We start from the raw sequence: 115,343 nt of genomic DNA, 5'->3' as shown, positions 1-115,343 counted from the left end.
GATTGGCTACTTCCTCATAAAGAGATGCATCACTTTTCCCGCTCTGCAGTATATCGCTGAGAATAACCGTACGGGTAGGATGTTGCTGCTGCTGTTGCAGGAATTCCAGTGCAATGGTCAGTGAGCCCAGGTCAGAGTTGTAGCTGTCGTTGATGACGGAGCAGTTGTTAATACCCTGTTTGAGCTCCAGGCGCATAGCTATATTGCCCAGTTGGTCCATCCGCTGTTGAATAACGTCCTGTTGCATCCCAAGGTGTATCATCAGTGCCCAGCAATGAATGGCGTTTTCTACAGAACCTTCATCCACAAATGGGATACTGATGTGCAGCGGTTCATTGTGATGTAGCGCTTCTATGTGAGAACGATTCTCGCTTTTATTTACGCTTATTATACGCAGGTCCGCTTCTGTTTTGCGCGACCAGGAAAATAGCTGTAAGCCACCCTCATGGCTATCTTTCTTACCCACCAGGTTATGGAAGTTAAGCACACATTCGTTGAGGGCCAGATAGTCTTTACAGTAGATCAGGAGTTCGCTTTTGGAGAATAATACCAGCTTCTCATTGATCTTCTGCCTGATATTCAGGAAGCCTTCATTGTGGGCTTCACCGATATTGGTGAAGATGCCAATGGTAGGACGGATAATCTTTTCCAGGTGTTCCATTTCTCCCGGCTGGGAGATGCCGGCCTCGAAAATTGCCAGTTGATGCTCCGGTTTCATCTGCCATACAGATAGAGGAACACCGATCTGTGAGTTATAACTTTTCGGGCTGCGAACGATATTGTAATCTTTTTCCAGCAGTTGATACAGCCATTCCTTTACAATGGTTTTACCATTACTACCGGTAATACCAATAACCGGAATATGGAACTGTTGCCGGTGATAGGCCACCAGTGTATGCAAAGCATGCATGGTGTCTTTTACAAGAATGATGTTGGCCTTAGGATATTTGCCTGCAGGCAAAGGTTCACTTACAATGAAATTGGAAACTCCTTTGTCGTATAACTCCTGAATATATTGATGTGCATTACGTCTGCTGCTGACCAATGGTATAAAAAGAGATGTTTCAGGAAAGCTGAGTTTCCGGCTGTCCAGCAAAATGTGTTCAATTTCCGGGTTACCCGTCTGCTGCAATAGTTCACCTTTCAGCACTTTGCTGATACTTTCTGCGTTGTACACGTGTGGTTAATTTTTGATGTGAAAAGCATCCTGCGTTTCACGACTTCCCTTAATAGTTCCCGGTAGACCGGGTATTAAATTTTAAAAGTTGACTCTTTTGTTTCAGGGGTTCAAGTAGCCGCTTTTAAATTTATCGCTGGGCAAATATATGGGGAATAGTCCATAGTCATAGACCTGAATCCATAGTTGTGTCCGTTAAAAGAACATCTGCTGACTATCGCTGATAGTCTAAAGCTGTGATCGTTATGAGATATTGTCATCCTTCTTCAACGCCGGAAATTATTAGTCTATTGTTTGTAAATCAATTATTTACAAACAATTAAAGAAAGGCCGGCATTTTAGTTTGATGCTTACCTCAGATAACAAACTATCAGCGGTTACTGTCAGTTATACTTCAAATTTTCTTTGTCTGATAAATTGGAAAATCGCGGCGAACAACAGAACCAGCCCGATGGGGACGATGAAACAAATAGCCTGCCATTTGCTTTTCTCCTGTTTGACTTTTTCAGGGTTCAGCAGCCGTAATGTTAATTCCTTATTACGGGCATCCATGATGCCGGTATTGTGGGTCAGGTATCCCAGGGAATTAAGCAGGAATTCGCGGTTGGCATATACCATGGATTGATCGTAGAGGTTCACGCCCATCTGCAGCGGACCGCTTTTCTGAGAGAAGGCGTTGGTGATAAGATCAGCATCGCTTGCCACGATCATTTTATTAATAGAATCACTGTTGTTTTTGAAAGGCTGCCCCGAGGCCCGTTGTATAGCCTGATGAGTATTTTCGTCCAGGCGGTTGCGGAACAGGGAGGTAAATTGCCCTTCCAGCAATACGGCCACGGGTAAATGTTGTTTGGTAAATTCGCGGCGGTTCGGCTTTACACGCAAGCTGTTCCAGCTGATCTCTACCGGCGCGCTTACACTACGGCTGTTGGTGGAAGTGGTCAGCAGCACTGTCTTCTTAATGTTACCACCTTTAACCGTATCAATTGAACTGGCGAAACGGCTCAGTACGAGGTCGAGATTTTTTACAATAGGATGAGCGCCGGTAGGCGTCAGTAAAGGGAAATAAGGAAATCCCAGTGGCTGCATCTGGCCGGTGCGGTCTACTACCTGTGGAACAAAATCACACTGCATGTCCTGCACCAGGTCCTGGTTAATGCGTACTCCATAGCGGAACAATATATCTTCCAGGTTGAGTCCTTTATCAAAGGCGATAAAGCTTTCCTGCTGTTGCAGACTATCAATAGAGGCATTCAGTTCGTCAATGAACCAGATGACTTTACCTCCATTCATTACGTACTGGTCTATCTTCAGTTTATCCTCATCCGTAAACCTGGTCTGCGGTTTTGCAAACACAATTGCGTTGAACTCCCGTGGAATGTGGGAGATATATTGCAGTGTCAGTGTATCCAGCAGATAACTGCTTTGCATAGTTGTAAGCGCATCGTACACATCTGCGCCGAGTAGTTCTCCATTACCCAGCATATAGCCTACCAATGGCGGCTGTTTTTGCTGCAGCTGATAAATAGCATTGGCGAACTGGTATTCCAGCAGCGACTCAGAGCTATTCATCGTAGCTTCCGGATTGAGTCCACCCTGGTTCTTCAGCAGGTTGATACCGACAGTTTTGGATCCATAGTGCAGCAGCGCACCGGGGAAGATCAACTTCTCAGAATAGCCCTGGTTAGCGTCTTCCTGCACCTGCATATTGAAGGGAACGATGCCCTTCTCAACGAGCGACTGCTGGAAAGCCAGGCGGGCAGAATCGGGTAGACCCTGGCCAGGACTTTGAAACGAGAATTGTACATGCTGACCGGCATATTCCCGGAATTCTTCCAGTAACTCCTGGCTGGACTGTGCCAGCTGGCGGAAACTGGCGGGATAATCGCCTTTCAGAAAGATCTCAATAGTAACGGTACTGTCCAGCCCACGGAGCAGGGCTTTAGTACCCGGAGTAAGTGTATATCTTTTTTCCGCGGTAAGGTCCCAGCGGGTATGAAAATAAGCTGCCAGTACATTAATCCCCACAAGCACACCCACTACGACAATAGCCCTCTGCAAGTATTTTTTCCTTCTGTTGATAGCCACGAAACGAGTGTTTTAAATTAATCCCAGATCCTGCGTTGTAATGATAATCTTGTTAAGTAAAGCATCAGACCGATGACGCTCAGGAAGTATACAATGTCCCTGCTGTCTATCACACCGCGGCTGATAGAGGTATAGTGGAACTTGATACCAGCCATCTGCAGATAGTAATCGGCGCCGCCGGTAAAGGCAGGCACTTTGCTTAACGCGTCAAAGCCATTGTAAAATATATAGCAGGTAAAAATAGCGATAAGGAACGCCACCACGGAATTGGCGGTCAGAGAAGAAGACCAGACGCCGATAGCGGTAAATACAGCCCCCAGCAGGAATAAACCGGTATATGAACCGGCCATGCCACCATTGTCAAGATTGGCCGGATCGGCGCTCAGTTGCCTGACAGCAATATAGTAAACCAGGGTTGGAATGAGAGAGATCAATACTACCAGCAAACCTGCGAGGAACTTTCCGGTAACTATCTGCCACCAGCCTAAAGGTTTGGTGCTCAGCAGTTCCATAGTGCCGGATTTAAACTCATCTGCGAAGCTGCGCATGGTAATCGCCGGAATAAGCAGCAGATAGATCAGGGGAGCCAATTCAAAGAGCGGATCAAGATTGGCATATCCGTAGTCCAGCAGGCTGGTATCGGGAAAAACGAACAGCAACAGGCCGTTGGCCAGTAAAAACAGGATAATGGCGACATATCCGGTAATGCTGCTGAAAAACTGGTGTATTTCCTTTTTAAAGATTGCTAGCATAGTGATACTGAAAGCACAAATATATATAATTAAAAATGATCAATTAGGTATCTGGAATTGAATACTATGCAGTCAGTCAATTCTTAACGCTTAATTGATCATTTAATTATATTTAATTATGTTCTTCTTCCAGCTCATAATCGCGCTCAGCCTCTTCTTCCTCTTCTTCTTCCTCTTTTAGCTGCTCCATGCCATTTTTATGGCGGTAATCGTTAATAGCGGCTTTTACGGCATCTTCGATGAGGATGGTGCAATGGATCTTGGCAGGGGGAAGGTTAAGTACTTCCACGATGTCCATATGATCGAGCCGGGCGGCTTCTTCGATACTTTTACCCTTTAGCCATTCGGTAGTGATAGAAGTAGCTGCAATGGCAGCACCACATCCAAAGGTTTTAAAGCGGGCATCCATAATAATCTGTCTGGCCGGACTCACTTCAATTTGTATTCTTACCACTTCGATATACTCCGGCACGTGTATCAACCCTGTTCCTACTCTCGCACTGGTTTTATCCAATGTTCCCACATTTCTCGGGTTGTCGTAATAATCAAGAACTCTTTCAGCGTAAGCCATAAGCATAAGTATAAAGCTGTCAGTAATTGTCCCCCATGTTCACTGTCCTCAAAGACGGGACCACTCTATAGTGTTCATGTCCGCACCTTCTTTAAACATTTCCCACAGCGGACTTATTTCTCTCAATTTATTCACCGTTTCCGTAACGGTTTGAATGGCATAATCAATTTCTTCTTCTGTAGTGAATCGTCCCAGTCCAAATCGGATGGAGGAATGGGCCAGGTCATCCCCAAGGCCAAGGCCCTTCAGTACGTAACTGGGTTCCGGTGAGGCTGAGGTACAGGCAGAACCGGACGATAGCGCAAGATTTTTGTTAAAGCCCATCATCAGGGCCTCTCCTTCCACATAGCGGAAGGAAATGTTGGTGGCATGCGGTAAACGGTTGGTTTTTGATCCGTTAACGAAGGTCTGCTCCAGTTGCAGCAGTGCGTTTTCCAGTTTATCACGCAGTGCTGCCAGTCTTTTACCTTCTGCTTCCATTTCCTGCTGGCATAATTCACAGGCCTTTCCAAAGGCTACGATACCTGGAACGTTCAGTGTACCTGAACGCATTCCTCTTTCATGGCCGCCGCCATCCATCTGGGCAGTTACTTTTACCCGGGGCGACTTGCGGCGTACATACAGGGCTCCCACTCCTTTGGGGCCGTACATTTTATGAGCGCTGAACGCAGCCAGGTCAATGCCGTCGCGGTTCACATCCACAGGCACCTTGCCGGCTGCCTGCGAAATATCACTCATCATCAGCACACCATGCTTTTTGGCAATGGCGCTGATCTCTTTGATAGGGTTGATCACTCCTATCTCATTATTGGCATACATAACAGACACCAGGATAGTTTTGGATGTGATAGCCGCTTCCAATTCTTTCAGATCGGGAAGGCCTTCATTGTTCACCTTGAGGTAGGTGATCTCCGCACCCAGCTTTTCCAGGTGTTTACAGGCATCCAGTACTGCTTTATGTTCTATTTCAGTAGTAATGATGTGGTTCCCTTTGTCGGCATACATCTCAAATACCCCTTTCAGGGCCAGGTTGTCTGCTTCGGTAGCGCCGGAAGTAAAGATGATCTCTTTTGGATCTGCACCTATCAGGGCTGCTACCTGTTCGCGGGCCAGGTCGACCGCTGCTTCTGCTGCCCACCCGAAAGAGTGATTACGACTGGATGCATTCCCGAACGTTTCTGAAAAATAGGGAAGCATTGCTTCAACTACCCGTGGGTCGCAGGGAGTGGTAGCATTGTTATCCAGGTAAATTGGCAACTTAAGCATATCTATCGGTCTTTAATTGTAAGTGTCGATTCTTCTAATACAAATTTAATGCTTAATTATGTCTCTTGCCTCCCACGATCATTGTAAGAACTGATGCGCATATAGAGAATGCTTATTTCTGCTTTAAAATGTTAAATTGCTGCATGCTGAAAGTAGAACACATAGGAATAGCCGTCAGGTCATTAGAGACTTCAATACCCCTGTTTCAGAGGCTTCTGAACAGTGATTGCTATAAAAAAGAAACAGTAGAAAGCGAGTTTGTACAAACGGCTTTTTTCCGTCAGGGAGAAACCAAAATAGAACTCCTGGAAGCGACCAACCCCGGCAGTACCATTGCAAAATTTGTGGACAAAAAGGGGGAGGGCATACATCATATCGCTTTTGAGGTAGCAGACATTTATGCGGAGATGGAACGGCTGAAAGGAGAAGGTTTTACGTTATTGCAGACTGAGCCAAAACACGGAGCCGATAACAAGTTGGTATGTTTTCTGCACCCAAAAGATACAAATGGAGTACTGATCGAACTTTGCCAGGAAATCTGAGATTTTTTTTAAATAATGAAATCCGGAGAATTAAAATGTTCGTAGATATATCCAGACACATGTAGCAGACACGTTAAAAGAAAAACATTCAATCAGAAAAATTTAAGGATTTTAAACAATCAGACGCACAAATTGTTGTTTTGGGGAGCGTGGAAGTGTTCATAGGTATAATTAGCAGCGAATATGATTAATCTACCAATTATCTATTAACTCAGTATATTGACCCTGAACAATACCCGTAACCTCATAGTAGTTATGCCTCATAAGAAACAATTGTAGCTAATGGTCTCATATGCCTTATAAAAACTAATTCATCACTTTAATTAATTCCAGCATTACATATTTACATATATAACGTAATTATTAAACTCTTTATAATAATACTCTAAAGTTGGCATAGGTTATGAACACCTGCGGGCTTTCCAGCTTGCAGGTCTCTTTTTTTATAGAATTACCTTTTCCATACCCATACTCCTCGAGCCTTTGATCAGCAGGTATGTGTCTGTAAACTGTTGTTGTTGCAGCCAGGAAGCCGCCGCACCAGCACTATCAAGGAATATATACGGATGATTGGTTTTAATGAAATCACCTCCCACCAGCACAACAGCATGCCAGTGTGTACGTTGCAGCAGATCAACCAATGCTTGATGTTCTTTTATACTATCGGGCCCCAATTCCATCATCGCGCCCAGCAACAATACTTTCTTCGCAGCAGTAATGCCTGCAAAATTTTCAATAGCTGCTTTCATGCTGGAAGGGTTTGCATTATAAGCATCCATGATGACAGTGTTGCTGCCCTGTTTGATGACCTGTGAACGGTTGTTGGAAGGGGCATATGCAGCAATAGAGGTCCTGATCTTTTCGGCAGGTACCCCGAAGTGCAGTCCAACTGCCACAGCGGCCATCACATTCGGGAAATTGTACGCACCTACCAGCTGACTATCGATCTGCCCGATGTCTTCATGGCTTGTTACTTTTACGCTCAATAACGCACTGTCTGCCAGTGGCTGGCCGGTATAGTCAGCGGACTGTTGGCCATATGTGATGACGGTAGAAATACCTTTGCTCATATCCAGAAGGTAAGGATACTCATTGCACACAAACACGGTCCCGTTATTCTGGCGCAGGAAATCATACAACTCACCTTTCGCTCTGCGCACGCCCTCTTCACTGCCAAATCCTTCCAGGTGTGCCTTTCCGATGTTGGTAATAATACCATGTGTTGGCCTGGCTATCTTACAATAACTTTCAATTTCATGTTCATGATTGGCCCCCATTTCAATAACCGCCATGGCTGCATCGGACGGGATGCGGAGTATAGTCAGCGGCACGCCGATGTGATTGTTCAGGTTACCAACAGTTGCGGTGGTCTTGAACGCAGATGATAAAACTGTACTGATCAGCTCTTTCGTAGTTGTCTTCCCGTTAGTGCCGGTAATGGCGAGGAAAGGAATGTCAAAACTCTGCCTGTGGCGTAATGCCAGTTGCTGCAACGTTTCCAGCACATCTGATGTCAACATCATTTTCTCTGGCTGCGTATAGTAAGCCTCCTCATCTATTACCGCAAATGCAGCACCTTTTTCAAGTGCGGCAGCAGCATAGGTATTCCCATTAAAGTTAGGCCCCTTCAATGCAAAGAATATATCGCCTTCCTTGAGCTGTCTGCTATCTGTCTGTATAGATGGGTACTGCTTGTAAATATCGTAAAGCTGATCAATGTTCATAAAAACAAATGTATTAAAATTCAGTTGATAGTCCATATACATCACTATAATTGGTGATGGCGATAACTAAGAAATACTCAAAAAATAAAGATGAATTATGTGACAAATATAGAGTGTCAATTATATAATATATTTTTGTCGCAGGCGTTATAACTGCCGATAACCATAAAAGACCCGGGTCAAACCCGCCAAACTCAAGTGAAATGAAAAAACCTATGAAAACAGCACTGTTTCCTTTGGTGCTTATGTTCTTTGTGTACAGTTGTACGGCCGAACAGGCTCCCGCACCAGATCCAGGAATTGAACCCACTGCCTGCGATACCGCAGTGATCACCTCCGCCTACATTATGACAACCATTTCCAGCAGATGCACGAATGGCGCCTGTCATAAAGGAACGGGAAGTTTTGTTGTGTCGGATTTCTCTACACTGGAAAAGTTGAAGACCTATCTCAACGCGAATGAAGCCATCTTCCGTGAGCGGGTTACAAGCGCCAATGCCGATATGCCTCCCCGCGGGAAGCTGAGTGAAGGAACGCGCGACTCTATTAATTGCTGGCTCTCACATGGTATGCCAGATTGATAACCCATAATGTAAAACAGTCTACAATGAAACAGATCATTACCATGCTTGCAGGATTGTTCCTTGCCCACGCCGGCTTTGCACAGGATGTTTTTACCTGCCGGAACACTGCACTATCTTTTTTTTCAGCCACACCCGTAGAAGATATTGACGCTACTTCAAATAAGGGCGTATCTGCTATCAACCTGAAAACGGGCGAAGTGTACTTTAAAGTGGCTGTCAATACCTTTAAGTTTAAGAAGCAGCTCATGGAAGAGCATTTCAATGAGAATTACCTGGAGAGTGACAAATATCCTCATGCCGTTTTTAAGGGCAAACTGGTATCACCTCCTGACCTGCACAAAGACGGCACCTACGAGGTGGTAGTAGATGGCACGCTGTCGCTTCATGGTGTAGATAAAACATACCATGAGAAAGCAACTATTACTGTCAAAGACGGGAAACCTGCTGCTAATGCCAAATTCAACGTGAGGTTGGCTGACCATCATATCAAAATACCGACACTCGTCATCAAAAACATTGCGGAAGTGGTGGAAGTAACAGTAAACGCTGCTTATACTGCCGCAACCTGATAAAATCCTTTTAATCTGTCAGAACCTATGAAACATATTTATCTGCTGTTCCTGGGCTGTTGCCTGGGACTGAACACTTTTGCCCAGGATAGTCTGGAAGCGCTGATGGCAAAAGACGAAGTCAAGACGCATGAACCGGTGATCGCCACTTACAAGTCAACCCGTATTATACAGGGACATTCTCCTGAAACCCTGAAAAAACGCGAGCTCGACTTCAGGGTAGCGCACCATTTCGGCGATCTGGGGGGTGAATTCGGTGGTCCTAAGACCTTCTTTGGAATGGACAACTCGGCCGACGTTCGTATTGCTTTCGAGTACGGCGTCACAGACCGTCTGATGGTAGGCATTGGCCGTACCAAAGGTTCCGGCAGCCTTACAGAGTTATATGAAGGGCTGGCGAAATATAAACTGCTACAACAGACCACAGACGATCGCATGCCTGTGACCATTACCCTGTTTGGTAATTCTGTGGTGAGCGCGATGACGTCGAGCGAAACGGTTTCCGATGCAAGCTACTTCGGCAAATTCACTGATCGTCTTTCGTATACAGGGCAGGTGATCATTGCCCGCAAATTCAACCGTAATCTTTCCCTGACCTTGTTGCCGACGCTGGTACACCGTAACCGGGTAGGGTACCTGGACGAAAATGACATTTTCGCACTGGGAGCAGGCGGACGGCTCAAGTTTTCCAGGCGTATCGGCTTGCTGGTAGAATACTTCTATCCTTTCCGCAGCCAGGAGAGCAAGGACTATTTTAAACAGCAGGGCCGGAAGCTGTACAATCCACTGGCAGTAGGTCTGGAAATTGAAACAGGCGGGCACGTATTCCATGTGAACTTTACCAATTCGACCGCCATCCTGGAGAACCAGTTTATTCCTGAAACCACCACATCCTGGTTACAGGGGCAGTTCAGGTGGGGATTCAATATTTCCAGGAGATTCTCTCTGTGATAGTTAGGAATTAGTATTAAGAATAAGAAATTATTACCGCGTAACTACTTAATTCTTAATACTAATTCCTAAATTGTATTTTTACATGCGTCATGGAACCTGTAACCTGTTACATAAAAGAAAGATCCTTTCTGGCCCGTCTGGCGGCACGTTATATGGGTGGAAATCAGATAGCCATGGTCATTGGAAGGACGATCCACCTGCATGGCACCAGCAGGGAGAACTTTCTGCGCCACACATGGTGGGTCCGGCATGAAATATGTCATGTAATGCAATATCGGGAGCTGGGGCTGGTACCTTTTCTCTGGAAGTACTTCTGGGAATGTGTCAGAGTAGGCTATCACGCCAACCGGTTTGAAGTAGCGGCCAGGGCTGCAGAGCGGGATGCGGAGATCATGAATCATGTGAAGATACTTTAAACGGCTTTTAATCAGTCGCTTAGGTTTGCCCGGAAGCCCATCTGTACTACTTCTAAACGAAAAGTTAAAGTCTGCCCCATCATATAATTTTTAGTACTACTGGATATATTTTGCTTATTTTTACGTTAAACGGAGGTGTTTTATGGTAAAAAAAGTAACAGACGGAATTACCATCAGTGTGGAGACATTCTATCAGCCGGACTATTCAAATCCGATTGGTAGTGAGTTTATGTTCGCCTACCGTATCACAATCGAGAACAACAATACTTTCCCTATCAAGCTCCTCCGCCGCCACTGGTACATTATAGACTCCAACGGTACACATCGTGAAGTGGAGGGAGAAGGCGTAGTGGGTGTACAACCACTGCTCGCTCCATCTGAAAGCTACCAATATGTCTCAGGTTCCAATCTGCGTACAGAGATCGGCAAAATGTACGGTACTTACCAGATGGAAAATCAGCTGAATAAGAAGCTGTTTGAGGTCAAGATCCCCGAATTTCAGATGATCGTCCCTTTTAAGCTAAATTGATTTACTTTTTGCCCTTTATTTGCTGAATGAAAGCGCCTTTCGGGGTGCTGCAATGCTGTCTTTGGAAAGTGAAATATTGTCCCGTTGAAAGACGACAGGTAAATCTGTACAGACATATCAGCAGCCTTACTATTGACTTGAAGAACGTCCAATGGAATTAACGATCACAGGTTATTCTACTGCTTTATTTTCTACCTGGTATTTCATCGAAGAGCTGGGGATTTTGCTGGATGCAGGAGACGGTATGATGTCTGCTTTACTGCAGAAAAGCAGGAAGATCAATCATGCTTTTATCTCACATGCAGACAGGGATCATCTTACAGGACTACTGCAATTCAATCAGCTGAATGCAAGGGAAGGATATCCTGTTATTCACTATCCGAAAGATTCCCGCTCTTTCCCATACATGCAGGCCTTCTTTCAGCAATTTGATCCCTATGCAGTGGGGACAGTCTGGGAGCCTGCATCACCAGGAGATGAGATTAGGGTGAAGGATGATATCTTAGTGATACCTGTACGTAACGGGCATGTGCCAGTACCTCCGGAAATTATCAGGAGTCTGGGCTTTAAAGTCATGCAGACAAAACGTAAGCTCAAACCTGAGTTAGCCGGACTGTCCGGAGAAGAGATCCGCAGGATAGGGTTGCAACATGGGAAGGAAGGTACTACTGTGGAGGTCCGGACAAATATACTCAGCTATTCAGGAGATACGCCGGTAGAAGACCTGACACAGTGGAATGATTCGCAGATCCTTATCCATGAAGCAACTTTCCTGGAGAGAGAAGAGGAGATCAAAGTATATGCACACAAGAATAAACACAGCAGGCTGGATGAAGTGATAGAGATGGTGAGTGGAAGTAATATTGAGCAACTGATATTGGGGCATTTCTCTTCACGGTATTCTGCAGAACAGATTGATAGCGCGATCCGGCAGTTGTGTGAAAGATATGCGTTGAATATTCCAGTGTTCAGGATATTGCCGGGAGAGACGGTGGTGGATGTGCTGGGTGGGAAACCGGTGAATGGATGAAATGAACAGATGAATGTTTGGGAGGGTTCGTTAAATTTGTTTTATCGAGAAGATAGGATACATAGAAATCAGAATCACAGGTGCAAAGGGTAGCAATGATCTGACTCTGGATAATTATGATATCAGAGAGGTAAGAGAGGTATTGGAACAGGCGGAAAGTCTGATTGTTCCTGGTGATAAGAAAGAGAGATTGCCAATAACTTACCAGTTGGAGGAAGGCTCTGTAAGGCACATTTTTAAAACATCCATGCAGTATGTTATCGGTTTTAATGCAATAGTGGGACAGGTGGGTAAAAGTCAATCTGTAGATTTTCTGGACCTGCCTACGGCTAAAGCGTTTGAAGCCTTACAGCACATCGCTGTGAGGAAGCATTATGCATTTGAAATTAAGACTTCAATGGAAGATTCCAATGTAGTCAGAATTGATCAGGGAACTAAATTTTTTAGAACAGAAGCCATCTGGGCTGAAGCAGAATTCTACTTCTATGGTAAGGTGACAAGTATTGGTGGAAAAGAGAGGTCCAGTATTCACCTGGTAACGGATGATTTTGGCATATTAAACATCCATACTAATAAAGACTATCTGACCACGCTGGAGAATAACATTCTTTACCGTACATACGGCATAAGGGCGATTGGCAAACAGCATGTAGAAACGGGTGAATTAGATCGGTCGTCCCTGCAGTTTGTTGAACTGATTGACTATCGGCCTAAGTATGATGACGATTATCTGAATTCACTAAGAGCAAAGGCACAAAATAACTGGCTTAAAGACATCGATGCAGATGATTGGTTGAGAGAAATAAGGGGAGGGTATGATGCATAAATCTATTTTGCTGGATACCAGCTTCTTTCTCCGCCTATTGAAGACTGACGATCCTTTGTCAGTGAATGCAGCAGGATATTTTAGATACTTTCTTGAGTAGGAAATGCCCATGCTCATCTCTACAATATCCATTGCAGAATATTGTGTCAAAGGTACTGTAGATGAGCTTCCGATGAGACATCTGCAGGTCAGCCCTTTTAATATGCAACATGCAAAAAGAGCAGGGCAACTTGCCAGAATTGTCTTTGAAAATAGGAACATGCTCAATTTGCCGGACAGGAAAATAATTCCTAACGACACCAAACTATTTGCCCCAGGCTGATATAGAGTCTGCTGTCGCCTATTATTTAACCTCGGACGTTGAGAGTATTAAGATCTATAAACTTTTAAAAGAAAAAGATATGCCGAAATTCCAGCTCATCAACCTGCATGATAAGCATACCAGTGTATTTGGATTACTAGATTTGTAGCGGTACTCACTTCGGCCTATACTTCGACTGTGAAAATATCTGCATCGCATTCTTATTCTCCATCAGCTGTTGCAGCGTTACCTCAGGATGTTGTTTCATATACTCCTTTACAATCTTCCAACCCACAAACGGTCCGATTCTGCCTGGCGCCCCTTCTGGCATCCCCTGCGTAGTAGGGCCATCATTCATGAAGTGCATATTGCTCTGCCAGTCCGACTTATACAACAGGTTTTGTTGTACAAAATATTGCCAGATCATTAATTCACTGTCATTACACCACTCCATCTGTTCCTTCGTATATCCTAGGCGGATACTATCTTCAGTTTCCGGCAACACCTGTTCCAGGAAGTATTGTTGTTTGCCGGCGCTTACCAGTTGATTGATCAGTTGTTCGCCTGCCTCTGCACCGGGGTACGCCTGCTGCGCCAGTACCTGGATACAGTTGGTCGTAATATATTCAGGAGAGAATTTGCGGATCATATACATAGGGTAGTCAGGTAGCATGGGATATATCGGGAAATCTTTTCCCAGGTACATATCCAATCCTATACCCAGCACAGAATCAACAGTCACGGCGCCGTAATTACTGATCACGGAACTGAAAGCGACTATTTTCCGTGGAAGAGGAAATGAAGGAATGTAGTATTTGATGTAGCGGAAGCTTTGCGCCAGCTCGTTTTCCAGCACATCCAGCTTAGGAAAATGTGCATTGATAGAATCCTGTAGCATCCGGTAGTCGCTGTTACCGACAAGCATACGGGTCTGCAACAGTATCATTTTGCTGGTGTCGGCATAAGGTCCGAAATTCATGATATGCTCGATGTAAGCAGGCAGGAAGTTGGGATACGTCTTTGCCAGCTGTTGGAGCCCCGGTTGAATGTTGTTGGTATCCAGTTTATACAATGCCTGGTCAAAACGGTCAATTTGCACATTCACGGCAATATGGCTCACATCTGGCACGTTTTTGTGCTTACAGGCAGAGACACAACATATAAGGATGAGTGCGGACAGTAAACCCTGAGTGTTACCGGCTAATTTATTAATGTAATTTCGCATACTTAATATCTAACTACGAATAGGTAAAAATATTATATAGCTTGTATTAAAAAAAAGGTAAAATTATATGAGGAAGGGAATATTCATCATGTTTTTGTTATTAAATGCAGCCGCATTGAAGGCTCAGCGCAACTTTATACAGGAGAACAGGGTGCGGCTGGGTTTTAAACTGGACCCCACAGTTTTCTGGCTGCAACCCCAGGAATCAGGCATTGACCGTAACGGGGCCCGTGCCGGTGTCAGCTTTGGCATTATGGCAGACTTTCTGCTGGACGAAACGGGGCGTTATGCCATCGCTTCCGGTTTACAGGTGTCAACCACAGGCAGTACATTGAAATATGAAGCCAACAAAGGTCTGGAAGGCTATAACCAGATCCCCGCGGAATATAAACTGAAACTCACGTATGTAGAAGTCCCGTTTGCGCTGAAACTCAAGACGGAGGCAGACAATGGACTGGGGCTCTGGGGACAGTTCGGTACCTATCTGAGCTTCCCCGTACGCGGTAGGGCCGATATAGTGAGTCTGCAGGCAAACGAGAATAAAGTGAATGTATTGCGTACCATCACACCCATCAATGTGGGCATGCTGATCGGCGCCGGTATTGAATATCCATTGGGCGACAGGCTAACCGGTATGGCAGGCCTCAGCTACCGGAACGGATTCATTGATGTGACCCGTAATGGAAAATGGGAGGATGGCAAGGTAAATATGAATAGCTTTGCATTAAATCTGGGATTATTCTTTTAAAAGACGTTTGTAGATGAAAATTATACTTGCTCAACAGAACTATCATATCGGCAATTTCGAGTTAAATACACAGAAGATCCTGGATGGAATTAAAGCAGCCGAAGCGCAGGGCGCTGACCTGGTAGTATTCTCTGAGCTTTGTGTGTGTGGTTATCCGCCCCGGGACTTCCTGGAGTTTGAAGATTTTATCCAGCAATCCTATGCTGCTATTGACACGATCAAAGCCCATACGGCCAATATCGGAGTACTGGTAGGTGGCCCCAGCCGGAATACACAGCCGGAAGGAAAAGACCTCTTTAATGCTGCCTGGTTCCTGCACGAGGGAGAAGTAAAACAGGTGATCCATAAAACACTACTGCCTACCTACGATGTATTTGATGAATACCGCTACTTTGAGCCCAGCTATGCCTGGAACGTAGTGCCTTTTAAAGGCAGGAAGCTGGCAGTGACCATCTGCGAAGATATCTGGAACCTGGGAGATAATCCCTTGTACAGGGTTTGCCCGATGGATCAGATGATAGAGCAGCAGCCGGACGTCATGATCAATCTGTCTGCCTCTCCGTTCGACTATGATCATGCCCAGAACCGTAAGGAAATCATCCGTGCCAATGTGCGTAAGTACGGTATTCCCATGTACTATTGCAATGCCGTTGGTTCTCAGACGGAGATCGTCTTTGACGGCGGCTCAATCATCTTCGATGCACAGGGCAATGTTGTAAAGGAACTGCCTTATTTCGAAGAAGCGATAGATGGGTATGACCTGGACGTGCTGCTGCAATCCAAACAGCCGGTAGCTGATACGGTGTACACACCGGTAATGGAATTACTGCCCGAATATAACATCGACCGCATTTACCAGGCTATCGTACTGGGTATAAAGGACTATTTCCAGAAAATGGGCTTTAAAAAGGCCATTCTGGGATCTTCTGGTGGCATTGACAGCGCAGTGACGCTGGCATTGGCAGTAGAGGCACTCGGAAAGGAAAATGTAAGAGCTATCCTGATGCCATCTCCGTACTCCACCGAACATTCTGTGGACGATGCGGTAGCGTTGTCAAAGAACCTGGATAATCCTTATGACATCATTCGCATTAATGACATTTACGAGAGCTTCCTGGAAACCCTCAATCCTTATTTTGAGGGCCGGCCTTTCAATGTGGCAGAAGAAAACACCCAGTCCCGCATCAGGGGAAACCTGCTGATGGGACTAGCCAACAAGTTTGGCTATATTCTGCTGAACACTTCCAATAAAAGTGAATTGTCTACCGGTTATGGCACACTCTACGGCGATATGGCCGGAGGACTGGCAGTGCTGGGAGACGTATATAAAATGCAGGTGTATGCGCTGGCGCGGTATATCAACCGTGAGAAAGAAATTATTCCGGCGAATATCATCGATAAGGCGCCATCTGCAGAGCTGCGCCCGAACCAGAAAGACAGCGACAGCCTGCCTGATTATGCTACCCTGGACAGAATACTCTATCAGTATATTGAACGCCGGCAGAGCCCTAAAGAGATCATAGCTCAAGGGTTTGATGCGGCTCTGGTGGCCCGTACACTCAAAATGGTGAACACCAATGAGTACAAGAGGAACCAGTTTTGCCCTATTATACGCGTCTCGTCAAAAGCCTTCGGCGTAGGAAGAAGGGTGCCGATCGTCGGAAAATATCTTTCATAATTGTAGTTACCAGTCGGGAATTGCGGATTAAGAATTGGGATGGGGAATGCTTCATTCCCTATTTCTTAATTCACAATTCCTGATTGACTGTTATATTTGCTGAAATTTAATAAATCTTAAAATGTTACAAGTTCCGTTCATTCGTCAAAACAAAGACCTGGTGCTGGAACGGCTCACTTTGAAAAACTTCAAAGAGCTGGAACTGGTTGATCAGGTGCTGGAGCTGGACGACAAGCGCAAGAAATTAACCCTTGAGTATGATGAGACAAAGGCCAAAGCAAATTCGCTGTCAAAAGAGATAGGTAAGCTGATGGCCCAAGGGCAGAAAGAAGAAGCGGAATCACGTAAATCGGAAGTAACATCGCTGAATGAAAAGCTGCATCCCATCAATGAACAGCTGGCAGCCGCTGAAAAGCTTTTACACGATACACTTGTAAAACTGCCTAACCTGCCATCTCCGTTGGTGCCCCCGGGTAAAACACCTGAGGACAATGTAGAAGTGCGCAAAGGTGGCGAGATCCCTGCATTATATGAAGGGGCAGTGCCTCACTGGGATCTGGCAAAGAAATATGACCTGATCGATTTTGAACTGGGAAATAAGATCTCCGGCGCCGGTTTCCCGGTATATAAGAACCGCGGCGCACGTTTACAACGCGCTATGATCCAATATTTCCTGAACTATAATACCAGCAAAGGATATACGGAATTTCAGGTGCCACACCTGGTGAATGAGGCATCCGGTTACGGTACCGGTCAGTTGCCGGATAAGGAAGGCCAGATGTATTTTGTAGGAGAAGATGAGTTATACCTCATCCCTACCGCCGAAGTGCCGCTGACGAACTTATTCAGGGATGAGATCCTGAAAGACAGCGAACTGCCTGTAAAACTGACCGGTTATACGCCTTGTTTCCGCCGTGAGGCAGGTTCTTATGGTAAAGACGTACGTGGTCTGAACCGTTTGCACCAGTTCGATAAGGTAGAGATAGTACAGGTAGTACATCCGGAAAAGTCTTACGAGGTGCTGGACGAAATGGTGGCACATGTGGAAGAACTGGTGAAAGCCCTGGAACTGCCATACCGCATTCTGCGCCTATGTGGTGGTGATATGGGTTTCGGTTCTGCACTGACCTACGATTTTGAAGTGTATAGCACCGCGCAGCAAAGATGGCTGGAAGTGAGCTCGGTATCCAACTTTGAAGCTTTCCAGGCAAACCGCGCCAAGATCCGTTTTAAGGACGGTGGCGGTAAACCTCAGCTGGTGCATACCCTAAACGGTAGCTCTCTGGCCCTGCCACGTATCCTGGCATGTATACTGGAGAATAATCAGACCGCAGAAGGTATCAACATACCGAAAGTGCTACAACCTTATTTTGGTGCAGACAAGATCGCACTATAAATAAAGAAATATTGAAATAATAGAAAAGCGTTGCATATGTTGCAGCGCTTTTTTTTGTACTTACATTTGTAGTATGCAGCACTTTCTACCCAATGGCCAGGTATTATTGGTACGCCCGGCCCTTCTGGAAGACGCTCCCGCACTGCTGGCTCTGTTCCGGCAGCTGACTATGGAAACAGATTTTCTGCTTATGACAAAGCAGGAAGCCGCGGAACTGACAGTCGTGGACGAGCGGGCGTTTATCAGCTCTCTCAGCAATGAGTCCAGACACCTTCACCTGCTGGCGATTGTGGAGAACCGCCTCACAGGCTCTATTACCATCAAACAATCAGAACTGAAGAAAGAAGCCCACCTGGGCCAGCTGGGAATCGCCATCCTGCATGAATACTGGAACATGGGTATCGGCCGCCGTCTGATGACCGCCGCCATGCGTTGGGCAGAGCAGCATAAAGAGCTGGAAACCATTCATCTCAATGTATTTGCAAATAATGAAAGAGCTATCCAGTTGTATCGTAACTTTGGTTTCCTGGAATATGGACGTTTGCTTCAGGGATTTAGGCAAACGGATGGTACATATGGTGATTCAATATTAATGTCTAAAAGGATAAAGAACGGATGATGCAACGATATGACAGACACCTGAAACTGGAAGGCTTCGGACCCGCAAAACAACAACTGCTGAACAATGCAGCAGTGCTCGTAATAGGTGCAGGAGGATTAGGAGTGCCCGTATTGCAATATCTCACTGCAATGGGAATTGGAAAGATCGGTATCGTGGAACACGACGATATTTCTCTCACAAACCTGCAACGACAGGTTCTTTACAACACAGATGAAGTAGGTAGCCCAAAATTGAAAGCAGCAGTGAAACGCCTGCAGGCACTCAATCCGGAGGTACAATTCGCTATGTATGACACCTGGATCATACCCGACAATGCACTTGACATTATCAGGCCTTATGATGTAGTGGTGGACTGTACAGACAATTTCGGCACCCGTTACCTGGTGAACGATGCCTGTGTAATACTCAATAAACCCTTTGTATATGGCGCTATCCATAAATACGAAGGGCAGGTCAGTGTGTTCAATTACAAGGGTAGCGCTACTTACCGCTGCCTGTTCCCGGAACAGCCGGAGCCGGGCACTATGCTCAATTGCAGTGATATTGGCGTGCTGGGTATCCTACCCGGCATCATCGGTTCTTACCAGGCTAATGAAACCGTGAAGATTATCACCGGCATCGGTGAGCCACTCAGCAATCAGTTACTGACTATCGATACGCTCTATAACATTCATCACACCTTCCAGATCAAACCTGTTCCCGGTAATCATGACATCACTGCCCTGCAGGAAAGCTACGAGCAGCCCTGCGACACAGGCGGCGTCAAAAGTTTGTCGGTACATCAGCTGGAGGATTGGCTGAACACAGAAAAGCCTTTACAACTGATAGATGTAAGGGAACCTGATGAATGGGAAATATGTCATATTCCACAAGCCATGCATGTACCGATGCGAATGGTGGCAAGTATTATTCCGAAACTGAGAAAAGACCAGCCGATAGCGTTACTATGCCATCATGGAATGCGTAGCCTCATGGTGGCGCAACAGCTGGATGCAGCAGGTTTCCCTGCGGTCTACAATATAGAAGGAGGCATCCATGCCTGGGCCGCCGAAATCGATGTGGAAATGAACACTTATTAAACTGACTTATGTCTATTGAACTTTGCATACTGTTCTTTACGGTGGCGCTGTTGTATGCTTCTGCCGGCTTTGGTGGAGGTTCCAGTTATCTGGCTTTAATGGCTTTGTGGAGTATTGATTTCCAACTGATGAAATCTACAGCATTACTCTGCAACGTGGTGGTGGTGACAGGTGGTGTTTATCACTTTTACCGCGCAGGCCAGTTGCCGATGAAGAGGGCTTTGCAGCTAAGTGTGATCAGTGTTCCATTTGCCTTCGTAGGTAGTTACCTGCCATTAAAACAACATACTTTTTTCCTGCTGTTGGGCGTTGCTTTGACCGTAGCCGCTTTGCTGATGTGTTATAAGCTGTTCCTGGAAAAGGAATATGTGCCGGATCCCAACGCACAGAAGACTTACAAATACGGTATTGTAGGCGCTGCAATCGGCTTGTTGTCGGGTATGACTGGTATTGGTGGAGGTATTTATTTGTCGCCGGTATTACGTTTGGGGCGTTACGATACAGCGAAGAAGATAGCGGGGATCTGTAGCGTGTTTATACTGATAAATTCTATCGGCGGGTTATTAGGGCAGGCCAGCAAAGGGGAAATTGTATTCGATCTTCACTTTGCCGGCCCGCTTTTATTGTCTGTTATCATCGGCGGACAGATAGGCGCCCGTTTGAGCGCGGCAGTGCTGAAACCACGGATAGTGGAAGGAGCTACTGCCTTACTGATATTGTACGCTGGTGTTCGAATGCTTATCCAGGGGTAAAGCCTGTGGTTTTACCGCTTTCGCTTTTAGTTCCGGTTTTTTCTTTTTCTTCTTTCTGCCCATCCATATCAGGAACCCGGATATCGGCAGCGTAGTAGCTACGAGGGCTGCGATCAATGCCAGTATCTGCGTTGGCCATCCATAGAGTGTACCTCTGTGTAAAGGATATACCCATCTTCTGGCGATGGTGCCATTACTTTCATTGTCATACAGTCGCTCCTTTATTAGCTCACCCGTGCCAGCCTGGAAATAAAGGAAATCGCTCACATTGCCATGCCTGGCCCTGTTTTCTTTCGAAGCTGCAATAGACGTGCTGTCATTTTCCGCAAAGCGGATAGTGATCGCACCTTCATATGGCAGTCTCGTATTGGTTGTGTTGACGATCTTTTCCAGGTAAGCAATCCCTGTATTCTTTACGGCAAGGCTTGCCGGAGGCACTATTTTCTGTTGTTTGGTGTTGCCATCGAAAGCGATATAAAGCAAATTGTTCATCCACTTATAGCTCCATACAAGTCCTGTAAGTGCGATGATCAGCAATATGATGTGTACATAGAAGCCAAATACAGCATGCAGGTCCCAGTTAAGTCTTTTGAAAGACGCATTCCATTTTACGCTTAAGCGCTGTTTACGGTTGTTCCTTTTAGGCCACCACAGTATCAGACCTGTAAGGATCAGGATGGTGAAGATGGAACAGGAAATGCCGGTAATGAACTTACCGGTCTCGCCTATGCACAGGTAGCGATGTAGCTGCAGTACAACGGAGAAGAAGCGTTTATTACCGGGAATGGATTCAATGATCTTGCCGGTATAGGGATTGACAGCTACATACAACTGATTTTTAAGCACCTTATTGCCTTTCCCCTTCCGTAAAAGATAGACAACACTACGGTCGGCCTCAGGTTCTACCAGGATGTTGCCGACCCTGTATTTAGGATTTTCCCGTTGTACATAGGCGGTCAGGTTGTCCAGCGGTTGTCTGGAAGTATTTGCCGGCACCTCTACATAAAAAAAAGAAGACTGGAACACATGTTCCAGTTCTTCTTCAAATACGAGCAGGCTGCCTGTCCCCGCTACCACGAGGACCACAATGCCGGAAGCTATTCCCAGCCAGAGATGTAACCAGCCAAATATTTTTTTCATGATCAGAATGTATATGAGATTGTTGCCTGCCAGCTCCTCGGTGCGCCGGGGAAGAGACGAATATAGTCATATCCGCCGACCCAGTAGGTTTTATTTGTAACGTTGTTGAAATTCACCTGTAAGCGCACTTTATTCACCTGGTAGTACACAGCCGCGTTAACCAGTACGTAACCAGGCAGGGTCTGTGTTGTGTTGAGCGACACATTCCTTTCTGTTACGAAGTTAGCGCCAGCTCCCACACCTAAGCCCTTTACCGGACCGGAAGGAATAGTGTATTTCGTCCAGATGTTACCCTGATGTTTTGGCGCATTTGGTTTCTGTTTGCCTACCAGTGCTGAGTCGGTTTTACCTGACTTGCTGATGGTAGCGTCGTTGAAAGCATATGCCAGCGTCAGGTCCCAGTTGTCAGTGATTCGTCCGGTTACATCCAGTTCTACACCTTTGGAGGTTTCCTCACCGATCTGGATCATCTTGTCAGGATTACCTGGTTCGTTTGCGTTATACAATGTGTTGGTCTGTACAATATGATAAACAGCTGCATTGGCAGTCACATTGCCATTGAGCCATTCTGTTTTCAGGCCGCCTTCCCACAGTTGGCTGGTGATAGGATCGAATGGTCCGCCGGAGAGTGGATTGGTTTGAACAGCAGCATCCTGAGGATTGTAGCCTTTGGTATACATACCGTATACATTGATATTGCGGTTGATGCTGTATACCACACCCAGTCTTGGCAGGAAGGTATGTTGCGTTACTTTTTTCACACTATCGGTCCTGTAGTTCTGTTTGTCGGTATAGGTTTCGTAACGGCCGCCAAGTAACAATTTCAGATTTCCGATACTGATCTGGTCCTGCAGATAAATACCGCCGATGCTGCTGAAAGACGGCAGAACGGCACTGTTCTGTACAACATAAGTGTACTTGGAAGGATCTTCCAGCTTGTTATCATTTTTAGTGATGTCGAAGGAAGAAACATTTGGCTTTGGTATACTGATCACCTTCCCGTCAGGAGTGGTGTAGTTGTAGAATACATAGTTCGCCGCTTTTGCCGGATTGTATGCTGCGGAGCCACCGGCTTTCAGCTGGTAATTGCTCGCCGTTAACTGGGAAGCGCCGGGAGGCAGTTTGGAAGTAGCATAGTCATAACCGCCCACCAGTTTATGTGATACCTTACCAGTTTCCATGCTATAAGTCAGATAAGCAGAAGCATTATCGCTGGAAGGATTCTTTTTGCGTATGAATGACTGACGGGCTACCAGGTTAGGAATAGGGGTGCCGGAAGAATCCACTGCATAAGCATTGGCACTACGGTGTTCCAGCAGGTCTTCTGTATAACCGGTACGCAGGTAAGCGAGGTTGAAGGCCAGACGGCTGGAGAACTGGTGGTTCAGAGATGCTGTTACTGTATATGTTTCCTCGTTGAGGTAGTCGTTGGTAGCGCTGAGTGAGCGGGAGATCGGCGTTGAATAGAGGTCGCCCTTATACAACACTGACTGTCCGCGGTCAAGACGGCTGTTGGATTTGTTATATACCGCATCAAAGTTGATACGTGTTTTTTCTGTTGGCAGGAAAGACACGGATGGTGCAATCACCAGGTTCTTGTCGAACTGCAGGTCACGGAAGGACTCTGTATTTTCATACCCGATGTTCAGACGGTACAGGATGGTTTTCTCATCGTTTAATGGACCAGTAAAGTCGGCCAGTACCCGGGTGTTATTGAAGCTACCCATGGTGAAGCTGAGTGATTTACGGGCTTCCTCCAATGGTTTCTTGGTTACACGATTGATGGTACCGCCGGGAGAGGCATTTCCAAACAAGGCAGAAGCAGGGCCCTTGATCACTTCTACTCTTTCCAGGTAGTTAACCATTGGCTGTTTCCAGAAACCGGTGAAGGTACGCAGGCCATTCAGCAACTGTGTGGTACTACCGCCATTGATACGGAAACCACGGATAGTGATATCATCATAAAAAGTAAACTGGTTCACACCACTAAAGTTTTTCACTACGTCTCCCATTCTTACGGATGCCTGGTCCTGCATCAGTTCTTTGGTAACGTAAGAGATAGACTGAGGCACGTCTTTCAGGGGAGTAGCTGTTTTGGTGCCGATAAAGGAAGCGGTGTTCTTATATCCTTTTTCAGTTCTTCCGGTGATTTCTACAGTTTGCAGCTGAGAAGAAGCTGGTACTAAGGTAACATCCAGTCTGTTCCCTTTTACTTTTTGCTGTAAAGGTTCAAAACCGGTATGTGTGAAGCGGATGGTATATTCTGCGCCTTCAGGCAGATCGGAAAAGACATAATGGCCGTTTTCGTCAGTAAAAGCGGTCTGGCTTTTGTTGAGCAGTACGCTCACTTTGGGTAATGGAACGTTATTGATATCTCTGACTGTACCCTCTATGTTCACTTTGGTTTGTGCGTTGGCAGATATGCACAGGAACAGATATAGGAAAATGCTGATTTGTAGCTTTTGTAGATAGCCGAACATTGACTGACTGATTTTTCCACAAAGAACGATCAGTAATGTCCGCTTGCTTAATCGAATCGGGAAAAAGATTTACTTAAAGCGGAAAAATCGGGCATTAATGCATTGCATGTCAGGGTTATGTCATATTTTATAGTCTATTAAAAAAGATAGTGTCTACCCTGAACTTTTCGAGTGTAAAAATGAGATATTCCGCTCTCCCTGTATGAAATATGTTACCGGATAAATGTATGACTAGCAGCTGCTTGCAGGATTGTCAAATGCGTTGCTGTCATCTTCATCCCGTTCCGTCAGGCACTTAAAATCTTTCTCAACGAGAATACTTAATACGGAACCGTCTGCATTGGGAATTTCGGCGGAGAAGCCCACCTGGTCGGTATCTGTCCATTGGTCTACCTGTTCTTTCGGAAATGAAAGATGTATGGCGGAAGATTCTAATTTAATAAAAGGCGCATTGCTGCCGGTTTTGGCCTTAATACAGAAATGAAGGTTGCCTGCGCCAATCGTAGTGCTTTCCTCCACTTTGCCGTCAGCTTTCAGTACTTCTATGTCTTTTTTATCCAGCCTGTAGCGGATGCTGTTACCTCTGATCCTGATTTTCATCTTACGTTTATTTGATATGTCTTCTGTTTAAAATTACTACATTATCGTAGCTTTATCCAAATTTCATGAAGGGATATGCGCATTTTACTATTCGGCATAGCGAAAGATATAGCAGGAGCACCTGTTATTACGGCGGAAGGAGTTACTTCAGTAGCAGCACTCAGGACCTGGTTGTATACAAAATATCCGCAACTGGAACAGCTACGTTCTCTGATGATAGCAGTGAATAAAGTGTATGCCAATGATGAGGATGTATTACAACCAGGAGATGAAGTGGCGGTCATCCCACCGGTGAGTGGTGGGTGAGATCAATCGCTTCGCGTTTTATTTAAATTAAGGATCATGTTTTCGACACGTTTTATTTCAGCAGCTAAATAAGCTTGTTCCAATTTCTCTATGCTCGCTTGTGAAGCAAGAGGATTTTTCTTCAATAATTTGAGCGATCTTAAAATACTCCTTTCATTTTGTGCGTCACGCAACATGTCAGAGACAATATTACATTGCCTTATTATAATGTTGGTGATTTTTGAGAGACTGACGGAAAGTGATGGTGCGGCCAGTATGAGATACGTCTTAAACCAATAGGTATCAGGCAGTCTTTCTGCGAACATTAACAAAACTGTTCCTCCACCTGCACCAATAGCGTCAGTTGAGTTAAGATGCCTTAATCTCGTAGCTGGATTGGCTAACTTCTTCAATGGTTAGAATTTTTAGTTAACAAAATATAAAGCGCACGATTGTCCTTTGGGGTAAGACTGATTACTCTTTTGGAGTATAAGTGTAATTTTCAGGATCAGCCTCAAACTTCCTGAATTCTTCATCCATCTCTTTTCGTAGTTCTCTGTACATTTTTCGTACTTCTGCATCATATCTTATAATGTCTATGATAGGAAGAAAAAACGTACCAATACAAATGGCGAGGATGATTTTCTCTACTATGGGATACATGACAAACAAAGTTTTAAGGCACCAATATTAGATCATTTACACTGATCTATAAAAATTATTTTCCTTCAAAGTAATTAAATTCGCTTATTGATATTACGATGAACAAACTAATAAAAATAGACAGCAATGTAACTGTGCAGCAAGCACTCGACTTCGTTGAAGGGCCTGACTGCGGCGGTGTTGTAGTGTTCTCCGGAAATGTAAGGAACGTTACTAAAGACAAGAAAGTAACCAAACTTTTTTTTGAATGTTATGAACCGATGGCATTATTGGAGATGGACAAAATTGCTGATCATACCATTGAAAAAATGGGTGTAAAAAGGATCGCTATTTTGCACATCGTTGGGGAGAAACAACCGGGGGAAGTAGTAGTTGTTATTGCTGTTGCAGCTCCTCATCGCGCAGCTGCATTTGATGCATGTGAATATGCTATTGATACATTAAAGGAAACAGTGCCTATCTGGAAGAAGGAATACTTTGAAGATGGTGAAGTATGGGTTGCTGCGCACCCGTAAAAAAAGCTGATCACGCATCATGAATGAAACAACGATATTCATGATGCGTGCTCTGTATTAATGTTTGATCTGCTCTTCTGCCTCTCTCATTTCTTCCGGTGTATTCGCATTAAACTGTTCTGCAGAAAAGGGGTTTTCTATCTGCAGAATATCAGACTGCAGCAATGTTTTACGCGGACAATTCTTTCCTTCATTAAAATTATACTGCAGCTTCTTTAAGCCTGAAGGTTCCCATATTGCAATCAATGGTTCTGGTAAGTGATTGACAGGGCTGATCAGTGATGTAGCATCTTTCAACACTTGCCTCTGTGATACGAGATATTGGAGGCTCTGCTCACTGATGAGGGGAAGATCTACCGCCAGCACCAGCCATGCTGCCTCCGGAAATGCGGCATGTGCACTGAGCAATCCTACAGAAGGTCCGTTTCCTTCAACACTATCAAAGATCATGGGCACGTCATCACTCAATGCAGGCTTTTGTTCTTCCCTGCAGGAAAGATATACATCAGGAGTAATCTTATGTACTAATTGATAAAGATATTGCCACTGCGGCATGCCATGATAGGCGATCAGGCTTTTATCCTGTTGCATCCGTGTACTGCGGCCGCCGCAGAGAATGAGTCCTTTTAATGGCACTGTCATCATACTGTTTTTAAAAATCCCTTTTACCACCTGTCTTACTCAGCAGACGTGTTTGCCTGATCACCATCTCATGCGTAAATGCCTTACACATATCGTAGATGGTCAACGCAGCCACACTCGCGCCTGTAAGTGCTTCCATTTCTACGCCGGTTTTACCGGTGGTTTTAATGGTGCAACGCACTACCGCTTCTTCTCCTTCCAGTTCTATTTCCACCTGGCAGCCATCCAGCAGTAAAGTGTGACACAGCGGTATCAGGTCAGGCGTTTTTTTTGCTGCCATGATACCTGCCAGTATAGCGGTCTGGAATACTGCACCTTTGGCGGTATGAAGATCTTTTCCGCTAAATTGTTGTCTTACTATTTCCGGTAGAAATACCCTGCTTTCTGCTACTGCCACGCGTGTAGTCTCCGCCTTCCCGCTTACGTCCACCATTACCGGTTGATCAGCTGGATTGAGGTGTGAAAATCCCTGTTTAGTTGAATCATTGCTCATAATGGAATAAATTTACAACTAAAGCCACCAAACAACCAAAAGAATGCTGATAGATGTAAGCACCGCGTATGCCGCTGTTATGGATACCGTTCGGGATTTTGGAACAGAGCAACTGCCCTTTACTGCCGTTACCGGCCGTATTCTTCGGGAGCCGGTATTGTCTGATAGAGATTTTCCTCCATATGACCGGGTAATGATGGATGGCATTGCGATAGATTATGAAAGCTATGCAAAGGGGCAGACTGTCTTTGGTGTGGAAGATATGCAGGCAGCGGGCATGCCCCGTAAACAGTTGTCCAATACAGCCAATTGTATAGAAGTAATGACGGGCGCTATCATGCCTGAACTGACTGATACTGTGATACAGTATGAACACCTCACCGCCACAGAGCATGAAGGTTTCAAACGTTTTACCATCAATGCAGCTGCTGCCAAAGGACAGCATATCCACCGGCAGGGCTCGGATGCAGCTGCTGGTCAGTTGGTGATCCCAGCCGGTACACGGTTAACTGCTGCTGAAGTGGGTGTACTCGCCTCTGTAGGTAAGGTATTGGTGAATGTAAGCCGTTTGCCCCGCGTTGCGATTATTGCCACCGGCGATGAGCTGGTACCAGTTACCGAAACTCCGGATGTACACCAGGTAAGGATCTCCAATTCCTACAGTCTCGCTGCCGCTTTAACGGAATTAGGAATTAACGCAGAGTGCCATCACGTACACGACAATGAAACTGCCATCCGGCAATTGTTTGAGTCACTGAAGCATGCAGATGTCTGGATCTGTACCGGGGCGGTATCAGCCGGAAAATTTGATCATCTGCCGTATGTCCTGGAACAAATGGGCATGCAGCAGATCTTCCATAAAATACAGCAGCGGCCGGGCAAGCCTTTCCTGTTTGGCCGGTTTGAGAACGGTCCGGTAGTATTTGCCCTTCCCGGCAATCCCGTGTCAGGCTTCATGTGTTGTTACCGCTACGTATTGCCCTGGCTGCGTGCCTGCCTGCAATATGCAGCTCCGCCTGCCCCTTACGCAGTATTGGGCACCGACATCAATTTTGCTGCACCGCTTACGTATTTCCTGCCTGTTCGCCTGCATCCGGTAGCTAATGGACAACTGGAAGCCTTGCCGCCTCCCTACCATGGCTCCGGCGATCTGGCTGCCTTGCTACAGGCTGACGGTTTCCTGGAACTGCCTCCGGAAAAGAGCGTGTTTGAAAAAGGCAGCAGCTATCCGGTGTGGAAGTTCAGGTAACAATTTCGTCATATTAAATCTTGCATCCGTCATTAAACTTTAGTCATCCACCGACGTCAAACCCGAAACCTCTTCCTATATGGCAGCTGTTCCCGAAAAGCTACAAATGCAACATCTGGCATGGAGGGCCGGTTTCGGCGCTTCATTTCCCGTTATTGAAGACTGGACCCACAGAAAACGTCGGCAGGTAATCAGTAAGATCCTGACCGGTCCCGATAAAGATCCTCAGACACCCCTGAAAGTAAGGGACGAAACTGACCTCCCTGAACGGACCAAAGAAATGTCGCCGGAGGAAAAGAAAGAACTGGCTAAAATGAACAGGCAGGGTATTAAAGATCTTAACCTTTCGTGGATATACGAAATGGTGCAAACCCAACACCCATTGCGCGAAAAGATGGCCCTGTTCTGGCATGGACATTTTGCCTGCCGTACACAGAATGTATTATTCAGTCAGCAACTGTTGCAGGTGATCCGTGAAAACGCATTGGGCAATTTCGGTACACTACTTACGGCAGTCTCCAGAACACCTGCCATGTTGCAGTTCCTGAACAACCAGCAGAATTATAAAGCACACCCAAATGAAAACTTCGCCCGTGAGGTGATGGAGTTGTTTACTATGGGGCGTGGACATTATACTGAAACTGATATCAAAGAGGCTGCCAGAGCATTTACCGGTTGGGGCTACGACAATGAAGGTAATTTCGTATTCCGCGAAAAACGGCATGATAAGGGAGACAAAACAGTACTCGGTAAAAGCGGTAATTTCACAGGTGATGATGTTTTGAAAATATTATTGGAGCAGAAAGAAACTGCAAGATTCATCACTGCAAAAGTGTATCGCTACTTTGTGGATGAGACCCCTGACGAAGTAAGAATAAATACACTGGCCGAAAAGTTCTATAGCTCAAATTATGATATCGGAGAATTGATGCAGCACATCTTCAATGCAGACTGGTTCTATGATCAACGGTTCATTGGTAAACGTATAAAGTCGCCGGTGGAACTGTTGGTCGGACTGCGTAGAACCGTTCCTGTTAACTTCGAAAGAGAAGAGGTGATGTTGTCATTTCAGCAGGTACTGGGACAAGTGCTTTTTTATCCGCCCAATGTTGCCGGATGGCCCGGAGGACGTAACTGGATAGATAGCTCCAGTCTCATGTACCGCATGCAGTTGCCGAAGATGATATTGTATGAAAAGGAGTTCAACATCACACCTAAAGAGATCACTCCTGAAATGGGCATGGGCAGCTATAAGACAACCATGCAGTTGAATGAATCCGTGAAAATGCAATACGCGCGGAAGATCAGGGGAGTGATCAACTGGGATGTTTTGCTGAAAGATTATGAGAAAGTGCCCAGGGAGAAACTCGCAGAAACCATTGCCGGTTCTCTTTTACTGGCCAACAAAAATGTGAATAAACAACTGCTGGAGAATTATGCAGATGTTTCTTCCCGTGAGAGTTATATCAAAACAGTAGCAATAGCAGTAATGAGCACACCCGAGTATCAGTTGTGCTAATGTATCCACTTAACAAATCAAGTTTATGCTGATCTTAAACAGAAGACGTTTCTTACAGGTAGGATCATTAGCTTCAGCTTCACTGATGATGCCGAAATTCCTGAAGGCATTGGAAAGAGATAACCTGGTGCCTGCCGGCAATAAAGTACTGGTTGTAATACAGCTATCCGGCGGTAACGACGGACTGAATACAGTGATCCCTTACCGGAATGATATTTATTACCGCATGCGCCCCGCGCTGGGTATTCAACGTGCAAACGCCTTATCCCTCACAGATGAAATGGGCTTACATCCAGCTCTGAAAGGTTTAAAGAGCCTGTACGATGAAGGCTCCCTGGCGATATTGAATAGCGTTGGTTACCCAAATCCTGACAGATCGCATTTCCGCTCTATGGATATCTGGCAGTCTGCCAGCTCCTCTTCTGAGAACTGGACAGATGGCTGGATCGGAAGATTCCTCGATGCTCAATGTAAAGGGTGTGATAAACCAGTACAGGCACTGGAAATTGATGATACCCTGAGCCTTGCTATGAAAGGTGATCTGCAGAAAGGACTGGCCGTGAAAGATCCTGATAAACTGCAGGCAGCCGCCAATGACAGAATGTTCAGGGAATTGCTGCAGCAGGAAACAAAGACAATGGAAGATGATCATCAGCCTGTGGACTACCTGTATAAAACCATGAGTGCAACTGTTTCATCCGCATCCTATATCAAAGAGCAATTCAAGGCATATAAGACAAAAGAGATCTTCCCATCAACAGAACTGGGAAAGAACATGCAGACCATTGCAAGACTCATCATGTCTGATATTACGACTAAGGTGTATTATGTGTCTCACGGTGCTTTTGATACCCATGTCAATCAGCTGGCAGCGCAGCAGACGCAGTTGCAGCGGCTGGACGAGGCAATTACTGCACTCACGAAAGAACTGAAGAATAACAACCGTTACCAGGATGTGGTAATTGTTACCTTCTCTGAATTTGGCCGGCGTGTAGAGCAGAATGCGGGCGGAGGAACTGACCATGGTACGGCCAATAACATGTTCATGATAAGTGGAGGACTGAAACAGCAGGGATTACTCAATGAAGCTCCCGACCTGGAACAGCTGAATGAAGGAGACCTGCAACATAAAGTAGATTTCAAGAGCGTATATGCCACCCTATTGAAGAAATGGCTGGAGGCTGATGATGCCGCTATTCTTAAAAAGCAGTATGATCATCTGTCGTTCGTTTAATTGGCGGTGACGATAGCCCTTATAAATCCGAAGCTGGCATTTCTGGGAGATAATATACCGCTGGTATCTACAAGCGTACCGGTAAACGAACCTTCCATCAGGCTGTCCTTTACGTGGGTAATTGAGAATGTGAAAGTGCCGAAACGTTGATTGGCTATCTGGGAAACGTTTGCCTCGGGGTAGTATACAGAGATCGAATTGCCATCCTGTGAGTAGAACGTGCCTGTTGTAACGCCCTCTGAACTGCCCAGCAAGGTGATCTTAACCTGCTCATCACTGCTTCCGGTGGCGGTAATAGTTAGCTTGTCAACATCGTTGTTAGGGTCTGTATCAGTGAGATTGGCCAGAGAAACAACCGCAGAAGGGTTCTCAGCAACCACTATCATACTGTCCAGATCAAAGGAAATGAATTTGCGGGCTACTTCATTCTGCTGATCTTTTTCACAGGATGCAAAGATCAGTACAACACAAAGAATGGTTAATATCAGGCGCATAACAACAAGGGGTTTTTTGTTATAACGCAATAATAAGCAGTTAATTGCAAACGGGGCTAAGGAAAATCAGGGATCAGGAATTAAATGCGGAGCATTTGCAGCATTGAATCCCTGATCCCTGTATTAGTATTAATTCTTATTCGCTATCCTATATAGCATCCAGCCCATCAAAGCGAAACAGGCTGTACCGAGAATGAAATATCCGCCATGACCGAATATCCCGGCCAGTGCATGTTCCATGTTTACAGCAGCTAGTGCGTTCGCAGTGCTGTCAAAACCAGCCAGTATCGCAATGATCACACCGGCTACAGCGCCACCAGCCACCAGGCCGGTAGCGAAGAGGTTACCTTTACCAAGCTCTTCTTCCTCCGCAGACAGATGTACATTCTGTTTCTTACGCTTCTGATCTACTATTCCACGAATGGCACCACCAACGAAGATTGGCAGCGTGGTGGACAGTGGCAGATAAGCACCTACTGCGAAAGACAGCGATTTGATGCCGCAGAGCTCCATGGTGATAGCCAGGAAAACGCCTGCCAGTACAAATTGCCAGTCAAGATTGTAAGACAGGATACCTTTAGCCAGGGTAGCCATCAGGGTACCTTGTGGCGCAGGATAATAGATACTGCCTATTGCGTGGTCCGTAACGCCATTGGCGATCATCGCCGCAGTAGGCTTATCCAGGAATTTTACGGTCAGACCGATCACAATAGAAGATACGATCGCACCAATGAAGAGAGATAACTGCTGATACATTGGTGTAGCACCCACGATATAACCGGATTTCAGGTCCTGCGAGGTACCGCCGGCATTTGCAGCTGCAATACAGATCATACCACCCACTACCAGGGCCATTGGCTCGTAAACCTTACCGCTCCAGCCTACCGCGATAAATACCAGGCAGGTACCCATCAGGGTGGCTATGGTCATGCCGGAAATAGGGTTGTTGGAAGATCCGATCAGCCCCACAATACGGCTGGATACCGTAACGAAGAAGGCACCGAAGATAACCACCAGCAGACCTACCAGTAGTTTCTTACCAATGGAGTCGCCGGGTAACTGTGGCAGGAAAGCCATCAGTACGACCAGTGCAAGGCTGCCAAATAATACGATCTTGATATTGAGGTCCCTTTCTGTACGTGGTACATTACCTGTAGTAGCTTCTTCACCCACATCATCTTTCTTCAGGGAACCGATACTGCCTTTAAAGGAAGATATGATAGTAGGAATAGTTTTAATGAGTGTGATGAAACCGCCCGCAGCTACTGCTCCGGCGCCTATCTGACGTACATAGGCAACGTAAACTGCTGCGGAGAAATCGCCAAAGGTATGCGTAGCAGGGTTCCAGTCTCCCTTACCTCCAGGCGTACTGATATTGGCCAGGTAACCCAGCTTTACCAGCTGTGCGGCAATCGCATCCGGAGGTACCAGGAATGACAGCAATGGTATCAATACCAGCCAGGACAAAACACCACCAGCAACCAGCACCCCTGCAATGCGGGGACCGATGATATAGCCCACACCCATGTATTCAGGCGTGATGTCTGCGCTTACACGGGCAGATGAGAAGTATTTATTATACTGCTGGGTCATGTAAGAGGGTGTCTCGGCAATGACATGCAGTACCTTTTGCAGAAAAGCATAAACAACTGCAAACCCCAGTCCGTAGAAAGCGGTCTTGGCGAAATCGCCGCCTTTCTCACCTGCTATCAGCACATCACCACAGGCAGTACCTTCAGGATAAGGCAGGGTTGCATGCTCCTTTACGATCAGCGACCGGCGCAGCGGGATCATCATCAATGTACCCAGAATACCTCCAAAGATCGCCAGGGTTAGAATGGTCAGATAATTGAAGAACTGTGCACCGCCGCCATCAGAAAGGAAAAGAAAACCCGGCAGGGTGAATACTACTCCCGCGGCAATGGATTCACCAGCCGATCCGGTGGTCTGGATAATGTTGTTTTCGAGAATAGTGGTTTTAAAGAATTTCCTGCCAAGGGTAATGGCAATTACCGCAATAGGGATAGAGGCGGAAACGGTCAAGCCTGCTCTCAGCGCCAGGTATACAGTGGCGGCTCCAAAAATAATCCCGAATATACAGCCCAGCACAATGGACTTGAGTGTAAACTCCTTCATATGCACCTCCGGTGCAACGAAAGGCTTGAATTTATCTGCCATAAATAGGTTTGATAAGTATAGATTTTTGTTGATTAAGAGGCAATATAAGAGAAAAATCCCTTTTAGAGTCAGGACTTAGCATATTTACACAAGCGGCCGCCTGTTTTATCGTACGTCCGAAACCCTCACTTGCAAACCGCAAAAACACCCCTTATTTTATTGCATACCAATTCATTATACCTTATGAGTTGAATTGAGATGGTTCAGAGTACGCTCTTTTCCCTGCTCTTCCATATCGCTTTACCATCACTTCCATATCACTTTAGGCTCATCTCTATATCGAACCGATATACATATGAGCCTAAAGTGATAGTGAAATGATGGTGTAAGGATATGGAGATATAGGGATCAAACCGAATTCATACTGGGATTGAGCTGTACCAGGGTCCTTTTTAGGGCAATAAAAAAACGGTGTAACCTTAAGGCTGCACCGTTTCGGAATGAATTAAAGGGAAAAATGCCTAGTATGACCCTGTTTTCTCCTTTACGACCCTGGCGATCCACTTGCTGAGTATCAGCATTACCACGCCGGCGATACCCGCCGAGATCACAAGAATCATGAAGTAGGTGGTTTTATTAGTGAAGCTGTCCCAGAAGGTAGCCATCAGTCCGGCTACTTTACCGGCAATGGCGTTCACCAGGTACCAGCCACCCATCATAAGGGCTGTTACACGGGGAGGAGACAGTTTGGACACCATTGACAACCCGATCGGGCTCACCAGTATTTCCCCGACGGTAAATACGGCATAGGTACCGAAGAGCCAGGCCATAGAGCTTTTATCTATATAGACATTTGTCATAGACGCAGCAATCACCATCAGCAGGGATGAACCCGCTGCCAGGAAAATACCGATAGCGACCTTCACCGGGGTGTTAGGTTCCTTACCGCGTTTAGCCAGCCAGCCGAATATACCTATTACAATAAGGCTGAAGGCCACGATAAAGAATGGGTTTATGGACTGGAAGATTTCAGTGGAGATGAGTCTCAGCTTGCCATCCTGTGGCCACCTTTCCTTCGGCAGGTTCTGGAAGTAAGGGTCTGCGCCCTGTACCTCGATGGTATTGCCATTAGCATCCTTGATAGCGCGGAAGTGCTCGTCTATCTGGGTTACTTTATGAGGTTCGGTGGTTACGGTCTGCAGCATACCGAAGGGTTGTGCTGCATTTTCCATGGCCGGGGACATCTGGCGGTCAGTATACTGGTCGGCCCAGATGGTAAGGCCGGTACTGTTCTGGTTATAGATCACCCAGAAAATGATTGCCACTGCAAAAAAGGCCAGCAGGGCTCCCAGGCCGCGTTTATCCTCTTGCCGCTTTGAAGTGCTGAACAAGCGGATGTAGAAAATTATAATGGGTACGCAGGCAAACAGGAAGGCATCGTTTGACTTGGTACCGAACAGCGTGTGCCCCAGTAAGGCAGGGCTGCTGATGAAATAGCCGATTACGGCAGCGATAATAGCGGGAAGCAAGGCGCTGCCCAGAATCTTGGCGGTGGACATTTCATCCGGAGAGGCAGCTTTTCGTACATCTCCTTCTGCGATGGTCTTCAGGTTGGAGGCGAAAATAATCAGGCCCACCAGCATGCCTATACCTGCAGCAGCGAAGGCGTGTCCCCAGCCGTAGTGGTTACGGAGATAGGCGGCCACGAAGTTGCAGATGAAGGCGCCGATGTTCACGCCCATGTAAAAGATGTTGTAGGCCACGTCTTTTTTGGCCTTGAGGTCTTCCCGGTTGTAAATATTACCGAGGATGGTACCGATGTTAGGTTTGAAAAAACCGTTACCGATGATGATAAGGCCAAGGCCTGCATACATGGCCATATCACCGGGAAACGCAAGGGAAAAATAACCGGATGCCAGGAGAATCCCTCCCAGTATCACTGCCCTGCGATAACCAAGATAGCGGTCGGCCAGCAGGCCGCCGATGAAAGGAGATAAGTAAACTAATGCGATGTAAGAACCGACGAGGTCCGCTGCTTTGGTGGTGTCAAACCCTTTACCGCCGTTGGAGGATGGATCAACAAGGTAAAGGAAGAAAATGCCGATCATCAGGTAATAGCCGAAACGTTCCCACATTTCCGTAAAAAAGAGTACGTACAATCCTTTGTGATGCCCTTTGCCCTTCGGGGCGGGCGTGATTACAGGCTGCTCAACAGCAGTTTGAGTCATAATAGATCTGTTTAGTTTGTTGTTTGTTTATGGTGTTAGTCAGTCCGTCGAATCCGGCAAGATAAATAAATTCAGCTTTTTATCGGGTAAAATGGTGTTTTTGGTCAAATTTTGGCCTTTCTTTGCAAAAAATTTGGAAGAACGGGCTGATTGGAAGGTGAATGTAAATTTTCAGGAGCGAAAAAGCAGCGCATTTATTTTTTCATATGAAGATACTATTATTAGGAAGTGGTGGCAGGGAACACGCCCTGGCATGGAAAATGGCACAAAGCACTTATTGTGAACAGTTGTTTATTGCGCCGGGAAATGCCGGTACGGCCCAATATGGCCGGAACCTGGACATCGCTGTTTCAGATTTTGAAAAAATAAAGACCTTTTGTATTGATAATGCTATCTCCCTGGTAGTACCCGGCTCAGAAGAGCCGCTGGTAAAAGGCATATACGATTATTTTCAGCAGGATGCCGCTTTACAGCATATCCCGGTGATGGGCCCATCTGCCCTGGGTGCCCAGCTGGAAGGCAGTAAAGCATTTGCAAAGCAATTTATGCTACGCCATAATATCCCCACTGCCGCTTACCGCGAGTTCAGCGAGGAGAATTATGACGAAGGCGTAGCTTATCTGCGTGCACATTCCCTGCCGATAGTACTCAAAGCCGACGGACTGGCAGCGGGTAAGGGAGTAGTGATCCTGAACGATCATGAAGAAGCAGTGGCAGAGTTTTCACAGATGATCAAAGAAGCGAAGTTTGGCGATGCAAGCAGAAAAGTGGTGGTAGAGCAATTCCTGACAGGGATCGAGTTGTCAGTATTCGTGCTGACAGACGGACATTCCTATAAGATACTGCCTACTGCAAAGGACTATAAACGGATCGGAGAAGGAGACACCGGCCTGAATACAGGCGGTATGGGCGCTGTTTCCCCGGTTCCATTCGCCGGTAAGGCATTTATGGACGTGGTGGAAGAGCGTATCATCCGCCCTACAGTAGCAGGGCTTGAAAAAGAGCAGATCGCCTACAACGGGTTTATCTTCTTCGGATTGATCAATGTAGATGGGGAACCATTTGTTATTGAGTACAACTGCCGCATGGGAGATCCGGAAACCGAGGTGGTGATGCCCAGATTACAGAACGATTTGCTGGAGCTGTTCAAAGCCGTAGAGGAGGGACAGCTTTCCGCACAGACAATTTATGAGGATGCCCGTGTGGCAACTACCGTTATGCTCGTAGCAAAAGGCTACCCTGAGGCATACGAAAAAGGAAAGGTAATCAGCAACATACCGGCGCCTACGCAGGATCAGTTGGTGTTTCAGGCAGGAACGAAAGCCGTTGGAGAGGATATCCTTACTAACGGAGGCCGTGTACTGACGATAACTTCCCTGGCAGCTGATCTGGGCATTGCGTTGACCCACAGCCGGCAGACTGCTGAAATTATTGATTTTGAAGGCAAATATTACAGGAGGGATATTGGTTTCGAGTTCGTGTAGCAGATGTTCATTTGCGCCTTTCGCGCCTTAGCGGCGCGAAAAGTGTAGTCTGGACCAGTGTCCCGTTTAAGTGTCGGGAAGGGTCGTGGGGACGACCAGAGAGAGCATAACTCATTCATACAGAGCACACAATTAACACAAGCCATTTTTCGTTTAAGCGTTTTCGAGAGTCATTACTATGCCGGCTGTGTACCTTGCCATTAAATGTTGCAACTTATTAACCGGCTCATCAGATACAACAGATACAATAAAGAAGATTTTTTAATATTTAGTTGTATTATTGAGAAAACAAACAATTTTTAGATTGTATATTCGTTGGAATTATTCATTTTTGCACACAATAATATTTTGACCATATTAAGCAATGGGGTTCTTTAATTTTTTAACACAGGAAATAGCGATTGACTTAGGTACAGCTAACACGCTGATCATACACAACGACCAGGTGGTGGTGGATGAACCTTCCATTGTAGCTATAGAGCGCGCAAGCGGTAAAATCGTGGCGGTAGGAAAGAAGGCCATGATGATGCACGAGAAGACACACGAGTACCTGCGTACGATCCGCCCCCTGAAAGATGGTGTGATCGCCGACTTTAACGCGGCAGAAGGGATGCTTCGCGAGATGATCAAACTGGTGTATCCCAAAAAGCCCTTATTCTCCCCTAGCTGGCGTATGGTTATATGCATACCCTCCAGCATTACAGAAGTAGAAAAACGCGCCGTACGCGACTCTGCCGAACAGGCAGGCGCAAAGGAAGTGTTCCTCATACATGAACCTATGGCTGCTGCTTTAGGTATCGGCATTGACGTGGAAGAACCGGTAGGTAATATGATCATCGATATCGGGGGTGGTACCACCGGTATCTCCGTGATCGCCCTGGCAGGTATCGTTTGTGACCAGAGTATCCGTATCGCCGGTGACGAATTCACTGCTGATATCATGGAAGCACTGCGTCGCTATCATAGCTTGCTGATCGGTGAAAGGACCGCTGAACAGATCAAGATCCAGATCGGTTCCGCATTGAAAGAGCTGGATAATCCACCAGATGATGTAGCTGTGAACGGGCGTGACCTGGTAACAGGTATTCCTAAACAGATCATGGTATCCTACCAGGAAGTAGCAGAGGCCCTGGATAAATCCATCTTCAAAATCGAAGAGGCTATCCTGAAGGCACTGGAAACTACGCCGCCGGAACTGGCCGCAGATATCTACCGCAGGGGATTGTACCTGACCGGTGGTGGTGCGCTGCTCCGTGGTCTGGATAAACGTCTTACTCAGAAGATCAAACTGCCTGTACACGTTGCGGACGATCCGTTACGCGCCGTGGTAAGAGGCACCGGAATAGCACTGAAACACGTAGGTAAATATCCGTTCCTAATGCAATAATATCAGGAAATGTACAAGGCAGCCCGAACTGCCTTGTACACTTCTACCAAGAAAATATATCCTGTGCGTAATCTCATCATTTTCTTTAGGCGCTATTTTAATTTTTTTCTGTTTCTGCTGCTGGAAGTGATTTGCATTGTGCTGGTATTCCGGAACAACGATCTTCAGAAATCAGCCTACCTCAACTCCGCCAATAGTCTCAGCGCCAGGTTATACGAACGTTACAACAATGTCGAGTATTACTTTCACCTGAAAGCTACCAATGATAGCCTGGTGAAAGAAAATGCCCGCCTTCATAATATGTTGCGCACCAGCTTTGACAGCGTTTCCATTAACAACATCGTTAAAGTAGATACCATCCGCCATTACAGCACCGACACCACCCGCAAAGTGATCGGCACTGAAGTACGCCGCTACCTGTATAAGGAAGCCAAAGTGGTGAACAACAGTATTAATAATCCCATTAACTATATTACCATCAGAAGGGGCCGCGCAGACGGTATTAAACCCAACATGGGTGTTGTAGGTCCCAGTGGTGTAGTCGGCGTGGTACGTAGCGTGAACGACAACTACGCGGTAGTACTTTCCCTGCTGTCAAAAGGCCGCAACTTCGGTTTCAGCGCCCGCCTGAGCTACAGCAAGGAAATGGGTACAGTACGTTGGTACGGTGGCGAGGCAGGATATGCAGTGATGGAAGATGTGCCTAAAAGCGTGCGACTGATCAAAGGAGACACTGTGGTAACAAGCGGTTACTCTGCATTATTTCCGGAAAATATCCCTATTGGCTACGTGGAATCATATTCACTGGCAGATAAATCCAGCACCGCCTATACCATCAGGATCAAACTGGCAACCAACTTTTATAATCTTCAGTACGTCTATGTCATAGACAACCTGCTGAAAGACGAACAACAATCTTTGGAAGACTCAACCTACAGGCTGATTAAATGAGTATACTGTTAAGAAATATTATCCGTTTTGTGCTTTTACTGCTTTTGCAGGTATTTGTACTGAATAATATCCTGTTACACCAGCTGGTAGGTCTTAACCTGTACATGTTGTTCGTATTGTTGCTGCCATTTAATATGCCACGTCCTGCACTGATGCTGCTGGCGCTATTGATGGGCCTTGGTATGGATATGTTCATGAACACTATGGGGATGCATGCTGCCGCCTGTGTATTCATCGCTTATCTTCGCCCGTTCATCATTAACATACTGTCTCCGCAGGGTGGTTTTGAAACGACCCAGAAAACACCTTCCATGACCAGCATGGGAGTATCCCAATTCCTGACCTATATCGCAATCCTGGTATTTCTGCACAATCTTGTGTATTTCCCGCTGGAAGTGTTCAGTTTTGCGAGTTTCTTCTATCTGCTTTTGAAAATCCTTTTGTCGACAGCGGCCAGTATCATACTGATCGTGTTGTACGAGTTACTGTTCTTTTCCAGGAAGTAGACAGGAAATTAGTTCAGAGACCATATTTTATGAGATGATTATGTTTTGTTAAAATAAAGAATAACAACAGATAGCACAGAACGTAATCTCTAACTTTAGAAAAAATTGAAAGTCATATTATAAAGCAACAGGTCGCTTGCTTCATCTTTCTGCCAGACGGTGGGGGAGGCCGTGAAGTGGCCACATTATTTCAGCGTAAATGTCTGTCTATAATCAGCCCAGGAAAAGAGTAATACAGTTTATCATCCTTGGAATGGTAATATTGATGATTACCAGGTTGTTCTTTTTGCAGGTAGTGGAAAAGAAATATTCCAAGCTGGCGGATGCCAACGCGGTGCTCCGCAAAGTGGTGTATCCCAGCCGTGGTATTATCTATGACCGCAAAGGCAGAAGTGTCCTCAGCAATGATGCTATGTATGACCTCGTGGTAACACCGATCAATGTGAAGAACATTGACACGGCTTACATGTGTGAGATCCTCCAGATCGATAAGGAAGAATTCAGAAAACGTATCACCAACGCTATCATCAAGAACGGTAGCCGCCGTGTATCTGTATTTGCTTCCCTGCTGCCGCCCGAAATGTTCGGTCGCCTGCAGGAAAGTATGTATATGTTCCAGCCGGGCTTCGAGCTGGTACAACGACAGATCCGCTCCTACCCTTTCAATGCTGCTGCCAACATACTCGGTTATATTGGAGAGGTATCTCCTCAGATGTTACAGAAACCAGCCTACAGTGCTTATAACCAGGGAGACTACCTGGGTATGACCGGTCTGGAAAGAACATATGAAAGTGTGCTGATGGGGACCCGTGGTATACAGTACCTCGTAAAAGATAACCTGAACCGTCCACAGGGACCGTATGAAAAAGGTGAGTTCGACACCGCTGCTATTGCGGGTAAGAATCTCCGCCTCGCGCTCGACATTGATCTCCAGGTACTGGGAGAACACCTGATGCGTAATAAGATCGGTAGTATTGTGGCTATTGATCCCCGCACGGGCGGTATCCTCACTATGGTGAGTGCCCCCACTTTCGACCCGAACCTGCTGACGGGCTCTTATCGCGCCCGTAACTTCAGCAGACTGTTTGTCGATACTACAAAACCACTCTTTAACCGCGCAATACAGGCAGGTTACCCGCCGGGATCTTCCATGAAACCGCTGACTGCCCTGATCGGGCTTGACGAAGGTGTGATCACGCCCAGCTTTGGTTTCCCTTGTGGCGGTGCGTATACCTACTGCGGCCGCTCTATTGCCTGCACGCACCACAACGCAGGGCATGCTGCGAATCTGCGCCTGGCCATTGCTAACTCGTGTAACGCTTACTTCGTGCACCTGTACCGCTTGGAAGTGGATGCTTCCAAATGGGGAGGTGTGAAGAAAGGTCACCAGAAATGGCATGATTATGTTTCCTCTTTCGGTCTCGGACACAGGCTTGGTGTGGACATTCCCGGTGAGTCTCCAGGTAAAGCGATTGACAGTGCAGGTATGAATAAACTGTACCGCGGTCAATGGAACTCCTGCTCAGAGCTGTACGTAGGTATGGGACAGGGTCAGGTGGTTGCCACCCCCATGCAGATGGCGAATGCGATGTGTATCATCGCCAATAAAGGTTATTACTATCTGCCGCACTTCGTGGACAAAATTGATAATGACGACACTGAACTGCTGAAAAAATTCAAAGAGAAACATACTGTGGCGCACGTATCCGACTCTTCCTATATGCCGGTAATATATGGTATGGAGGATGTGGTGGAAAGAGGTACTGGTGTGTCTGCAAAAATAGAAGGCGAGATCGTGTGCGGTAAGACAGGTACTGCAGAGAACAATGCGATCGTGAACGGCAAGCTGACAAAACTGAAAAACCACTCTGTGTTTGTGGCTTTCGCCCCGAGGGATAATCCGAAGATCGCGATCGCGGTGATCGTGGAGAACGCCGGTTTCGGTAGTACTTACGCGGCGCCTATTGCCAGCCTGATCATGGAGAAATACCTGCATGATACCATCTCTGTGAAGCGTAAGCCACAGATGAAAACATTGCTGGAATACAATACGCTGGACCCTGTGGTAAGGGAGAAATCCAAGCTTGACTCATTGAATGGAGCCAGCGCAAAAATGACATCAGATGAGATACTTAAACTTTATTTCCGGGATTAATCAGTTATGAACCGTCGGCAGCAAATAAAATTGACAGAAGGTATTGACTGGCCTATCATGGGCCTCTACCTCGGGATCGTGTTTGTGGGGTTGTTATCTATCTTCGCAGCTGAGTACAGGGAAGGAGATAACATCTGGAATGATATCCTCCACCTGAGTAAGAACTATTCCCGCCAGCTGATGTGGCTGGGCGTATCGGCTGTACTGGCTACCATCATCTGGCTCACGGACAGTAAGTTCTTTACTGCTACCGCCAACTTGCTGTATGCCGGTGGGTTGCTGTTGCTGTTGCTGGTACTGGGCATCGGTAGGGATGTGAAGGGTTCGCATTCCTGGCTGGTCATTGGCGGATTTCAGTTCCAGCCGGCAGAGCTGACGAAGCTTTGTACCAATCTGGCCCTGGCAAAGTATCTTTCCTCTATCGAAACCGATTTTACCAAACTGCGTTCCAGGCTGATAGCTATTTCTCTGGCACTCATACCTTGCGTTATCATCATCCTGCAGTCAGAGACGGGGCTGGCGCTGGTATATTTCTCTTTCTTCCTGGTAATGTACAGGGAAGGTTTGCCAGGTGTATTGCTGGTGATCGCCTTCTCGGGTATTGTGCTGGTATTGTCAGCTTTGCTTGTAGATAAAAATATCCTCTTCATCATATTCTCGGTCATTACGGTACTGGTGATCTATTTCAGTCGCCGGGAAATAAAGCGTAACCGTTCCAGACTGGCCCTGATATTGGGTATCTGGGCATTCTGTTCCGTGTTTGTGATGTTCGTGGTGCCTTTTGCTTTCACAAAAGTGCTGAAAGACTACCAGGTACGCCGTATCGAGGTAATGCTGGGTAAGGAGAATGATCCGAAAGCGACTTACAACACCCGTCAGAGTATGATTGCCATCGGTTCAGGTGGTTTTATCGGAAAAGGATACCTGAAAGGAACCCAGACGCGTTACGATTTCGTACCTGAACAGAGTACTGATTTTATCTTCTGTACGATAGGTGAGGACTTTGGTTTCCTCGGGTCTGTACTGTTTATAGGTCTTTATGTAGCCCTGCTCTTACGGATCATTTTCGTAGCCGAGCGACAGCGATCGACATTCAGCCGGGTGTATGCCTACGGGGTGGCCAGTATCATCTTTTTCCACATGGCCATCAATATTTCCATGACCATCGGTCTGGCGCCGGTGATCGGGATCCCGCTGCCATTGGTTAGTTATGGTGGTTCGTCCCTGATGACATTCACCATGTTAATTTTTATCATGCTGCGATTGGATGCCGACAGGCAGATGGTATTACGATAGTTGCATATCTTTGGGGAATGGCACGTATTATACCATTATCAGAAGGGGCTTTTACAGTAGACGCAACGAAGAAGTTTATTCCTTATAATCCTGAGACAGATTCGATGCAGCAGCGCTCCGGCGGCTCGCTGCTGGTAGAGATTCAACCATTTTTAGTGATTACAGATCAGGATTATATCCTGCTGGATGCTGGTCTGGGCTATCGTAATGCTGATGGCATTTTGCAGATACACCAGCACCTGATCGACAACGGTGTTAATCCGATGGAGATCACCAAAGTGCTGATGAGCCATTTGCATAAGGATCATTCAGGCGGGATCTCCATTGTAGACCCTGTGACGGGTGAGCGTAGTCTGAGTTTTCCACAGGCCACCTATTATGTGAACAGGCATGAGATGGACTACGCCTTAGCTAATGACGGGAAATCCTATCATGCAGAAGATGTCCGCATCCTGAAGGAAAGAGACAATGTCATTTTCACAGAGGGAAATGGCACAATTGACGACTACATTACTTATGAAGTGACCGGGGGACATTGTCCTTATCATCAGGTCTTTCTTATAGATACCGGCGACGATAAAATATTTTTCGGCGGGGACGAAGCACCCCAGGTTTCATTTATGAAGCGCCGTTTTGCGGCAAAGTATGATTACGACGGAAAGCGGGGTATGGAACTACGCGAGCAGTTTAAGTTGCGTAGCGCCCGTGATGGATGGACTTTCCTGTTTTATCATGACACGAAACTACCCTTTGGAAAACTCTGAGACGGTGTTGAATAGTGAAGGGAAAGTGCGCAAAGCAGGAGCGCATTATACATAAAAGTAAAAAGGAGCACGGTCACCGTGCTCCTTTTTACTTTTACGTATAATATTTTATTGTCTGAATCTTCTTGCACCGGGGCCTCCCAGGTTTCGCGCCTGTCTGTCTTTCATCGTCCGGATCAGCTGGTTACGGAACTCCCGCTCTGACCGGAATACCACCCCTGCTTTTGCCGGTGGCAATACTTTCTGGAATTCCTGGCTGTAATGTGTTTTAATGTCCAGCATACGGCGTTCATATCCCAGTTCTTTATCGTCAGCAGGCTGAAGGTTGGTTTGTGGCGCCTTGTTCCGCTTGCGGCGTTCTGCAATAAGGATCTCAACTTCCTTGGTATATTGATTATATAGCGGCCAGAATTTCTGTGCTTCATCGGGGGTGAGGTCCAGCTTTTGGGATAGGTACGCTATTTCCGCTGCGCGGATGCGATCCTTGATCTCAGCGTCGCTGCCTTGCTGTGCCTGACTAACAGGTGGGTGGCAAAACAATGAGAGTGTGACAAATATAACTAATGTGTAAAATTTTTTCATCTCAGTTGTCTGTTAGGCTTTCGTTTAACAAACCGGTGTTGTCTAAATAGTGTTGTATGGCTTCTGCTGGTAATTCCTCTACTTCCGAAATAGCGTTGCCTTCTTCTATTAAAGGTGTATAATTGGTTAGTTCTTCTTTGTCAAAAGCGTCTGCATGGGACTGCAGATATTCCATGATCTCCTGATCGGTGACATTGGCCAGCGTGTTTTCCAGGACGTTGTTATCGTGGTATTTATCCCTGATAAAGAACAGGGTGCTCACGCTTGCGAGTGCTACGAAGCAGGCGGCCACTGCCCATCTCATGTACCTGCGGGTATTCATCCTGCGGATAACCGGGGTATGAACAGATGTTGATATGCCAGCTATGGTAGTGCTCAGCTGGTCAAAATAACCGGGTGGCACTGATAGAGGCATTGTTTTAGGCATGCTTGCCAGCAAGGGTGATAAGGCCTCCAGTTCTTCCCGCACATCTGTTGCAGACGCGGTGGCCGTAGTACCTTCCGTTGCGGCGATGCGGGCCATTATTACAGCGTCCAGCTGGTCGAAATAGCCGGCAGGTGCAGACATCGGAAATACTTTAGGCATACCTGCCAGGATGGAAGGTGCTTCTTCTGCATCTGGCTGTGCCTGCTGTTCAGCAATATTACGGAGAACCTGTTGTGACAGCTGCTCAAAATAATCCGGAGGAACAGATAAAGGGAAAGACTTCGGCATGGCGGCCAGCAATGGAGAGAGCGTATCCAGCTCTTCCTGTACTTCGGCTGTACGTACCTTCTGGAGGATGTGACCAGGCAGCTGCTCAAAATAACCAGCCGGAACGCTTCCGTAGAAAGGCTTCAGCGTAGTCCATTGAGCATCAGGGATGATTTCCCGCAGTTCGTTCGCAATATCGTTGTCTCTGGATATCATACAGTTTTTAGACAGTGGAAGATAGCAATAGTTTAAACAGGTCGTAGTTTCGTCTCTAAAAAAATGCAATTCACCTCATAAAAGTACGAAGATGTCGCATTTTCAGGTATTACGGATGAACTCTTCAATCTTTTTTACCGCATGGTGATAGGAGGCTTTGAGTGCGCCTTCAGAGGTGTCCAGTACACGGCTCATTTCCTCATAGGGCATCTCATCATAGTATCTCAGATTAAATACAATTCTTTGTTTTTCAGGTAGTGCCAGAATAGCCTTTTGCAGTTTCCACTCAAGTTTGTTGGGATCAAATTGTGCATCTGCTTTTAGGGTATTGCTAAGACCTGTTTCTACATCTGACAGTGATACTGAGTTGTTTTTCTTTTGTTTTTCCAGGAAGGTGAGGCATTCATTGGTGGCTATCTTATACAGCCAGGTGTATAACTGGGCATCTTCACGGAATCCTTCCAGGTTTTTCCAGACTTTCACAAACACATTCTGCAGTACATCATTGGCGTCATCATGATCGAGGACCAGTCTTCTGATGTGCCAGTAAAGCCGTTCCTGATATTTCTGGATGATACAAGTAAAGCCTTTCTCCTTAGTAGCAGGATCCCTGTACGTTGCTAATAGTGTCTTATCATCCTGATGTATGCTCATTCTTAGGTTAAATGGTTTACATAAAAAAAACCACCTGTAAGATGGTTTTTTTTATGTAAAGTTTAATCCGGTACAGATTATTTCTTCTTTCTTGCTATTGCTTTTTCAGCAGCAGCAACGATATGATCTGTATCCAGGCCATATTTTTTCAACAGATCCAGTGGTTTACCACTTTCACCGAAAGTATCGTTGGTACCTACGTATTCAATAGGAATTGGATTGTGGCGGGCTGCTACCTGTGCGATGCTGTCGCCCAGACCTCCCAGTACGTTGTGCTCTTCAGCGGTTACAGCGCAACCGGTTTTCGAGATGGAACGCAGCACAGCTTCTTCATCCAGCGGTTTGATAGTGTGGATATTGATGATCTCAACACTGTAACCTTTTTCTTCCAGGATCTTACCTGCTTCGATAGATAACCATACCATGTGGCCACATGCGAACAGGGTGATATCTGTTCCTTCGTGCAGTATCTGCGCTTTACCTACTTCAAATTTCTGATCTTCAGGAGTGAAGTTAGGCCATTTCGGACGGCCGAAGCGGAGATATACCGGTCCTTCATAGTCGGCTACAGCGATAGTAGCAGCTTTAGTCTGGTTGAAATCGCATGGAACGATCACGGTCATGCCCGGAAGCATTTTCATCATACCGATATCTTCCAGGATCTGGTGGGTAGCACCATCTTCACCAAGTGTTAAACCGGCATGAGATGCACAGATCTTTACGTTCTTACCGGAGTAGGCAACGGACTGACGGATCTGGTCGTATACACGGCCTGTGGAAAAGTTAGCAAATGTAGTGGTGTAAGGGATCTTACCACCGATGGTCATACCGGCAGCGATACCGATCATATTTGCTTCAGCAATACCTACCTGTACGAAGCGGTCAGGGAACTCCTTAATAAAGGCATTCAGTTTCATTGAACCCAACAGGTCGGCAGTGAGTGCTACTACATTCGGATTTTTACGCCCAGCTTCCAATATACCTTCTCCAAAGCCTGCGCGTGTCTCTTTCTCATTTAACGGTTTAATATCTTTTACCATAGCCTTATATTAAGAATTGAGTAGTAAATGTAAGAAATAAACTTTTTAATTGCTAAGAACCCTGTCTCTTAGGGCAACTTCCCACTGCCAGGCAGTACGCATCATATCTTCTATGCCGATATTTGGTTCCCAGCCCAGTAGTTGTTTGGCCTTGTTATTATTGGCATAGATAGCGATTACATCGCCCGGGCGACGGGGGCCCAGTTCATAGTTCAGTTTTACACCGGAGATCTTTTCAAAAGCCTTGATAGCTTCCAGCACAGTTACGCCGTTGCCGGTACCCAGGTTGAAGATCTCACAATTGTCGGTATTTTTTTGGTCCAGCAGGTACTGCAGGGCCCTTGTATGTGCATTGGCGATATCCATTACGTGGATATAGTCGCGGATACAGGAGCCATCGCGGGTATCATAGTCATGACCAAATACTGTCAGCTTAGGGATCTTGCCGATAGCTGTCTGGGTAATAACCGGTACAAGATTGTCCGGGCGTCCCAGTGGCAGTTCTCCAATCAGTGCAGACGGGTGGGCGCCAACGGGGTTGAAGTAACGCAGCAGGATAGACTGTGTATCATTTACCCTGCTGTAATCCTGGATCATCTGTTCGCCCATCTGTTTGGTGCGGGCGTAAGGTGATTGGGCTTCTCCCAGCGGAGTAGCCTCTACTACCGGTAGCTCGGTGGTGTTACCATATACGGAGCAGGAAGAGGAAAATACCAGGTTAGGGATATTAAACTCTTTCACACACTTCAGTACATTCACCAGGGAAGAAAGGTTATTATGGAAGTAGAATAACGGATCAGCTACAGATTCAGGAACTGTCTTGAGCGCTGCAAAGTGGATCACGCCTACGATATCACGGTTTTCGTGGAATACTGCGTGTGTATCTTCCAGGTTGCAGAGGTCTACCTTGTAGTTACGGATCTTTTTGCCTGTGATTTTTTCGATGCCGTCCAGCAGTTGTGTGCTGCTGCGGATGTTGCTGTCTACTGAAACTACGTCAAAGCCATTGTTAATCAGATCTACGATAGTGTGCGCGCCGATATAACCACAACCACCGGTAACAAGAACCTTCATATGTCTTTATTTTTTTTGAATGTTTTAGGATTAATTACAATCAGATGTGCGATGAACCTGGAATTAAGGATCGGGGATCTATGCCCGCAATTGCTGATTTCGATAATTGAGTTACGAATGTACGGTTCCTAATCCTTAATTCTTAATTTTTAATTGTTCAGATTTTATGTTCAATGATCTTTTCCAGATATTGCCCATAGCCGCTTTTCAGCAATGGCCGGACGAGTGTCTGCAATTGTTCCAGGGAAATAAAGCCTTGCTTGTAGGCAATTTCCTCTATGCAGGCAATCTTGATGCCCTGGCGTTGTTCGATGACCTGTACAAACTGTGAGGCCTGCATCAGGGAATCAAAGGTACCGGTGTCCAGCCAGGCCGTACCACGGGGTAGGATAGACACTTTCAGTTTCCCGCGGCGCAGATATTCCCTGTTCACGTCAGTGATCTCATATTCCCCACGTGGGCTGGGCTTCAGATCTGCCGCTATTTTTATTACATCGTTATCGTAGAAGTATAATCCGGGTACTGCATAACTGCTCTTGGGCTGTTGCGGCTTTTCCTCTATGGATACCACCTGCATCTTCTCATCAAACTCCACTACACCATAGCGTTCCGGGTCAGACACCTGGTAGGCGTACACGATGCCACCATCGGGTTTCACGTTATTGGCCAGTTGTGTACCGAGGCCGGCACCATAAAAGATATTATCACCCAGTACCAATGCTACATTATCATCACCAATGAAGTCGCGGCCTATTACAAAGGCCTGTGCCAGACCATTGGGCAGCGGCTGCTCCGCATAGCTCAGCTTTAGTCCCAGTTGCTCACCGTTACCGAATAATCGTTTAAAAGCGGGCAGGTCGTGTGGTGTGGATATGATCAGGATCTCTTTTATACCGGCCAGCATCAATGTGGAAAGTGGGTAATAAATCATTGGTTTATCATATACCGGCATGATTTGTTTGCTGATGGCATAGGTAATGGGGTGTAAACGAGTCCCGGAACCTCCGGCCAGTATGATACCTTTCATAGCATTTATTATAAGTAATGAATAATGAAAAATAGGTTCTTCAAAAAGCCCTACAAAAATAGGGGGCTCTGTGATAAAAAAAAGGAAAAACTCAAAAAGCGGATGTATTAAAAGAGAAAGCCCTCCGGTCGTTCCATTGGTAATGGGCGACGCCGGAGGGCTTATTATAATAAGTAGTATTACTGCTTATCAGAAGAATAGATTGACTACAAAGTACACAGCAGCAGCCAGTAATGCACTGATCGGAATGGTTAGTATCCATGCCCATAGCAGGCTTACGGTTACCCCCCAGCGTACGGCGGAGAGACGTTTCGTAGCTCCCACCCCGATAATAGAACCGGTAATGGTGTGGGTGGTACTTACAGGAATACCCAGTGTTTCTGTGAGATAAAGCGTTACCGCACCCGCAGTTTCCGCAGCCACACCTTCCAGCGGTGTTACCTTGGTGATACGGGAGCCCATGGTTTTAACGATCTTCCAACCACCGCTCATTGTACCGAGGGCTATGGCAATGAAGCAGGACAATGGTACCCAGTTCGGCACTTTGGTGACATCGTCAATGGTTCCATGAGCCACCAGCGCGGCAGCGATGATACCCATTACTTTCTGGGCATCGTTACCACCGTGTGCAAGGCTCAGCGCACCTGAAGATAGCAGCTGCAGGCGTTTGAACCAGTTTTCCGCCCTGTATGGATTGGCCTTACGGCAGACGTTCATAATAATAATAGTGATCACAAAAGCTACCAGCATCCCTATGAAAGGAGCCAGGGCAATGAAGTAGATGATCGGCATCACCTTGGCATAGTTGATCACGTCAAATGAGCCGTGTGCAGCTGCAATGGCAGCACCTACGAAACCACCGATGAGGGTATGTGAAGAGCTGGAAGGTATACCATACCACCAGGTCAGCAGGTTCCAGGTAATGGCGGCTATCAGCCCACAAAGGATCACTTTCAGGGTGATGAACTGTTCAAAAACCGATTTAGCTATCGTGTTACCTACCTTGAATTCCCCGTATACATACTTGGAAATAAAGAAAGCGGCAAAGTTAAATACCGCCGCCCACAGTACTGCCTGGAAGGGAGTCAGCACTTTGGTGGATACGATGGTGGCTATTGAGTTAGCCGCATCATGAAAGCCGTTAATATAATCGAAGATGAACGCCAGTATAATGATGGAGACAAGTAAGGTCATTAGAAAGTAGTTTGCATTAAATAGGCAGGCATGGAGATGCGTAATCTATTGATTATGCATATTTTATGATGATAGACTCTATCACATTGGCGCAATCTTCGCATTTATCTGTAGCGATTTCCAGGGCCTGGTACAGTTCACGCATTTTCAGCAATTCACCTGCATTGTTGGCTTCTTTCTCGAACAGGTCTGCGATGGCCATGTCATAAATGTCATCGGCATGGTTCTCCAGGCTATTGATCCTTACACAGGCATCCGTGATGTTACGCATGTTGGACATGGTACGCAATTCAGGGATCGCTTTGTGCAGCTCCAGGGTACCCTGGTAGATCAGGTCAGCCAGTTTACGAACACTTTCGTTGATTTCCTGTACTTTATACAGGTCCAGTCTTTTGGCGGAACCATGGATATAGTCAGCTACGTCGTCCAATGTAGCCGCCAGGTGGTGGATGTCTTCACGGTCAAATGGAGTAATGAAGTTCTGCCCCAGTTCCACAAAGATGCGATGAGTGAAATCGTCATTTTTGTGCTCCAGTCGCTCAATCAGATGGGTTTTGTCTTTACGTACTGACATGTCTGTAGCGGAAACCAGCTCAACCAACACCTTGCCCATCTCTACCAGGTTGGCAGACACATCCTCGAATAATGAATAAAAAACCCTGTCTTTTGGTATAAATAACTTTACAAAAGAATTGAAGCCTCCCATACTCTTTGTTTGAAATTTGGCGCAAAAATAGCTTTCCGCGGGCAATACCTCCAAGAAAAAATTATCCTTAATGATTCCTTAACACTGGATTAATATAAAAGTAATATAGCAATTTTTTCTTTGTATTGTGAAAAAAGGCTGCGTGTGATGAGGTTATTCCTACACCTGTGGCCGTTTTCGACGGACTAAACTATTTTTAACAAACCTAACAACTGCCCGGTTTTTTCGGTTCAATCCTTATTAAAAATGTCTGAAAAGCGCCCTCTCGATATTGTTGTGATATCTGACGTACACCTCGGAATTTATGGTTGCCATGCCAAGGAATTGGTACAGTATCTGGACAGCATTGACCCTAAGATATTGGTGCTGAATGGGGATATCATTGATATCTGGCAGTTTAGCAAACGTTATTTCCCGAAAGCACACACCAAGGTGATCCGCAGAATATTGAAAATGACCGGTAAGGGAACTGAAGTATATTATCTGACAGGCAACCACGACGAAGCCCTTCGAAAATTTGCCGGGTTCGGACTGGGTAACCTGGTCATTGATAATAAACTGATCCTTGAGGTGGATGGCAAAAGGCACTGGTTCTTCCATGGCGATGTTTATGACGTGACCATGAAGAACTCAAAGTGGCTGGCCAAGCTGGGAGGAAAGGGCTATGATCTGTTGATAATTATTAATAGGTTGGTTAATAACGTTTTAGAGCGGATGGGCAAGGAGAAAATGAGCTTTTCCAAGAAGGTGAAACACGGTGTGAAACAGGCGGTTAAGTTTATTTCTGATTTTGAGCAGGTAGTAGCCGAAATAGCGATCGATAAAGAATTCGATGTGGTGTGCTGCGGGCACATCCACCAGCCTATCATCAAAGAAATGCAGCATAACGGTAAATCCGTCACTTACCTGAATTCCGGAGACTGGGTGGAAAGCCTTACCTCTCTCGAATATACTAATGGACAGTGGTCACTTTACCAATACCCCATATCCAAAACACGTGTTGTATTACCGGAAGAGGAGGAGGATGCTTCAATTATGCCCTGGGGAGATATTTCCAAGGTCATCAGCTTCCCGCAACAATAGCTCATATATAAACCATTGTTATTTAACATTTATTTATGATATGATAACAACTGCTTAATATTCACGTAATACTGAGCTATTAAGTTTGTGATATTATACATTCAGTGATCCGACTGGTAATGCTAACAAAAAGTAAGATGAAAGTATTGAAGTTACATCCTCTAATGACAGTTTCCCTGTTACAAATGCAGTTTCAGCGACTGCTTTCCTGTAACATAGCAGTTTACATGCGCAATTCACCGGCCAATGCATTTGATACATTGGGTGAAGCAGGTTTCCCCGAAGAAGTGCTGATTGAATTTCCTATCGATGAAACTTTAAGCCTGAGAGAGTTTGAAGAAGAGTTGGAAGACAAATTCAATTTTACGCTGGAGCTTTGTAACAAGGACAACAAACCGTTTACAAACAAAAGCATGCATCTGTTCCAGTTAATTGCATCTTTATCAGATGGAAGAAAACATAATAATGAATATAACGCGCAGCTTGATATCACACTTGAAAGGTTGTTGAACAATAACCGTCAGGGCCCGCAGCAGATCGCCTGCTGATCCGGATGTTTAGCATTATCGCCCCTAACTTATTTATTATTACTATCCTATGAACCTGACTATCCTGGATCGTGTTAACTATTTTTTAATCATTCCTTAACAATTAACATTCTGGTAACCTTCCTGTAACACTGCGGTAACACACCCACGATAGTTTTGCGCGAGTAATTCAATCAACTCACAGAATCAGCTTATATCGTGAAACATTCTTTTGTGTCTGCACTGTTATGTGTTTGCCTTCTTTTGAGCTCTTTCCTTTCCGCGTTTGCTATAATAGATAATGGGAAAGTAACGGGTAAAGTAACTGACCAGAAAACGGGCGAGGCCCTGATAGGCGTTACCGTTATTGTACAGGGTACAAGTACCGGTGCGGTTACTGACGTAGAAGGCCGTTATACTTTAAATCTTGCTCCCGGTACTTACACGCTGGAGTTTAAATACATGGGTTACCAGACCAAAGCGGTGAGTGAAGTGGTGGTGAAAGCCGGCGCTCCTACACAGTTACCAGTGATCATGGATGAACCTAAATCAAAAGATCTGAAGGAAGTAGTGATCAGAGGTTCTTTCAAACAGGAGACGATCAATGCTTTGTATACTGCACAGAAGAATAATGCTTCAGTATCTGATGGTATTTCTGCAGATGTGATCAAAAAATCTCCTGACCGCAGTACAGGTGAAGTACTCAAGCGTGTTAGCGGTACTACTATACAGGATAATAAATTTGTTATTGTACGTGGTCTGAGCGACCGTTATAATACTGCTCTTGTAGATAATGGCGTACTGCCAAGTACTGAGCCTAACCGTAAGGCATTCTCTTTTGATATTATCCCGGCAAATATGATCGATAATATCATTATTACAAAATCTGCAACGCCTGATCTGCCGGGCGATTTCGCGGGTGGTGTGATCAATGTACAGACCAAGGAAATTCCTGACCAGTACTTCTTTGACGTTGCAGTGGGTTCCAGCTACAATACAACATCTACGTTCAAATCATTTAAGACAGGCTATAAAAGCGGTACCGACTTTCTGGGTTTTGATGGCGGCCGCCAGTTGCCTTCTTCATTTCCAACTACCGCTGCTATTCTCAACAATCAGCTAACAGTAACAGAGCAACGTAGCGCCATGAAATCATTGAATAATGATTACAGCATTAAAGATAAAAAGGGGTTACCGGGTGTCAATTTGCAGGCTACACTCGGCAATCACTGGAATACTAAAAAGGATGGCAGCCTGGGAATGATCGCTGCCATTACTTATTCTCATGCCGAAACTGTGCAGCGCGACGTGCTCCGCCGATACGATAACTTCGACTATAAGGACAATGTATACAAATACTCAAGCAACCTGGGTGGTGTACTGAACTTCGGATACTCTGCCGGTAAGAGCAAGATTGTTTGGAAGAACCTGTACAACAGGATCTTTGACGATAACTTCCTTTTCCGTGAAGGCGATAATCTTAGCAATAATAAGTACATTAACTATTATGCTTTTGACCTGATACAGAAATCGCTGTTTAAAACTGCATTGGAAGGTGAACACCAGGTAGGACAGGGACAGAGCAAGATCAACTGGTTGCTCTCTTATAACAAGGTAACTAACAACCAGCCGGACCAGCGCAAGGTATCTTATGGTAAAACATTAGGCGATGCATCTGCCGTAATGACCGCAGATAACGGTACCGTAGGTAAAGCCAATAACCGCCTGTTCTCCGATCTGGACGAAAATATTTATATCGCCAGCGCTAACTACTCACATCCTTTCCGCTTTTTGAACAATAAAAGCAGCTTCAAGGTTGGCGGCCTTTTCCAATACCGCAGCAGGGATTTTCATGCGCGTTATCTCGGCATGAAGCTCGATCCGCTGAAAGATGGTAACGAGGCTATTGCACAACGTCCGATCACTACCTTGTATGCGAATGATGCGATCGATAATGGTTACTATACCCTCGAGGATATTACAGCCACTGTTGACGAATACAAGGCTACTACCACTACCGGTGCAGGTTTCATACAACTGGACAACCGGCTGTCTGATAAATTCCGCCTCGTATGGGGAGTTAGGGTAGAATCATTCGGACTGAAAGTGAACTCTCCGATCGTCGGACCTACCATTAAAGTAGATAAGGATTGGTTGGATGTATTGCCATCAGCAAACCTTACTTACTCTTTAAATGAAAGCTCAAATCTGCGTGCATCTTATTACAGAACAGTAGCAAGACCAGAACTTCGTGAATTGGCGCCGCTTTCCTACTATGACTACGAAATGTCGTCACTCATCAATGGTAATCCTAACCTGGTACGTAGCCAGATCGATAATGCTGATATCCGTTATGAGTTGTTTCCTAATGCAGGAGAAATATTCTCCGGTTCTGTGTTCTATAAAAATTTCAAGAATCCGATTGAAAGCAGGGTTACGTCCTCCGGCCTGAGCCAATACGATGTGACGCCGGTTAACTATAGCAGTGCTTACAACGTTGGTGCTGAAGTAGAGCTACGTAAGAAACTTAGTTTCCTGTCTGAAAACAGTTTCCTGAACAACACTACCTTCTACGCAAACCTGGCGTATATCAAATCCGTGGTAGACGATAACACTATGGTCAACGCAAAAGACAGACCACTGTCCGGTCAGTCCAACTATGTGATCAATACAAGCCTTTCTTATTCCCTGCCTAACGATAAAGTAAGCTTCAACCTCCTTTATAACAGGATCGGACAACGCTTATACCTTGTTGGTGAAGGCGGTGGAGCAGATGGTTCCGGTAAGCTGGGCAACATTTACGAAAGTCCTCGCAACCTGCTGGATTTCCAGGCTAACATGAACATCAGTAAACGCAGCAGCTTCCGTCTGAATATTAAAGATATACTGAACGCTAAATACAGGTTCTACTACGATCAGAACGGGAATAACAAATTTGATAATCCGGTGTATAAAAGAGGTAGCATCAATTCAAGCGAAGACTACATACTCCAGCAATACCGTCCGGGTACAACGTTTACACTGACCTATAGTTTTCATCTTACCAGATAGGAAGAAGTGTTAATGTAATAATAACATAGTCATAACATAGTAATCATAGTCTGAATTTAATTTTGAACTCTAAACAATTGAAACATTCCATGAAAAGGTATTTTTTTGTATTAATCGCTGCGTTATCATTAGGCGCATTTTCATCCTGTAGCAATGATGATGATGCTCCAACACCTACTCCAGGTGCTGACAGCTCCGTAGTGAGATTAAAGGGGGATATTACTGCAAACCAAACACTGTCTGCAAGCAAAAAATATTTACTTGATGGCTTCGTGTACGTTAAAAGTGGCGTAACACTGACTATCGAGCCAGGTACTGTTATCATGGGTGACAAAGCAACTAAAGGTACTTTGATTATCACACGTGGTGCAAAGATCAATGCAGAAGGTACTGCGGCGAAACCGATCGTCTTCACTTCTGCTCAGGCAGCTGGTGCGCGTGCACAGGGCGACTGGGGTGGTGTGATCCTGCTGGGTAAAGCAAAAACAAATGCATCTGGTGGTGAAGCCAAGATCGAAGGTGGTTTAATACCAACTGCAGGTGGTAACGAGAAAGACTACATCTGGTACGGTGGTACCGATGATGCTGATAACTCTGGTGTACTGAAATATGTACGTATTGAGTTTGGTGGTATCTATTATTCTCCTGATAACGAGATCAACGGCCTGACCCTGGGCGGTGTTGGTAGCGGTACAAAAATCAGCTACATACAGGTTTACCGTTCCGGCGACGACGCTTTCGAGTGGTTCGGTGGTACTGTAAACTGCGATCACCTGGTGGCTACCTATACCTGGGATGATGACTTCGATACTGACAACGGTTTCTCCGGTAAAGTGCAGTTCGGTGTAGCTCAGCGTTATAAAGCTATCGCAGACGTATCAGGTTCTAACGGTTTCGAGTCAGATAACGATTCTAACGGTTCTGAAAATCAGCCTCAGACTAAAGCATACTTCTCTAACATGACAATTGTTGGACCTATCATTGCTGGTAACTCTGCTTCTGGTATCAACGCTAACTTCCAGCATGGTGCACAGATCCGTCGTAACTCTTCTATGAGCCTGATCAACTCTATCATCATCGGTTTCCCGATTGGCGTATATATCGATGACACTAAAGTTGCTGGTCATAAAACTTCTCAGAACGCGTCTGAAGGTTCACTGGTATTCAAAAATAACATCATCGCTGGTGCTGTTACTGTTAGCAAAAGCGAGTGGAGCGGTGTGGACAATGCTGCATGGAACACATGGTGGACTGCTACCCAGACCCAGGTTATTGTTAAGGCTGAAGACGTTCTGCTGAACAGCCCATACCTGTATTCTTCTGCTATCGGTGCGAACAAAGGTACTCCGAGCTTCCTGCTGAAAGCTACTTCTCCTGCTGTAGCTGGTGCAGTAATTCCTGAAGGCCTTGGCTTCACAACTGTTGCTTACCGCGGTGCATTTGATGCAACTAACGACTGGACAACAGGTTGGACTAACTACGAAGCTGAAAACACTAAATATTAATATCTTGCCATAAGGTAACTGTTTAAAATAAAAGAGGCTGTCAGAAAATGACAGCCTCTTTTAGTATGATGAAGACCGGTTTGAATTCCTGCTTTTGCCACCGATGCGATCACCACATTTTTAATAGACGTTTAAACCCTTTTATGAAACCCACATCCTCGTTTTTAGCGCTATTGCTAGTGCTTTCAATTGTCAGCTTTTATTCCTGTAAGAAAGAACAAACTGGCAGTCCCATGTCCCTGACGGAAAGTTATAAGCCGGATCCCGCCCTGTATGAAAAGCTTCTCTCTTATGGGTTCCGAGCGGAAGATATAGTGGAAACAAAGAATTATTACTGTGTGGAAGGTGATATGTTATTCCGGAAATTTCTTACTGACACTGTGCTACTGGATAATTTTTTTGCTGCCGATAATGCGCAGGCAAGGCAAAGGCTCGATTCTACATTTGCCCTTGCTCAATACATCACCGGAAGTTTGGTAACAAGTACAAAGGTTGAGAACCTAAGAGTCTTTGTTGATCGGTCTTTAGTGGGCACGGGCTGGCCGGATGCTGTACCGCTGGCCTTAAGGGCATGGGCAAATGTACCTGATTGCAAACTTAACTTTACCCATGTCGAATACAGTCAGGCATACGCTACCGGAAATGACATTGTCGTAAAAGCTGATACTGAGGGCGCAGTCCCTCTTTTATCGGTGGCCATGGCCGAGTTTCCCCGCCTGGGCGTAGCTGGCCCTACCATCCTGATCAACATGAATTATACGTCTCTAAGCCCTGGCCAGATATTATGGTTTGCAGTACATGAATTGGGACATTGTCTGGGATTAAAGCATACAGATAATGGTAACAATAATTCGCCCTGGCGTTTGGTACCTGGCACACCGGAAAGCGATCCTAATTCGGTGATGAATTCAATATCAAATTATCAGAGCTTTACTGCGTTCTCTCCATATGACATGGTTGCTATCAGGTATCTGTACCCTTACAGACAGCTGGATAAATGGATCACTTATCCGGAAGGTAAATATGGTTCAGATCCTCTTTATCCCAGAGCCGGATATGCTGTTAATACAGATGCAATTGACATAAAATGGAATAAAGACCTTGTCAGTACGCCTACTGTACGACTGGAGTTATATAAGAACGATGTATTAATGCATGTGATTGCGGAGAGTGTTCCTAATACCGGCAGTTATTTCGCTGAATTGGGCCCTTATCTGGACATGGTTGGAACTGAATATGCTTACTTCGTACAGATAAAGATCATATCAAATGCAGATCCGGCATATTATGATCTGACATCGAAATTCCTGGTCTACGTGCCGTAATTACCAGAGAACATCAGCAATAGGCGCAGTAACAGCGGGTACCATCACAGTGCCCGCTGTTCTGCTATATAGACTATATGTAAGGGATTTGCGCTTGTTCTTTCAGTTCTTCTGCTTCATGGATCGCTTTTACTGTTTTGATCAGCGCATCAGGCGTCACTGAGATGCTGTCAATACCTTGCTCCACGAGGAACTTTGTAAAATCAGGGAAGTCAGACGGGCCCTGACCGCAGATGCCCACTTTCACCTGATGTTTTTTAGCGGCTGTAATCAACATACTGATCATCCTTAACACTGCAGGATTGCGTTCATTGTACAGGTTTGCGATCAGTGAAGAGTCGCGGTCCAGTCCTAATGTGAGCTGTGTAAGATCGTTGGAGCCGATGGAGAAGCCATCTATGTGTGCGGCAAATTCTTCCGCCATTATAATGTTGGATGGGATTTCAGCCATGAGGTATACTTCCAGTCCGTTCCGGCCTCTTTCTATGCCATATTGCTTCATGGTATCCAGTACCAATAGCAGTTCGTCCACAGTTCTGCAGAAGGGAATCATCACTACTACATTTTTCAGCCCCATCTCTTCCCGTACTTTTTTGATGGCCTTACATTCCAGTGCAAAGGCTGCCTTGTATTTTTCAGAGTAGTACCGTGATGCTCCACGCCAGCCGATCATCGGGTTCTCTTCTTCCGGCTCAAAATATTTTCCGCCTAAAAGATTATAGTATTCATTACTCTTGAAATCTGAGAAGCGTACAATGACTTTCCCCGGATGGAAAGCAGCCGCGATCTTTGCGATACCGTATGCGAGTTTCTGTACGAAGTAAGCTTCTTCGTTTTCATAACCTCTGATCATGTGCATAATATCAGCAGTCAGGCCCGGATCGTTCAATGACCTGTGATGCAACAATGCAAGGGGATGGACTTTTATATAGTTGTTGATGATGAATTCTTCCCTGGCTAGTCCTACACCTTTGTTGGGCAGGTGTGAGAACTGAAAAGCCATCGCTGGTGATGCCACGTTCAGCATCAGTGCTGTTTTGATCTCCGGTAGTTTCCGCAGGTCGAGGGAGTTTTCTTTGTACGGCACCAGACCATTATAAATAATGCCTTCATCGCCTTCCGCACAACTGATGGTAATATCTTGCCCGGTGGACAATAGTTCTGTTGCATTACCACAGCCAACGATGGCAGGGATGCCCATTTCTCTGGCTACAATAGCCGCATGACAGGTCCTGCCGCCTTTATTGGTGACAATCGCTGCCGCCATTTTCATAATAGGCTCCCAATCGGGGTCAGTCATATCTGTCACCAGTACATCACCGGCTTTGAATTCGGTTCCTTCTGTGACGCGTTTGTCAAGGGAAAAGAGGATATTGACCTTTCCGGAGGCAATCTTATCTCCTACTGCTATTCCTTTGAGCAATGGAACGGCGCTGCCTTCCAGCGTATATGAAGTGATGGTATGATGTTCTTTCTGGGAATGGATCGTTTCCGGACGGGCCTGCACAATGAACAGTTCATTGCTTAATCCATCCAGGGCCCACTCAATATCCATAGGGCACCATTTACCTTTTAACTGCGAGTAATAGTCTTCAATCTTGCACACCCAATCCGCCAGTTCGATGATCTGTTTATCTTTCAGGCAAAACCGTTGCTGATTGCTTCTTTCAACAGGTATCACTTTGGTGCGCTGATCATTACTTTCCCCGTAGATCATCATCTTGTCCTTGATGCCGAGGCGCTTTTCAATGATAGGTGTGAACTTGTCATCGAGGGCGGGTTTGAATACGATGAACTCATCAGGAGACACAGCTCCCTGCACAACCATTTCCCCCAGACCAAAAGCGCCGTTGATCACCACGACATCTTTAAACCCTGATTCTGTATCCAGGGAGAAGGCTACGCCTGCCGCGCCGAGATCTGAGCGTACCATCTTCTGCACACAGACAGAGAGACCGATACTGAAATGATCGTATCCGAAGTTCTGTCGGTAACTGATGGCCCTGTCGGTAAAGAGAGAAGCAAAACAGTTACGTACGGCATCAATGAGTGCGGCAGGTCCACGTACATTCAGATAGGTTTCCTGCTGACCGGCGAAAGATGCATCCGGGAGGTCTTCGGTAGTGGCGGATGAGCGCACAGCTACATCAGTGATATCCTGACCGTATTCTCTCGACAGCTCCATGTAAGCGCTGATAATTTCAGCACTAAGTTCATGGGGGAATTTTGTATTGCTGATGGCCTGCCTGATACGCTGACCGGCACGGCGTAAGGTAACCAGTGAATCGAAATCGATGCCTTCGATCTGCTCGCGGATATATTCTTCCAGGCCGCTCTGGCGTAAGAACTGATAATATGCAGTTGTAGTAATGGCAAATCCGGAAGGGATATTAATGCCGGCCCTGGAAAGGTTGGCAATCATCTCACCCAGTGAGGCACATTTTCCGCCTACGATAGGGATATCCTCCAGGCCTAATGCCTGTAGAGGAATTACAATTCTTGTTTCCATCAATGAGATAAATTTTGGTGTATGATAGTTGGCGCGTCGGGATAAAGGTCATCATTATTGTATACAGAAATGCAGATGCCGGCTAAAGCCGAAAACAAATCTATAAAGGGCTGCGGGGCATGATTTTTTTTCTGAGCTAGTGTCTTTATTCTACGTATTTTTAGTAAAATATTCCCCAATGCATTTCACGTTAGATGAAACCGACCTACATATACTGGATCTGTTGCAGGAAGACGCACGCCTCACCAACAAAGAAATAGCAGCCAAACTGGGAAAATCAGTAACCTCCATTTTTGAAAGAATAAAGCGCCTGGAATGTGAAGGATATATAAAAGGATATGTAGCCATTCTTGACAGGAAAAGGATGGGAAAACATGTGACAGCCTTTGCTAATATTACGCTGAAGGAGCATGGGCATGATATCTTTCTCCTGTTTGAATCAAAAGTGAATGCTTTCCCCGAAGTAATGGAATGCTATAAGATAAACGGACCTTATGATTATCTGTTGAAAGTAATGGTGGCGGATCTGGAAGAATATGAACTCTTCATTACAAATAAACTCTCCCGGCTGGATGCCGTTAGCCGCATCAATAGTCTTTTTGTAATAGCGGAGCCAAAGCATGAAACAGCCCTGTCACTAAGTACAGGGCAGATCATCAAAACAACAAAGCCGGGTAAAAAAGATGAGGATAAAGGATAATCAGGGCTACAGCTAATAAAATGATAAAGTACAGCATCAGGCTTTAGGAATTGATTTCATATAGAGAGAAACCTGTATGTTAAACGCCTCTATCCAAAGAAAGGTTACATGCCCAAAAACTTAACATACTTAATTGTGAAAGTTAATATTAGGGTAACAATCCCTTAACACACGCTGTTTATTTTTGGAATAATGCGAACAAATTGGAAACCTATTGTGAAATGCCCTTATTTGTTACTGCATACTGAAAGCTTGTATGAATAAAACATGCTCTACTTCGTGCCTCATGCTTCCTGTATCTATGCCTGAAAACGAGTAGAAAAAGAACAAGCCAGACAGAAATATTCATTACATAGTTCAATAGCTTAATTCATAAGTTGTTGAATATGATACGTACGCCCGTGTGTTAACATTAATTTAATATTGTGTTAACATATGCGTAATGTAGCAGGGATAGGTTTGCGTCAAAATTAAAAGGACGTGAATAAGAAATTCTATTCATTATTGCTATTTGTAGGTATCCTTGTACTGTCTGCAGCCGGCTTAAGAGCACAGATCACTACATCCCAGATCTCGGGGAAGGTAGTCAGCAGTAAAGGTGAGGCGTTGCCAGGTGTAACCGTGCTGGCAGTAAACACATCAACCGGTACGCGTTACGGAGCACAGACCAACGCGGATGGCCGTTACCTGATCAACAACGTAAATCCAGGTGGCCCTTATGTAATAACAGTTTCCTTCATAGGTTATAAAAAAGAAGAAAGACCTGACATTAACCTGTCATTGGGTAGCAGTACTTTCAACTTCCAGCTGACTGACGCTTCTACTGCCCTGAGCGAGGTAGTGGTGAAAGGCAGTAGTACCGGCAAAGCTGGTGGCGCCTTTAAAATAGGTCAGAACCAGTTAAAGACCCTTCCATCTATCAATCGTAGTTTCCAGGACTTTACACGTGCTACTCCTCAGAGTAACAACAACTCCTTCCTGGGTACCAACTACCGTTATAATAACGTAACATTGGATGGTGCTATCAACAACGATGCGATCGGCTTTAGTCCTTCCCTTGGCGGACAGAGCAACAGCTCTGGCCAGCCGGGTAGCAGCACCCGTTCCAACCCGGTATCTCTCGACGCGATACAGGATATCCAGGTTTACCTGGCTCCTTATGATGTGAAGATCGGTAACTTCCTGGGTGGTAGTATTAACGCGGTAACCCGTAGCGGTACCAACGAGTTCCATGGTTCTGTGTACGGTTTCGGCCGTAATGCAAGCCTGATTGGTAAGAACAATGCCGGAGACGGTTCAAAACTGCCTTCCGACTTCCATGATTACCAAACTGGTGTGAGATTAGGTTTCCCTATCATCAAGGATAAATTGTTCTTCTTTACCAACGAAGAAATAGCCCGTCGCCGTGACCCGGTTATCCTCGGTGCAGGTTCCGCTGATATGCCACTGATCACCGTACAGGAGGCAGAACAGATCCGTCAGCACATGCTGGACCTTGATGTAACCAAATCCGGTAAATACGATCCGGGAACTTATGGCAATACATCTATTTACGCTAAATCCAATAAATTCTTCAACCGTCTGGACTGGAATATCAATGATAAACACCAGTTATCAGTACGTAATAATACTATCACGTCAGAAGCCACCAACCTGGAGCGCGACCAGCAGAACTTCCGTTTCGGCGGTATCGACTTCAAACAGGTGAACAACCAGTCTTCTACCGTTGCGGAATTGAAAAGCCGTTTTAACAATACTGTTTCAAACAGTTTGATCATCGGTTATTCTAATATCCATGACTATCGCGAACCCAGTTCTGATCCTTCATTGCCACAGATCCAGATCAAATCCAGAGGTGGTACCATCTTCCTGGGCACTGACCGTGAAGCATCTATCTTTGATATGAAGCAGAAGACCTTTGAGTTCACCGATAACGTGAACATCTTCAAAGGCAAACACAATATCACCATCGGTACGCACAATGAGCTGTACAACATCACTTATGGTTTTGTGAACTCATGGAACGGCCGTGTGGATTACGACAGTATCGGCGCCTTCCTGGCAGATGCGCCAAGCCGTGTTCGTGCTAACTTTAATTATACTAACAATTCCCGTGACTATATCATGGCGAATCCTCCTGCGAAGTTCAAGATCGGTATGTACAGCCTGTATGCTCAGGATGAGATCCAGCTGACCGACCGTTTCAAACTGACTCCGGGTATCCGTTTCGATTACACCAGCCTGCCTGACAAAACGGCGCTGAGCGACAAGACTACAAACGCTCCGGTAGATCCTAACTTTGGTACTACTTACAGCTATACGCTGCCGAGAAATATCAACAATAAATATCTGAACAACATTCAGATCTCTCCCCGTCTGGGCTTCAACTTTGACATCAAAGGCGATCAGAGCCTGGTACTGCGTGGAGGAACTGGTCTGTTTACCGGCCGTATTCCGTTCGCATGGTTAGGTTATGCATACTACAACAACGGTACAAGCTATGGTGCATATGACAAACGTTTCACTGCAGCCGCTCCTCCTGTAGCAGGTAGCAATCCGGTGAAAGTGTCTGACCAGGGTGCTGCACAGTTTGTAGCTGCACAGGGTGTTAACGTAAACGACGCAAGCGGTGCTACTCAGGTGGACCTGATCGACAATGACTTCAAAATGCCACAGATGTGGAGAAGCAGCCTGGCGCTCGACTACTCTACAGAAAACAGGTGGAGATTCTCAGTAGAGGGTATCTATACTAAGACCATCTATGATCTGAAATTCCAGCAGGTCAACCTGGTAGATAATCCTACTTACAATATCTACGATACTGAGAAGAAACAGCCTATATATAGCGGTACCAAGATCAACTCTAAGTTTACCAACGCTTACCTGTTGTCCAACACAAACAAAGGTTACCGTTATGCTATAACCGGTCAGGCAAGCAAGGCGTTTGATTTCGGTATGAACTTCTCCGTAGCGTATACTTATGGTCAGTCTAAAGACATCACCAACGGTATCCGTAACTCTATGGAGTCTAACTGGCAGCTGAACCAGGCGCTGAATCCAAACGATCCGCAGCTGGCTTACTCCAACTTCGACATCCGTCACCGTATCGTGGCTACTGCTAACTATAAACTGGATTGGCAGCACAGGGGCCGTTTTATTTCTAACTTCTCCCTGTTCTTCAATACATCCTCCGGTTTACCGTTCTCTTATGGTTTCGTGAATGCTACCATCCAGGGTACGCCACAACAGGTTAGCTTAGCATATATCCCGAAAGATCAGGCTGAAGCACGTAAGTTCTTCGCTCCTGAAAACCAGGCTATGGCTGATGCATTCTTCTCTTATGTAGAAAATGATAAATATCTGAGCAGCCGTAAAGGACAGTTCACAGAGCGTAACGGTGGCCGTACTCCATGGAATACACAGGCTGACTTCCGTTTCACGCAGGACTTCAACTTCAAGGCAGGTAAGACTGTTCATACCCTGACCCTGACTTACGATATCATCAACCTGACCAACCTGTTGAATAAGGATTGGGGTATCCAGTACTTCTCTCCAAATACATTCAACTCTACCGCAAGCGTGGGTCTGAGCAGCAAGACTGCAGGTTCTCCAACCGCTTATCCGGTATACACCTGGTCTAATCCTGGTACTCCTTACTCCAGAGATTTCTTCTCGAGCAGGCACCAGATGCAGCTGGGTTTAAGATATAGCTTCTAAGAAAATACGAACTAGTAATTGAGACACAGGGGTAATGCAGCAATGCGTTATCCCTGTTTGTTTTTTGGGAATGTTCCGGAATGCGGGGTTGTTATTGATTCATACCATTCCTCCAATAAATGAGGGCTGCAAACACAGGCCTCCTGCAGGATCGATGTTCCGGCCGCAATATTGCTTTTAAGGGTCCGGCATGCGTTCAACGATTGTATTGAGCCTCTTCTGGTTAGTAGTATTCTCTGACGTGTTTTGACAAGCTATTTTGTTGGGAAACATTTAATTCCGGGAGGTATTTGCCGAGGTAATGAGCTAAATGATGGAAATGGGATACCTGTTTTTGTTAATACGCTGATAATGTACCCGTAACACTGAAGTAACACCAGGGGGGTAACTTTATTATATAATTTGAACGTAAGCGTAGATTTTCATAAGCTGTTTTAATCGACGGTCCCGGGATTTATCCCGGGACCTTTTTATATCGGATTGCTTATGAGTGACTTATTTGTTAATGAGTATGAACTTGCGGCTGACCTGCTCTTTAGTGACGCCGATTAACCAGTCATCTATACGAATACTGGTATCGTTCAGTCTTTCCACCAGGAGGTACTGGGAAACGGCATCTTTACCGGTAACGATCAGTTTTACTTTATCGCCGGAAGGAATGACTTTATAAGTACCGGTGAGATGGTAGCTCTTGGCATCAAAAACGAATTGGCCATTGGCTCCGAAAACGTAAAACGCGGAATCTCCGGAGGCGATGTTCTGCCAAACGGTGTCGGGCAGTGATAACTGTTGGGACAGCTGCCAGGCGCCGGTGACGTCTATTGCGGGCGTGGGTTCCACGTCATTTTTCTCGCAGCTGCAGAATAACATGAGTAGCAGCAAGCTGGTTAATAGTGATCTCATGCATAGGAGTTTGTAATTAGAACGCAAAAAACAGTACTAAGTTACATTGGGTAAGAGATAAAAAAGGGCTGACGGTCGATTACAGTCCCAGTTTACCTGCATACTTCTCCGGATTCTTATCAAATACACGCTTGCAGGTCGGGGAACAAAAATGAATGGTATCGTTCTGATAAACGCTCCACTCCTTATACATGGTATCATAAGGCATACCACATACAGGGTCTGGAAGTTTACCGGCAATAGCAGCATCCTGCGCCGGCGTCTGTTCCGCAGGTTGGGTAGCGGCAGCACCACTGTCGTTTGCCGGCTTTGTACCGGAATTGCCACAGGCAGTCATCAACGCTGCCAGCAGTAATGTATAGGAGATGTTCAGCAGTTGTTTCATCGTCATAATAGGTTGCGTTTTAAAGGAATCAGGCAACAGTTTCGTTGTCTTTATTAATACGCATTACCAATATGCGAAAGTATATTTTCAGTGTGAAGGCCAGTACTAAACTTCCCATCAGGCTCAGGGTAATGATAGCGCCTGTGGTGGTCAGCAGGTAGGCCCCCAGTTTGGGTAAATACGGCAGAAGCATCACCATTAAGGCGATGATCAATATATTGCGGATTTCTATGCGATATTGTTTCAGAATGCCGGTCATTGTTGCTGTTTTAATCCGGTGGAATAATGAGCAAAAATAAGACATAATGAATAGAAAGCATTGTACAAATCCCGGAGATTGATGGCTGGTTTGCATAAATGCAGTGATTTTACTTAAAATAACAAAGGGGGCCCGGTTTTACACGAGCCCCCTTTGTTATTTCAAGTAAAATAGTTTACCAGATCACAACACGTTTATCGTCGGTCAGGCACATTTTGCTACCTGGAGCACAACCCCAGGCATCAGCAAAGGCCTTCAGGTGAGGTAAGGGGCCGTTGATACGATCTCTGGCAGGAGAGTGCGGATCTGTCTGTATCTGGTTGCGCAGGGCTGCCTCAGTGGTATTAGCATGCCATACCTGTGCCCAACCCAGGAAGAACCGCTGTTTCCAGTTAAATCCGTCGATCAGGGCAGGTTCGGGTTTGCCTTTCAGCGATTTCTCCAGTGCGCTGTAGGCCAGGGTGAGACCGCCCAGGTCAGCAATGTTTTCACCGATAGTCAGTGCTCCATTGATAAAGAAGCCTTTCTGTACTTCAATGCCGCTGAAATAGTCGATATAACGTTTAGCCAGTGCCATGAAGTTCTTACGGTCTGCATCTGTCCACCAGTTCTGCAGGTTACCTTCTGCATCGTACTGGGAACCCTGGTCGTCAAAGCCGTGGGTAAACTCGTGCCCGATCACCGCAATGATACCTCCATAGTTGATGGCATCGTCGGCATTGGCGTTGAAGAATGGCGGCTGGAGAATGCCGGCAGGGAATACTACTTCGTTGTTCAGCGGATTGTAGTAGGCATTCACCGTCTGAGGAGTCATACCCCACTCAGATTTATCTACCGGTTTACCGATCTTATCAAGCGCTTCTTTGTGCGTGTAGTGCGCAGCAGAAACGAGGTTCTCGATCAGGGTACCCGGTTTGATATCAATGGTGGAATAATCTTTCCATTTGTCAGGATAACCGATCTTGTATGTAAAGGACGCCAGTTTCTTATGTGCCATTTCTTTGGTGGCAGCGCTCATCCAGGTCAGGCTGTCGATACGCTCTCCATATACGGCACGCACGTTCTCGATCATCTCAGACACTTTCTGTTTAGAGCTTTCGGGGAAATATTTTTTGGCAAATACTTTTCCCAGCGGCATACCCATGATACCATCAGTAGCACGGATAGCGCGTTCCAGGCGGGGACGCTGCTGTTTGGCGCCACGCATTACGGTAGCAAAGAAGCGGAAATTCTCGTTATCGATTGGTTTGGACAGATAGCTGGCAAAATGAGATAATACCTGCCAGCGCAGCCAGGTTTTGAGTGTTTCAGGAGGTGTGGCCTTTAACAGCGCAGATACGTTTGTCAGATACTTTTTGTTCTGAAGGATCATAGTATCGGTTTTGATACCCTGCGTACCTGTAAATGCGTCCCAGTCAAAGTCCGGGGCCAGTTTCTTTAATTCGCTGTAATGTGCCTTGTTGTAGGTAGCAACCGGGTCACGCAGCTCCACATTGGAGAGCTGGAGTTTTGCCACTTTGGTTTCAAAGTCAAGGATGGTCTTACCCGGATCAACATCCTTAAAACCTGCCTGTGAGAATTGTTTGTTGATATGACCTACAAACTCTTTACGCACTTCTGCAGTGTTGGAGTCGGGTCGCTCATAATAGCTTCTTTCGCCGAGACTTAAGCCGTCCTGTACCTGGTATACAGCATTCATCTTACTGTTACGGCCATCTGCATCTACGCCGAAGTTCACCACTCCAGGAATACCGATGGTTTCCAGTTCGCCGGATACTTTTGCAAAATCGGCGAGGTTTTGGATACCGTTAATCTTATCGAGGTACGGCTGCAGCGGCGTGATACCCAGTTTTTCGATAGTGGCCGTATCCAGGAAGGAGCGGTAAAAGTCGGAGATCTGCTGTTCTTCTGTTCCCTTCTTCAGGTCTGTTTGCTCTGCCAGGCCGAGAATGATGCCTTTCAACCGTACTTCTTTATTTTCCTTATCAAGTACATTGAAAGCGCCCCAACGGCTTTCTGTTGAAGGAATAGGATTAGTTTTCTTCCAGTTGCCATTTACAAACTGGTCAAAATCATCGCAAGGCTTTGCGGTTGAATCAATTGAACTTACTTCGAAAGCGGGGACTTTGGTTGTGTCTGGTCCTGCCTGTGTTTGTTTGGTGGTGTTGTTGTTACAGGCCGCCATAAGGGATACAGCTGCCAGTAACGGAAGATGTAAAGCGTATGTGCTCTTCATATGTAAACAGGTTTAGTCACTCAATATAACTAAAACATCGCATGCGGACGCATCGCTTTTTTATAGACGGCAGCAGGTCTGGTAGTATACTGGGTGGTTTGCCGGTTGTTTAGTAGGTTTGTAATCTGTAAAAATGGAATACATGACTTTTAGATTTAAATTGTTTAAGGCACTGACAGGGATTAACTTGTTCATTACGGGATTCTTTGTAATGATGAATTTTGCGTCCATGCTGATGGGCGCATTTGGCCAGGGATTGGTTTCCATTGTGATGTTCGGCGGCGTTTTTATCCATGCCATCCTTTCGGCTTACCTGCAAAGGAGCCTCCAGGACCCCAGTTTTACACTGAAAGAAAATACGCCCGGCGGTATCCGGATTATGGGTGGTTACACAATATTGATAGGTGCTTTAATGCTGCTCTGTGCTATCGCCATATTCATAGTTATGAACCTGGATCTGAAACAAGTGAGCAGCCAGATCACCGATGAGCAGCGAGAACAGCTTGAAACCATTAGAAGTTTGAGGGGAGCTGCAATGACAATGATGCAGTTCGTCCTCTTCCTGTATGGTGCCTCTATTATAACGAATGCTTTGTTATCCTTGTCTTTCCTGCAGCAATGGAAGAAAAAACAGGAAGATGACAAACATATTGATCTTGATCTGGATGCCTGATATCGCCAGCATCCCAAACACTTAATATCGCTGTATAATGGAACCATTAGCCGAGCGCATAAGACCGGAGACACTGGATGAGCTGGTGGGACAGGAACACCTGACCGGCAAGGACAGTATATTACGTACTGCCCTGCGGCAGGGGAAGATCCCTTCGATGATCCTGTGGGGCCCTCCCGGCGTAGGTAAGACCACTATAGCCAACATTATTGCGCATACACTGGATGTGCCTTTTTATACCCTCAGTGCTATTTCTGCCGGTGTAAAAGAAGTACGTGAAGTGATCGAGATAGCCCGCAAACAGGGCTATGCCGTATTATTCATAGATGAGATACACCGGTTCAATAAATCGCAGCAGGATGCCTTACTGGGCGCTGTTGAAAAAGGTATCATTACACTGATAGGCGCCACTACGGAGAATCCTTCCTTTGAAGTCAATTCCGCATTGTTGTCACGCAGCCAGGTATATGTACTCAAACCACTCAGTGAAAGCGAGTTGTTACAGCTGCTGCACCAGGCCATGAAACAGGATGAATGGCTGGGCAGCAAACAGATTGAACTAAAGGAAACCACTGCCCTGTTTAATATTTCCGGTGGAGATGCCCGTAAGTTGCTTAACCTCTTTGAACTGGTGGTGAATACGCTGCAAAATGAAATGCCTATTGTAATTACCGACCGGAAGGTAATGGACATTGCACAGCAGCGTGTAGCAATCTACGATAAGACGGGTGAACAACACTACGACATCATTTCTGCATTTATCAAATCTGTTCGTGGAAGTGATCCCAATGCGGCTGTATACTACCTGGCGAGAATGATAGAGGGTGGCGAAGATGTGAAATTCATCGCCCGTCGATTGGTGATCCTGGCGTCTGAGGATATTGGCAATGCCAATCCCAATGCATTACTGCTGGCTACCAGCTGCTTTCAGGCGGTAACCATGATCGGTTATCCGGAGGCAAGGATCATCCTTTCCCAATGTACCACTTATCTGGCCTCTTCCGCGAAGAGCAATGCTGCGTATATGGCTATCAATAACGCAATATCTGTTGTGTCACAGACCGGCGATCTGCCAGTGCCAATGAATATACGTAATGCGCCTACGAAGATGATGAAAGACATGGGATATCATAAGGGATATGAATACTCTCATGACTATGAGAACAATTTCTCTCCGCAGGAATACCTGCCGGACAGGATCAAAGGCATGAAGCTCTATGACCCGGGCAAAAATGCGAGGGAGGATGAAATGAGAAAACACCTGCGTAGCTTATGGAAGGAGAAGTACGGCTACTGATCTTCGTTCTTCTTCTCCAAAATCTCAAATGATACATGGATCTGCTCTCCCTGCTCATCAACCAGTGTTATGGTATGTTTACCCGCAGCGGGGTGCAGTGCTAACTGATGGAATTCCTGCGTGGTGCCAATGTAATTGTTATCCAGGTGCCAGAAGATCTTCTCTGTTGTATTGCGGTGTGTCGCGGTGAATATGGCCTCTCCCGGTGTACCATCTATTTCTACAGGTACATAGATACGTGCATTCGGTCTTGGATAGATCAGCTCCATTGGGGCTTTGTCGGCATTGAGCGTGGCAAGGCATTCCGCCTTATATGGCGGAAGTGGCAGGTAGTTATGTTTCGTTCGATAATAGAACTCCATAGCTGGTGGCAGCACAAACCATGGTACATGCTGCATTTGCGACGGCGGCTCACAATCTGCCGTAACACGCCACTTGCCGGTATGATCAAGATGTACCAGTTGATGATACGGACATAGACCTGAACGTAGTCCGCTGAGCGGCACTGCTATTGAATCTTTCTCCGGACAAAGATCGCTGGCCCTGTAGCCACTCTGCCGGCACACTTCGATCTGCTGCAGTTTACTGTAAGGCGTATTAAACCAGTTACCCGTCTGCAGTAAGCGGAATACATCAAAGAGTACTGGCGCTGCAGTAGACACGCCTATCAGTCCCGGTCTGCCTTCGCCGTCCGCATTACCTACCCATACGCCCACTACATATTGCGGCGTAACACCGATGGCCCAGCCATCTCTGAAACCGAAACTGGTGCCTGTTTTCCAGGCAATACGCTGTGATGAAGAGAACTGCTGCCAGAGCAATTCTTCGCCCGGGCGCATCACTTCTTCCATCGCCTGAAAGGTGTACCAGATAGCACCTGCATCCAGTATACCACTGCTTGCCGGTGAATGTTTTGATATCAGTTTAACACCTTGTATATAGTTCGGTGGATGGATATCGTCTGCATCATATTTCCCGTTATACTGGTCCAGGTGCAGCAGTGTACGCGCCATGCTGGCGTACATGCCCGACAGTTCCCAGAGGGTGGATTCTCCACCACCAAGGATGAGCGAAAGACCGTAGTGGTCGGCAGGTTGGGTTAATGTTGTCATCCCCATCTGCTTCAGCAATGCATGCAGCCTTTCATAGCGGTATTGCTGCAACATTCTCACTGCCGGAATATTAAGCGAACGTGCAAGGGCTTTGCTGGCAGGTACTGCTCCATCATATCCCAGGTCAAAGTTCTGTGGTGTATAACCAGCTATTTGTGTAGGTACATCCGCCACGAGGGAATGCGGTAGTATCATTCCATCATTCAGCATGGCGGCATATAAGAAAGGTTTGAGCGTACTGCCCGGACTGCGGGGTGCCTGTATAATGTCCACATGGCTTTCTGTCTCAGGGTCCTCCGGATGATACACATTACCTACATATGCCAGCGCATTACCCGTTTCTACATCCAGTACAACAGCGGCTGCATTGTTGATGCCATTCGCTTTATAAATACTATGATAACGCTCTACGATATTGCTGACATTCCTCTGCAGAGATGCCTCCAGTGTTGTTCTGATACGTGTAACGGCTTTATTATCCTTTTGTGCCTGATAGTCTTTCCTGAACCTGTCTAATAAGTGTGGCGCATCCTGTGGTAATGCTTTCGGCTGATCGGGCAAGGGTTCCAGCTTGGCCAGCTGGCAGGTCACACTGTCAATCGTTTCGTTCTGCCGCAGCTTATCCAGCAGCTGATTACGTTTTTGCAACAGGATCTGCCGGTTACGGCCCGGATGTACGAGTGCAGGGCTGTTGGGTAATACTGCCAGTGCCGCTGTTTCACCCCAGGACAACTGCGTGGCACTACGGCCATAATACCGCCAGGAAGCGGCTTCCAGTCCCACGACGTTGCCGCCGAAGGGAGCATTGCCTGCGTATAATGACAAGATACTTTTCTTTGAATAAGAGAATTCCAGGCGGGTAGCCATTACCGCTTCTATCAGCTTCTGTATAAGCGTACGTGGCTGATTGCGTGACAGGCGGATCACCTGCATAGTGAGTGTACTGCCTCCGCTGACAACTCTTTTCCTGCTGATGTTTTGCCTGATAGCTCGACCTAAGGCGAGTACATCTACCCCCCAATGGTGATAGAAACGTTTGTCTTCATAGGCAACAATGCATTTCGCAAATTTATCGGGTACCTGTTTGTCGGCGGGAAAACGCCATTGTCCGTCGGTAGCAATAGTGGCGCTGAGCAGCTCTCCGTTACTGTCTTCGATCACGAATGAGGTAGGTGTAGTGAAGAGACGGGAAGGTATAGAAAAGATGTAAAGGATAAGGAGCAGGGCTGTAGCAGTAAGCCACCATTTTCGTTTTCGGAACCACATGAAGTAAAATTAGGAATAAGAATCGGGAATAAAATATTGAGGTCAATGTTTGTTGTATGGTGGTAATATCCCCAAAAAGATTGCCGTTTAGCAAAGCAATCAGGAGTCTTATCCCTCTTGCTTTACTAAACGGCAGTCAGTTCTGATAGCCTTATTTCGTCACCTCTACCCACTTACCCGGCAGGAACGCATGTATGGTGTTGTCATACATTGCCTCACAGGATACGGCCGGCAGATAATAACGGCCAAGGTAGGCCGCATTCAGCAGGACGTTGTAGGTGCGTGTTTTGTTTTCTTCAATATTGAAGTAAGTGTATACTCTGTCATCGCGGATATCCTTGTAGGTATATGGCGATGAACGGAAGGTGCTGTCATTGTCCATCAGACGGGTGTTGATGATCTCCCAGCCGCTCGGGAATATCTCTGTCAGTGCCATCTGCTCATAATAGCCACGTTTACCCGGATTACGGATGGTAACAGTAGCCAGGAAGTCTGCTCCCTGACGCAGGGAAGCCGGATCGAGGGCTTTACCATCGCGGGTGCTGTATTTCACCTGGATATCCAGTACATCAGGATTATTAGGCACGTTTGGCTCCTGACCAGCATCCGGACGGCCCTGGAGAATGAGGCGGGTATACAGCACGTTCTGTCCTTTGTTCTGGATACTTACGCTACCATCTGCCATGCTGGCGAAGCTAACAGGTACCTGTGCTACATAAGAGCTACCGTTTACGGTATTGCTGCTTCCGTTTAGTGTATAACTGAAAACCATCTTATTGCCACTGCTGTTCACGCCACAATATTTGGCAACAGCGATCAGTGCATAAGCAGTAGTCTGCGTACTGTACCAGCTATCCTGTGCCAGGTTGGCCGCTATCTGTTTCAACAGCTCATTCGCACGTGTGCGCTGCCCCAGGATGGTGAGCGTTTCCAGTATCATGGCTTTATCACGCAGGTCGGAACCAAAGGTGCCACCCAGTTGATTGTATGGCTTCACATCTGTAGGTAATGTCCTTACCAGACTGTTGGCCAGTTCCGGCTGACCAGCCAGTTTATAGGCTGCTGCCAGTCGCCATTTGGCTTCGTTGGACAGGTACTTGAATTCCTTCAGACGGTTCATGGCACCCAGTTCCGGTACTTTGGCCAATGCCAGCAGGTAGAGACGGTATGCCTGTGTCAGGTCGCCACCATAGAAGTTGGTAGTGGACGGCGCCCATGCACCGGCTTTATTACGCTGATATTTCTTCCACTGGTCCAGCATACTGGCAGGCAGTTCGTAGCCTTTGGCTTGCGCTTCCAGCAGGAAGTGACCAGCATAGTTAGTGCCCCATTCGTCTGACTGACCTTCACCTGGCCAGTAGCTCATACCGCCATCGGAGGCCTGGAAGCCTTTCAGGCGGTTGATACCAGCTTTGATATTGCGGTCTATATTCGCCAGTTCACCCTGTTTCAGGTCCATCAGCTGGTTCAATGCCAGTTGAGGGAATACGCTGGAGGTGGTTTGTTCCACACATCCATGCGGATACTGGATCAGGTAGTTCAGTCGTTTCGCGAGGTTTAATGCAGGAATAGTAGATACTTCCAGTACACCGGTGTTGGTACCGGCCATGCCCGCAGGTTTATAGGTAGTGCTCCAGCTCTGACCCGCCTGCAGGGTTGTTTCCTGCACAGTGGTGATCACCGGATTTGGATTACGTATTTCCAGCTGGGTTTCTTCTTCTGCTTTAGCAGCACCGCTGGTGGCAGTTACTTTCACTTTGGCGATACCCACCTGTGGTCTTACGCGCACATCAAAGTAAACGATCTGCTCACCCGGTTGAGGGAAGGTAACGGTCTTGGTACGCTCGCCCACTACTTCCAGCAGCGGACTGGTAGCCAGGGTTACTTTCGCGGAGCGGATATTGTTTTCCAGTCCGAATACAGTTACCGGTAACTGTATGGTTTCTGATGGCCCTAATACACGTGGCAATGTAGTCAGCAACATGAGCGGTTTCTTCACGGCCACTACTTTTTCTGCAGACCCGTAAGCGCCGTCCTGACCTGCTACTACCATCGCTTTTACAGAACCAACATATGGAGGTAGTTTGAAGTTATGGGTCTGCTTACCACCTTTCAGTGTGAATGGTCCCATGTATAATACAACAGGCTTGAAGCGGTTTGCTTTTGCATTGCCAGCGTTCTTATTCAGTCCTTCGTCACCACCGATGCTCAGGATGCGTTCTATATCACCACCCCAGGCGCCGATCACGTAATCAAACAGGTCCCATGTTTTTACGCCGAGGGCCTCACGCGCATAGAAGACACTGTGCGGATCAGGTGTTTTGAAACGGGTCAGGTCCAGCAGGCCTTCATCCACCAGTGCGATGGTGTAGGTCATTGCTTTTCCTTTAGCTTCAGATACGGTGATGCTGGCATTCTGTTCAGGCTCCAGTTTATCAGGCATAGTGATCACCGGCTGTAATACGGTATTCGCATCATTGATAGCAATCGGGATCACGCCATACATACGGATAGGCAGGTCGTTCAGGGTGTTGGCATGTTTCTGCAGCAGGCTGACGTTCACATAGATGTTTGGCGCCATTTCCTTCTCTGCCTTGAACTTATAGACGGTCTGACCTTTCTGGGTTTCGATCCAGAAGGTTTTCAGCACTTTGCTGCCGGACTCAATGCTTACCAGTCCGCGGCCGCCTTCGGAGCTTGGAATGGTGAGTGTGATATCGTCTCCTACATTGTACTGGCTTTTATCTGATGTAAATACCAGCATAGATGCTTCGGATGGATTTTCTTTCTGTACCCTTTCCGCCCATCCCGGCCAGTCGATATACACTGCCTGACCGCTGGTATGTCCGCTTTTCAGGTCTTTTACACGTACTAGGTAACGGCCCCAATCAGGGTAGGCTATCTGGAGGTTCCAGGTACCTTTACCGCCGCGCAGTGTCATCGTTTCTTTCTTCAGCAGCTGGTTGTAGCTGTCTTGCGTGAAGTTGCTGAATTCATCTTCATTGTTCTCATCCCACCACCAGCGCCAGCGGATCTTATACAGTTCTACCTGCACTTCCTGGTTTCCGCTCAGCAGGTTGCCGTTTTCATCTACGTTCACGATGCTGACAGCATGAGGTTTATCTGTGAGCAGCATACCAGTCATGCGGTCGCCTTCCGGCATTTTGATACCGGTATATGATGCAAACGGATTGTATGGCATGGAGAAGTGGTCAATACTGAAATCGCCACCTGGTTCAAATACTTTGATCTCGAAGCTGGCTTTCAGCTGGCCGGGAGCCAGGTTACCCAATGGCAGGTCTACTTTAACCGGTGCCGTACCATTCTCGCCCAGGCTGCTTTCAAAGATGGTTTTGCTTTCAGCTTCGAAGTGCGTGATTGGGTCGTCGAAATGATAATCCTTGAAGTTCTTGAAGCTGGTAGTCTGCTGTGTGAGTGATACATCTACTTTTGCCTTTAGGTTCTGTGCAACAGCGCCGAACAACCAGCGGGCGTTCAATGTACCTTCGGTTGGCGAACTCTTTGAAAGCGTGGTATTTCTGCCGAAGTTGAGATCTATTTTCAGCCTGTTAGGCTTAACGGTTTCTATGCGGAGGTTTTTGGTAAATACTGCACCACCTACCTTTACTTTCGCAGTCCAGTTACCGGTCAGATCGTCCGGAGATGTTGCGGTAGTGAAACGGTAGAAACCATTTACTGATTGCAGCCCGTTCAGTTGTCTGTATAACTGTCCTTTAGGGTTGTACAGTTCCAGTGTTACCGGATGATTAGGCGGTAGTTTCTGTTGTTTATCTTCCAGGATGAAGGTGAGGAACAGGGTATCGCCGGGACGCCATACACCACGTTCGCCATACAGGAAGCCCTTGATGCCGCTTTGTACTTCTTCCCCTTTCACATCAAAACGACCCAGTGGCAGGGAGTTACCATCGTCCAGTTTCAAATAACCTCTTTCATCATCTTTTTTAGCAACGAGGAGGTATGGCTTACGTTTCAGATCGAAAGTAGCCAGACCGTCACCATCACTCTTGGTTTTGAAGATGACCTGGTTCTGATAGTCGAGCAGTTCCAGTTCCACACCGATCATTGGTTTGGTATCGCGGATGTCTGTTACGGCGATCAGCATGCTGTTGTCATTCCCTCTTTTGGCGGTAAGACCGATATTGGAGGAGAAGACGTTGCGGGAAGCCCATCTGTCTTTGTTGTAGTAAGAGTTAGCGCATGGGTTATCACGCTCATCCCAGGAATAACCATACGGGTAGTAGCTATCATAACGGCTCCAGAAAGCGTCGTCTTCATCGATCTTGCCATCGCTGTAATAACCACCATAGTATTCTTCATCGCTCTCTCCTTCACTGGTGTTAGCGTTATTTTCGCCTTCGCCGGAAGCACATCCGAGGAGGGAGTAGGACTTACGGAAACCTATGGTTACCCGGTAAATAGCGCCTGGTTCAGTACGCAGCAGTTTCTCCATATCGAGGAAGAAGCGGTTGCGTTTATGGAGATTGAGTGATTTGTCAGTATCCAGGCGGATGGTCTTTTCAACTACCGGACGTCCGACGCGGCGTAGTTCTGAGCTACCGTCCAGTCCATTCTGCTGTAAATACTGCGGGATATTGTTCTCATAGATCTTGATGATGGTGACGTCTACAGCACTGAGGTTCACCGCTTCAAAAGGCATCACCAGTTTATTGCTTTCCGGCAGTATCACACCTTTACCGGGGATAGTTACGGAAGGCTGGGTATTTTCAAAAATGATATTCGCAGAAAAACTTTGTTCCAGCTTGCTATCGGCCACATTCAGGATACCTTCGTTCACCACAACATTATAGTTCCCCTCCAGTCTTTTAGGCGCGAAAACTTTCACCTCACTGCCTTCTATGGAGAAGCGCAGGTCGCTTACGCCACTGACACCGATCAGACCATCCAGCGACTGTGCAACGCTGACAGGGTCAGAGAACTGTACAAGTACGTATTGTTCTGTTTCAGCCACTGCGCGTACGTCCAGCACTTTAAAGTCGGAGATGGCGGGTACTTCTATCGTCTTCTTGCCGGATAGGTTTACATTGAGCGGTTTACCATCCCAGAGCAGTTCCAGTTTACGGGAACCACTGCCTTTTTCCCCACGCACCAGATTATCAATAGTAAAGGTGGATACTTTATCGGCCGCATTGTGTTGCCAGGTAATGGCTGCTTTTTTGCCGTCATAGGTAGCATTGACCACCTTTTCGATCTTCAGAGGATCTTCCGTATCGGCGGTGCTGATAGCGCCGGTGAACGTCATTCTATTCAGTACGTTGTTGCCTGCAGCTTTCAGGCCGTATTCCTCAATGGCGTAGGATGGCTTTATAACGAGGAACTCGAAGTCGAATTCCTTCAGATCTTTTTCCACCTTCATAACCTTACCCAGCTTGAAGGTAGCCTTATAGGTCTTGCCGGGTTCGAGATTGGCATCGGGCCTGAACTCGACTGTAGTAGCGTCTACCCAATAAGCCTTTCCTTTGATGTTGGGGCTGAAATCGAAAAGTTCCTCTTCCACAGGTTCGTTCTGTGTATGAGTGACATTCACATTGTTGGTCAGTTGTACCCGGATGGTGCTTTGCCTCGAAATAACCCCGGCGGTATAGGCTTCAATGTATTTGGCCAGGGCAGGGTTCATGACTGTTTTCGTGTTTTTACAGGCTGTAATGCAAGTAATAAGCAGGCATACAGCGAAGGCGGAGACGACCGCCAAACGTTTTTTGGGACCCATGAGGTTTAAATGCTGTTTAAGATATAAAGGTAAACTAAATGTATTATAATATTATTATATGGATCGTCCCCTCTCCAGTTTCAATACATTGGTAACTGCTGCCGGAATCTCTTCCTGGTAGTGTGTAACGAATATAAGGGTCAGATCCATCACACCACATAGGACATCAATGACATGTTTAAAATGGTCCTTTTGTTGCTGGTCTAATCCCTGGCAGGGTTCGTCGAAAATGAGCAATGGGGGTTCTTTTACCAGGGCGCGGGCCAGGAGGGTCAGTCGCTGTATACTTTCGGGAACTCCTTTAAAAGCCTGGTTTGCATATGTTGCAATGTCCAGTATATCCATCCACGCAGCGGCGTGTTCCTGTTGTTCGGCAGTGCCCTGGCGGTTGCTGCCGATAATATCAAAGAATCCTGATACAACTACCTGCAGGCAATTACTGCCGGCCTGGAAGTATTGGTGTAGTTCGGGTGATACAAAGCCTATCTTCTTCTTAATATCCCAGATGCTTTCTCCGCTACCTCTCTTACGGTCAAACAAGTAGAGTTCCTGTGCATAGGCCTGTGGATTGTCACCATTTATCAGGCTTAACAAGGTTGATTTTCCTGCACCGTTATGACCCAGCAAAGCCCATTTTTCGTTAGGCTTCACTATCCAGTTAACATCGTCGAGGATCAAATGTTCGCCATACTGTACTTTTATCTGTTCCATCCTGATGATGGTCTCATATGGTGACGGCGTGTTCTTCACGATCGCCCGGATCTTTTCTTCATCTACCTGCCAGCGCTGGTCAGTAGCTGGCTGGGGGATCTTCAGATATTCTTCCCGTGTGTACTTTCCTGTTATGCGGCCTTCTTCCAGCGTCAGCACATGGGTAATATTTTCCGGTACTTCCGACGGAGAAGTGACCAGCAATACAGTTGTACCACCGGCAATGATCCTGTTCACCATATCACTGAAGTGCTTCCTTGTCTGAACGTCCAAACCGCTGAAAGGATTGTCCAGCATCAGCAATACCGGCTGTTTTAACAATGATTTGGCAATCATTACCCGGCGGGTTTCGCCGTTGGAGAGTTTGATCAGTTCCTTATCCATCAGGGCCGGGATCTTCAGTGGTTCCAGGATGGGTGTTTGTTCCGGCGTCCCGCCCGTTTCTCCGTACAGGTATTCCCGTACGGTAGGGGCATCGGATGAGTCCATGCTGTTGAACCGCTGCTGGTAGTAGAAATCTGTCGTCGTATTGGAGCGGTTCCGGAAGGCATGATGATGTCCCACCAGTGCCAGCAGGTCCCGGTAGCTGAAATATGGGTCGGTGATGGTATGCTGCTGGCGGTAGGTTTCGCTGAAATGGTGATGTATACTGCCATTGATCACGTTGAACTTTCCCGCTATCGTGTTGAGCAAGGCAGATTTACCGGAGCCACTGGGGCCGGTGATTGCCCATTGTTCTCCTGTATTGATTTGCCAGTCCAGGCCGGTGAAGAGGGTTTTATCCAGGTAACGTACGGTAATGTGTTCCAGTGATAGGAATGGAATGGCATGGGTACTCATATCTTACTGTTTCTCGAAATTCCCGGCTAATTTATTATTTATTTTACCATTTGTTGGTGTTTGTTTGAAACCGGTGTTACAAACATGGTTCCAATGTTATGCATGATTATTCCCCGGGGTTGAAACCCCGCGCTACAAACACGGGACTCCTGACGGAGTCCTATTGTGTTTTGTTAATTACATTTGCTGTAAACACGCTTTTTGATCAAGGAGGAGGCTGTATGCTATACCCGGTTAGGCCACGTGTTTATAGCCCTGCTCAAATCAATAAATAACAATCTTATGATACACTGGATTACCAAGACGTTTGAAGAGTTAACCACACAGGAACTATATGCATTATTACGCCTCAGGAGCGAGGTATTTGTGGTGGAACAGAATTGTGTTTTCCTGGATATGGATAATGCGGACCAGCTGGCTGTGCATATCATGGGATTTGATGACGAACTGGATAATGAGCTGGTAGCTTATACCCGTGTGTTTGGTCCGGGTATTAAGTTTGACATGTGCTCCATCGGGCGGGTGGTCACCTCGCCACGCGCCAGAAGGTCAGGTATTGGCAAAAAGCTGATGCAGCATTCCATTGCCGTGGTGGAAGACCGGTTCGGGAAGGTACCTATCAAAATAGGCGCACAGCAATACCTGGAGAAGTTTTATGCTTCTTTAGGCTTTAAACAAAGCAGTGAGATGTACCTGGAAGACGACATCCCGCATATTGAGATGATCAGGGAAGTTTAGTCTTTCTTCTTTTTCGGTTCCCGGGATTCGCGGATCTTTAACTTATACAAGGGAAGGTAATAAGATACCGTGTAAGTCATATCGAACTGCGAACTCTTGGAACCGCTGCCAAATCCCGGAATAATAATTGGATCAAACCCTTCGGCAGCATTGTTGGTGAGCATGATCTTTTCACGCAGGGCCCATCCCAGGAAGAAATTCGGGAGTGCTTCCACTCTCATACCCAGGGTCAGCTCGATCCAGTGGGCAGTCATGTTTGTTTTAGGAAATGAACCCGGTGTTTCCGAATCCCAGTACTGGTTGTGGATATTGAAGGCAGGTACTTCGTAGGTATTACGGGCAAAACCATAATGGATACCACCATATACCATGTTCTTATCAGTAGGGTCTTTCTTTCTCAGGAAGTCGTAGTCTACGCCGACGGTAGCATATGCGCCGCTGCCTTTATAGGTATAGCTGGTGTCGCTATGGGAAGTGCGGTTATAACCCACCTCGAAGGCGCCATAGAGTTTTTTGTTGAGGCGTACGTCTGCCTGTACCGCTACGTCTGTTCTATAGGGCTGGAAGAAGTGCAGCGCAAAACGGCTGATGTCAATACCCAGACGGAGGCCGCCAGGAACGTAATAGATCGAATCAGGTATTTTGGCCACAACAGGGGCTGCTTGCTGACGTTGTGTGGTCTTGCGTCCGGAAGTGTCCTGTGCTTTCCCGGAGGGAATAGCTGTAGCCGGCGGACGTTGTACCGCCTTAGGTGCGGAAGTATCCGCTGCCTTCACTGAAGGGGCAACCGCTGTTGGCGTACGTTGCGCAGGTTTGGCGGAAGTGTCTGCAGCCGTTTTCCTGATACTGGTATCTCCCGCAGGTTTTACCTGAGCCTGAGCGGCTTGTGTGAGCAGGCCGGCCAGACTAATAGATAAAGAATAAAGAAATGTGCGTATCATTCGTGCTGTTTACTTCCCTGTTATTAATATGTAAAGAGTCGATGGTATTATAGGTGGTGATCACCGTATCAAGGGTGAAGAAAGTGGCAAATCCACACCCTGGCGACACAAAGTTCTGTTTCCTTTTATACCGGAAGGTCAGGGTGTCTGGTATCATGGTGGAATCCAGTTTCAGGTAAAACCTGCTACTGTCTGCCAGTGGGTCTAATGACATAAACACGCTTGATCTTGGCTGGTTCCTAACGATCGAATCTCTTCCCAATGCATACATGGTGACCTTGGGCCAGATGGTATCTTTAACTAAAAAGCCTTCCAATGTGTCCTTCTTAAAGTTCATGCCCAGATCACTGATCAGGGTCTGGTCACAACTTTTGGTTTCATCTTCACAGGCCGCAAATACTGACAACAGTAGTATTGCTATAATCCCAGAAATGTATTTCATGCCTGCAAATTACGAGTTCCCTTTACAAGTTCCGCTTTCCGCAGGTGAAATTAATCACCCGCGGAAAGGGTACTATATCATTTTTACTAAGTGCTTAAAATTGAGTACGTCTACGCAACCTGCCGGTTGTTTATCTGCCAGCGCGGGAGCAAAGTTCCCTCACACGAGAGACGAGGATGTATATTTCCCTGCCTTGAACTGAAACTATTGTCCTTGTTCCACGACATCACCAGCGAATTGTCTATTGATCAGTACCTGGCACACCTATCTGCTATGACACTCCATGGAACAGGTATACGGAAGTACGTTAAACGAGACCTCCGGCTGTTAATTCTTAAGTTCCAGTTTCAGGAACCGGGCGGTATGGCTGTCCTTACAGTTGGCCACTTCTTCAGGTGTACCGCTGCAGAGGATAGTACCTCCACCGCCGCCGCCTTCCGGCCCCAGATCGATAATATGATCGGCCATTTTGATAACGTCCAGGTTGTGTTCAATTACCAATACGGTATTACCGCGGTCCACCAGTTTATTGAGTACATTCAGGAGCAGCTGGATATCCTGGAAGTGGAGACCTGTGGTAGGCTCGTCCAGGATGTAAATGGTTTTGCCGGTATCTTTCTTGGACAATTCCGTAGCCAGTTTCACACGCTGCGCCTCCCCTCCGGAAAGTGTTACCGCCGATTGTCCCAGGGTGATGTAACCTAAGCCCACATCCTGGAGGGTTTTGATCTTGCGGTAGATGTAGTTGACTGGCTGGAAGAATTCCACGGCTTCATCTACGGTCATGTCCAGTACGTCGGAGATGGATTTCCCTTTGTACCGGATCTCGAGTGTTTCCCTGTTGTAGCGGCGTCCGTTACATTTCTCACAGTGTACGTATACATCCGGGAGGAAGTTCATTTCGATCACGCGCATGCCGCCGCCTTCACAAACATCACAGCGTCCGCTTTTCACATTGAAGGAGAAACGGCCTGCATTGTAACCCCTGATCTTGGCTTCCGGCACCTGGGAAAACAGCTGACGGATATCTGTGAAGAATCCGCAGTAGGTAGCAGGGTTGCTCCGGGGAGTACGTCCGATGGGGGACTGGTCTATTTCTATCACCTTATCGATGTTCTCCAGGCCTTTGATGCTTTTGTAAGGCATTGGCTCCAGGTTGGAGTCGTAGGCATGTTTACTGAGGATAGGGTAGAGTGTTTCGTTGATCAGGGTGGACTTGCCGCTGCCAGATACGCCTGTAACGCAGATGAACACGCCGAGTGGGAATTTCACGCTGACGTTCTTCAGGTTATTGCCGGTGGCGCCTTTCAGTTCCAGTGCTTTGCCGTTGCCTTTACGGCGTTCGGCAGGTACCGGCACTACCCGTTTCCCGTTCAGATAGCCGGCGGTAGGTGTGTCCAGTTTCAGGATATGGGAAGGTGCGCCCTGGGCGATGATTTGTCCGCCGTGTACGCCTGCCCCGGGACCAATGTCCACCAGGTAATCGGCGTGCAGCATGATGTCTTTATCGTGTTCTACCACAATGACGGTGTTACCCATCTCTTTCAGATTGCGGAGGGCATCGATCAGCTGCATGTTATCGCGCTGGTGCAGTCCGATGCTGGGCTCATCCAGTATGTAGGTGATCCCCATCAGCTGGGAGCCTATCTGTGTGGCCAGGCGTATACGCTGGCTCTCACCGCCACTCAGTGTACGGGTGGAGCGGTAGAGGGTGAGGTAGTTCAGTCCCACATTGAGCAGGAAGCCCAGGCGCTCACGGATCTCTTTAAGGATATCTTTAGCGATGGTGTTCTGCTTCTTGTCCAGGCGTTTTTCGATGTCTCTGAACCAGTCCTGTAACTTGTCGAGGTCCATACTGCCCAGTTCAGCGATATTCTTCTCGTCCACTTTAAAGAAGAGGCTCTCCTTTTTGAGGCGGGTACCGTTACATTCAGGGCAGGTGTGCAGCTTCATGAAACTTTCGGCCCAGTTACGTACGGCATCGGATGAAGTATCGTTGAAATAACGGCGTACGGTATTGATCACCCCTTCAAATTCGTTGTTGTAAGCTTCTTCCGTGCCGTCGCCAAATTCCATGTCCATTTCCAGCTTACCATTCTCGTCGCCGAACAGCAGGAGGTTTAAGGTCTTCTGCGGCAGGTCGGAGATGGGGGCTGTCAGGGAGAATTTATGTTTGCGGGCTAGCTGCTGTACCTGTTTGAAGGTAAAGGTGTCGCGGGCTTCACCAAGGGGCGCGAGTCCGCCGTCATTAATAGAAACGGAATAGTCAGGAATGACGGCATCCATATCTATCTGGTAGATGGTACCCAGTCCTTTACAGCGTGGGCAGGCCCCGTAGGGGGAGTTAAAGGAGAAGGTGTTGGGAGATGGCTCTTCGTAGGAAAGGCCGGTATCCTCACACATCAGTTGTTTACTGTACTGGCTGACTTTTCCGCTGTCATTGTCCATGATGAAGAGCAGGCCTTTACCCATCTGAAGGGCTTTCTGCACACTCTGGCTGATACGGGTGCGGGCATCGTCCTGTACCTGGATGCGGTCTACCACCAGTTCAATGTCATGGATCTTGTAACGGTCTACCTGCATACGTTCTTTCAGGTCGAGAATTTCGCCGTTGACGCGTACTTTAAGGTAGCCCTGTTTACGGAGTTGTTCGAACAGCTCGCGGTAGTGCCCTTTACGACCACGGATGAGCGGAGCCAATACTACCAGCTTTTTCTTTGGAAAGTTCTTAAACACATGGTCCAGGATCTCTTCTTCTGAGAAGCGGGTCATGCGTTTGCCGGTATTATATGAATAGGCAACGCCTACACGTGCATAGAGGAGGCGGAGGAAGTCGTATATCTCCGTGATGGTACCCACCGTAGAACGGGGGTTTTTGTTGGTCGTTTTTTGTTCGATGGAGATTACCGGGGAAAGGCCGGTGATCTTATCTACGTCAGGTCTTTCCATATCGCCGATAAACTGGCGGGCGTAGGCGGAGAAGCTCTCCATGTATCGCCTTTGTCCCTCAGCATAAATGGTATCGAACGCAAGCGAGGATTTTCCGCTTCCGCTGATGCCCGTAATGACTACCAGTTTATTCTTGGGTAACTGCAGGTCCAGGTTTTTCAGGTTATGTGCCCTGGCGCCAAACACTGCTATATGGTCATCTGCCGTAACCTGTGCCGGGTCAGGCGTTATTACATTCTCTTTCTTCTTTGCCATATCGGTTTAAAAAGCCGTGGTTCACCAAAGATGTCCCACGGACTATTTTAGACTACTAAACTACGGCATAATTACGAGTTTACTAAAAATTTTAGTGAGGCTATTTAGTAACATGCTGATTATCATCGGGGCAATGGCGGGCGGTACGGCGGCTATATATGTAAGGCTATAGTATAAACTTGTCAGGTGGGCGGGTATACATTGCCGGTAACACTATTAAATGGTGGGCAGCTCCCGTCTGCTGGTTACCAGACCTGGTGCTACCAGTTTTGACATACAGATCTGATCCGGGAAAAGGGGCCTTTGTTTCTCTACAGATAAAGACGGCATAATAAAACGGCCGTCTCTATCTGCTATTTACCGGACCTTGCGTTACCAGTTTTTTCAGGGGTAGTAGTTCCAGATCTTATCCGAAGGAAAAAGAAAAAAGTACGCTTTATCCATGCCTTGACATGCCTTTAACATGCCTTTGCTATGGCTTTAGGTTGGACCTGAAAGGAAACAAAATACTTACGGTCACCAGGGAATGCGCGATATAAAAAAGGAGCGAATTACGACCGTAATCCGCTCCTTTTACTATTAATATAGTCTGGCTATTAAGCCTTGTATTTTTTGAATATGACGATCGCATTATGACCACCGAAACCGAAAGTATTGCTCATAGCAACATTTACGGGACGTTCCTGTGCCTTACCGAGGGTCAGGTTCAGGTTGGTAGGGATGCCTTCACCAAGGGAGGTGGTATTGATGGTTGGCGGTACCAGGTCGAACTGGGTAGCCTTGATACAAGCGATCGCTTCGATGGCGCCGGCAGCACCCAGAAGGTGACCGGTCATAGATTTGGTAGCGCTGATATTGAGTTTGGTAATATGATCGCCGAATACGCCGGTGATACCTTTCAGCTCGCTTACATCGCCCAGTGGGGTGGAAGTAGCGTGTGCGTTGATATAGTCAACATCTTCCGGTTTCAGCTCAGCATCTTCCAGGGCTCTCTGCATACCCAGGCGGGCGCCGAGACCTTCAGGATGGGTAGCGGTCAGGTGATACGCGTCAGCGGTCATAGCGCCACCTACCATTTCTGCGTAGATGGTAGCGCCTCTTTTCACTGCGTGTTCGTACTCTTCCAGGATGATCGCACCAGCGCCTTCACCCATTACGAAACCATCGCGGTCAGCGTCGAAGGGACGGGAAGCGGTAGCATGGTCTTCGTTGCGGGTAGACAGTGCCTTGAGGGCATTGAAACCGGCGATACCAGCGCGGGTAACAGGTGCTTCTGAACCACCAGCCACGATAGCGTTGGCTTTACCCAGACGGATGTAGTTGAAAGCATCTACCAGTGCGCTGCTGGAAGAAGCGCAGGCAGATACCGTACAGTAGTTCACACCCATGAAACCATATTTCATGGAGATCTGACCTGCTGCGATATCAGAGATCAGTTTGGGAATGAAGAAAGGATTGAATTTAGGAACGAAGTTACCCTGAGCGAATTCAACGATCTGGTCTTCGAAGGTCTGCATACCACCGTTACCGGACGCCCAGATCACACCGATCTGTGTCTTGTCCACACCATCCAGGTGAAGGCCTGCATGTTCAACTGCTTCCTGGGCAGCCACCATGGCATATTGCGTAAACATGTCCATTTTACGGGCTTCCTTCTTTTCCATGAATTTCTCTATATCAAAACCCTTGAGTTCGCAGGCGAACTTGGTTTTAAACTCCGTAGTGTCGAAACGGGTAATAGGACCAGCACCACCGGTACCAGATTTAAGATTATTCCAGAATGTGTTTACATCGTTTCCGATAGGCGTTAAGGCCCCCAGCCCGGTAACCACAACCCTTTTTAACGTAACAGTGCGCATAATGCTTTGACTTTAAAATCGAAAGTTAGAGCGCAAATTTAGTCACTTATTCTTATGATTACGCATATTCATAAGATTTATGTGTCATATAAATAAAAAGGGGGCAATTTATCAAGCCACAGCGCTGGTTGCGGGTACGCTGGTCACGTCTATTTTTTGCGTACGAGACCTCAGGAAGGCCATAATTTCCTCGTCGGAATTGAATCTGTTACCAATATTCACGAAATTCCTGGCCAGGAGGTCGTACCGCTTTGTCATCAGGTAGAGCCAGACGTGCAGGAAGTGAATACCGTCAAATACGATGGCGTCGTTGGCAATGTACTCAGGCAGTGTTTTGCGGAAATAGACCGGATGTTCAGTCCAGTGCATGGAGGGTTTTATGTGATGGCTGATGTGGTAGCCGTCATTCCAGCATTTATGGTTGTATTTGGTATTAATACAGGTAATACTGTTCTTATATGCGTTGTCGGGCTCGCTGGCATCTATAAAAGCGTGTTGCGCCCAGTTACCCACCATCATGATGATCCTCGAAATAATAAAGGGGAGAATAAATACCGTCAGGGTAGCAGGGAAGCTGATAAAAGACAGTCCGATACAGACAAGGAAGAAGATCAGTTCTCCCCTGGCGGCCCTTACCATTAGTTTCTGGCGGTGTTTACGGATGAAATACTGGCAGAGGGTCACAATGCCCGTGAATACAAAGCTTGCCAGGTATTTGCTGAAGCCCCGGAAGGAATCGCGCTGGTAGGCCATGGTGCTGCTTTCATCCTCGGGCATATTGTTTTCCGGGTGATGCATGCCGATATGATGGCTGTAGTAAGTTTCCGGGGTCTGTCCAAATAATGGTCCTATTACCCAGGGCAGGTAATGGTTCAGGATACCATATTTTTTATTGAAGAATACCCGGTGACTGGTACAGTGCAGCATCAGGCCGAAGGAGCCTTTGTACCTGAAATTGTTCAGTACCTGGTAAACAATGGCGGCAGTCCACCATAACCATCCGGGTATGGGCAAATATAAAATGACTGCTAAGGGCAGTAATATTAATGTCAGTTCCAGAGTCAGATAAAGAAATGGAAGGTCGCGCTCATCGCGGATCATGGATTTGAAGAATCTCCGGAAGGCATTGTCGGGCCCCTTAGGACTAACGTATACGGGATCAGTGATTACACCGGTGAAAAGTTTCATTAACAGTTGTTTAGGTCTGATCGCATTGGTTCTATTAAGTTAAACGAATAAATCGGATAAATCTTATTCTAAAAAACTTTTGGATACGTTAAAATAATTCCTATTTTTGCAACCCCTAACGGGGAAATTGATTCGGTGAGATGCCTGAGTGGCCGAAAGGAACGGTTTGCTAAACCGTCGTACGGGTTAAACTGTACCGAGGGTTCGAATCCCTCTCTCACCGCAAATAAGTAAAAGTGGGTATAATCGAGCAAGAATGCTTAGTTATACCCACTTTTTTTATGTTCATATTTGCCCGTATCAGACTATCCCAATTTTCCTTCGCTCTTCCTCTATAATCTTTGACAGTTTATCTTACCAGGCAGACTAATAAGATACTTGGACAAAAACCTGTGGTAAACCGGAGATTACATACCTCATCAGATTTTCGTTCTTACTTGCGCAGCGTGTTTTACCTGGTCGAACATAAGCAGCATCCGGGATGGCAAATATGATAAAGTAGATGACACTTATCTATCTACTTATTATATTCAGGGTATAAAATTCTATAATGCCCCGTTTACTAAACTTAAACAGTGCCAGGTTTTTATTTTTTTCTGGGAGTCGTAAGCTTCCGGATGAGGCTACCGTGCATGGACAACGCAGTGCTGCACCAAAGCCACTGGCAGATCAACAATAATTTACCAGCAATTCGTCAGCACTGAAATATTTTGAAGTTTTAAAAAACGCTATGAAAAAGTATCTATCAATACTATTTGCCGTAATGTTATTGTGTTCATTCAGGGAGAAAGAATTAACCTGGGTGGCTATCGGCGATTCCATTACCTATCTCAACGATCATCCGGATGAAACAGGTAACAGGGTATCTAAGGGTTACTTAACCCGCGTGACTGAGATCTTACCCAATCTCAAATATATTAATCAGGGACATAATGGATGGACATCAGGTGGGATTGCCGATAACATTGAAAGTCTTGGTCTGATCAAAGCGGATGTATATTCTGTTTTTCTCGGTACCAACGACTGGTGGCAGGGCAGACCGGTAGGAAAGATCGATGACTATCAGCATGACAATGGAAATACAACAGTTTACGGTTCCTTCCGGATCATTATCAACAAGATCCGCCAACTGAATCCCAAAGCAAAGATCGTATTGATCACACCTATGCAGCGTAACGATTTTATTTATATCGCAGACGCTAAAAATAATGCTTTCGGCTCCTATCAGAAAAAAAACGGGCAGGCATTGGAAGAATTTGCCAATGCAGTTTTAACTATCGGACGCTTTGAACAGATACCTGTTGTCGACCTGTACCATCATCCACTGCTTAAACTGGAGAACATGGTAAAGTTCAAACGTCTTAAAAATCCCCAAAACGGTAAATATGTCAATTATACTTACCCGGTATCCGTGAGCATACCATTCAATCCTGAAAATGATGAATATCCCTATCCACCGGATGCGATAAACCTTACATACGACGGGTTACATCCATCAGATAAAGGAAATTCCATCATAGCATCTGCGCTTGCAGCTGTATTCAGACAACTTGGTTTGTCTCCGCGTTAGGATGCATATATTAAGCTGACTGCTCATACTGTGCGATCAGGATTTCAGCTTCACTGCAGCACTTTATTGACCCTATATAATAGCGTTTATTTAGGCAAGGTTCCCTGCGCCTGGGATAGTCATTCGATTTTAGAAAAATTATCCGAACAAACAACCATTCATATTTAGGACCAACAAACAGCGCGTACCTCATTTTTGACTACAACGAAAGTAGATTCGGCTTCATTTGTCCCTGAGTTGTTGCGGACTTTTGCATCAACAAAAAATATGAAGTATGAAACAAAAAGTATGGTTTATTACAGGAGCATCAAAGGGATTTGGAAATGAATGGGCAAAAGCAGCGTTGCAACGCGGAGATAAAGTTGTTGCTACTGCCCGTGCTATTCATAGCCTGAAAGATTTGCAAGCAGAATATAAGGAGAGTGTATTGCTGCTGCAGCTTGATGTTACACAACGTGAAGCCTGTTTTACTGCTGTTGAAAAAGCACATCAGCGTTTTGGAAGAATAGATGTTGTTGTGAATAATGCAGGGTATGGTTTGTTTGGTATGGTGGAAGAAATAACGGAAGCTGAAGCAAGGGCACAAATGGAAACAAATTTCTTTGGTGCATTATGGGTTACACAAGCCGTATTGCCAATTATGCGTAAACAACAAAGCGGACATATTATGCAGGTGTCAAGTATCGGAGGGATTATTGCAAATATAAGTCTTGGACTTTATCACGCATCCAAATGGGCTTTGGAAGCATTTTCCGAATCCTTAAGTAAAGAAGTAGCCGGTATGGGCATTCATGTTACCATTATTGAACCAGGTGGTTATAAAACAGACTGGGGTGGAAGCTCTGCTGTACATACAAGTGCTAATGCAGATTATGGCAAGGTAAGAGAAGAGCATGCCAAGGTACGTGGCTTATTCAAGTTGGGCGATCCTAAAGCAACAGCAGATGTAATTATGCAAATTGCTGACTTGGGCAAGCCGCCGCTGAGAATTTTCCTGGGAGAACAATCTCTTCAGTGGGCGAAAGATTTATATCGGGCAAGAATAGAGAACTGGGAAAAATGGCAGCATTTATCACTGCAGGCGCAAGGTAACTAAAATATATGCGGAATACGTATAGTGGGTAAATGCAAAAACGTATTGAAGTTTCGGGTAGGTAGTCATTGTAATTAAAATTATTTTTGTGGTATGGCAAATCAAAAACCTCACAGGATAAAAACAATCAGCGAATTTCATCGGTATAATGGTTTGCCAAATCCTGAACATCCGCTTATCAGCATTGTAGACTATGCAACAATGTATAGGAATACAAGTGAAGATTCAGACACCTTGCTTTTAGGATACTATGCTATTTCGCTAAAACGCGGTGTGAGCAAAATGTTTTACGGTCAACAGCAATATGATTTTGATGAAGGTGTATTGTGTTTTATGGCGCCCAATCAGATATTGAGAACAAACAGCAACCCGGATGAAAATGTTAAACGTTCGGGTTGGTTGTTGCTCATTCATCCGGAGTTTTTATGGGGCACACCATTAGCAACAAAAATGAAGCAGTATGAATTTTTCGATTATTCGTTAAGCGAAGCCCTGTTTCTTTCAGAAAAGGAAGAAGATATTTTGAACAATATCATTCAAAATATCCGGCAGGAATATCATACAAACATTGATAAATTCAGTCAGGACATTATCATTTCCCAGATTGAAACATTGCTGAACTATTCGGAACGTTTTTATCAGCGACAATTCATTACACGTAAAGTTACCAATCACCAAATCCTTGACCGATTGGAGAAGTTACTTACAGATTATTTTGAAAATGATGATCTGATAAAAAACGGTTTGCCGAGTGTTCAATACATTGCCGACACGTTGAACGTCTCGCCAAGTTATTTAAGCGGGTTGCTTAAAGTGCTTACAGGACAGAGCACACAGCAACACATTCACGATAAACTGATTGAAAAGGCAAAAGAAAAATTATCTACAACAGATTTGTCTGTAAGCGAAATTGCTTACGAATTAGGCTTTGAACACCCGCAATCATTCAGTAAACTTTTCAGGGCAAAAACCCAACTTTCGCCTTTGGAGTTTAGACAATCATTTAACTAACCGGCAAAAGCCCGGATGTTCACTATAAGGTTCTCAAACTGTCCCTCGCAGCCTGCGGGAAAGTTAAAAGGCCTTCAGACAGATCTGAAGGCTTTTTAATTGCAGCATGTTATGGGAGAAGGTTTATTGCCGCAGCATTACCATGGACAATTAGCCGGTTCAGCAAAATACTCCTCACTAAAATACTTACCTGTTGGCCCATCCTGGCCGATCAGTGCATATTTGGCAATACGTTGTCCCGCTGCTTCCGGGGTGCTTGTACCTTGATGATTGGTGAAATCTGTTTGTGTCCAACCCGGACAAACGGCGTTCACTTTGAATGGGGTGTCGCGCAGTTCATAGGCCAGGTTGACTGTGTACATATTCACCGCTGTTTTGGAAGATTGGTAGATGACATATCTTTTTGGGTATTGATCACTGTAAATGTCTGCTGCCAGGGAAAGTGATGCCATGCTGGTAGTTACGTTTACAATGCGTGGCGCAGGTGATTTTTTAAGCAAATCTATAAATGCCGTTGTAACCCGTACTACGCCGAAGACGTTGGTGTTGTAAACCATCTGATATTGATCGGCCGGAGATACGAGGGCGGATTGCTCAAACCCTCCGGCGATGCCTGCGTTGTTTACCAATACGTCTAAAACTCCGGTTTTGTCACCTATCGTTTTTCTTGCTGCATCAACAGATTGCTGATCAGTTACATCCAGTTGAATGGACTCAATATTGCCAAGCCCTTCAGCTTTTAACTTTTCCGCAGCGACCGAACCATTTTCGGAGTTACGGCTGCCTAAATAAACGAAGAATCCTTGTTGGGCGAGTATTTTAGCTACTTCAAAGCCAATGCCTTTATTAGCTCCTGTTACTAGTGCTGACTTCATATACCTTTTTATTTGATTAATGAAGCAAAGCTAGCCAGCTAACAAGCGTGCAACGGGGACAAATCGTTCTAATTGTGGGACAAATCACGCAGATCAGCTACGTAACGGCTCACACTCTTCCCGGTGCTTTTTTTGAAGAGGCGGGAGAAATACCCGGGGTCACTAAAGCCCAGATCATAAGCCAGTTCCTTGACGGAAATTGTAGAATATTGCAGCTTCCGTTGGGCCTCCATCATGAGCCGGTTAATGATCCATTCTTTTGGAGAAACGCCGGCAAATTCCTTTACAATACTATACAGCGTACTGCTGTTCAACGCCAGTTGCTCAGCTATGCTGTGTACATCGTGTTGCTCCGTCAGGTTCGTTTCTACAGCCAGCTTGAATGCGATGTATTTTGATAATTTGGAGTTGGCAACGATCTCCTGACTTTGATATTGCTCAAAATAGGCCGTGTTAAATTCGGTCAGCAGTGTATGTAAATGCGCCAGGATCACCTCCGCCTTTTTTTGTTTGCCAGGCGAGTGAAGCAACTGAAACAGCCCGGACAGCAGGTTTTTTATCCGTTGTTGGGCGGCTATATCGAAAGAGATGGAATTTGCATTAAATGGATTGAGAAGGAACGGATAGGAGCCAGGCAGCAACGTTAACGTATGGTCATCAAATGAAAGTGCATAATGCAGTATGTTTTTATCGTAGGGCAGCTTGGTGAAAACCTGATTAGGCAAACCAAAGGCCAGCTCACCATCGTTGATGATAAATTCCTGCAAGTCAGATTTAAAGGTTGCCGGACCTTTCTCTATATATTGAAAATAATAATAGGAAAGCCGATGCGGTTTAACCAATATCTGCATCACATCATCCGGTAACGGGATCGCACAATGTTCATTCAGCGCAATGCATACTTTATCGTGGTGCCGGATCTTATCCAGTAGTCCCTTAGTATCCTCCATTATTGAACGTTTACTGGTAACAAAGATATTACAGAAGTACAAAAGATTGGAGGGAATACTTACCCGGCCTTTGGCTACATCCATGCCCTGGTGCTCCGTCTCTGACCCGGTTCAGGTCCGGTTCGACTTCGCTCCGACTATACTCAAGATGTATAGCTATAGGCGCTATAGTCCTGCATTAGGCCTGCTATTCTATAGCCAACGCTATAGAACAGTGCCTATAATGCTATAGTAGAGCACCTATAAGCTATAGGGTCAACCGAATCTCGAGTATAGGTCAAGGGAATATTAAAGCTCGAAATGCTGTTCTGGTAACGGTAGGGCTGGCTTAAGAGGGCGTCACGAGAACACCCTCTTTGTTTTATTTATCCGAAAATGCCGTCGTATAGTTAGCCGGCACCCATTCAAACTGCTTACCGCTGGCTTTTAAATGCCCCATTCCCGGAAATGAAAGGTGCGGCGCGGCAATCCAGTAACCTTCCTTAACTGCCTCATTAAAGATCTTGCGACGGGCGGCAGCAGCTGCCGTCAGGTCTACGTCAAAGTCAATTGTTACCGAGGGATCGGTGAATTGCACTGCTCCTGCATGTATCACATCACCCCAGAAAACAAGTTTTTGCCCTTTACTTTGTATCATGTAAAAACTATGACCTGGCGTATGACCGAAGGCGTTGATAGCGGTGATGCCTGGGAACAATTGCGTGCCGACGTCATAAGTCCTTACTTTACCAGCTTGCTGATAGGGCATGAGCGCAGCCTGCGCCGGATCGAAGAAAGGTTGTGCCCTTTTGTTGGCCTTTTCCTTATTGCCGGTTGTGAGCCAGAATTCAGCTTCTTTTTTGTTGATGTAAATGGTCGCATTGGGGAAGACCATTTTATCGCCTTCTACAAGGCCGCCTACATGATCAGCATGCAGATGTGTCAGCAGCACAGCGTTGATATTTTCGGGGCTTAACCCTGCGTCAATAAGATGCTGTTTTAATTTACCCAGGGTTGGCCCAAAGAAGCTGCCACAGCCAGCATCGATCAGGATCTGCTGATTGTTTGCCAGGATAAGGTAGCCGCTTATTGAAGTCTCGGCGATGGTGTCAAGAAAGTTGCTATGCAGCAGCTCCTGTACTTCACCGGGCTTTGTCTCGTGTAGCAGTGTTTTCAGATTCAGGGGAATGGTACCATCAGAAAGAGCGATCACCTGGTAGTCGCCGAGTTGCATCCGGTAAAAGCCTGGCTGGTCGGGAAGCCGGGAACCTGTTGTTTGGGCTTTGGCGGCGAAGATCCCGCTTAATAATAATAACGTCAGTATTCCTTTTAAGGATAATGCACTTAGAAATTTCATTGCTTTAAAATTAGAGCACAAATTTCCTGTGGAGCTTTCCGGGGCGAAAGGACATTTGTCACTTAAAAATTGTGACAAATGTGTCGTTATTTCCGGTATAAACGGCTTATGGTTTCTCTGGAAACGCCAAGGTAAGAGGCTATATGCGTCTTAGGGATCCGGTTGTACAGATGTGGATATTGATGGACGAAGTTTTCAAACCGTTCTTTGGCGCTGCCCATGATCATCAGTTGTAGTCTTTTTTGCAAGGCAACATAGCCCATATTCGATTTTACGGCGATATAATGTTCAAATTTCCAGATCTCCCTACCCAGCTTAGCACGGTCTTCATAAGATAATGCTAAGAGGTGGCAATCTTCCAGGCATTCAATAGCGGTAGATGCAGGAATCTGTTTCATAAAAGCCTCTCTTTCTGAGATCCACCAGTTCTCCGCTGCAAACTGATAGGTGAATTCCTTGCCGGTATTATCAGTTACATACGACCTCAGACAGCCTTGCAGTACAAAATACTCGTGTTTTACCAAATCGCCCTCCCTTACCAATGAACTGTGCTTTTTGAGCCTGAGAGGCGTAAAGTGAGATAAAATATAGTCAAATTCTTCATCTGTCAGTTTGCTGACAGATGCTATATGTGTTCTTAAAGGGTGCGACATCATGCAAATTTAAAGAATGTGGGGATTATGTCGCGTTGGGTGGTCTTTCATAGAATAAACAGACGAGGTTTTACAGGCAGATTCAGCTGCGCAAAAAATATTTTTCCCTTTTCTGTCCAATATCGGTTTTTTCATTCGTCATAGGTTTTTAACACTTAAAATTCAGTAAACATGAAAGACTATTTATTGTTATTGCGTGGTGGAATACCCATGACCAGCAAAACAGAAGCGCAAAATAAGGCAGAAATGCAGGAATGGGGAGCCTACATGGGCGGCCTTGGTCAGACTGGAAAATTGGTAGGTGGATTACCCCTGGTAGGCGGCGGACGAACCGTTTCTGCCAATGGAACCACTGCTGAAGCGGTCACCTCTGCCAAAGAAGGCATCGTAGGCGGCTACCTGATCGTGAAGGCCGGCAGCTTTGATGAGGCTGTTGAAATTGCAAAGAAATGTCCTCATATTGCCAATGAAGGAAATATCGAAGTACGTGAGATCGCCCCAATGCCTGCCATGTAAATTTCGAAGTTGACACCATTAGTTTAGTTTATATACAAAAAAAGTAAACCATGAAAGAGTTTTTAATGATCTTCAGAAATGAGAAACGGGATGGCGGCGCAGCTCCATCCGCAGAGCAAATGCAGCTTGTCATGAAAGAATGGCAAAACTGGATAGGTAGTATTGCCTCACAGGGGAAATTTTTGGGGACGAACAGGCTGTATAGCGAAGGCAGTACCCTGTTGCCTGATGGTACCGTTTTAGACGGTCCTTATGCGGAACTAAAGGAAGTAGTTGGTGGTTACCTGCTTGTTAAGGCAGAAAGTCTGCAGGCAGCCCAGGAAATGGCGAAGGGCTGTCCAAATCTCAAATATGGTGGCAATGTGGAAATAAGAGCAGTCATGTCTATAGATCAGGATGTAAAGTCAAAGGCCTTCCTCGCCGAAAAGTAAAACAAATCGCTGATCTCTTCGATACTACGAGTACATTTGTAGTATTGAAGAGATCATTGTCATGGAACAGGAAGTGGTATCAGCGTTATTTAAAACCGAATACCGGAAAATTGTTTCGGTACTGTGCAAGCTTTTTGGACTGGAACACATTCAAATAGCTGAAGATATTGTAAGCGATGTGTTTTTGCTGGCTTGTGAGACCTGGGGCCTGAAAGGGCTACCTGAAAATCCCACTGCCTGGATCTATCTGGTTTCAAAAAACAGGACGAAAGATTATTTGAAAAGGAACAACCTTTTCCGGCAGAAAATTCAGGCTGAAATTGTAAACAGTTCATCAGCAGATGTGGAGCTGGAACTGGATCTTTCCCACAAAAATATAGAGGATAGTCAGCTGCAAATGATGTTTGCCATTTGCCATCCTTCTATTCCATCAGAAGCACAGATAGCATTGTCCCTACGCTTACTTTGCGGATTCGGCATTGATGAAATTGCAAATGCGTTCCAGACGAATAAGGAAACTATCAATAAGCGGCTTTTCAGGGCTAAGGAAAAATTAAGAAAGGATCATATCAAACTTGAATTTCCTGCACCCTCGGAGATCACCGGCCGATTGGAAGCAGTTGCAACAACATTGTACCTGCTCTTTAACGAAGGTTATTTTTCGACGCAGAAAGATATTAAGCTGCAAGAAAAATTTTGTCTTGAAGCTATGCAGTTAACCTATTTGCTGGCTTCTAATAAAGCAACTAATCTGCCCTTTATCCAGGCACTTCTATCATTGATGTGTTTTCATTCCTCGAGATTTGATGCCCGGCTGGATGAAGATGGGGACTACATCTTATATGAAAAGCAAAATGAAGGTCTTTGGAACCAGGAGTTGATTGAAAGAGGTAAATCCTATCTTTACCGGGCTTTCGAAGCAGGGCAAATATCCAAATACCACTACCAGGCGGCCATAGCGTACTGGCATACCCATCAGGCTGACAGCGCAGAAAAATGGGAAAATATCTTACAGCTATACAACCATTTGCTGCAAATAGAATACTCTCCTATTACTGCTTTGAACCGGACATTTGCATCGTATAAGGTACAGGGAAAGGCGATAGCCATTGCCGAAGCAGAAAAATTGAAATTGGATAATAATCATTTGTATCACTCGCTTTTAGGAGAGCTCTATACGGGTATTGATGATAGAAAGGCGATTGTCCATTTTGAGCAGGCTTTGGAACTGGCAAAGTCGAAAGCTGATAAGAAGATCATCGTTGACAAATTAAGTGTTTTGAGATGAAAACATGATGGTATATGCCGCCTGCGATAACCTGGTTTTTATGCTGTTGCGCCACATGAAAACTATTTGTTCATTTTTCCTGAAATCTCAGTAAATTACCATTGTAAAGCCCGTTATTCACCCTCTAAATATACCTAAACAGAACCCTATATTATTTCCCATAATCAATAATCCATAAAACCCAAAAGTCAGATGAAAACAAAAATCTGCGTGCTGCTGCTTTGCATATCAGCAGTCATGTTTGGTTGTAAAAAAGACACAGCCAAAGAAACCCACAAGGATGCACCTGCTTCCCCTTCAAAAGCCCGTACCGTGGGAGCACTTTTCCGTGATTCTGTTGCATACAGAAAGTTAATCCGCGAAGACCGTTTGCAAGGCGCCAGAACACTCGCCCTTTGTCCCGCAGTAGACATCGCTTATCTATTCCCTCCACCAGGAGACCAGGGCATACAGGGAAGTTGCGTCAGCTGGGCTGTAGCCTATGGCGCCAAAAGCTTCTATGAAAGAGCGGAGATTGGCTGGCCATTGACGTCTGCTAATCACCTGTTCAGTCCTCAGTATGTGTACAGCCAGACCCACTACAGTAACGCACCAGGCGGTGGCGGTTCTTACTTCAACGATGCATTGAACCTTGTTGTAAACCAGGGTGTTTCTACTTTGGATGTCATGCCCTATAATCCGTTCGATGACTACGGTTTCCAAAATACTCCCAACCTTGACCAGCGCCGTCAGGCTTTTTACTTCAGGAATGCCACCTGGTCAGCGATCCCTACCCGCAGTGTAGAAGAGATCCGCGTACACCTGTGTAATCGTGAGCCGGTATTATTGGGCTTTCCTGTATTCCCGGACTTTGACAACCTGGGCATTGGCAATGAAATCTATGACGACCTTTCCGGTACTTCACGTGGTGGGCACGCTGTTGTAATTGTTGGATATGATGATTCCCGCCGGGCTTTCAGAATACTCAATCAGTGGACACAGTTCTGGGGACTGAACGGTTATGGCTGGATCAGTTATGATCTTATTGCCAACAATAGCTGGGAGGCTTACGTTATGTACGACAGCGAAAATCCATTGTTAGGCGAGACCGCCAATGCTACAACTACTGCTGGTATGAGCACGATTGGCTATGTAAGCGGTGATTTTAATGGAGATGGGTATACAGATGTCATCCATCCCTGGGATTATAATGGTAATCTGGCGGTATTGGTGCATAATATCGCTGGTGCAGGCACTAACGTGATCAGCGATCAACTCAGCATGGGTGGTGCCGGATCGGGCAATGTCGGTATGGTAGCAGGCGATGTGAACGGAGATGGTAAATGTGATCTGATCCAGGCCTGGGATAATGGCGGTAGAATGGCGTTTACTACATTCATTTCCAATGGATCTTCCTTTACCAGGAGCTGGGATGGCACGATGAACCAGGGTTCTGGTAATCTTCGTCTTCTTCCTGTAGATATGGATGGTGATGGTAAAACAGACATCGCTCAAATCTTTAACAACGGTGGTAAACTAGGCATTATCGTTTACCGTTCCAATGGATCTTCCTATTACGATGCAGGCGCTTATGTACCTTCCAATATCGGATCGAATAATGTGGGCTTCTTTCCTGCTGATTGGAACGGTGATGGTAAAACAGATATTATCCAATGCTGGAATAATGGCGGAGCGCTTGGTATTATGGTGCACGGCTCCAACGGTAGTGGTTATTCCACCGTGCATAGTGGTACGTCACCTCAGGGGTATGGCAATGTTGGATTAGTGCCGCTTGACTATGATGGTGATGGTAAAACAGACTTTGTACAATGCTGGAACAGGAGTGGTATACTTAATATGATCCTATACAGGTCTACCGGATCTTCATTTGACTATGTCGGTAATTACGCTTCTATGGAAGGGGCCACTAACTATGGCATATTACCGGTGAAACGGCCAGGTGAGCGGGATGCATTTGTGCAGGTATATAGGAACGGATCTAATACAGCATTCTTCAGGTATGGTGTGTTGAATTATCAATAGTAGTTGAAAGTATTTTGATAAAGGAGTAGCAGGCCGCCTGCTACTCCTTTGTATTTATACTGACTGAAGTTTCCTGTTTTGTGCTTTCAATTTGTACAGCTGATAGCATATACCCACGACAAAAACCAGGGCGAGTACGCCCATAACGGGTTGAAGTGCGGGATCTTGCTGTCCGGTTGCAAATGGATGCCCTAAGGGCACGCGTATAAGCGTTTCTGTGAATGCAGGTACCAGGGAGAAGAATAATGTAAGCGACATTAGAACTACCTGGATGTACTGCCATTTCTGCCCGAATAATTTTATTGAAGACGCATAATATGCCAGCGGTAGCATTACCAGGATCATAACCGCCAGGAAATGTCCAGCTGATAAATGTCCGCTGCTCATGATCGGGAATGAGGTCAGACAGGCTAATGCGGTCAGCACAATATAGATTTTTCCGGATCTCTTCTGGGGGGCGATCACGCCAAAGCTAAACAGTGATATAAATGCGGGGATGAGGGCCAACACGCCGATTATTGTGTGGATGAGGCCCAAGGTTGATAGATGAATCATAGTGGTAAGTATTAGAGTGTTAGTAGGGATGGCAAGGGGAATGCCATTGGATAAGTGACTGGCAGACAGTGCAATAGTGGATTGCCTGCGGGCCGTTTTTTTGTGATATGTCGCAATTAGTGTGTGGATTAGCGAAATATCGTTTTTCGTGTTAGTATCTTTGCAAAGATATTTAAACCGGATCTTATGGCCAAGCAGGCATTATTACTTCCATCAGGCTTTGACTTTTTGAATAAATTAAAAAAGAATAATAACAGGGAATGGTTTAACGCACATAAGGATACTTTCCTGAATGAGCTGGCCATTGTAGAGAACTTTGCGGAGGCATTACTGCAGGCGCTGAGTGCCCATGACGAGATAGAAACTCCTTCCGGTAAGAAAAGTCTGTACCGTATTTACAGAGATACCCGTTTCTCGGCAGATAAAACGCCCTATAAGACGCATTGGAGCGGTAGTTTTAAGCGTGCGACCAAGTATCGCCGGGGAGGATATTATTTCCATATTGAGCCTGGCAATAGCTTTATTGCGGGTGGGTTCTTTGGGCCCAGTACAGAAGATCTTAAGCGGATCAGGGAAGACATTGCATTTGATCCGGCTCCGTTACGAAAAATTCTGAAGGCTAAGTCGTTTGTTTCGACATTTGGTGAGCTGAGAGGGGAACAGCTGAAAACTGCTCCGAAGGGGTTTGCTGCAGATCATGAGGGGATTGATCTGTTGCGTCACAAGCAATTTCTTTTGATCCGGAATTTTTCGGATGAAGTGGTTTTGAGTGGTGAGTTTCTTAAAGAAGCGAATCAGACGTTTAAGCATATGCGTCCGTTTTTCGATTACATGAGTGATGTGTTGACGACGGATATTAACGGGGAGGCGTTGTGATGGGAATGTATTAAAAAGACATGTGTATGGGACAGGTTCGCTATCCCATACACCTTGCACTTTAGCTTTGCTGCTGATATTGCAGCACACTGTTGTTTGCTTTTCTGTTTTTAAGCATGTTGACATATTTCAGTGCCAGACGGTTATTATAGTTCTCATAAGCCTTCTGCGCCCATTCTATGGCCTTATCCAGCTCCCCGTTTATTTCGCAGATGATCGCCATATTGTAACATGCCCTGCCTGCGATCTTGGCACTGGAGGAGTTTGTTTCTTTCTTCCATAATTCGGCAGCACCATCCCAGTTGCCTGTTTGCGCTTTACGTTTAGCGGTGCTGAAGTTGTCAGTTCCTTTCACGTAGTAGTCCCTGGTCACCCTGATCCAGTAAGGGATCAATCTAAACGCATAATCCTGCCCCGTTTTCCTGCTGACGTCGAGTACAGCTTCTTTCCGGTTGATGATGGCGCCGGCAGCAGCTACGGGGTTAATTCCTTTTCCTGTGAAGGTGATGTCTTTGGCAATTGCATATTCGTCCAGTATTGACTTCTCCACCGGGTCGTAGATCCTCCAGCCGGTTTTCACGGTAGTGAGCATGTTGGCGTGGTGTTCGATACCAGGGATGCTGCCCAGCGGTGTTTTCATTGATACCGGAACGGCGGCATAGCTCACTTTTGAATCGGTGTCAAACAGTTCCAGAGAGAACAGTGCGTCCACATGTTTTTCCCGGCAGATCTTTTCAACTACGTCCCATGTCAGTGGCGCGGGAAATTGTCCGGGCACGTTTGTCCGCAGGTCAATACTATTGAAAGCGGTGACATTAGTGAACCTGTTATTTTTGATCAGTTCATCGGCAAGTCCGATAACGCCTGCCTGGGCGGCTTTTCTGTCAAGGCTATCGCCTTCCACGGTAAGTACTTTATCAATGATGTCCAGGGCTTTGTTTTTGTCTGCAACGGTACTTCTGTTAACGATCCCCACATTTTTGATATCGGGGGATATGGTCACCGGCGCCGGTTGCTGGACCCTGATATAGACAAGATTTGTAGACCTACAGGAATAAAGTGCGACCGAAGTCACAAGGATAGAGAACAGCTTTTTCATAGGTAAATGATTTCTCCCGAACGTTAATTAATTGATAGTGAAATATTTAATTGCCCCGTTTACGATGTTTGATATGGCATTTATGACAAGATAGTAATAAATATTAGAATATGTATATATGGGCTGAATGCGCGGAGGGGCATGCCGGGGAATGGGGATACAATGGATGAAGGTGAATTCACATTGTTGGGGAACGAAAAGGGAATCTTTAAATGGTTAACCTGATAAACGTTGGATGAGGTGTAGAGATGGCGATAAACAAGATTAATGGTTGATTATTTGATATGGAATACTCCATTTTTATCTGTGTAATAATCTATACCGTTAGTAGCTTTTAAGGCCTTTAATACGTTTTCAACCGGCTGGTGTCTGTCTATGACACCTGTGAAACGTTTGCCGGCAACTTCTTTGTTATCCAGTTCCAGGGAGATACCATAGAGGCGGGGGATCACCCGGCATACCTCGTCTAACCTGGCATTGCTGAAGAGGAATTTCCCCAGTCTCCAGCTGAGTACATCTGTTTCGTCGAAAGACCTGGTATTGATCTTATTGGAGGAATAGACCGCTTCCTGGCCTGGAGTCAGTTGAAGACTATCTGTTTTGCTGATCACTTTAACGGCGCCCTGTACTAATGCGATTCGGGCTACACCGCTGTCGTAGGTATTGACATTAAATTCAGTACCGAGTACTCGGACGGTGGAATTGGGAAGATGCACAATAAATGGCTGGCTGGCGTTTTTAGCAATCATGAGATAGGCTTCTCCGTTGATATACACTTCTCTGTTTCCAGCTTTAAAAGCGAGCGGGAAACGGATGGAGGTCGCAGCGTTCAGCTGTACCTGTGTACCGTCGGATAAGTGTATGGTATAATCTTTCCCGGCGGGAACGGTAAGCGTCGCAAATTCGGCGGCGCTGGTGGCGGTAGTGGTATATGTGAGTGTTTTATTGTGTGTTTTGAGTACGGCATTACCGGCGACTACCTGGCTGGTATCAGTGTTGAGTGTGATGACCTGGCCGTTTGCCATTTTTAACTGGATCTGTTGTTTGTTAGTAGCGGTTTGCGCTATGTTAACATTGTTATCTGTTTTCCCTGAGTATTCTGATCTAAAAAAAGTTGGAATAGTTAGTAATGCGATCACAGCGGCGGCAGCGGCAGCTGTCAATGTACTTATTGCAACAACTTTTTTACGTTTCTGGCGGTGTATACGGTTGATGATCTTGTCTGCGGGATCCTCGTATGGTTGGCGTTTCAGATAATCCTGTACTTCAGGGGTAGTTAATACGTTTAGCATGTCTTCCCGCATAGCCCTGGCATCCTCATTCACTGATATTTCCTGGAATAGTGTTTCTCGTCCGGCTTCAGAAAGGTTTCCGGATATTTCGTCTAAGACCAATATTCTAATATCTTCGAGATTCGTCTTCATTTCCAATATATAAAGTAATTAGTAGGTACCAGGTAACGTCCGTTCCTAGAATATTTTTACGGTGTGCAGCTTTTCCCGCAGTATTTTCAATGCCTTACTGATATTATTTTTTACTACCTGGAGGCTGATATTCTGTTCAGCAGCTATTGTTTTCTGGCTTTTGTCTTCGAGGTAGAGTTTTACGAAAGATTTGCGGGCGGCAGGTGGAATATATTCCATGGCGTTCTTTAGTTGTTTTGCGAGCTCCGCGCTTTCGAACGGTTTCATCTGCGTGCTGGATTCCTGAAAGTAGCTGTATAGGTCCTGTCTTTTGCCTCTTGTTTTATCTTTTCGGAGCTTTATCAGACTTTCATTGCGGGTAGCTCTTAACAGGTAGGCCATGAGTGAAGGTTTAAGCTCCACCTTCTCTTTTACGTTCCAGAAACGAATGAAGACTTCCTGAACGATATCTTCGGCCTCATCCATATCCCGGATGACATAGTATGCTTCCATGAGCATTTGTGGTCGGTATAGGTCGACAAGTTCTCGCAGGGCAGATTCATCTCCCTTTTTCAGACGTTGTAGGATGTCGGCTTCCTTATTTAGACTTTCCCCTTTCATATTCCGTCCAGGCAGTTACTATAACTGTCGTAATTCATTGGTTTAGGTACGTATCACAAATAGTTTACCAGGCCGGTTATCAAAGTAGGATAACAAACCTGGTATATTAAATTTATAATGGCTTTTAAGTGGAAAAGATTTGAGGGAATATGGATGATCACTTGGCATTCTTTGGTACTGAGCGTGTCAGTTCCGGCTGAAGTTAATTAAAAGGTAATACATTTTTATGCGTGCAACAACATTATTTTTTGAGAACAATTGAAAATAATATCGTGTTATAATAAATAAAATAATCGGAATACGTCACTAGAGTTTTGGGGAGGCAAATACCCAATGGCTCATTTTTTACCTTTTTGAAAAACCAATCTGTAGACAGGACGAAATTAATAAGGACTAGCACTGCGAAAATTTCTCAGAAAAAAGTTTGCTTATGGACGTTACCTTACTGTTAAATTTTACTTTTATTATTGGGAACAATATCAAATCTGAATGTTTGAAGTTTTGCTATGCCTTTGAAATCAACTAAGACAACTCGTTGGGGGTACCTACAACGCGTAGAACTTTTATCATAGAAATTCTTCCCAGTAACCATAGACATCTTCACTGTCGCACTCAAGACAGAGCAACATACCAGACTAATCTGCGTCCTGCTCTCACTGTGCACAGGATGTTTATTCCGTATTGTAATGCAAGAGGCATTACACACGGCTTATTGGGCCAACGCGACCGACCATTTTACTAACCAAAATTGCTGTGTGACTATGCAAAAGATTGTCAAACTCAACCGTGCATTCCTATACTGCTGTATGGTTGTTATGTTTTGCCTTTATTCTGAAGGCTATGCCGCTCCGAAACAGGGGAAGCCTGTGAGTCTTACTGTTAAGAATTCTACATTGGCAGATGTGCTACGACAAGTCTCGAAAAAGAGCGGTCTGTATATTTATTTCCAGGATGTGGATTTGGCTGCACATAAGAACGTAACCATTGACGTTAGGGACAAGCCGGTGGAGAGTGTTTTGCATGAGTTGCTGGATGCGAGAGGGTTTTCGTGGGTAGAGGTGAGTGAGAATACGATAGCGGTTAAAAAAAAGCCGATTACAGAAGAGCGGATTGAGGGCGATACGGTAGCGACTATAACGGTGACGGGTAAGGTGGTGGATGAGAAAGGGGCACCGGTGATTGGAGCGACGGTGGTGGTGAGGAATAGTAAGATTGGCACTATAACTAATCCGAATGGAGATTTTGTGCTGAATGATGTAAAAGAGAATGCATGGATTGTAATTTCGAATGTGTCGTCTCTTTCGGAGGAAGTACCTGTTAGAGGAAGAGCTACTGTTGGTGAAATCAAATTAAAGGAAAAGGTAGGAGAGCTAGACGAGATCGTTGTGATTCCTTATGGAAATACGACAAAACGGTTAAATACTGGAAATATTGCGAGTATAAAGGCAGACGAAATTGAAAAACAGCCTATAAATAATCCTTTGTATGCTCTACAAGGTAGAGTGGCGGGTTTACAGATCACCCCAACAACAGGTTTGGCCGGCGGGTCATTATCGCTTCAGATTAGAGGAAGAAACACGCTACGAGACCCAGGACAAGGAAATGCTGATCCACTGATTGTAATCGACGGATTGCCAATCGTAGCAACTATAAGAGGATTAGGATTTTCCGGTCTTCCGGACTTTTCGGCTCTGAACTTCATTAACCCTAACGAAATAGAATCAATTGATATTCTAAAAGATGCGGATGCTACTTCTATTTACGGAAGCAGAGGTGCAAATGGGGTAGTACTAATAACAACCAAAAAAGGAAAGAAAGGAAATGTGACAACAACCATTAATGCAAAATCAGGCGTCGGAATTGTTACAAAAAGAGTCGAACTCTTGGATAGGCAACAATATTATGAAATTAGAAGAGAGGCTTTCCTCAATAGTAACCGCGACATGACTTCACTTCCGGCAACTCGAACCTACGCAGATTTAAACTTGTGGGATAGCACAAGATCTACAGATTGGCAAAAAGAGTTAATTGGAGGGACGGCGAAGTATACTGATTTGCAAGCAACGGCCACAGGAGGCTCTAATAACACTCAATATCTTTTTGGAGGAAATTATCACCGTGAAACAACAGTATTTCCGAAATCAAACTCGGATCAGAAAGTGAATGTACATTTCAATCTAACAACAAGCACAAACAACAATCGCTTTAAAGCGATGTTTAGTGCAAGTTATATGGTAGATAATAATACATTACCTGGTATAGATTTTACCTCACGGGCGCTGACTTTGCCTCCATCCGCACCAAAAGGATACAATGAAGACGGATCTTTAAACTGGGCTCCTCTTGTATCTGGGAATAGCAGTTGGGACAATCCATATGCGGAACTTTTAAAAACATATGAAGCCAAGGTCAAAAATTTATTATCAGCTGCAGATATTAGCTATCAAATACTTCCCTATTTAACTGCCAAAGCGCAGGTGTCTTACAATGATTTGAGTGGTAGTTCTTTTCGTAGACTATCTCCTTTCGCGGCGAAGCCACCAGAACAAGCAAGCGAATTAGCGGTGGCTTCGTCTAATAATACGACGAGTAACAATATTAGCATCGAGCCTCAGTTAGTTTTACAAACCACGCATAGAGGACTTAAAATTAATGGCTTGTTTGGAACTTCTTTTCAGAGAAGTGTTTTAAGCGATCAATCTATAACGGCATATGGATTTGAGTCAGACGAGCTTCTAAAAAACTTTAGTTCTGCGTCAATCTTCGAATTGGGAAATAATTATTCTGAATATAAATATTTTGCTTTGTTTGGAAGGGTGAGTTTGAATTGGCAGAACAAATACCTTATTAACATCAATGCAAGAAGAGATGGTAGTAGCAGATTTGGTCCAGGAAAGCAATATGGAAATTTTGGTTCTTTAGGTCTTGCATGGATATTTTCTGAGGAAAATTTTATTAAAGAACATCTGCCTATTATGTCTTTCGGAAAATTGCGGGTTAGTTACGGGAGTTCGGGTAATGATGGCATAGGGAATTATCAATACCTAGAAAGATATCAAGCAGTATCTGGTGTTGATATTTATCAAGGTACCAGAGGATACACTACAACGGGACTATTTAATCCATATTATCAATGGGAAACAACAAAAAAGCTTGAAGCTGCATTAGAAACCGGTTTTATTAAGGACCGAATAATCTTTAGTGTATGTTACTTTAGAAATAGATCAAGCAATCAGCTGTTGTCATATCCATTACCATCTATTTCAGGGCCCGGTAACTTTGTGTATAATTTGCCGGCACTCATTCAGAATGCTGGAATTGAAGGTACATTTAATACTAAGAATATAATATCAAGCAAATTCTCTTGGAGTTCTTCATTCAATATAACAAGGAACAACAATAAATTAATATCATTCCCGGGGCTCGAGAACTCAATATTTTACAGCTCTTATGAAATTGGTAAACCATTCTATGGGAATGATAGGTTTTATAAGTTTGCAGGTGTAGATCCTCAAACCGGGAAATATCAATTTGAAACAAATGATGGAAAAATAACGGAAGATCCTGAAGATCCAAGTAGGTTAGATGGAGGGCAGTATCTTAGAATCAGGACAATACCAGCATTCTATGGAGGATTATCGAATGCATTTACTTTTGGCCGGTTTTCTTTAGATGTTTTTATTCAGTTTGTAAAGCAAAATGGAGTAAATCCTGTCATTGCCTATACATTACCGGGAAGTCAAAGTAATCTGCCAATTGAATATTTATCCAGATGGCGAAAAGAAGGTGATAAAACTGATATACAAAAAATTTATGTACCTGGTTCTGGTACCCCGAGCGAATACAGCAGAGCGATTAACTTTAGATCTCAAAGTGATGAATATCTTACTGATGCCTCTTTTGTTCGACTTAAGAACATATCTGTTGCATATTCATTATCAGCAGAATCGCTTCATAAATTAAAACTGAAACAGGCGAGGATATTTATTAATGCTCAGAATGTTTTAACGCTTACATCATACAAAGGACTTGATCCTGAAACTCAATCTAGAAGTCAATTACCTCCGTTGCGAATGGTCGTTGCTGGATTGCAAATCACTTTATAACTCTAAAACATTGCCAAATGAACTCGGGAAAATTAGTGTTTGTGAAAAAGTGTCTAACAGGCGCTATAAGCTTGATGATAATAATAATGTTTTTTGCCGGATGTAGCAAGATACTCGAGGTTAAGCCTCCGATTAATGAAATTATTGGAGAAGAAATTTATAGCAGCAACAAAAAAGCTGCGAGCGTTGTGACTGGCATATACGCATCCTGGGGAGCAAATAGCAATTTTAACGGGAGAACCTCATTGTCGCTTCTTCTTGGGGTATCCTCAGATGAACTTGGTTCAGTTGCTAATGATTTTGATGTAATTAACAGCTTCTATTTGAATAATCTCCTTACTGATGATGCCGGGTTATGGAGTAATTTTTATGCATACATATTCAAGATAAATTCAGCAATGGAAGGTATAACACGGTCGAAAGGTGTTACTGACGACGTGAGAAGTCGGTTAATTGGTGAACTCCGATTCCTTCGGGCGTTGCAGTACTTTTATTTGGTAAATATATATGGTGACGTTCCTCTTGCATTAACAACTGACATAAAAGAGACATCTACTCTTGCTAGGGCGGCGAGTATGGATGTGTATCACCAAATAGAAGTAGATCTTTTGTTCGCCGAACAAAATCTGTCAAAAGAATATGTCAATGCTGACATTCTAACACCAACGGACTTGCGTTTCAGGCCTAATTCTTATGCGGCGAATGCTTTGTTGGCCCGGGTGTATTTGTATGAGAAAAAATGGAAAGAGGCCGAGATTAAGTCAAGTCTGCTAATTAATGAAACAAGTATGTTCAAGTTGGAAAATCTCGAAAATACATTTCTAAATAACAGTAAGGAAGCGATTTGGCAAATTCAGCCGACATCTTTTGGTTACAACACTTTGGATGCAACGATTTTTGTTTTGTCTGGAGATCCAGGGTTATTTATTCCTGCAGGACCCAATCCGGACAGTAAACCTGTATTTATTACTAGTGATTTATATAATTCATTTGAACTAAATGATCTTCGTAGGAAATCTTGGATTGATACAGTAACCGTAGAGGGAGTTTTATTCCCATTTGCTTTCAAATATAAAGTTTGGCAGGCAGGGCAACCATTAATAGAATCAACAATGATGCTGCGTTTAGCTGAACAATACCTTATTCGAGCAGAGGCGAGGGCTGAGCAAGGAATTGTCAATGGAGGTAACTCGGCACAAGACGACATAAACGCGTTAAGAAAAAGGGCTGGATTGAATGAAATAGAATTAATGGATGTGACATCAGCATTGATGATAATCCGTCATGAACGAAAAGTTGAGCTTTTTACAGAATTGGGACATAGATGGCTTGATCTAAAAAGAACTGGTAAAATCGATTCAGTGATGATGAAGGTTGGTGAAATGAAAGGGCACCCATGGCAATCGTATAAGTCGCTATTTCCGCTGCCAACCAGTGATATCAAGAACAATCCAAGTTTGAAAGGTCATCAAAATCCAGGATATCCTGAACAGTAGTAAAACAAAAGAATGGAGTTTGTTTATTTAGACTCGACTTAATAAAGCAAATTCGAATTTTTTATGGCTATGTACTTCTTTATTCAGAATAGGAGGGATCGAATGTAGCTACAATAAAGTTCTCTTGCATGCAAAATGCAGGAAAACCACTTAAATAACAGACATGGAATAAAGGTCGACGAGGTGTTATTGAATTAATAACCCATTTTTAAAACTATCATTGAATGACTGGATACAGTTATTAGTTAAACATAAACATAAATATAATTTAGATGTCAAATAAGTTATGCCTAGCTATACTATTGTTTGGACTTTATATATCACCTGTTTTTTCTCAAGCTAATAAAAATTGGAAGAGTAAGTATGTGCCTATATCTACATATTGGGCTCAATATATAGATCCTCAGACGCCTCTCCCAGAGTATCCGAGGCCACAGATGGTTAGGTACAACAACTGGATGATTTTAAATGGAGTGTGGGATTATTCAATTACCAGTAGAGATACCCCACACCCAATTAACTACCAAGGCAAAATATTAGTTCCGTATCCGTTAGAATCTGCATTGTCTGGAGTAAAGAAGGCGTTAAAACCCACAGAAATTTTATGGTATAGACGAACATTCAATATTGACGCTTTGCAGCAGGGGCGGAGCTTGCTTCATTTTGGCGCTGTTGATTGGGAGGCTACTGTGTATATAAATGGAAGGAAGGTTGGTAAACACACAGGAGGTTACACTGAATTTACATTTGATGTAACTCATGCTATAAAAAAAGGTGAAAATGAATTGGTTGTTAAGGTTTTTGATCCGACAGATGAAGGAATTGGGCCACATGGTAAACAGTCGTTGCGTCCAACCAATATTTATTACACGGCTAATTCTGGAATTTGGCAAACTGTTTGGCTTGAACAAGTGCCAAATACATATATACAAGAAGTAAGGTTGACACCGGATATAGATAAGGAAATTTTATTTATAGATATTAAGTTGGCTGGGGAAACGACGGGTTCAACTATTATGGCCAAGGCTTCAAATGGGAAGAGTGTTATAGGCATGTCGGAAAATAGACTGAGACTGAAAGTTCCGGATGCTCAGTTATGGTCACCTGAAAAACCATTCTTATATGATCTTAGCTTGGAGATTCTTGACTCTGCGACAGGCAATGTAAGAGATGTAGTATATACGTATTTCGCTATGCGAAAGATAGGAATATCTAAAGATAGAAATGGAGTCGATCGAATTTTTCTCAACAACAAATATGTCTTTAATCTTGGTGCTTTAGATCAAGGATATTGGCCAGATGGACTTTATACAGCACCGACAGATTCCGCATTGATATTCGATATCCTTGCCTTGAAGACAATGGGATTTAACACGGTGCGCAAACACATTAAGATAGAGCCCTCTAGATGGTATTACTATACTGACAAGCTTGGCCTCTTGGTTTGGCAGGACATGGTAAATCCCAATCAAGGTTTACCAGAGGGGAGCAAAAGAGAATTTGAAAAGGGATGCTTAGAGACAATTACACAATTATATAATCACCCCTCTATTGTCGTTTGGACTTTATTTAATGAAAAATGGGGTCAATACGATCAAGAAAGGCTTACCAATTGGATAAAGGAAATTGATAGATCGCGTTTAGTAAATGGTCATTCCGGAGAATACTTATATGTAAATAATCAACTTCGTAGTCCTTCTCCTAATGCTTACATTGGCGCAGATATGACCGATGTACACGCATATCCTTTTCCAATGATGAGTGTAAAACAACTTGGAAAAGCTCAAGTTGTTGGTGAATTTGGAGGATTGGGAATGACCGTGGAAGGGCACCTTTGGGATGATTTAACACCAGGATGGGGATATGATGGATTGTCTACACGCGATACTCTAATATCCCAATATATAAAAATGACAGATTCGATAGTGATTTTAGAAAAAAAGGGTTTATCGGCTTCGATATATACCCAACCATTTGATGTCGAAAGCGAGCAAAATGGTCTATTAACGTATGATAGGAAAGTAGCAAAAATGCCAATAGAGTTAATAGCTGCTAATAATGATAAGATTTTAAGAAAGGGAAAGCTTCCTGTAAATGTATTGACAAATGTCATTATTCTTACACAGTCTAAGCAAGAGGACTATTACTCACGTCTTAATAGATACCTGCATGGTGACAGGGATTCCGCGACTTTAAGGAGCCTTGTGAAATTCTCAGATGCTAATAAGGATCAATCAATTTGTAAGAAAGTATTTAATGACTATTTCAAAGTTATTTATGATCCATTAAATGAATCAAACATTACGTTTTTTCGACAGTATATGAAATCTACGAAAGATTCATGTTTTACATTTTTTTTGAATAATGTGAATGAAATAAATGAAGTACTTGGAGTAGATGAAGCGGAGGCAAGGTTGACTTATTTAATTGAAAAGGATTTAGTAAATGAGAAAATAAACAACAAAATCTTGCTTAAGTGGAATGAAATTTATAATGAGGCGGAGCAAAAATTTGGTTCCATTGGGAAAGAAGCAATAATACAAAGCAAATTGTTGAAGTCTTGGCAGAACAAAGACTGGGAAAATCTGCAATCAGCCTTGCCAGAATGGTACGAAAATAATGGATATAAAAGAAAATGGGTGCCATTATACCTCATAAACTCATTAAGTTATAACATTTTCGAGAATTTCTCAGATGAAAAAAGTCTCAATATAGCAATCAACCTGGTGAAATACTGTTTGCAGAAAGACAATTCTGGAAATGTGTTAGACACATATGCAAACTTGCTCTATAAAATTGGAAAAAGGGAAGAAGCTTTGGTCTTAGAGAAACGGGCTGCATTATTGAAACCTGAGGATGTTGAGATACAATCAAATTATAAAAAAATGCAACAAGGAGTGCCGACGTGGAAATTGTAGAAAGAAAATACTAGACTGCGATTTGGTTTCAGCCAGTTAGGCGAAATTAATGGAGACGTAAAATGGCTTTAACGGAGTAAATAAA

The 115,343-nt window shown here is 45.5% G+C and carries 92 protein-coding genes and 1 tRNA gene (1 of these 93 only partly in view); 48 read left to right on the top strand and 45 right to left on the bottom strand.

From position 1 onward, the window contains the following. The 5 genes from L3C95_RS00965 to L3C95_RS00945 form a co-directional block, all read right to left on the bottom strand. Positions 1–1,177, bottom strand: partial view of a bifunctional UDP-N-acetylmuramoyl-tripeptide:D-alanyl-D-alanine ligase/alanine racemase gene (locus tag L3C95_RS00965; protein WP_236384179.1) — the start only. Its footprint begins 1,328 nt before the window's first position; 1,177 of the gene's 2,505 nt are visible here — the first part of the coding sequence; its start codon is at positions 1,175–1,177; the stop codon falls past the left edge of the window. 387 nt (positions 1,178–1,564) lie between these two features. Further along, positions 1,565–3,265, bottom strand: coding sequence for a gliding motility-associated ABC transporter substrate-binding protein GldG (gene gldG / locus L3C95_RS00960; protein ID WP_236384178.1), 1,701 nt, complete (start codon positions 3,263–3,265; stop codon positions 1,565–1,567). Positions 3,266–3,282: 17 nt separating this feature from the next. Beyond that, positions 3,283–4,017 (bottom strand): gliding motility-associated ABC transporter permease subunit GldF, encoded by a 735-nt coding sequence (gene gldF / locus L3C95_RS00955; protein WP_236384177.1) that lies wholly within the window; start codon positions 4,015–4,017, stop codon positions 3,283–3,285. Between the two features lie 112 nt (positions 4,018–4,129). After that, a complete protein-coding gene (locus tag L3C95_RS00950) occupies positions 4,130–4,588 on the bottom strand; it encodes an iron-sulfur cluster assembly scaffold protein (RefSeq protein ID WP_236384176.1) in 459 nt (152 codons plus the stop codon). 48 nt (positions 4,589–4,636) lie between these two features. After that, positions 4,637–5,854 carry an IscS subfamily cysteine desulfurase gene (locus L3C95_RS00945; protein WP_236384175.1) on the bottom strand — a complete coding sequence of 406 codons (1,218 nt, stop codon included), beginning with the start codon at positions 5,852–5,854 and terminating at the stop codon, positions 4,637–4,639. Between the two features lie 143 nt (positions 5,855–5,997). Here L3C95_RS00945 and mce point away from each other — a divergent pair, with 143 nt between their 5' ends. Further along, positions 5,998–6,396, top strand: a complete 399-nt coding sequence (gene mce, locus L3C95_RS00940; RefSeq protein ID WP_236384174.1) for a methylmalonyl-CoA epimerase — start codon at positions 5,998–6,000, stop codon at positions 6,394–6,396. A 443-nt stretch (positions 6,397–6,839) separates the two neighbouring features. Here the strand turns inward: mce and L3C95_RS00935 are convergent, their stop codons facing one another. Next, positions 6,840–8,120 (bottom strand): UDP-N-acetylmuramoyl-tripeptide--D-alanyl-D-alanine ligase, encoded by a 1,281-nt coding sequence (locus L3C95_RS00935; protein ID WP_236384173.1) that lies wholly within the window; start codon positions 8,118–8,120, stop codon positions 6,840–6,842. Between the two features lie 203 nt (positions 8,121–8,323). Between L3C95_RS00935 and L3C95_RS00930 the strand changes: the two genes are divergently transcribed. The 7 genes from L3C95_RS00930 (at position 8,324) to L3C95_RS00900 (ending at position 13,028) form a co-directional block, all read left to right on the top strand. Next, complete coding sequence (locus L3C95_RS00930) at positions 8,324–8,701, top strand: hypothetical protein (RefSeq protein ID WP_236384172.1); 378 nt, start codon at positions 8,324–8,326, stop codon at positions 8,699–8,701. A 26-nt stretch (positions 8,702–8,727) separates the two neighbouring features. Then, on the top strand, positions 8,728–9,273 hold the full coding sequence (locus L3C95_RS00925; RefSeq protein WP_236384171.1) for a YceI family protein: 546 nt from the start codon (positions 8,728–8,730) through the stop codon (positions 9,271–9,273). Positions 9,274–9,300: 27 nt separating this feature from the next. Next, on the top strand, positions 9,301–10,224 hold the full coding sequence (locus tag L3C95_RS00920) for a DUF5777 family beta-barrel protein (RefSeq protein WP_236384170.1): 924 nt from the start codon (positions 9,301–9,303) through the stop codon (positions 10,222–10,224). 92 nt (positions 10,225–10,316) lie between these two features. Further along, entirely contained in the window at positions 10,317–10,643 is a 327-nt protein-coding gene (locus L3C95_RS00915; protein WP_236384169.1) for a DUF4157 domain-containing protein, read from the top strand. A gap of 142 nt (positions 10,644–10,785) precedes the next feature. Further along, a complete protein-coding gene (gene apaG, locus L3C95_RS00910) occupies positions 10,786–11,172 on the top strand; it encodes a Co2+/Mg2+ efflux protein ApaG (protein WP_089828842.1) in 387 nt (128 codons plus the stop codon). A 151-nt stretch (positions 11,173–11,323) separates the two neighbouring features. Then, on the top strand, positions 11,324–12,202 hold the full coding sequence (locus L3C95_RS00905; RefSeq protein ID WP_236384168.1) for an MBL fold metallo-hydrolase: 879 nt from the start codon (positions 11,324–11,326) through the stop codon (positions 12,200–12,202). A gap of 247 nt (positions 12,203–12,449) precedes the next feature. Continuing rightward, the gene (locus tag L3C95_RS00900; RefSeq protein ID WP_236384167.1) at positions 12,450–13,028 is read left to right on the top strand and encodes a hypothetical protein; all 579 of its coding nucleotides are present in this window, start codon (positions 12,450–12,452) and stop codon (positions 13,026–13,028) included. Between the two features lie 476 nt (positions 13,029–13,504). On the opposite strand, the gene L3C95_RS00895 is transcribed toward L3C95_RS00900, so the two are convergent. Beyond that, positions 13,505–14,449: a hypothetical protein gene (locus L3C95_RS00895; RefSeq protein WP_236384166.1), complete on the bottom strand. Its 945-nt coding sequence runs from the start codon at positions 14,447–14,449 to the stop codon at positions 13,505–13,507. Positions 14,450–14,621: 172 nt separating this feature from the next. On the opposite strand from L3C95_RS00895, the gene L3C95_RS00890 reads away from it, so the two are divergent. From L3C95_RS00890 to L3C95_RS00865, 6 genes are all read left to right on the top strand, one after another. Continuing rightward, a complete protein-coding gene (locus tag L3C95_RS00890; RefSeq protein WP_236384165.1) occupies positions 14,622–15,302 on the top strand; it encodes a porin family protein in 681 nt (226 codons plus the stop codon). Between the two features lie 13 nt (positions 15,303–15,315). Next, on the top strand, positions 15,316–16,980 hold the full coding sequence (locus L3C95_RS00885; RefSeq protein ID WP_236384164.1) for an NAD+ synthase: 1,665 nt from the start codon (positions 15,316–15,318) through the stop codon (positions 16,978–16,980). Between the two features lie 121 nt (positions 16,981–17,101). Then, positions 17,102–18,376 (top strand): serine--tRNA ligase, encoded by a 1,275-nt coding sequence (gene serS / locus L3C95_RS00880; RefSeq protein WP_236384163.1) that lies wholly within the window; start codon positions 17,102–17,104, stop codon positions 18,374–18,376. Between the two features lie 73 nt (positions 18,377–18,449). Next, on the top strand, positions 18,450–18,995 hold the full coding sequence (locus L3C95_RS00875) for a GNAT family N-acetyltransferase (protein WP_236384162.1): 546 nt from the start codon (positions 18,450–18,452) through the stop codon (positions 18,993–18,995). Beyond that, positions 18,992–20,077: a ThiF family adenylyltransferase gene (locus L3C95_RS00870; protein ID WP_236384161.1), complete on the top strand. Its 1,086-nt coding sequence runs from the start codon at positions 18,992–18,994 to the stop codon at positions 20,075–20,077. The genes L3C95_RS00875 and L3C95_RS00870 overlap by 4 nt, the downstream gene beginning before the upstream one ends. A gap of 8 nt (positions 20,078–20,085) precedes the next feature. Then, entirely contained in the window at positions 20,086–20,829 is a 744-nt protein-coding gene (locus L3C95_RS00865) for a sulfite exporter TauE/SafE family protein (RefSeq protein ID WP_236384160.1), read from the top strand. On the opposite strand, the gene L3C95_RS00860 is transcribed toward L3C95_RS00865, so the two are convergent. The 3 genes from L3C95_RS00860 to L3C95_RS00850 form a co-directional block, all read right to left on the bottom strand. Further along, entirely contained in the window at positions 20,785–21,969 is a 1,185-nt protein-coding gene (locus L3C95_RS00860; RefSeq protein ID WP_236384159.1) for a PepSY-associated TM helix domain-containing protein, read from the bottom strand. The two genes, L3C95_RS00865 and L3C95_RS00860, sit on opposite strands and share 45 nt — an antisense overlap. A gap of 2 nt (positions 21,970–21,971) precedes the next feature. Further along, complete coding sequence (locus tag L3C95_RS00855; RefSeq protein WP_236384158.1) at positions 21,972–24,449, bottom strand: TonB-dependent siderophore receptor; 2,478 nt, start codon at positions 24,447–24,449, stop codon at positions 21,972–21,974. Positions 24,450–24,680: 231 nt separating this feature from the next. After that, positions 24,681–25,049 (bottom strand): DUF7009 family protein, encoded by a 369-nt coding sequence (locus tag L3C95_RS00850; protein ID WP_236384157.1) that lies wholly within the window; start codon positions 25,047–25,049, stop codon positions 24,681–24,683. A 75-nt stretch (positions 25,050–25,124) separates the two neighbouring features. On the opposite strand from L3C95_RS00850, the gene moaD reads away from it, so the two are divergent. Further along, positions 25,125–25,355, top strand: a complete 231-nt coding sequence (moaD, locus tag L3C95_RS00845) for a molybdopterin converting factor subunit 1 (RefSeq protein WP_236384156.1) — start codon at positions 25,125–25,127, stop codon at positions 25,353–25,355. Between the two features lie 2 nt (positions 25,356–25,357). Here the strand turns inward: moaD and L3C95_RS00840 are convergent, their stop codons facing one another. Further along, entirely contained in the window at positions 25,358–25,747 is a 390-nt protein-coding gene (locus tag L3C95_RS00840; RefSeq protein ID WP_236384155.1) for a hypothetical protein, read from the bottom strand. 348 nt (positions 25,748–26,095) lie between these two features. Between L3C95_RS00840 and L3C95_RS00835 the strand changes: the two genes are divergently transcribed. Beyond that, positions 26,096–26,512, top strand: coding sequence for a molybdopterin synthase catalytic subunit (locus L3C95_RS00835; protein ID WP_236384154.1), 417 nt, complete (start codon positions 26,096–26,098; stop codon positions 26,510–26,512). A 57-nt stretch (positions 26,513–26,569) separates the two neighbouring features. Here the strand turns inward: L3C95_RS00835 and L3C95_RS00830 are convergent, their stop codons facing one another. Together L3C95_RS00830 and moaC are read right to left on the bottom strand one after the other, a co-directional pair. After that, positions 26,570–27,154, bottom strand: coding sequence for a molybdenum cofactor guanylyltransferase (locus tag L3C95_RS00830; RefSeq protein WP_236384153.1), 585 nt, complete (start codon positions 27,152–27,154; stop codon positions 26,570–26,572). A gap of 10 nt (positions 27,155–27,164) precedes the next feature. Then, complete coding sequence (moaC, locus tag L3C95_RS00825; RefSeq protein ID WP_236384152.1) at positions 27,165–27,647, bottom strand: cyclic pyranopterin monophosphate synthase MoaC; 483 nt, start codon at positions 27,645–27,647, stop codon at positions 27,165–27,167. Between the two features lie 43 nt (positions 27,648–27,690). Here moaC and L3C95_RS00820 point away from each other — a divergent pair, with 43 nt between their 5' ends. From L3C95_RS00820 to L3C95_RS00810, 3 genes are all read left to right on the top strand, one after another. Beyond that, complete coding sequence (locus L3C95_RS00820) at positions 27,691–28,896, top strand: molybdopterin molybdotransferase MoeA (RefSeq protein ID WP_236384151.1); 1,206 nt, start codon at positions 27,691–27,693, stop codon at positions 28,894–28,896. A 79-nt stretch (positions 28,897–28,975) separates the two neighbouring features. Further along, positions 28,976–30,415 carry a DUF1800 family protein gene (locus L3C95_RS00815; protein WP_236384150.1) on the top strand — a complete coding sequence of 480 codons (1,440 nt, stop codon included), beginning with the start codon at positions 28,976–28,978 and terminating at the stop codon, positions 30,413–30,415. A gap of 25 nt (positions 30,416–30,440) precedes the next feature. After that, on the top strand, positions 30,441–31,649 hold the full coding sequence (locus L3C95_RS00810) for a DUF1501 domain-containing protein (protein WP_236384149.1): 1,209 nt from the start codon (positions 30,441–30,443) through the stop codon (positions 31,647–31,649). Here the strand turns inward: L3C95_RS00810 and L3C95_RS00805 are convergent. From L3C95_RS00805 to L3C95_RS00795, 3 genes are all read right to left on the bottom strand, one after another. Next, positions 31,646–32,143 (bottom strand): hypothetical protein, encoded by a 498-nt coding sequence (locus L3C95_RS00805; protein ID WP_236384148.1) that lies wholly within the window; start codon positions 32,141–32,143, stop codon positions 31,646–31,648. The genes L3C95_RS00810 and L3C95_RS00805 overlap by 4 nt on opposite strands. A 129-nt stretch (positions 32,144–32,272) precedes the next feature. Then, the gene (locus L3C95_RS00800) at positions 32,273–34,321 is read right to left on the bottom strand and encodes an OPT family oligopeptide transporter (protein ID WP_236384147.1); all 2,049 of its coding nucleotides are present in this window, start codon (positions 34,319–34,321) and stop codon (positions 32,273–32,275) included. A 461-nt stretch (positions 34,322–34,782) separates the two neighbouring features. Further along, positions 34,783–36,489, bottom strand: a complete 1,707-nt coding sequence (locus tag L3C95_RS00795; protein WP_236384146.1) for a peptide MFS transporter — start codon at positions 36,487–36,489, stop codon at positions 34,783–34,785. Positions 36,490–36,695: 206 nt separating this feature from the next. On the opposite strand from L3C95_RS00795, the gene purD reads away from it, so the two are divergent. The 7 genes from purD (at position 36,696) to L3C95_RS00760 (ending at position 45,032) form a co-directional block, all read left to right on the top strand. Beyond that, complete coding sequence (purD, locus tag L3C95_RS00790; RefSeq protein WP_236384145.1) at positions 36,696–37,973, top strand: phosphoribosylamine--glycine ligase; 1,278 nt, start codon at positions 36,696–36,698, stop codon at positions 37,971–37,973. 364 nt (positions 37,974–38,337) lie between these two features. Then, the gene (locus L3C95_RS00785; protein ID WP_012787871.1) at positions 38,338–39,360 is read left to right on the top strand and encodes a rod shape-determining protein; all 1,023 of its coding nucleotides are present in this window, start codon (positions 38,338–38,340) and stop codon (positions 39,358–39,360) included. 9 nt (positions 39,361–39,369) lie between these two features. Further along, entirely contained in the window at positions 39,370–40,311 is a 942-nt protein-coding gene (mreC, locus tag L3C95_RS00780) for a rod shape-determining protein MreC (protein ID WP_236384144.1), read from the top strand. After that, positions 40,308–40,817: a rod shape-determining protein MreD gene (locus L3C95_RS00775; RefSeq protein ID WP_236384143.1), complete on the top strand. Its 510-nt coding sequence runs from the start codon at positions 40,308–40,310 to the stop codon at positions 40,815–40,817. The genes mreC and L3C95_RS00775 overlap by 4 nt, the downstream gene beginning before the upstream one ends. Before the next feature lie 199 nt (positions 40,818–41,016). Further along, on the top strand, positions 41,017–42,972 hold the full coding sequence (gene mrdA / locus L3C95_RS00770; protein ID WP_236384142.1) for a penicillin-binding protein 2: 1,956 nt from the start codon (positions 41,017–41,019) through the stop codon (positions 42,970–42,972). A gap of 6 nt (positions 42,973–42,978) precedes the next feature. Beyond that, positions 42,979–44,268, top strand: coding sequence for a rod shape-determining protein RodA (gene rodA / locus L3C95_RS00765; RefSeq protein WP_236384141.1), 1,290 nt, complete (start codon positions 42,979–42,981; stop codon positions 44,266–44,268). Between the two features lie 17 nt (positions 44,269–44,285). Continuing rightward, the gene (locus tag L3C95_RS00760) at positions 44,286–45,032 is read left to right on the top strand and encodes an MBL fold metallo-hydrolase (protein ID WP_236384140.1); all 747 of its coding nucleotides are present in this window, start codon (positions 44,286–44,288) and stop codon (positions 45,030–45,032) included. Positions 45,033–45,140: 108 nt separating this feature from the next. Here L3C95_RS00760 and L3C95_RS00755 read toward each other — a convergent pair whose 3' ends face one another. The 8 genes from L3C95_RS00755 to L3C95_RS00720 all read right to left on the bottom strand — a co-directional run bounded on the left by L3C95_RS00755 (position 45,141) and on the right by L3C95_RS00720 (position 52,219). After that, on the bottom strand, positions 45,141–45,614 hold the full coding sequence (locus tag L3C95_RS00755; protein WP_236384139.1) for a hypothetical protein: 474 nt from the start codon (positions 45,612–45,614) through the stop codon (positions 45,141–45,143). A 1-nt stretch (position 45,615) separates the two neighbouring features. Continuing rightward, on the bottom strand, positions 45,616–46,524 hold the full coding sequence (locus tag L3C95_RS00750; protein WP_236384138.1) for a hypothetical protein: 909 nt from the start codon (positions 46,522–46,524) through the stop codon (positions 45,616–45,618). A 102-nt stretch (positions 46,525–46,626) separates the two neighbouring features. After that, a complete protein-coding gene (locus L3C95_RS00745) occupies positions 46,627–47,178 on the bottom strand; it encodes an RNA polymerase sigma factor (protein ID WP_236384137.1) in 552 nt (183 codons plus the stop codon). Positions 47,179–47,255: 77 nt separating this feature from the next. After that, a complete protein-coding gene (locus tag L3C95_RS00740; RefSeq protein ID WP_236384136.1) occupies positions 47,256–48,218 on the bottom strand; it encodes a transketolase family protein in 963 nt (320 codons plus the stop codon). 45 nt (positions 48,219–48,263) lie between these two features. Beyond that, complete coding sequence (galE, locus tag L3C95_RS00735; protein WP_236384135.1) at positions 48,264–49,292, bottom strand: UDP-glucose 4-epimerase GalE; 1,029 nt, start codon at positions 49,290–49,292, stop codon at positions 48,264–48,266. Between the two features lie 157 nt (positions 49,293–49,449). Beyond that, positions 49,450–50,319, bottom strand: coding sequence for a glucose-1-phosphate thymidylyltransferase RfbA (rfbA, locus tag L3C95_RS00730; protein ID WP_236384134.1), 870 nt, complete (start codon positions 50,317–50,319; stop codon positions 49,450–49,452). 189 nt (positions 50,320–50,508) lie between these two features. Next, positions 50,509–51,513 (bottom strand): inorganic phosphate transporter, encoded by a 1,005-nt coding sequence (locus L3C95_RS00725; protein WP_236384133.1) that lies wholly within the window; start codon positions 51,511–51,513, stop codon positions 50,509–50,511. Positions 51,514–51,565: 52 nt separating this feature from the next. Next, positions 51,566–52,219 carry a DUF47 domain-containing protein gene (locus L3C95_RS00720; protein ID WP_199653769.1) on the bottom strand — a complete coding sequence of 218 codons (654 nt, stop codon included), beginning with the start codon at positions 52,217–52,219 and terminating at the stop codon, positions 51,566–51,568. 246 nt (positions 52,220–52,465) lie between these two features. Between L3C95_RS00720 and L3C95_RS00715 the strand changes: the two genes are divergently transcribed. The 5 genes from L3C95_RS00715 to L3C95_RS00695 all read left to right on the top strand — a co-directional run bounded on the left by L3C95_RS00715 (position 52,466) and on the right by L3C95_RS00695 (position 59,710). After that, positions 52,466–53,302, top strand: a complete 837-nt coding sequence (locus L3C95_RS00715) for a UDP-2,3-diacylglucosamine diphosphatase (protein ID WP_236384132.1) — start codon at positions 52,466–52,468, stop codon at positions 53,300–53,302. Positions 53,303–53,439: 137 nt separating this feature from the next. Beyond that, on the top strand, positions 53,440–53,850 hold the full coding sequence (locus tag L3C95_RS00710; protein ID WP_236384131.1) for a hypothetical protein: 411 nt from the start codon (positions 53,440–53,442) through the stop codon (positions 53,848–53,850). 213 nt (positions 53,851–54,063) lie between these two features. Continuing rightward, complete coding sequence (locus tag L3C95_RS00705; protein WP_236384130.1) at positions 54,064–56,880, top strand: TonB-dependent receptor; 2,817 nt, start codon at positions 54,064–54,066, stop codon at positions 56,878–56,880. Between the two features lie 89 nt (positions 56,881–56,969). Continuing rightward, complete coding sequence (locus L3C95_RS00700; RefSeq protein ID WP_236384129.1) at positions 56,970–58,385, top strand: hypothetical protein; 1,416 nt, start codon at positions 56,970–56,972, stop codon at positions 58,383–58,385. A 233-nt stretch (positions 58,386–58,618) separates the two neighbouring features. Then, on the top strand, positions 58,619–59,710 hold the full coding sequence (locus L3C95_RS00695) for a M57 family metalloprotease (RefSeq protein ID WP_236384128.1): 1,092 nt from the start codon (positions 58,619–58,621) through the stop codon (positions 59,708–59,710). A gap of 73 nt (positions 59,711–59,783) precedes the next feature. On the opposite strand, the gene ppsA is transcribed toward L3C95_RS00695, so the two are convergent. Further along, a complete protein-coding gene (gene ppsA / locus L3C95_RS00690; protein ID WP_236384127.1) occupies positions 59,784–62,219 on the bottom strand; it encodes a phosphoenolpyruvate synthase in 2,436 nt (811 codons plus the stop codon). A gap of 178 nt (positions 62,220–62,397) precedes the next feature. On the opposite strand from ppsA, the gene L3C95_RS00685 reads away from it, so the two are divergent. Beyond that, positions 62,398–62,919 (top strand): Lrp/AsnC family transcriptional regulator, encoded by a 522-nt coding sequence (locus tag L3C95_RS00685; protein WP_236384126.1) that lies wholly within the window; start codon positions 62,398–62,400, stop codon positions 62,917–62,919. A 480-nt stretch (positions 62,920–63,399) separates the two neighbouring features. After that, positions 63,400–66,636, top strand: coding sequence for a carboxypeptidase regulatory-like domain-containing protein (locus L3C95_RS00680; RefSeq protein WP_236384125.1), 3,237 nt, complete (start codon positions 63,400–63,402; stop codon positions 66,634–66,636). Positions 66,637–67,131: 495 nt separating this feature from the next. On the opposite strand, the gene L3C95_RS00675 is transcribed toward L3C95_RS00680, so the two are convergent. The 4 genes from L3C95_RS00675 to L3C95_RS00660 form a co-directional block, all read right to left on the bottom strand. Continuing rightward, positions 67,132–67,539: a hypothetical protein gene (locus L3C95_RS00675; RefSeq protein ID WP_236384124.1), complete on the bottom strand. Its 408-nt coding sequence runs from the start codon at positions 67,537–67,539 to the stop codon at positions 67,132–67,134. Positions 67,540–67,618: 79 nt separating this feature from the next. After that, a complete protein-coding gene (locus L3C95_RS00670) occupies positions 67,619–67,930 on the bottom strand; it encodes a YHS domain-containing protein (protein ID WP_236384123.1) in 312 nt (103 codons plus the stop codon). 22 nt (positions 67,931–67,952) lie between these two features. Next, positions 67,953–68,183, bottom strand: a complete 231-nt coding sequence (locus L3C95_RS00665) for a hypothetical protein (RefSeq protein WP_236384122.1) — start codon at positions 68,181–68,183, stop codon at positions 67,953–67,955. A 175-nt stretch (positions 68,184–68,358) separates the two neighbouring features. After that, on the bottom strand, positions 68,359–70,419 hold the full coding sequence (locus tag L3C95_RS00660; protein ID WP_236384121.1) for a M13 family metallopeptidase: 2,061 nt from the start codon (positions 70,417–70,419) through the stop codon (positions 68,359–68,361). 142 nt (positions 70,420–70,561) lie between these two features. Here L3C95_RS00660 and L3C95_RS00655 point away from each other — a divergent pair, with 142 nt between their 5' ends. Further along, complete coding sequence (locus L3C95_RS00655) at positions 70,562–71,092, top strand: hypothetical protein (RefSeq protein WP_236384120.1); 531 nt, start codon at positions 70,562–70,564, stop codon at positions 71,090–71,092. Positions 71,093–71,129: 37 nt separating this feature from the next. Next, positions 71,130–72,389 (top strand): replication-associated recombination protein A, encoded by a 1,260-nt coding sequence (locus tag L3C95_RS00650; protein ID WP_236384119.1) that lies wholly within the window; start codon positions 71,130–71,132, stop codon positions 72,387–72,389. On the opposite strand, the gene pbpC is transcribed toward L3C95_RS00650, so the two are convergent. From pbpC to L3C95_RS00635, 3 genes are all read right to left on the bottom strand, one after another. After that, entirely contained in the window at positions 72,383–74,767 is a 2,385-nt protein-coding gene (gene pbpC / locus L3C95_RS00645; RefSeq protein ID WP_236384118.1) for a penicillin-binding protein 1C, read from the bottom strand. The genes L3C95_RS00650 and pbpC overlap by 7 nt on opposite strands. 151 nt (positions 74,768–74,918) lie before the next feature. Further along, on the bottom strand, positions 74,919–80,423 hold the full coding sequence (locus tag L3C95_RS00640) for an alpha-2-macroglobulin family protein (protein ID WP_236384117.1): 5,505 nt from the start codon (positions 80,421–80,423) through the stop codon (positions 74,919–74,921). Between the two features lie 147 nt (positions 80,424–80,570). Continuing rightward, positions 80,571–82,067 (bottom strand): ATP-binding cassette domain-containing protein, encoded by a 1,497-nt coding sequence (locus L3C95_RS00635; protein WP_236384116.1) that lies wholly within the window; start codon positions 82,065–82,067, stop codon positions 80,571–80,573. Positions 82,068–82,349: 282 nt separating this feature from the next. On the opposite strand from L3C95_RS00635, the gene L3C95_RS00630 reads away from it, so the two are divergent. After that, entirely contained in the window at positions 82,350–82,805 is a 456-nt protein-coding gene (locus L3C95_RS00630) for a GNAT family N-acetyltransferase (protein ID WP_236384115.1), read from the top strand. Here L3C95_RS00630 and L3C95_RS00625 read toward each other — a convergent pair. The 5 genes from L3C95_RS00625 to L3C95_RS00605 all read right to left on the bottom strand — a co-directional run bounded on the left by L3C95_RS00625 (position 82,802) and on the right by L3C95_RS00605 (position 90,439). Beyond that, positions 82,802–83,746 carry a DUF6048 family protein gene (locus L3C95_RS00625; RefSeq protein ID WP_236384114.1) on the bottom strand — a complete coding sequence of 315 codons (945 nt, stop codon included), beginning with the start codon at positions 83,744–83,746 and terminating at the stop codon, positions 82,802–82,804. The two genes, L3C95_RS00630 and L3C95_RS00625, sit on opposite strands and share 4 nt — an antisense overlap. Next, complete coding sequence (locus L3C95_RS00620; RefSeq protein ID WP_236384113.1) at positions 83,712–84,188, bottom strand: DUF6452 family protein; 477 nt, start codon at positions 84,186–84,188, stop codon at positions 83,712–83,714. Before L3C95_RS00620 ends, L3C95_RS00625 begins: the two co-directional genes overlap by 35 nt. A gap of 327 nt (positions 84,189–84,515) precedes the next feature. Beyond that, the gene (uvrA, locus tag L3C95_RS00615; protein ID WP_236384112.1) at positions 84,516–87,392 is read right to left on the bottom strand and encodes an excinuclease ABC subunit UvrA; all 2,877 of its coding nucleotides are present in this window, start codon (positions 87,390–87,392) and stop codon (positions 84,516–84,518) included. Positions 87,393–87,988: 596 nt separating this feature from the next. Next, on the bottom strand, positions 87,989–89,251 hold the full coding sequence (gene fabF / locus L3C95_RS00610; RefSeq protein ID WP_236384111.1) for a beta-ketoacyl-ACP synthase II: 1,263 nt from the start codon (positions 89,249–89,251) through the stop codon (positions 87,989–87,991). 111 nt (positions 89,252–89,362) lie between these two features. After that, positions 89,363–90,439, bottom strand: coding sequence for a fatty acid desaturase family protein (locus tag L3C95_RS00605; protein WP_236384110.1), 1,077 nt, complete (start codon positions 90,437–90,439; stop codon positions 89,363–89,365). A 134-nt stretch (positions 90,440–90,573) separates the two neighbouring features. On the opposite strand from L3C95_RS00605, the gene L3C95_RS00600 reads away from it, so the two are divergent. The 4 genes from L3C95_RS00600 to L3C95_RS00585 all read left to right on the top strand — a co-directional run bounded on the left by L3C95_RS00600 (position 90,574) and on the right by L3C95_RS00585 (position 94,113). Then, a tRNA-Ser gene (locus L3C95_RS00600) sits at positions 90,574–90,662 on the top strand. 507 nt (positions 90,663–91,169) lie between these two features. After that, entirely contained in the window at positions 91,170–92,009 is an 840-nt protein-coding gene (locus L3C95_RS00595; protein WP_236384109.1) for an SGNH/GDSL hydrolase family protein, read from the top strand. A 274-nt stretch (positions 92,010–92,283) separates the two neighbouring features. Then, positions 92,284–93,105, top strand: coding sequence for an SDR family oxidoreductase (locus tag L3C95_RS00590; RefSeq protein WP_236384108.1), 822 nt, complete (start codon positions 92,284–92,286; stop codon positions 93,103–93,105). 90 nt (positions 93,106–93,195) lie between these two features. Continuing rightward, positions 93,196–94,113 (top strand): helix-turn-helix domain-containing protein, encoded by a 918-nt coding sequence (locus L3C95_RS00585; RefSeq protein WP_236384107.1) that lies wholly within the window; start codon positions 93,196–93,198, stop codon positions 94,111–94,113. A 137-nt stretch (positions 94,114–94,250) separates the two neighbouring features. On the opposite strand, the gene L3C95_RS00580 is transcribed toward L3C95_RS00585, so the two are convergent. The 4 genes from L3C95_RS00580 to L3C95_RS00565 form a co-directional block, all read right to left on the bottom strand. After that, positions 94,251–94,988, bottom strand: a complete 738-nt coding sequence (locus L3C95_RS00580; RefSeq protein WP_236384106.1) for an SDR family oxidoreductase — start codon at positions 94,986–94,988, stop codon at positions 94,251–94,253. Between the two features lie 68 nt (positions 94,989–95,056). Then, on the bottom strand, positions 95,057–95,938 hold the full coding sequence (locus L3C95_RS00575; RefSeq protein WP_236384105.1) for a helix-turn-helix domain-containing protein: 882 nt from the start codon (positions 95,936–95,938) through the stop codon (positions 95,057–95,059). Positions 95,939–96,299: 361 nt separating this feature from the next. Then, a complete protein-coding gene (locus L3C95_RS00570) occupies positions 96,300–97,274 on the bottom strand; it encodes an MBL fold metallo-hydrolase (RefSeq protein ID WP_236384104.1) in 975 nt (324 codons plus the stop codon). An 86-nt stretch (positions 97,275–97,360) separates the two neighbouring features. Next, the gene (locus L3C95_RS00565) at positions 97,361–97,927 is read right to left on the bottom strand and encodes a Crp/Fnr family transcriptional regulator (RefSeq protein WP_236384103.1); all 567 of its coding nucleotides are present in this window, start codon (positions 97,925–97,927) and stop codon (positions 97,361–97,363) included. A gap of 171 nt (positions 97,928–98,098) precedes the next feature. Here L3C95_RS00565 and L3C95_RS00560 point away from each other — a divergent pair, with 171 nt between their 5' ends. The 4 genes from L3C95_RS00560 to L3C95_RS00545 all read left to right on the top strand — a co-directional run bounded on the left by L3C95_RS00560 (position 98,099) and on the right by L3C95_RS00545 (position 102,184). Next, complete coding sequence (locus tag L3C95_RS00560) at positions 98,099–98,443, top strand: YciI family protein (RefSeq protein WP_236384102.1); 345 nt, start codon at positions 98,099–98,101, stop codon at positions 98,441–98,443. Positions 98,444–98,493: 50 nt separating this feature from the next. Next, positions 98,494–98,874, top strand: coding sequence for a YciI family protein (locus L3C95_RS00555; RefSeq protein WP_236384101.1), 381 nt, complete (start codon positions 98,494–98,496; stop codon positions 98,872–98,874). Between the two features lie 61 nt (positions 98,875–98,935). After that, positions 98,936–100,162: an RNA polymerase sigma factor gene (locus L3C95_RS00550; RefSeq protein ID WP_236384100.1), complete on the top strand. Its 1,227-nt coding sequence runs from the start codon at positions 98,936–98,938 to the stop codon at positions 100,160–100,162. 192 nt (positions 100,163–100,354) lie between these two features. Further along, positions 100,355–102,184, top strand: a complete 1,830-nt coding sequence (locus tag L3C95_RS00545; RefSeq protein WP_236384099.1) for an FG-GAP-like repeat-containing protein — start codon at positions 100,355–100,357, stop codon at positions 102,182–102,184. A gap of 54 nt (positions 102,185–102,238) precedes the next feature. Here L3C95_RS00545 and L3C95_RS00540 read toward each other — a convergent pair whose 3' ends face one another. Then, the gene (locus tag L3C95_RS00540) at positions 102,239–102,739 is read right to left on the bottom strand and encodes a hypothetical protein (RefSeq protein WP_236384098.1); all 501 of its coding nucleotides are present in this window, start codon (positions 102,737–102,739) and stop codon (positions 102,239–102,241) included. Positions 102,740–102,925: 186 nt separating this feature from the next. Here L3C95_RS00540 and L3C95_RS00535 point away from each other — a divergent pair, with 186 nt between their 5' ends. Then, complete coding sequence (locus L3C95_RS00535; RefSeq protein ID WP_236384097.1) at positions 102,926–103,615, top strand: DUF2461 domain-containing protein; 690 nt, start codon at positions 102,926–102,928, stop codon at positions 103,613–103,615. A gap of 61 nt (positions 103,616–103,676) precedes the next feature. On the opposite strand, the gene L3C95_RS00530 is transcribed toward L3C95_RS00535, so the two are convergent. From L3C95_RS00530 to L3C95_RS00520, 3 genes are all read right to left on the bottom strand, one after another. After that, the gene (locus tag L3C95_RS00530) at positions 103,677–104,714 is read right to left on the bottom strand and encodes a DUF6340 family protein (RefSeq protein ID WP_236384096.1); all 1,038 of its coding nucleotides are present in this window, start codon (positions 104,712–104,714) and stop codon (positions 103,677–103,679) included. A 275-nt stretch (positions 104,715–104,989) separates the two neighbouring features. After that, positions 104,990–106,138, bottom strand: a complete 1,149-nt coding sequence (locus L3C95_RS00525; RefSeq protein WP_236384095.1) for a FecR family protein — start codon at positions 106,136–106,138, stop codon at positions 104,990–104,992. Positions 106,139–106,183: 45 nt separating this feature from the next. Then, entirely contained in the window at positions 106,184–106,738 is a 555-nt protein-coding gene (locus tag L3C95_RS00520) for an RNA polymerase sigma factor (protein WP_262915811.1), read from the bottom strand. Between the two features lie 761 nt (positions 106,739–107,499). On the opposite strand from L3C95_RS00520, the gene L3C95_RS00515 reads away from it, so the two are divergent. From L3C95_RS00515 to L3C95_RS00505, 3 genes are all read left to right on the top strand, one after another. Further along, positions 107,500–110,844 carry a SusC/RagA family TonB-linked outer membrane protein gene (locus L3C95_RS00515; protein WP_236384093.1) on the top strand — a complete coding sequence of 1,115 codons (3,345 nt, stop codon included), beginning with the start codon at positions 107,500–107,502 and terminating at the stop codon, positions 110,842–110,844. 17 nt (positions 110,845–110,861) lie between these two features. Further along, positions 110,862–112,340 (top strand): RagB/SusD family nutrient uptake outer membrane protein, encoded by a 1,479-nt coding sequence (locus tag L3C95_RS00510; protein ID WP_236384092.1) that lies wholly within the window; start codon positions 110,862–110,864, stop codon positions 112,338–112,340. A gap of 272 nt (positions 112,341–112,612) precedes the next feature. After that, positions 112,613–115,258 carry a glycoside hydrolase family 2 protein gene (locus L3C95_RS00505; protein WP_236384091.1) on the top strand — a complete coding sequence of 882 codons (2,646 nt, stop codon included), beginning with the start codon at positions 112,613–112,615 and terminating at the stop codon, positions 115,256–115,258. Positions 115,259–115,343 lie beyond the last annotated feature (85 nt).

The sequence above is a fragment of the Chitinophaga filiformis genome (assembly GCF_021646545.1).
GTDB classification, from domain to species: Bacteria; Bacteroidota; Bacteroidia; order Chitinophagales; family Chitinophagaceae; genus Chitinophaga; species Chitinophaga filiformis_A.
Note: the sequence above shows the minus strand (reverse complement) of the source record. Positions and strands in the feature narration are given on the sequence as shown.

What these genes read in the sequence shown, in the direction of transcription:
- moaD (WP_236384156.1), top strand. Translation starts at nt 25,125, where the DNA reads ATGCGCATTTTACTATTCGGCATAGCGAAAGATATAGCAGGAGCACCT.
- L3C95_RS00775 (WP_236384143.1), top strand. Translation starts at nt 40,308, where the DNA reads ATGAGTATACTGTTAAGAAATATTATCCGTTTTGTGCTTTTACTGCTT.
- L3C95_RS00540 (WP_236384098.1), bottom strand. Translation starts at nt 102,739, where the DNA reads ATGATTCATCTATCAACCTTGGGCCTCATCCACACAATAATCGGCGTG.
- L3C95_RS00745 (WP_236384137.1), bottom strand. Translation starts at nt 47,178, where the DNA reads ATGAGCATACATCAGGATGATAAGACACTATTAGCAACGTACAGGGAT.
- L3C95_RS00650 (WP_236384119.1), top strand. Translation starts at nt 71,130, where the DNA reads ATGGAACCATTAGCCGAGCGCATAAGACCGGAGACACTGGATGAGCTG.
- gldF (WP_236384177.1), bottom strand. Translation starts at nt 4,017, where the DNA reads ATGCTAGCAATCTTTAAAAAGGAAATACACCAGTTTTTCAGCAGCATT.
- L3C95_RS00860 (WP_236384159.1), bottom strand. Translation starts at nt 21,969, where the DNA reads ATGAAAAAAATATTTGGCTGGTTACATCTCTGGCTGGGAATAGCTTCC.
- galE (WP_236384135.1), bottom strand. Translation starts at nt 49,292, where the DNA reads ATGAAGGTTCTTGTTACCGGTGGTTGTGGTTATATCGGCGCGCACACT.
- L3C95_RS00590 (WP_236384108.1), top strand. Translation starts at nt 92,284, where the DNA reads ATGAAACAAAAAGTATGGTTTATTACAGGAGCATCAAAGGGATTTGGA.
- L3C95_RS00805 (WP_236384148.1), bottom strand. Translation starts at nt 32,143, where the DNA reads ATGCGCCTGATATTAACCATTCTTTGTGTTGTACTGATCTTTGCATCC.
- purD (WP_236384145.1), top strand. Translation starts at nt 36,696, where the DNA reads ATGAAGATACTATTATTAGGAAGTGGTGGCAGGGAACACGCCCTGGCA.
- L3C95_RS00890 (WP_236384165.1), top strand. Translation starts at nt 14,622, where the DNA reads ATGAGGAAGGGAATATTCATCATGTTTTTGTTATTAAATGCAGCCGCA.
- L3C95_RS00950 (WP_236384176.1), bottom strand. Translation starts at nt 4,588, where the DNA reads ATGGCTTACGCTGAAAGAGTTCTTGATTATTACGACAACCCGAGAAAT.
- mrdA (WP_236384142.1), top strand. Translation starts at nt 41,017, where the DNA reads ATGTCTGTCTATAATCAGCCCAGGAAAAGAGTAATACAGTTTATCATC.
- L3C95_RS00795 (WP_236384146.1), bottom strand. Translation starts at nt 36,489, where the DNA reads ATGACTCAAACTGCTGTTGAGCAGCCTGTAATCACGCCCGCCCCGAAG.
- L3C95_RS00550 (WP_236384100.1), top strand. Translation starts at nt 98,936, where the DNA reads ATGGAACAGGAAGTGGTATCAGCGTTATTTAAAACCGAATACCGGAAA.
- L3C95_RS00545 (WP_236384099.1), top strand. Translation starts at nt 100,355, where the DNA reads ATGAAAACAAAAATCTGCGTGCTGCTGCTTTGCATATCAGCAGTCATG.
- L3C95_RS00935 (WP_236384173.1), bottom strand. Translation starts at nt 8,120, where the DNA reads ATGAACATTGATCAGCTTTACGATATTTACAAGCAGTACCCATCTATA.
- L3C95_RS00820 (WP_236384151.1), top strand. Translation starts at nt 27,691, where the DNA reads ATGCTGATAGATGTAAGCACCGCGTATGCCGCTGTTATGGATACCGTT.
- L3C95_RS00555 (WP_236384101.1), top strand. Translation starts at nt 98,494, where the DNA reads ATGAAAGAGTTTTTAATGATCTTCAGAAATGAGAAACGGGATGGCGGC.
- L3C95_RS00785 (WP_012787871.1), top strand. Translation starts at nt 38,338, where the DNA reads ATGGGGTTCTTTAATTTTTTAACACAGGAAATAGCGATTGACTTAGGT.
- L3C95_RS00725 (WP_236384133.1), bottom strand. Translation starts at nt 51,513, where the DNA reads ATGACCTTACTTGTCTCCATCATTATACTGGCGTTCATCTTCGATTAT.
- L3C95_RS00560 (WP_236384102.1), top strand. Translation starts at nt 98,099, where the DNA reads ATGAAAGACTATTTATTGTTATTGCGTGGTGGAATACCCATGACCAGC.
- L3C95_RS00905 (WP_236384168.1), top strand. Translation starts at nt 11,324, where the DNA reads ATGGAATTAACGATCACAGGTTATTCTACTGCTTTATTTTCTACCTGG.
- L3C95_RS00525 (WP_236384095.1), bottom strand. Translation starts at nt 106,138, where the DNA reads ATGAAGACGAATCTCGAAGATATTAGAATATTGGTCTTAGACGAAATA.
- L3C95_RS00900 (WP_236384167.1), top strand. Translation starts at nt 12,450, where the DNA reads ATGCAGTATGTTATCGGTTTTAATGCAATAGTGGGACAGGTGGGTAAA.
- L3C95_RS00565 (WP_236384103.1), bottom strand. Translation starts at nt 97,927, where the DNA reads ATGTCGCACCCTTTAAGAACACATATAGCATCTGTCAGCAAACTGACA.
- L3C95_RS00670 (WP_236384123.1), bottom strand. Translation starts at nt 67,930, where the DNA reads ATGACGATGAAACAACTGCTGAACATCTCCTATACATTACTGCTGGCA.
- L3C95_RS00755 (WP_236384139.1), bottom strand. Translation starts at nt 45,614, where the DNA reads ATGAAAAAATTTTACACATTAGTTATATTTGTCACACTCTCATTGTTT.
- fabF (WP_236384111.1), bottom strand. Translation starts at nt 89,251, where the DNA reads ATGCGCACTGTTACGTTAAAAAGGGTTGTGGTTACCGGGCTGGGGGCC.
- L3C95_RS00510 (WP_236384092.1), top strand. Translation starts at nt 110,862, where the DNA reads ATGAACTCGGGAAAATTAGTGTTTGTGAAAAAGTGTCTAACAGGCGCT.
- L3C95_RS00835 (WP_236384154.1), top strand. Translation starts at nt 26,096, where the DNA reads ATGAACAAACTAATAAAAATAGACAGCAATGTAACTGTGCAGCAAGCA.
- L3C95_RS00875 (WP_236384162.1), top strand. Translation starts at nt 18,450, where the DNA reads ATGCAGCACTTTCTACCCAATGGCCAGGTATTATTGGTACGCCCGGCC.
- L3C95_RS00800 (WP_236384147.1), bottom strand. Translation starts at nt 34,321, where the DNA reads ATGGCAGATAAATTCAAGCCTTTCGTTGCACCGGAGGTGCATATGAAG.
- L3C95_RS00515 (WP_236384093.1), top strand. Translation starts at nt 107,500, where the DNA reads ATGCAAAAGATTGTCAAACTCAACCGTGCATTCCTATACTGCTGTATG.
- L3C95_RS00945 (WP_236384175.1), bottom strand. Translation starts at nt 5,854, where the DNA reads ATGCTTAAGTTGCCAATTTACCTGGATAACAATGCTACCACTCCCTGC.
- L3C95_RS00530 (WP_236384096.1), bottom strand. Translation starts at nt 104,714, where the DNA reads ATGAAAAAGCTGTTCTCTATCCTTGTGACTTCGGTCGCACTTTATTCC.
- L3C95_RS00570 (WP_236384104.1), bottom strand. Translation starts at nt 97,274, where the DNA reads ATGAAATTTCTAAGTGCATTATCCTTAAAAGGAATACTGACGTTATTA.
- serS (WP_236384163.1), top strand. Translation starts at nt 17,102, where the DNA reads ATGTTACAAGTTCCGTTCATTCGTCAAAACAAAGACCTGGTGCTGGAA.
- L3C95_RS00595 (WP_236384109.1), top strand. Translation starts at nt 91,170, where the DNA reads ATGAAAAAGTATCTATCAATACTATTTGCCGTAATGTTATTGTGTTCA.
- uvrA (WP_236384112.1), bottom strand. Translation starts at nt 87,392, where the DNA reads ATGGCAAAGAAGAAAGAGAATGTAATAACGCCTGACCCGGCACAGGTT.
- L3C95_RS00580 (WP_236384106.1), bottom strand. Translation starts at nt 94,988, where the DNA reads ATGAAGTCAGCACTAGTAACAGGAGCTAATAAAGGCATTGGCTTTGAA.
- L3C95_RS00605 (WP_236384110.1), bottom strand. Translation starts at nt 90,439, where the DNA reads ATGAAACTTTTCACCGGTGTAATCACTGATCCCGTATACGTTAGTCCT.
- L3C95_RS00715 (WP_236384132.1), top strand. Translation starts at nt 52,466, where the DNA reads ATGTCTGAAAAGCGCCCTCTCGATATTGTTGTGATATCTGACGTACAC.
- L3C95_RS00665 (WP_236384122.1), bottom strand. Translation starts at nt 68,183, where the DNA reads ATGACCGGCATTCTGAAACAATATCGCATAGAAATCCGCAATATATTG.
- apaG (WP_089828842.1), top strand. Translation starts at nt 10,786, where the DNA reads ATGGTAAAAAAAGTAACAGACGGAATTACCATCAGTGTGGAGACATTC.
- L3C95_RS00660 (WP_236384121.1), bottom strand. Translation starts at nt 70,419, where the DNA reads ATGAAGAGCACATACGCTTTACATCTTCCGTTACTGGCAGCTGTATCC.
- L3C95_RS00830 (WP_236384153.1), bottom strand. Translation starts at nt 27,154, where the DNA reads ATGACAGTGCCATTAAAAGGACTCATTCTCTGCGGCGGCCGCAGTACA.
- L3C95_RS00520 (WP_262915811.1), bottom strand. Translation starts at nt 106,738, where the DNA reads ATGAAAGGGGAAAGTCTAAATAAGGAAGCCGACATCCTACAACGTCTG.
- L3C95_RS00710 (WP_236384131.1), top strand. Translation starts at nt 53,440, where the DNA reads ATGAAAGTATTGAAGTTACATCCTCTAATGACAGTTTCCCTGTTACAA.
- L3C95_RS00720 (WP_199653769.1), bottom strand. Translation starts at nt 52,219, where the DNA reads ATGGGAGGCTTCAATTCTTTTGTAAAGTTATTTATACCAAAAGACAGG.
- L3C95_RS00760 (WP_236384140.1), top strand. Translation starts at nt 44,286, where the DNA reads ATGGCACGTATTATACCATTATCAGAAGGGGCTTTTACAGTAGACGCA.
- L3C95_RS00850 (WP_236384157.1), bottom strand. Translation starts at nt 25,049, where the DNA reads ATGAAAATCAGGATCAGAGGTAACAGCATCCGCTACAGGCTGGATAAA.
- L3C95_RS00925 (WP_236384171.1), top strand. Translation starts at nt 8,728, where the DNA reads ATGAAACAGATCATTACCATGCTTGCAGGATTGTTCCTTGCCCACGCC.
- L3C95_RS00535 (WP_236384097.1), top strand. Translation starts at nt 102,926, where the DNA reads ATGGCCAAGCAGGCATTATTACTTCCATCAGGCTTTGACTTTTTGAAT.
- L3C95_RS00865 (WP_236384160.1), top strand. Translation starts at nt 20,086, where the DNA reads ATGTCTATTGAACTTTGCATACTGTTCTTTACGGTGGCGCTGTTGTAT.
- L3C95_RS00585 (WP_236384107.1), top strand. Translation starts at nt 93,196, where the DNA reads ATGGCAAATCAAAAACCTCACAGGATAAAAACAATCAGCGAATTTCAT.
- L3C95_RS00750 (WP_236384138.1), bottom strand. Translation starts at nt 46,524, where the DNA reads ATGATATCCAGAGACAACGATATTGCGAACGAACTGCGGGAAATCATC.
- L3C95_RS00740 (WP_236384136.1), bottom strand. Translation starts at nt 48,218, where the DNA reads ATGGTAAAAGATATTAAACCGTTAAATGAGAAAGAGACACGCGCAGGC.
- L3C95_RS00675 (WP_236384124.1), bottom strand. Translation starts at nt 67,539, where the DNA reads ATGAGATCACTATTAACCAGCTTGCTGCTACTCATGTTATTCTGCAGC.
- L3C95_RS00620 (WP_236384113.1), bottom strand. Translation starts at nt 84,188, where the DNA reads ATGAAATACATTTCTGGGATTATAGCAATACTACTGTTGTCAGTATTT.
- L3C95_RS00855 (WP_236384158.1), bottom strand. Translation starts at nt 24,449, where the DNA reads ATGTTCGGCTATCTACAAAAGCTACAAATCAGCATTTTCCTATATCTG.
- L3C95_RS00625 (WP_236384114.1), bottom strand. Translation starts at nt 83,746, where the DNA reads ATGATACGCACATTTCTTTATTCTTTATCTATTAGTCTGGCCGGCCTG.
- L3C95_RS00810 (WP_236384149.1), top strand. Translation starts at nt 30,441, where the DNA reads ATGCTGATCTTAAACAGAAGACGTTTCTTACAGGTAGGATCATTAGCT.
- L3C95_RS00885 (WP_236384164.1), top strand. Translation starts at nt 15,316, where the DNA reads ATGAAAATTATACTTGCTCAACAGAACTATCATATCGGCAATTTCGAG.
- L3C95_RS00655 (WP_236384120.1), top strand. Translation starts at nt 70,562, where the DNA reads ATGACTTTTAGATTTAAATTGTTTAAGGCACTGACAGGGATTAACTTG.
- rfbA (WP_236384134.1), bottom strand. Translation starts at nt 50,319, where the DNA reads ATGAAAGGTATCATACTGGCCGGAGGTTCCGGGACTCGTTTACACCCC.
- moaC (WP_236384152.1), bottom strand. Translation starts at nt 27,647, where the DNA reads ATGAGCAATGATTCAACTAAACAGGGATTTTCACACCTCAATCCAGCT.
- L3C95_RS00700 (WP_236384129.1), top strand. Translation starts at nt 56,970, where the DNA reads ATGAAAAGGTATTTTTTTGTATTAATCGCTGCGTTATCATTAGGCGCA.
- L3C95_RS00695 (WP_236384128.1), top strand. Translation starts at nt 58,619, where the DNA reads ATGTCCCTGACGGAAAGTTATAAGCCGGATCCCGCCCTGTATGAAAAG.
- L3C95_RS00635 (WP_236384116.1), bottom strand. Translation starts at nt 82,067, where the DNA reads ATGAGTACCCATGCCATTCCATTCCTATCACTGGAACACATTACCGTA.
- L3C95_RS00640 (WP_236384117.1), bottom strand. Translation starts at nt 80,423, where the DNA reads ATGAACCCTGCCCTGGCCAAATACATTGAAGCCTATACCGCCGGGGTT.
- L3C95_RS00575 (WP_236384105.1), bottom strand. Translation starts at nt 95,938, where the DNA reads ATGGAGGATACTAAGGGACTACTGGATAAGATCCGGCACCACGATAAA.
- L3C95_RS00630 (WP_236384115.1), top strand. Translation starts at nt 82,350, where the DNA reads ATGATACACTGGATTACCAAGACGTTTGAAGAGTTAACCACACAGGAA.
- L3C95_RS00870 (WP_236384161.1), top strand. Translation starts at nt 18,992, where the DNA reads ATGATGCAACGATATGACAGACACCTGAAACTGGAAGGCTTCGGACCC.
- mce (WP_236384174.1), top strand. Translation starts at nt 5,998, where the DNA reads ATGCTGAAAGTAGAACACATAGGAATAGCCGTCAGGTCATTAGAGACT.
- pbpC (WP_236384118.1), bottom strand. Translation starts at nt 74,767, where the DNA reads ATGTGGTTCCGAAAACGAAAATGGTGGCTTACTGCTACAGCCCTGCTC.
- L3C95_RS00915 (WP_236384169.1), top strand. Translation starts at nt 10,317, where the DNA reads ATGGAACCTGTAACCTGTTACATAAAAGAAAGATCCTTTCTGGCCCGT.
- ppsA (WP_236384127.1), bottom strand. Translation starts at nt 62,219, where the DNA reads ATGGAAACAAGAATTGTAATTCCTCTACAGGCATTAGGCCTGGAGGAT.
- L3C95_RS00920 (WP_236384170.1), top strand. Translation starts at nt 9,301, where the DNA reads ATGAAACATATTTATCTGCTGTTCCTGGGCTGTTGCCTGGGACTGAAC.
- L3C95_RS00815 (WP_236384150.1), top strand. Translation starts at nt 28,976, where the DNA reads ATGGCAGCTGTTCCCGAAAAGCTACAAATGCAACATCTGGCATGGAGG.
- mreC (WP_236384144.1), top strand. Translation starts at nt 39,370, where the DNA reads ATGTACAAGGCAGCCCGAACTGCCTTGTACACTTCTACCAAGAAAATA.
- L3C95_RS00930 (WP_236384172.1), top strand. Translation starts at nt 8,324, where the DNA reads ATGAAAAAACCTATGAAAACAGCACTGTTTCCTTTGGTGCTTATGTTC.
- L3C95_RS00505 (WP_236384091.1), top strand. Translation starts at nt 112,613, where the DNA reads ATGTCAAATAAGTTATGCCTAGCTATACTATTGTTTGGACTTTATATA.
- rodA (WP_236384141.1), top strand. Translation starts at nt 42,979, where the DNA reads ATGAACCGTCGGCAGCAAATAAAATTGACAGAAGGTATTGACTGGCCT.
- L3C95_RS00685 (WP_236384126.1), top strand. Translation starts at nt 62,398, where the DNA reads ATGCATTTCACGTTAGATGAAACCGACCTACATATACTGGATCTGTTG.